Origin of the sequence: Glutamicibacter sp. BW78 (assembly GCF_002332245.1) — a bacterium.
GTDB lineage: Bacteria > Actinomycetota > Actinomycetes > Actinomycetales > Micrococcaceae > Arthrobacter_H > Arthrobacter_H rhombi_A.
Genome location: NZ_NRGU01000029.1, coordinates 1 through 115,343, shown reverse-complemented (window position 1 = coordinate 115,343; position 115,343 = coordinate 1). Strand labels below are relative to the sequence as shown.

The 115,343-nt window shown below is 64.3% G+C and carries 100 protein-coding genes, 4 tRNA genes and 1 riboswitch (1 of these 105 running past the window's edge); of the genes, 63 read left to right on the top strand and 41 right to left on the bottom strand.

Annotation, left to right across the window (positions count from 1 at the left end):
- From glnA (CIK75_RS04280) to CIK75_RS04265, 4 genes are all read left to right on the top strand, one after another.
- Positions 1-11, top strand: the end of a protein-coding gene (glnA, locus tag CIK75_RS04280) for a type I glutamate--ammonia ligase (RefSeq protein WP_086999822.1). It extends 1,330 nt beyond the left edge of the window; the window shows 11 of its 1,341 coding nt (coding positions 1,331-1,341); its start codon lies beyond the left edge, outside the window; its stop codon occupies positions 9-11.
- A gap of 9 nt (positions 12-20) precedes the next feature.
- Positions 21-3,173 carry a bifunctional [glutamine synthetase] adenylyltransferase/[glutamine synthetase]-adenylyl-L-tyrosine phosphorylase gene (locus CIK75_RS04275; protein ID WP_241895285.1) on the top strand — a complete coding sequence of 1,051 codons (3,153 nt, stop codon included), beginning with the start codon at positions 21-23 and terminating at the stop codon, positions 3,171-3,173.
- Positions 3,174-3,272: 99 nt separating this feature from the next.
- On the top strand, positions 3,273-3,602 hold the full coding sequence (locus CIK75_RS04270) for a hypothetical protein (RefSeq protein ID WP_086999824.1): 330 nt from the start codon (positions 3,273-3,275) through the stop codon (positions 3,600-3,602).
- 232 nt (positions 3,603-3,834) lie between these two features.
- Entirely contained in the window at positions 3,835-5,910 is a 2,076-nt protein-coding gene (locus CIK75_RS04265; RefSeq protein WP_158225890.1) for an HNH endonuclease signature motif containing protein, read from the top strand.
- Between the two features lie 45 nt (positions 5,911-5,955).
- On the opposite strand, the gene CIK75_RS04260 is transcribed toward CIK75_RS04265, so the two are convergent.
- Both CIK75_RS04260 and glnA (CIK75_RS04255) read right to left on the bottom strand, forming a co-directional pair.
- Positions 5,956-6,183, bottom strand: a complete 228-nt coding sequence (locus CIK75_RS04260) for a hypothetical protein (protein WP_086999829.1) — start codon at positions 6,181-6,183, stop codon at positions 5,956-5,958.
- 265 nt (positions 6,184-6,448) lie between these two features.
- Positions 6,449-7,873 (bottom strand): type I glutamate--ammonia ligase, encoded by a 1,425-nt coding sequence (gene glnA / locus CIK75_RS04255; RefSeq protein WP_086999831.1) that lies wholly within the window; start codon positions 7,871-7,873, stop codon positions 6,449-6,451.
- Between the two features lie 379 nt (positions 7,874-8,252).
- Between glnA (CIK75_RS04255) and CIK75_RS04250 the strand changes: the two genes are divergently transcribed.
- Positions 8,253-8,573 carry an RDD family protein gene (locus CIK75_RS04250; protein WP_342744390.1) on the top strand — a complete coding sequence of 107 codons (321 nt, stop codon included), beginning with the start codon at positions 8,253-8,255 and terminating at the stop codon, positions 8,571-8,573.
- A gap of 102 nt (positions 8,574-8,675) precedes the next feature.
- Here CIK75_RS04250 and CIK75_RS04245 read toward each other — a convergent pair whose 3' ends face one another.
- The 3 genes from CIK75_RS04245 to lipB are packed head-to-tail and all read right to left on the bottom strand — an operon-like array spanning position 8,676 to position 11,153.
- Positions 8,676-9,437, bottom strand: coding sequence for a DUF4191 domain-containing protein (locus CIK75_RS04245; protein ID WP_086999836.1), 762 nt, complete (start codon positions 9,435-9,437; stop codon positions 8,676-8,678).
- A 28-nt stretch (positions 9,438-9,465) separates the two neighbouring features.
- A complete protein-coding gene (gene lipA, locus CIK75_RS04240; protein ID WP_086999837.1) occupies positions 9,466-10,473 on the bottom strand; it encodes a lipoyl synthase in 1,008 nt (335 codons plus the stop codon).
- Positions 10,470-11,153, bottom strand: coding sequence for a lipoyl(octanoyl) transferase LipB (lipB, locus tag CIK75_RS04235; RefSeq protein WP_086999839.1), 684 nt, complete (start codon positions 11,151-11,153; stop codon positions 10,470-10,472). The genes lipA and lipB overlap by 4 nt, the downstream gene beginning before the upstream one ends.
- Before the next feature lie 104 nt (positions 11,154-11,257).
- Between lipB and CIK75_RS04230 the strand changes: the two genes are divergently transcribed.
- Together CIK75_RS04230 and CIK75_RS04225 are read left to right on the top strand one after the other, a co-directional pair.
- A complete protein-coding gene (locus tag CIK75_RS04230; RefSeq protein WP_096223264.1) occupies positions 11,258-12,967 on the top strand; it encodes a serine/threonine-protein kinase in 1,710 nt (569 codons plus the stop codon).
- A gap of 45 nt (positions 12,968-13,012) precedes the next feature.
- Positions 13,013-16,585 carry a S41 family peptidase gene (locus CIK75_RS04225; protein ID WP_086999843.1) on the top strand — a complete coding sequence of 1,191 codons (3,573 nt, stop codon included), beginning with the start codon at positions 13,013-13,015 and terminating at the stop codon, positions 16,583-16,585.
- Between the two features lie 81 nt (positions 16,586-16,666).
- On the opposite strand, the gene CIK75_RS04220 is transcribed toward CIK75_RS04225, so the two are convergent.
- The 5 genes from CIK75_RS04220 to CIK75_RS04200 all read right to left on the bottom strand — a co-directional run bounded on the left by CIK75_RS04220 (position 16,667) and on the right by CIK75_RS04200 (position 22,736).
- Entirely contained in the window at positions 16,667-17,104 is a 438-nt protein-coding gene (locus CIK75_RS04220) for an OsmC family peroxiredoxin (RefSeq protein WP_086999845.1), read from the bottom strand.
- A gap of 137 nt (positions 17,105-17,241) precedes the next feature.
- Positions 17,242-17,592 (bottom strand): hypothetical protein, encoded by a 351-nt coding sequence (locus CIK75_RS04215; RefSeq protein ID WP_086999847.1) that lies wholly within the window; start codon positions 17,590-17,592, stop codon positions 17,242-17,244.
- Positions 17,593-17,736: 144 nt separating this feature from the next.
- Positions 17,737-19,491, bottom strand: coding sequence for a 2-oxoglutarate dehydrogenase, E2 component, dihydrolipoamide succinyltransferase (sucB, locus tag CIK75_RS04210; RefSeq protein ID WP_086999849.1), 1,755 nt, complete (start codon positions 19,489-19,491; stop codon positions 17,737-17,739).
- Positions 19,492-19,637: 146 nt separating this feature from the next.
- Positions 19,638-21,017 carry a dihydrolipoyl dehydrogenase gene (lpdA, locus tag CIK75_RS04205; RefSeq protein WP_086999851.1) on the bottom strand — a complete coding sequence of 460 codons (1,380 nt, stop codon included), beginning with the start codon at positions 21,015-21,017 and terminating at the stop codon, positions 19,638-19,640.
- A 207-nt stretch (positions 21,018-21,224) separates the two neighbouring features.
- A complete protein-coding gene (locus CIK75_RS04200) occupies positions 21,225-22,736 on the bottom strand; it encodes a leucyl aminopeptidase (protein ID WP_086999853.1) in 1,512 nt (503 codons plus the stop codon).
- 231 nt (positions 22,737-22,967) lie between these two features.
- Here CIK75_RS04200 and CIK75_RS04195 point away from each other — a divergent pair, with 231 nt between their 5' ends.
- The 4 genes from CIK75_RS04195 (at position 22,968) to CIK75_RS04180 (ending at position 28,031) form a co-directional block, all read left to right on the top strand.
- Positions 22,968-23,903 (top strand): PAC2 family protein, encoded by a 936-nt coding sequence (locus CIK75_RS04195; protein WP_241895284.1) that lies wholly within the window; start codon positions 22,968-22,970, stop codon positions 23,901-23,903.
- Between the two features lie 68 nt (positions 23,904-23,971).
- On the top strand, positions 23,972-25,246 hold the full coding sequence (locus CIK75_RS04190) for an MFS transporter (RefSeq protein WP_087000060.1): 1,275 nt from the start codon (positions 23,972-23,974) through the stop codon (positions 25,244-25,246).
- 127 nt (positions 25,247-25,373) lie between these two features.
- Positions 25,374-26,516: a DUF4192 domain-containing protein gene (locus tag CIK75_RS04185; protein ID WP_086999856.1), complete on the top strand. Its 1,143-nt coding sequence runs from the start codon at positions 25,374-25,376 to the stop codon at positions 26,514-26,516.
- A 249-nt stretch (positions 26,517-26,765) separates the two neighbouring features.
- Positions 26,766-28,031 (top strand): RNA polymerase sigma factor, encoded by a 1,266-nt coding sequence (locus tag CIK75_RS04180; RefSeq protein ID WP_086999858.1) that lies wholly within the window; start codon positions 26,766-26,768, stop codon positions 28,029-28,031.
- A 198-nt stretch (positions 28,032-28,229) separates the two neighbouring features.
- On the opposite strand, the gene CIK75_RS04175 is transcribed toward CIK75_RS04180, so the two are convergent.
- Positions 28,230-28,457, bottom strand: a complete 228-nt coding sequence (locus tag CIK75_RS04175; RefSeq protein WP_086999860.1) for a hypothetical protein — start codon at positions 28,455-28,457, stop codon at positions 28,230-28,232.
- Positions 28,458-28,698: 241 nt separating this feature from the next.
- Between CIK75_RS04175 and CIK75_RS04170 the strand changes: the two genes are divergently transcribed.
- Positions 28,699-30,804, top strand: coding sequence for a DNA topoisomerase IV subunit B (locus CIK75_RS04170; protein WP_086999862.1), 2,106 nt, complete (start codon positions 28,699-28,701; stop codon positions 30,802-30,804).
- A 10-nt stretch (positions 30,805-30,814) separates the two neighbouring features.
- On the opposite strand, the gene CIK75_RS04165 is transcribed toward CIK75_RS04170, so the two are convergent.
- Both CIK75_RS04165 and CIK75_RS04160 read right to left on the bottom strand, forming a co-directional pair.
- A complete protein-coding gene (locus CIK75_RS04165) occupies positions 30,815-31,828 on the bottom strand; it encodes a M56 family metallopeptidase (RefSeq protein ID WP_086999864.1) in 1,014 nt (337 codons plus the stop codon).
- Between the two features lie 27 nt (positions 31,829-31,855).
- Positions 31,856-32,230, bottom strand: a complete 375-nt coding sequence (locus CIK75_RS04160) for a BlaI/MecI/CopY family transcriptional regulator (RefSeq protein ID WP_086999866.1) — start codon at positions 32,228-32,230, stop codon at positions 31,856-31,858.
- Between the two features lie 204 nt (positions 32,231-32,434).
- Between CIK75_RS04160 and CIK75_RS04155 the strand changes: the two genes are divergently transcribed.
- Genes CIK75_RS04155 through cydC form a run of 3 tightly spaced genes read left to right on the top strand, consistent with a single transcriptional unit; the run spans position 32,435 to position 38,587 of the window.
- On the top strand, positions 32,435-34,030 hold the full coding sequence (locus CIK75_RS04155; RefSeq protein WP_086999868.1) for a cytochrome ubiquinol oxidase subunit I: 1,596 nt from the start codon (positions 32,435-32,437) through the stop codon (positions 34,028-34,030).
- Positions 34,031-34,062: 32 nt separating this feature from the next.
- Positions 34,063-35,085, top strand: a complete 1,023-nt coding sequence (gene cydB / locus CIK75_RS04150) for a cytochrome d ubiquinol oxidase subunit II (RefSeq protein ID WP_086999870.1) — start codon at positions 34,063-34,065, stop codon at positions 35,083-35,085.
- Between the two features lie 7 nt (positions 35,086-35,092).
- Positions 35,093-38,587, top strand: coding sequence for a thiol reductant ABC exporter subunit CydC (gene cydC / locus CIK75_RS04145; protein ID WP_086999872.1), 3,495 nt, complete (start codon positions 35,093-35,095; stop codon positions 38,585-38,587).
- A gap of 50 nt (positions 38,588-38,637) precedes the next feature.
- On the opposite strand, the gene CIK75_RS04140 is transcribed toward cydC, so the two are convergent.
- Positions 38,638-41,421, bottom strand: a complete 2,784-nt coding sequence (locus CIK75_RS04140) for a DNA topoisomerase IV subunit A (protein ID WP_086999874.1) — start codon at positions 41,419-41,421, stop codon at positions 38,638-38,640.
- Between the two features lie 128 nt (positions 41,422-41,549).
- Between CIK75_RS04140 and CIK75_RS04135 the strand changes: the two genes are divergently transcribed.
- The 3 genes from CIK75_RS04135 (at position 41,550) to CIK75_RS04125 (ending at position 46,230) form a co-directional block, all read left to right on the top strand.
- Positions 41,550-44,300, top strand: coding sequence for a GNAT family N-acetyltransferase (locus CIK75_RS04135; RefSeq protein ID WP_086999876.1), 2,751 nt, complete (start codon positions 41,550-41,552; stop codon positions 44,298-44,300).
- Between the two features lie 77 nt (positions 44,301-44,377).
- A complete protein-coding gene (locus tag CIK75_RS04130) occupies positions 44,378-45,046 on the top strand; it encodes a DUF5998 family protein (RefSeq protein ID WP_086999878.1) in 669 nt (222 codons plus the stop codon).
- A gap of 5 nt (positions 45,047-45,051) precedes the next feature.
- Positions 45,052-46,230 carry a nucleotide pyrophosphatase/phosphodiesterase family protein gene (locus CIK75_RS04125; protein WP_241895282.1) on the top strand — a complete coding sequence of 393 codons (1,179 nt, stop codon included), beginning with the start codon at positions 45,052-45,054 and terminating at the stop codon, positions 46,228-46,230.
- Between the two features lie 17 nt (positions 46,231-46,247).
- On the opposite strand, the gene sepH is transcribed toward CIK75_RS04125, so the two are convergent.
- Together sepH and CIK75_RS16195 are read right to left on the bottom strand one after the other, a co-directional pair.
- A complete protein-coding gene (sepH, locus tag CIK75_RS04120; RefSeq protein ID WP_086999880.1) occupies positions 46,248-47,411 on the bottom strand; it encodes a septation protein SepH in 1,164 nt (387 codons plus the stop codon).
- A 97-nt stretch (positions 47,412-47,508) separates the two neighbouring features.
- Positions 47,509-47,652, bottom strand: coding sequence for a hypothetical protein (locus CIK75_RS16195; RefSeq protein ID WP_158225889.1), 144 nt, complete (start codon positions 47,650-47,652; stop codon positions 47,509-47,511).
- A gap of 163 nt (positions 47,653-47,815) precedes the next feature.
- On the opposite strand from CIK75_RS16195, the gene CIK75_RS04115 reads away from it, so the two are divergent.
- Positions 47,816-48,115 carry a DUF4193 domain-containing protein gene (locus tag CIK75_RS04115; protein ID WP_086999882.1) on the top strand — a complete coding sequence of 100 codons (300 nt, stop codon included), beginning with the start codon at positions 47,816-47,818 and terminating at the stop codon, positions 48,113-48,115.
- Positions 48,116-48,144: 29 nt separating this feature from the next.
- Here CIK75_RS04115 and CIK75_RS04110 read toward each other — a convergent pair whose 3' ends face one another.
- Complete coding sequence (locus CIK75_RS04110; protein ID WP_086999884.1) at positions 48,145-48,618, bottom strand: DUF3093 domain-containing protein; 474 nt, start codon at positions 48,616-48,618, stop codon at positions 48,145-48,147.
- Between the two features lie 78 nt (positions 48,619-48,696).
- Between CIK75_RS04110 and dut the strand changes: the two genes are divergently transcribed.
- The 4 genes from dut to CIK75_RS04090 are packed head-to-tail and all read left to right on the top strand — an operon-like array spanning position 48,697 to position 51,128.
- Positions 48,697-49,206 (top strand): dUTP diphosphatase, encoded by a 510-nt coding sequence (dut, locus tag CIK75_RS04105; protein WP_086999886.1) that lies wholly within the window; start codon positions 48,697-48,699, stop codon positions 49,204-49,206.
- A gap of 53 nt (positions 49,207-49,259) precedes the next feature.
- Complete coding sequence (locus CIK75_RS04100; RefSeq protein WP_086999888.1) at positions 49,260-50,000, top strand: DUF3710 domain-containing protein; 741 nt, start codon at positions 49,260-49,262, stop codon at positions 49,998-50,000.
- Entirely contained in the window at positions 49,993-50,400 is a 408-nt protein-coding gene (locus CIK75_RS04095; protein WP_342744391.1) for a hypothetical protein, read from the top strand. Before CIK75_RS04100 ends, CIK75_RS04095 begins: the two co-directional genes overlap by 8 nt.
- Positions 50,397-51,128, top strand: a complete 732-nt coding sequence (locus CIK75_RS04090; RefSeq protein ID WP_086999890.1) for a DUF3159 domain-containing protein — start codon at positions 50,397-50,399, stop codon at positions 51,126-51,128. Before CIK75_RS04095 ends, CIK75_RS04090 begins: the two co-directional genes overlap by 4 nt.
- A 66-nt stretch (positions 51,129-51,194) precedes the next feature.
- Here the strand turns inward: CIK75_RS04090 and CIK75_RS04085 are convergent, their stop codons facing one another.
- Together CIK75_RS04085 and CIK75_RS04080 are read right to left on the bottom strand one after the other, a co-directional pair.
- On the bottom strand, positions 51,195-51,908 hold the full coding sequence (locus tag CIK75_RS04085; RefSeq protein ID WP_086999892.1) for a TrkA family potassium uptake protein: 714 nt from the start codon (positions 51,906-51,908) through the stop codon (positions 51,195-51,197).
- The gene (locus tag CIK75_RS04080; protein ID WP_086999894.1) at positions 51,905-52,597 is read right to left on the bottom strand and encodes a TrkA family potassium uptake protein; all 693 of its coding nucleotides are present in this window, start codon (positions 52,595-52,597) and stop codon (positions 51,905-51,907) included. Before CIK75_RS04080 ends, CIK75_RS04085 begins: the two co-directional genes overlap by 4 nt.
- Positions 52,598-52,743: 146 nt before the next feature.
- On the opposite strand from CIK75_RS04080, the gene CIK75_RS04075 reads away from it, so the two are divergent.
- The 9 genes from CIK75_RS04075 (at position 52,744) to CIK75_RS04035 (ending at position 64,828) form a co-directional block, all read left to right on the top strand.
- Positions 52,744-54,777: an APC family permease gene (locus CIK75_RS04075; RefSeq protein ID WP_086999897.1), complete on the top strand. Its 2,034-nt coding sequence runs from the start codon at positions 52,744-52,746 to the stop codon at positions 54,775-54,777.
- Positions 54,774-56,150 (top strand): TRAM domain-containing protein, encoded by a 1,377-nt coding sequence (locus tag CIK75_RS04070; RefSeq protein WP_086999899.1) that lies wholly within the window; start codon positions 54,774-54,776, stop codon positions 56,148-56,150. Before CIK75_RS04075 ends, CIK75_RS04070 begins: the two co-directional genes overlap by 4 nt.
- A gap of 114 nt (positions 56,151-56,264) precedes the next feature.
- The gene (gene acnA / locus CIK75_RS04065) at positions 56,265-58,970 is read left to right on the top strand and encodes an aconitate hydratase AcnA (RefSeq protein WP_086999901.1); all 2,706 of its coding nucleotides are present in this window, start codon (positions 56,265-56,267) and stop codon (positions 58,968-58,970) included.
- A 104-nt stretch (positions 58,971-59,074) separates the two neighbouring features.
- On the top strand, positions 59,075-59,779 hold the full coding sequence (locus CIK75_RS04060) for a GNAT family protein (protein WP_086999903.1): 705 nt from the start codon (positions 59,075-59,077) through the stop codon (positions 59,777-59,779).
- A gap of 29 nt (positions 59,780-59,808) precedes the next feature.
- Positions 59,809-61,776, top strand: coding sequence for a 1-deoxy-D-xylulose-5-phosphate synthase (gene dxs / locus CIK75_RS04055; RefSeq protein WP_087000066.1), 1,968 nt, complete (start codon positions 59,809-59,811; stop codon positions 61,774-61,776).
- Positions 61,773-62,360: a DUF402 domain-containing protein gene (locus CIK75_RS04050; RefSeq protein WP_086999905.1), complete on the top strand. Its 588-nt coding sequence runs from the start codon at positions 61,773-61,775 to the stop codon at positions 62,358-62,360. Before dxs ends, CIK75_RS04050 begins: the two co-directional genes overlap by 4 nt.
- Before the next feature lie 76 nt (positions 62,361-62,436).
- Positions 62,437-63,009: a hypothetical protein gene (locus CIK75_RS04045; protein ID WP_086999907.1), complete on the top strand. Its 573-nt coding sequence runs from the start codon at positions 62,437-62,439 to the stop codon at positions 63,007-63,009.
- 95 nt (positions 63,010-63,104) lie between these two features.
- Complete coding sequence (locus tag CIK75_RS04040; protein ID WP_087000068.1) at positions 63,105-64,079, top strand: aldo/keto reductase; 975 nt, start codon at positions 63,105-63,107, stop codon at positions 64,077-64,079.
- An 11-nt stretch (positions 64,080-64,090) separates the two neighbouring features.
- Positions 64,091-64,828, top strand: coding sequence for a hypothetical protein (locus tag CIK75_RS04035; protein ID WP_086999909.1), 738 nt, complete (start codon positions 64,091-64,093; stop codon positions 64,826-64,828).
- Positions 64,829-64,846: 18 nt separating this feature from the next.
- Here CIK75_RS04035 and CIK75_RS04030 read toward each other — a convergent pair whose 3' ends face one another.
- From CIK75_RS04030 to CIK75_RS04005, 6 genes are all read right to left on the bottom strand, one after another.
- The gene (locus CIK75_RS04030; protein ID WP_086999911.1) at positions 64,847-65,275 is read right to left on the bottom strand and encodes a Rieske (2Fe-2S) protein; all 429 of its coding nucleotides are present in this window, start codon (positions 65,273-65,275) and stop codon (positions 64,847-64,849) included.
- 48 nt (positions 65,276-65,323) lie between these two features.
- Positions 65,324-65,770, bottom strand: a complete 447-nt coding sequence (locus CIK75_RS04025; RefSeq protein ID WP_086999913.1) for a Rieske (2Fe-2S) protein — start codon at positions 65,768-65,770, stop codon at positions 65,324-65,326.
- An 89-nt stretch (positions 65,771-65,859) separates the two neighbouring features.
- Positions 65,860-67,989 (bottom strand): 3-hydroxyacyl-CoA dehydrogenase NAD-binding domain-containing protein, encoded by a 2,130-nt coding sequence (locus CIK75_RS04020; protein ID WP_086999915.1) that lies wholly within the window; start codon positions 67,987-67,989, stop codon positions 65,860-65,862.
- A gap of 3 nt (positions 67,990-67,992) precedes the next feature.
- Entirely contained in the window at positions 67,993-69,234 is a 1,242-nt protein-coding gene (locus tag CIK75_RS04015) for a thiolase family protein (protein WP_086999917.1), read from the bottom strand.
- A gap of 134 nt (positions 69,235-69,368) precedes the next feature.
- Positions 69,369-70,661 carry an HRDC domain-containing protein gene (locus CIK75_RS04010; protein ID WP_086999919.1) on the bottom strand — a complete coding sequence of 431 codons (1,293 nt, stop codon included), beginning with the start codon at positions 70,659-70,661 and terminating at the stop codon, positions 69,369-69,371.
- Positions 70,662-70,683: 22 nt separating this feature from the next.
- The gene (locus tag CIK75_RS04005) at positions 70,684-71,292 is read right to left on the bottom strand and encodes a DUF3000 domain-containing protein (RefSeq protein WP_241895288.1); all 609 of its coding nucleotides are present in this window, start codon (positions 71,290-71,292) and stop codon (positions 70,684-70,686) included.
- A gap of 240 nt (positions 71,293-71,532) precedes the next feature.
- Here CIK75_RS04005 and CIK75_RS04000 point away from each other — a divergent pair, with 240 nt between their 5' ends.
- Positions 71,533-73,023 carry an L-lactate permease gene (locus CIK75_RS04000; RefSeq protein ID WP_158225888.1) on the top strand — a complete coding sequence of 497 codons (1,491 nt, stop codon included), beginning with the start codon at positions 71,533-71,535 and terminating at the stop codon, positions 73,021-73,023.
- Here the strand turns inward: CIK75_RS04000 and CIK75_RS03995 are convergent.
- The 5 genes from CIK75_RS03995 to msrB all read right to left on the bottom strand — a co-directional run bounded on the left by CIK75_RS03995 (position 72,931) and on the right by msrB (position 77,762).
- Entirely contained in the window at positions 72,931-73,869 is a 939-nt protein-coding gene (locus CIK75_RS03995) for a DUF817 domain-containing protein (RefSeq protein WP_241895280.1), read from the bottom strand. The two genes, CIK75_RS04000 and CIK75_RS03995, sit on opposite strands and share 93 nt — an antisense overlap.
- 43 nt (positions 73,870-73,912) lie before the next feature.
- The gene (locus CIK75_RS03990) at positions 73,913-74,944 is read right to left on the bottom strand and encodes a low specificity L-threonine aldolase (protein WP_087000070.1); all 1,032 of its coding nucleotides are present in this window, start codon (positions 74,942-74,944) and stop codon (positions 73,913-73,915) included.
- A 64-nt stretch (positions 74,945-75,008) separates the two neighbouring features.
- Positions 75,009-75,740, bottom strand: coding sequence for an SDR family NAD(P)-dependent oxidoreductase (locus CIK75_RS03985; protein ID WP_086999927.1), 732 nt, complete (start codon positions 75,738-75,740; stop codon positions 75,009-75,011).
- A gap of 9 nt (positions 75,741-75,749) precedes the next feature.
- Positions 75,750-77,126, bottom strand: coding sequence for a DUF6421 family protein (locus tag CIK75_RS03980; RefSeq protein WP_087000072.1), 1,377 nt, complete (start codon positions 77,124-77,126; stop codon positions 75,750-75,752).
- A gap of 201 nt (positions 77,127-77,327) precedes the next feature.
- On the bottom strand, positions 77,328-77,762 hold the full coding sequence (gene msrB, locus CIK75_RS03975; protein ID WP_086999929.1) for a peptide-methionine (R)-S-oxide reductase MsrB: 435 nt from the start codon (positions 77,760-77,762) through the stop codon (positions 77,328-77,330).
- 119 nt (positions 77,763-77,881) lie between these two features.
- On the opposite strand from msrB, the gene CIK75_RS03970 reads away from it, so the two are divergent.
- Entirely contained in the window at positions 77,882-79,126 is a 1,245-nt protein-coding gene (locus CIK75_RS03970) for an alpha/beta fold hydrolase (protein ID WP_086999931.1), read from the top strand.
- A 17-nt stretch (positions 79,127-79,143) separates the two neighbouring features.
- Here CIK75_RS03970 and ybaK read toward each other — a convergent pair whose 3' ends face one another.
- Genes ybaK through CIK75_RS03955 form a run of 3 tightly spaced genes read right to left on the bottom strand, consistent with a single transcriptional unit; the run spans position 79,144 to position 81,057 of the window.
- Entirely contained in the window at positions 79,144-79,656 is a 513-nt protein-coding gene (gene ybaK, locus CIK75_RS03965; RefSeq protein WP_086999933.1) for a Cys-tRNA(Pro) deacylase, read from the bottom strand.
- A gap of 12 nt (positions 79,657-79,668) precedes the next feature.
- The gene (locus CIK75_RS03960; protein WP_086999935.1) at positions 79,669-80,115 is read right to left on the bottom strand and encodes a SufE family protein; all 447 of its coding nucleotides are present in this window, start codon (positions 80,113-80,115) and stop codon (positions 79,669-79,671) included.
- A 30-nt stretch (positions 80,116-80,145) separates the two neighbouring features.
- Positions 80,146-81,057 (bottom strand): sulfurtransferase, encoded by a 912-nt coding sequence (locus tag CIK75_RS03955; protein WP_086999937.1) that lies wholly within the window; start codon positions 81,055-81,057, stop codon positions 80,146-80,148.
- A gap of 173 nt (positions 81,058-81,230) precedes the next feature.
- On the opposite strand from CIK75_RS03955, the gene zapE reads away from it, so the two are divergent.
- The gene (zapE, locus tag CIK75_RS03950) at positions 81,231-82,271 is read left to right on the top strand and encodes a cell division protein ZapE (protein WP_086999939.1); all 1,041 of its coding nucleotides are present in this window, start codon (positions 81,231-81,233) and stop codon (positions 82,269-82,271) included.
- On the opposite strand, the gene CIK75_RS03945 is transcribed toward zapE, so the two are convergent.
- Together CIK75_RS03945 and CIK75_RS03940 are read right to left on the bottom strand one after the other, a co-directional pair.
- The gene (locus CIK75_RS03945; protein ID WP_086999941.1) at positions 82,268-83,026 is read right to left on the bottom strand and encodes a class I SAM-dependent methyltransferase; all 759 of its coding nucleotides are present in this window, start codon (positions 83,024-83,026) and stop codon (positions 82,268-82,270) included. The two genes, zapE and CIK75_RS03945, sit on opposite strands and share 4 nt — an antisense overlap.
- A gap of 9 nt (positions 83,027-83,035) precedes the next feature.
- Positions 83,036-84,226, bottom strand: a complete 1,191-nt coding sequence (locus CIK75_RS03940; protein ID WP_086999943.1) for a benzoate/H(+) symporter BenE family transporter — start codon at positions 84,224-84,226, stop codon at positions 83,036-83,038.
- Between the two features lie 56 nt (positions 84,227-84,282).
- Here CIK75_RS03940 and CIK75_RS03935 point away from each other — a divergent pair, with 56 nt between their 5' ends.
- On the top strand, positions 84,283-84,891 hold the full coding sequence (locus CIK75_RS03935; protein WP_179204316.1) for a helix-turn-helix transcriptional regulator: 609 nt from the start codon (positions 84,283-84,285) through the stop codon (positions 84,889-84,891).
- 92 nt (positions 84,892-84,983) lie between these two features.
- On the opposite strand, the gene CIK75_RS03930 is transcribed toward CIK75_RS03935, so the two are convergent.
- The 5 genes from CIK75_RS03930 to CIK75_RS03910 form a co-directional block, all read right to left on the bottom strand.
- Entirely contained in the window at positions 84,984-85,211 is a 228-nt protein-coding gene (locus CIK75_RS03930; protein ID WP_086999944.1) for an antitoxin, read from the bottom strand.
- 198 nt (positions 85,212-85,409) lie between these two features.
- Positions 85,410-85,486: transfer RNA gene (locus CIK75_RS03925), tRNA-Gly, on the bottom strand.
- Positions 85,487-85,520: 34 nt separating this feature from the next.
- A tRNA-Val gene (locus CIK75_RS03920) sits at positions 85,521-85,592 on the bottom strand.
- Between the two features lie 28 nt (positions 85,593-85,620).
- Positions 85,621-85,691, bottom strand: a tRNA-Cys gene (locus tag CIK75_RS03915).
- A 63-nt stretch (positions 85,692-85,754) separates the two neighbouring features.
- Positions 85,755-85,828 (bottom strand) — tRNA-Gly (locus CIK75_RS03910).
- Between the two features lie 206 nt (positions 85,829-86,034).
- On the opposite strand from CIK75_RS03910, the gene CIK75_RS03905 reads away from it, so the two are divergent.
- The 17 genes from CIK75_RS03905 to CIK75_RS03825 all read left to right on the top strand — a co-directional run bounded on the left by CIK75_RS03905 (position 86,035) and on the right by CIK75_RS03825 (position 100,437).
- Positions 86,035-86,880 (top strand): cytochrome, encoded by an 846-nt coding sequence (locus CIK75_RS03905; RefSeq protein ID WP_086999946.1) that lies wholly within the window; start codon positions 86,035-86,037, stop codon positions 86,878-86,880.
- Between the two features lie 95 nt (positions 86,881-86,975).
- The gene (gene def, locus CIK75_RS03900; RefSeq protein WP_086999948.1) at positions 86,976-87,548 is read left to right on the top strand and encodes a peptide deformylase; all 573 of its coding nucleotides are present in this window, start codon (positions 86,976-86,978) and stop codon (positions 87,546-87,548) included.
- Positions 87,545-88,492, top strand: a complete 948-nt coding sequence (fmt, locus tag CIK75_RS03895) for a methionyl-tRNA formyltransferase (protein WP_086999950.1) — start codon at positions 87,545-87,547, stop codon at positions 88,490-88,492. The genes def and fmt overlap by 4 nt, the downstream gene beginning before the upstream one ends.
- Positions 88,489-90,027: a transcription antitermination factor NusB gene (locus tag CIK75_RS03890; RefSeq protein WP_086999952.1), complete on the top strand. Its 1,539-nt coding sequence runs from the start codon at positions 88,489-88,491 to the stop codon at positions 90,025-90,027. The genes fmt and CIK75_RS03890 overlap by 4 nt, the downstream gene beginning before the upstream one ends.
- A 3-nt stretch (positions 90,028-90,030) precedes the next feature.
- Positions 90,031-90,702, top strand: coding sequence for a ribulose-phosphate 3-epimerase (rpe, locus tag CIK75_RS03885; protein WP_086999953.1), 672 nt, complete (start codon positions 90,031-90,033; stop codon positions 90,700-90,702).
- Between the two features lie 19 nt (positions 90,703-90,721).
- A riboswitch (FMN riboswitch) is annotated at positions 90,722-90,854 on the top strand.
- A 97-nt stretch (positions 90,855-90,951) separates the two neighbouring features.
- Complete coding sequence (pnuC, locus tag CIK75_RS03880) at positions 90,952-91,656, top strand: nicotinamide riboside transporter PnuC (protein ID WP_087000076.1); 705 nt, start codon at positions 90,952-90,954, stop codon at positions 91,654-91,656.
- A complete protein-coding gene (gene ribD / locus CIK75_RS03875) occupies positions 91,653-92,750 on the top strand; it encodes a bifunctional diaminohydroxyphosphoribosylaminopyrimidine deaminase/5-amino-6-(5-phosphoribosylamino)uracil reductase RibD (protein WP_241895278.1) in 1,098 nt (365 codons plus the stop codon). The genes pnuC and ribD overlap by 4 nt, the downstream gene beginning before the upstream one ends.
- On the top strand, positions 92,750-93,376 hold the full coding sequence (locus tag CIK75_RS03870) for a riboflavin synthase (RefSeq protein ID WP_086999955.1): 627 nt from the start codon (positions 92,750-92,752) through the stop codon (positions 93,374-93,376). The genes ribD and CIK75_RS03870 overlap by 1 nt, the downstream gene beginning before the upstream one ends.
- The gene (gene ribB, locus CIK75_RS03865; RefSeq protein ID WP_256382347.1) at positions 93,373-94,689 is read left to right on the top strand and encodes a 3,4-dihydroxy-2-butanone-4-phosphate synthase; all 1,317 of its coding nucleotides are present in this window, start codon (positions 93,373-93,375) and stop codon (positions 94,687-94,689) included. Before CIK75_RS03870 ends, ribB begins: the two co-directional genes overlap by 4 nt.
- A complete protein-coding gene (gene ribH, locus CIK75_RS03860; RefSeq protein WP_086999957.1) occupies positions 94,689-95,171 on the top strand; it encodes a 6,7-dimethyl-8-ribityllumazine synthase in 483 nt (160 codons plus the stop codon). Before ribB ends, ribH begins: the two co-directional genes overlap by 1 nt.
- 89 nt (positions 95,172-95,260) lie before the next feature.
- Positions 95,261-95,524: a phosphoribosyl-ATP diphosphatase gene (locus CIK75_RS03855; RefSeq protein ID WP_086999960.1), complete on the top strand. Its 264-nt coding sequence runs from the start codon at positions 95,261-95,263 to the stop codon at positions 95,522-95,524.
- 80 nt (positions 95,525-95,604) lie between these two features.
- Positions 95,605-96,453 carry an ATP phosphoribosyltransferase gene (gene hisG / locus CIK75_RS03850; RefSeq protein WP_086999962.1) on the top strand — a complete coding sequence of 283 codons (849 nt, stop codon included), beginning with the start codon at positions 95,605-95,607 and terminating at the stop codon, positions 96,451-96,453.
- Between the two features lie 12 nt (positions 96,454-96,465).
- Positions 96,466-97,236, top strand: a complete 771-nt coding sequence (gene hisF, locus CIK75_RS03845; protein ID WP_086999964.1) for an imidazole glycerol phosphate synthase subunit HisF — start codon at positions 96,466-96,468, stop codon at positions 97,234-97,236.
- A gap of 22 nt (positions 97,237-97,258) precedes the next feature.
- Positions 97,259-97,978, top strand: a complete 720-nt coding sequence (locus tag CIK75_RS03840; protein ID WP_086999967.1) for a GNAT family N-acetyltransferase — start codon at positions 97,259-97,261, stop codon at positions 97,976-97,978.
- Between the two features lie 169 nt (positions 97,979-98,147).
- The gene (locus tag CIK75_RS03835) at positions 98,148-98,945 is read left to right on the top strand and encodes a DUF2785 domain-containing protein (protein WP_086999969.1); all 798 of its coding nucleotides are present in this window, start codon (positions 98,148-98,150) and stop codon (positions 98,943-98,945) included.
- Between the two features lie 89 nt (positions 98,946-99,034).
- Positions 99,035-100,015 carry a squalene cyclase gene (locus CIK75_RS03830; protein ID WP_086999971.1) on the top strand — a complete coding sequence of 327 codons (981 nt, stop codon included), beginning with the start codon at positions 99,035-99,037 and terminating at the stop codon, positions 100,013-100,015.
- Between the two features lie 62 nt (positions 100,016-100,077).
- Positions 100,078-100,437 carry a DUF488 family protein gene (locus CIK75_RS03825; protein ID WP_086999973.1) on the top strand — a complete coding sequence of 120 codons (360 nt, stop codon included), beginning with the start codon at positions 100,078-100,080 and terminating at the stop codon, positions 100,435-100,437.
- Between the two features lie 3 nt (positions 100,438-100,440).
- On the opposite strand, the gene CIK75_RS03820 is transcribed toward CIK75_RS03825, so the two are convergent.
- Positions 100,441-101,076 carry a TIGR03085 family metal-binding protein gene (locus CIK75_RS03820; protein WP_086999975.1) on the bottom strand — a complete coding sequence of 212 codons (636 nt, stop codon included), beginning with the start codon at positions 101,074-101,076 and terminating at the stop codon, positions 100,441-100,443.
- A gap of 91 nt (positions 101,077-101,167) precedes the next feature.
- Between CIK75_RS03820 and hisI the strand changes: the two genes are divergently transcribed.
- From hisI to pyk, 10 genes are all read left to right on the top strand, one after another.
- Positions 101,168-101,566, top strand: a complete 399-nt coding sequence (gene hisI, locus CIK75_RS03815; protein ID WP_086999977.1) for a phosphoribosyl-AMP cyclohydrolase — start codon at positions 101,168-101,170, stop codon at positions 101,564-101,566.
- Positions 101,567-101,599: 33 nt separating this feature from the next.
- Positions 101,600-103,156: an anthranilate synthase component I gene (locus tag CIK75_RS03810; RefSeq protein WP_086999979.1), complete on the top strand. Its 1,557-nt coding sequence runs from the start codon at positions 101,600-101,602 to the stop codon at positions 103,154-103,156.
- The gene (locus CIK75_RS03805) at positions 103,153-103,875 is read left to right on the top strand and encodes a Trp biosynthesis-associated membrane protein (RefSeq protein ID WP_086999981.1); all 723 of its coding nucleotides are present in this window, start codon (positions 103,153-103,155) and stop codon (positions 103,873-103,875) included. Before CIK75_RS03810 ends, CIK75_RS03805 begins: the two co-directional genes overlap by 4 nt.
- 122 nt (positions 103,876-103,997) lie before the next feature.
- Positions 103,998-104,267, top strand: coding sequence for an HGxxPAAW family protein (locus CIK75_RS03800; protein WP_241895276.1), 270 nt, complete (start codon positions 103,998-104,000; stop codon positions 104,265-104,267).
- A gap of 2 nt (positions 104,268-104,269) precedes the next feature.
- Positions 104,270-105,100 (top strand): indole-3-glycerol phosphate synthase TrpC, encoded by an 831-nt coding sequence (gene trpC / locus CIK75_RS03795; RefSeq protein WP_086999983.1) that lies wholly within the window; start codon positions 104,270-104,272, stop codon positions 105,098-105,100.
- 57 nt (positions 105,101-105,157) lie between these two features.
- A complete protein-coding gene (trpB, locus tag CIK75_RS03790) occupies positions 105,158-106,450 on the top strand; it encodes a tryptophan synthase subunit beta (RefSeq protein ID WP_087000084.1) in 1,293 nt (430 codons plus the stop codon).
- Positions 106,447-107,244 carry a tryptophan synthase subunit alpha gene (gene trpA, locus CIK75_RS03785; protein WP_086999985.1) on the top strand — a complete coding sequence of 266 codons (798 nt, stop codon included), beginning with the start codon at positions 106,447-106,449 and terminating at the stop codon, positions 107,242-107,244. The genes trpB and trpA overlap by 4 nt, the downstream gene beginning before the upstream one ends.
- A 391-nt stretch (positions 107,245-107,635) precedes the next feature.
- Positions 107,636-112,249, top strand: a complete 4,614-nt coding sequence (gene gltB, locus CIK75_RS03780; RefSeq protein WP_086999987.1) for a glutamate synthase large subunit — start codon at positions 107,636-107,638, stop codon at positions 112,247-112,249.
- Positions 112,242-113,699 (top strand): glutamate synthase subunit beta, encoded by a 1,458-nt coding sequence (locus CIK75_RS03775; RefSeq protein WP_086999989.1) that lies wholly within the window; start codon positions 112,242-112,244, stop codon positions 113,697-113,699. The genes gltB and CIK75_RS03775 overlap by 8 nt, the downstream gene beginning before the upstream one ends.
- A gap of 61 nt (positions 113,700-113,760) precedes the next feature.
- The gene (gene pyk / locus CIK75_RS03770; RefSeq protein ID WP_086999991.1) at positions 113,761-115,302 is read left to right on the top strand and encodes a pyruvate kinase; all 1,542 of its coding nucleotides are present in this window, start codon (positions 113,761-113,763) and stop codon (positions 115,300-115,302) included.
- The last annotated feature ends 41 nt before the right edge of the window (positions 115,303-115,343 follow it).

Below are 115,343 nucleotides of genomic sequence, written 5' to 3'. Positions count from 1 at the left end.
GCATTCTCTAGGCGGTTTCCGTGAGCCTGACGCGACAGCTGATTTCCGCCGGGTTCGACGACGTCGAGCGGGCCAAACGGTTCCTCGGCGACGAGGTCCTCGCCGGAGCCGACGAGGCTGCACTGCTGGCTGGTCTGCGCGCGGCAGCCGATCCGGATCAGGCCCTGTTGCTGGTCCTGCGCCTGGCCGAGCGGGCCCCCGGGATCCTGGACCGACTGCACGACGTCGAGGCGGCGATCCCGGTATTGCGCCTGCTGGGTGCCTCGGAAGCTCTGGGAGATTTCCTGGTCAGGCATCCGGAACAACTGCGCATCTTCGCCCCGGAGGACCAGCCCGCCAGTGAAGACCCCCAGGAGAAGGATTCCGTCGGGGACGCCGCCCCGGGGGCAGATCCCTCCACGACCGAATCCGGTGCTTTCGAGGACGGTGCCGATACCGCACTCGTGTCCGAAGTGCCCGAGGGGTGGCGTCAGATACCCTACCGGACGTTGCGCCAGCGCATGCTGCAGGCGGTAGGCGCAGACCCGGACCACCACGTGCCGGTAGCCATCCACGAGGGAAAGAACGGCTACGCCCTGTTGCGTGTCGCCTACCGGGCAGGACTCGCCCAGCTGGCGCTCCGTGATGTTGGTGCGGAGGATCCCTCGGCCGTCATGCCTGCCGTGGCAGCGGAACTGGCTGATCTGGCAGGGGCAGCCATTGATGGCGCCCTGGCCATCGCCCGGCTCGAAGCCGCCGAAAGGTTCGCCTCCGAAGACGTCGCCGCAGTGCATTTGGCAGTCATCGGGATGGGGAAGTGCGGGGCCTGGGAACTGAACTATATTTCGGACGTCGACGTCATCTACGTCCACGGGGCCGAAGACCTGGACGATGATCGTGCCGCCGAGATCGCGGCGACCCTGGCCATCGGCATCTCCCGAGTCATCAATTCCCCCGGCCCGGAGCCGGCCCTGTGGGAAGTCGACGCGAACCTGCGGCCAGAAGGCAAGGATGGGGCGCTTTCAAGGACGTTGTCCTCACATGTGGCCTACTACGAGCGGTGGGCCAAAAGCTGGGAGTTCCAGGCCTTGTTGAAGGCACGGTGTATTGCCGGGGACATTGAACTGGGGCGCCGCTATGAGGAAGCCGTCGCTCCGATGATCTGGAATTCCTCGGAGCGGGACGGTTTCGTGGAATCGGTCCAGGGGATGCGTAAACGGGTGCTGGAGAATATCTCACCCGATGAACTCTCCCGTCAGATCAAGCTGGGCCCGGGCGGATTGCGCGATGTCGAATTCACCGTCCAGCTCCTGCAACTGGTTCACGGCCGCGTCGACGAGACCCTTAGGGTGCGGGATACGACGTCGGCCATCACCGCTTTGAGCGTGGGCGGCTACATCGGGCGTGCCGATGCCGCAGATTTCGATCAGGCCTATCGGTACTTGCGGGTTCTGGAGCATCGCCTCCAATTGGTGAACATGCGTCGTACCCACCTCATGCCGGTGAAGGAGGCCGCCCTGCGCGTCTTGTTCAGGGCCTCGGGCGGGAAGGCCATCAGCGGGCGCAAACCTGCCGACGAACTCACCCGCCAATGGCAGAACACCAAGCGTTCGGTCCGGCGTTTGCACGAATCGATTTTTTACCGGCCACTCTTGGCTTCGGCCTCAAACCTTTCCACCGATGAGGTCAGGCTCTCACCCGCCGCAGCACAGGCACGATTGGCCGCGTTGGGCTACCTTGACCCCAAGGGGGCCATGCGCCATATAGAGGCACTCACCACTGGTGTGCGGCGTCGTGCCGCTTTACAGCGTCAGCTCCTGCCGGTGCTGCTCGAATGGCTGGCCGAGGGGGTGGATCCAGATGCTGGTCTGTTGGGTTTCCGCCGGCTGAGCGAGGCGCTGGGGGAATCGCATTGGTATCTGGGCATGCTGCGTGACTCCAAGGCAGCCGCCGAACGGCTCTGCCATGTGTTGTCGGGTTCGCGTTTCATCACCGACCTCCTGGAAGTTTCCCCCGAGTCGGCGTCCTGGCTCGGAGATGACCGAGAATTGCGGCCCCTGCCCTTCGAGCAGCTCTGGCAGGAGAATGCATCCAAGCTCAAACGGCATGGCAACCCGGAGTCGGCCATGCGCCTGGTGCGTCTGAACCGGCGACGTGAGTTGCTCCGGATTGCCTTAGCCGATTCGGCCGATCTGCTGAGCATCGATGAGATGGGGTGGGCCCTGTCTGATGTGGATCGGGCGGCAGTCTTGGCTGCTTTACGGGTGGCCGAGAGCCACGAGTTCGAGACGACCCAGCGGTTAACCGACTTGCTCGTGGTGGCGATGGGGCGCCAGGGCGGCCGGGAGATCGGCTACGGCTCGGATGCGGATGTGATCTATGTTCACCGACCGCTGGAAGGGGCTGATCCGCAAAGCGCACAGCAGCAGGCACTGCGGATCTTTGCCCATGTGGGAAAGCTGCTCACTCAGCCGCTGAAACCGGCAGTGCTCGCCGAACCCAAGCTGGTGGTCGACGCTGCCTTGCGGCCCGAAGGGAAGAACGGTCCGCTGGCCCGTTCCCTGGAGTCCTATCGTGGTTACTACGACCGCTGGGCCCTGGTATGGGAGCGTCAGGCGCTCCTGCGCGCCCGCCCGATGGCTGGTTCCGATAGCTTGGCCGCCGAATTTATGACCCTGGTCGACGGCGTACGATACGGCCGTGGAGCCAGCCCCGACGAACTGCGTGAGATTCGCAGGGTCAAGGCCCGGGTGGAAGCAGAACGGCTGCCGCGTGGCGCGGACTCCACTCGACATGTGAAGTTGGGGCGCGGCGGTTTGAGCGACGTCGAATGGCTCGTTCAACTCCTGCAGCTCGAACATGCCAAGGACCATCCTGAATTACGGACCACTTCCACGCGCGAGGCACTGGCCACGTTGGCTGACCTCGAGCTGCTGCCCCGCGGCGACGTCGAACTATTGGACCGGGCGTGGCTGCTGGCGACCCAAATCCGTGGTGCCTCGGTGGCCTGTACCGGGCGTGCCTCGGATGTCCTGCCCCGGTCGTGGCGTGACATGGAAGCCGTCGCGCGGTGGTGCGGGTATCCGGCAGGAAACGCTTCCGAGCTGGAAAATGACTACCGGCGTGTGACACGCAGGGCCCGCAGCGTCTTCGAGAGACACTTCTACGGATTCGAGGAAAATGGCCATGACTAACTGGGCTGCCTCACTCGCAGGGCACAATGGAACGCAGGAGACCACGACGCTGCCATCGGTACCGTCTGGTCCAGTCCCTGAACAACGAAAGTGGGAAACATGCATGTGAGTAAAGCCGATCTCGACGAACTGGTCGCCCAGCACCTGGAGAAGGCCAAGACCGCCCCGCATGGGCGCAGCGCCACTGCCGTACTGAAGGACGGTAAGTTGCGTCAGACGCTGCTGGCACTGGACGCCGGATCCGAGATGGCAGATCACAGCAAGCCGGAGTCGGCCACCCTGCTGGTCCTGCAGGGGACGGTCACCGTTCGTTGGGCTGATGGCGAGCAGGTGATCAGCCACGGTGGGCTCTACGTGATCCCCGATGTCATTCACAACGTCTTGGCCTCCGAACCGTCAGCTTTCCTGCTGACCACGATCGCCGGCTAGAACTACTGTAGATCTTCGTCTCTCCGGCAACCTGCCCCCGAGCTTTTGAAGCCCGTCGTGTGGAATGTGCGTCCTTTTGCCGAGGTGTTTCATCGGATACAGGACGGCTACTGACCAACTTCTCGGCTCGTTTGAATGGCCTCTTTCCCATCACAAACCCCGCCTAGGCCCTGTTCTCCACACCCCGGGACCACACGCCCTATCTGTCGGTGGCAACTGGCACAGTGGGGTTATGGACCAGGACAACGAAGCGCAGACGGTCACCGGGTGGACGCTCACCCGCCTCGGCCCAACGCCCGTTGATGGTTCGAGCCGTTTCAAAGCAGCCGAAGCACTTTCCCGCTTCGCTGAAGCCGAAAAATTCCGTGCCGCTGCCATGCTCCACGACGAAGCCCAACAAGCCATCGACCCCCGCCTGGAAGCACTGACCAGCCGACCCGGGATGCGAATCTCGCTACGGACCGGTCGGATCATTTCCTACGCAGCCACCGATAGCGCTGCCCTGGAAATCGCCCTGATCGCCGGACTCTCCCCGGGCCAGGGACACCGGGTCCTGGATCAGGCCGAGACCCTGGTGATGGATACCCCCGAAGTCCTCGAGTCCCTGGCACTGGGCCGTATCGGTGCCAGCCATGTCCAACGGATCCTGGAACATACCCAACACATCACCGCTGAACCAGTAGTTCTGCCGGCCCGGGACGCGGATGAGGCCAGCAAGGAAGAGTTTGAACGGCAGGCCGCGGCCAGTGCTGCCCGGGCCAGAGCCGATCGGCGCGACTTCGGGGCCGATATGCTCGCGATCGCCCCGGGCAAGTCGCCTTCCCAACTTCGAGCTCGGGGCCGGCAGGTCATGGAGAGGTATTACGGGTTCTCTTTCACCAAACGCTCCCGGGCCGCGCTGCGGGACCGCAGGATCAGTTTGGAAGAGGGCCGCGACGGGATGACCTGGTTCTCCGGTTACCTCCCCTCGGCCAGTTGCCAGGCGATCTTCTCCAAGATCGATGCCATGGCCCGGTTGCTGAAAACAGCCCCCGAAACCGCCGTAGCGGTCAGCGACGCCGCAACACAAGCAGCCCAAGGCCCCGGCACCGAGGAGCGCACGGGCAGCGGGACGGACCTGCTCGAATCCGCTGGTGACGACCCGGATGCCTCCTTGCCGACTGATGACCCCGGTGAGTTCCGGACCTTGGATCAGTTACGTGCCGATGTCTTCACCGATTTCATGCTCAACGGTCCCCGTGGCCAGGGGCTGGAGACCGTGGACGCCCAGGTCTTCGTGACGATTCCAGCGACCATGCTGCCCGGAACCGCCGGAGGACCCACCAATATTGATGACACCCCCATCAACGGCCCCGAGCCTGACACGGGGACGGCGGGCGGGGCAAACGTTCGAGAAGGCATCCCCGCGGCCACTCCTGTCTCGGACCATGATCAGGCCGGCTTGGATGTTCCCGGTGGATTGGCGGTCGCAGAACTCACCCCCGGAGCGCCGCTGCCCACGATCCTGGGTGGTGGGCCCATTGATCAACAATCAGCGGCCCGGTTGATGGTCGCAGCGAAGTCCTGGTGGCGGGTGATCACCGATCCACTGACCGGGGCGGTGGTGAAGTTCGGGCAACGCAGGTATCGGCCCACAGCGGCCCAGAGAGCGATCCTGCAATTTCGGGACGGTTCCTGTACCACCCCGGGATGCACCGGGTCAGGCAGGACGTGCGAAATCGACCACACCCAGGAATGGCAACATGGTGGTGGTACCGATATCGCGAATCTGCGCCTGGGGTGCAAACGGTGTCATCGGTTGAAGTCCTTAGGCTTACTCGAAGTCGAGCAACGAGCCGGAGGCACGATCCTGGTCACGAGTCTGTTCGGGACGCGTCGGGTTGGCTACCCGGCAGCGCCTTGGGCCGTGGCAGACCCCTGGCAAACCTCTCAAGCCACCGGCTCGGGTGGTGAGGGGCCGCCAGTCGATCCCGATGCGGTGATACCACCGGTGGTACCGCTACCGGTAGTCCGGCCGAAAGCGTTCACGATCGAGTCGAGCACGATCGAACGTGAGTATGAGAAGTATCTGGATTTGCAGATCCGTTTATGGGGTCGGATCCAAGAGGTACCGGATTCTTCTTGCGAGGCTCCCCAGCGTGGACGTTACGCGCTGACGACTCATGCCAAAGCGGCTCGGAAGCGGCGTTTGAAACGCAATGCTGGTGAGTATGGGCCACCGGCGATCCATCGCCCTGATGACCGAGGCAATCCGCTACATCCAGAACCCGGGACACCCGATAAACCCCCAGGAAAACCACCCTTCTAAGGCAGTGTCCGGGAGATATTGTGCAGCCACAGAATGGTCCAGCCTTTAGGGCACGAGCTTGTGCCAGCCCTCTGCCTCGGTATAGATGGCAACGATTCGACCTTCACCAGGTCCACTGTCCGCAGAATCGTCTTCCATGAGGCGTGCGAATTCGACCCCGTCTGCAGTCAGGGGGTCGATGGTCGTCTGGAGAGCTTCATCAAGACTGCTCCCGAATGCATCCGTGCGCGAGTCAACACTGCCGCGTGAGAGTCTTTCGAGGTGGTAGGCCATACAGCGATTCTAAGGAAGACCCCATTCTCTGACCAGCGCTTGTGAAGATGTGCGGGGTGAATGAAACGTGGGATTCTTCGAAAGGGAGAATCACGAGTCAAAGACGGGGCCAGAAGTGCCGAGCTGTGGGTGCACGGCAGCCGCCGAGAAGTTCGTCAAGGGCCGGTACACAGGCAAAAAAGTCCGCACCAGCAACCGGCACCGAAGTGCTGGCCGCTCGTGCGGACTTTTTTCAGACTCAACGCCGCCTAGCGCAGGAAACTAACTAGCAGCCGTAGTAGAGCTCGAACTCGTAGGGGTTCGGGCGCAGCGACAGTGGCTTGATCTCGGTTTCGCGCTTGAGGTCGATCCATGTCCGGATCAGGTCTTCGGTGAACACGTCACCGGCGAGCAGGAACTCGAAGTCATCCTCCAAGGCCGACAGGGCCTCCTCGAGTGAACCTGGTGCGATCTGGATGTCCTTGGCCTCTTCGGCAGGAAGCTCATAGAGGTCCTTGTCGATGGGGTCTGCTGGTTCAATGCGGTTGCGGATCCCATCGAGGCCTGCCATGAGCTGAGCAGCGAAGGCAAGGTACGGGTTGCCCGAAGCATCGGGCGCACGGAACTCGATGCGCTTGGCCTTCGGATTAGAGCCCGTGATCGGGATGCGGATGCCGGCCGAGCGGTTGCCCTGCGAATACACCATGTTCACCGGGGCTTCGAAGCCCTTGACCAACCGCTTATAGGAGTTCACGGTCGGGTTGGTGAAGGCCAGGACAGCTGAGGCGTGCTTGAGCAGTCCACCGATGTACCAGCGGGCGGTGTCCGAAAGGCCTGCGTAGCCCTTCTCGTCGTAGAACAGGGGCACCCCGTCAGTCCACAAGGACTGGTGGCAGTGCATCCCCGAACCGTTATCACCGAAGACCGGCTTCGGCATGAACGTGGCGGACTTGCCCCAGGCATCGGCCAAGTTCTTGACGATGTACTTGAACTTCAAGATGTCATCGGCCGAGTGGGTCAGCGTATTGAACTTGTAGTTGATCTCGGCCTGGCCGGCAGCACCTACCTCGTGGTGTGAACGTTCGACCTCAAGGCCGGCAGCTTCAAGCTCGAGGCAGATGGCGTCACGCAAATCGGCCTGTTTATCGGTGGGAGCCACCGGGAAGTAGCCGCCCTTGAACGGAGTCTTATACGCCTGGTTGCCGCCTTCTTCCTTCTTGCCCGTGTTCCACGGAGCTTCGACGGAATCGATTTTGTAGAAGGAACCCTGTGGCTTCGACTCCCACTGCATGTTGTCGAAGATAAAGAACTCCGCCTCGGGAGCGAAGAAGGCCGTGTCGGCAATGCCCGTGGACTCCAGGTAGGCCTCTGCGCGCTCGGCTACACCACGCGGGTCACGGTGGTACGGCTCGCCGGTCCGGGGACTGACGATCGAGAAGTTGAAGGCCAAGGTTTTTTCAATCCGGAATGGATCGAGGAAGCCGGAGGTCACATCCGGAATCAACTGCATATCCGAATCGGCGATGCCTTGGAAGCCCTTGATCGAGGAAGCGTCGAAAAGCTGCCCATCAACAAAGAAGTCCGCGTCAACCGTTTTGGCTGGGACGTTGAAGTGCTGCTGCACCCCCGGGAGGTCCGTGAATCGGATGTCGACGAATTTAACGTCCTCGTCGGCAATGTACTTGAGGACTTCGTCAGGGTTTTTGAACATCTGCTACTGCTCCTATGAGGTTTGCTCAGGCCAGGGAAGCACGCGGCCTTTGCGCGTGTCGGCCCCTCGCTGTCTCTCTACTCTAACGAATTTTGGATTCTTGATCGTGACACATTTGCTTCAACTACGTTACAGAGTGCTGTGGAGGCGAAAATAAACGATTTCTGGGAACCTCATTCATCATTTTTCGTCTCATGCTCTGGGCGTATTCGTGCGGAGGTAAGGATGTCACTGCACTCGGGAGAGCCCACGATAGACTGGAGGGGTGGAACGTAAAGATGTCAGTTCATGGCTTGAGGGCCCGCCGCAACTCAACTCTGAAGCGTGGCCGGGGCAGCGGCTCGGAAGGCCCGCGAGTGGACCAGGGTCGGTGGCGCGCATGGGCCGGCGAGTTGGTGCCTTATTCATCGACTGGGCCTTGGCGATGATTCCATCGTTCATCTTCTTCCACGGCAGTTCTTACGCCAATTTAGCGTTCTTCGCGGCCATGCAGATCATCTTCGTCGGACTGACGGGCCATTCCATTGGCCACCGGACCCTCGGTATGCAGGTCCAAGGCATGGACGGCTCGCCCGTGCGACCGATTCAAGGTCTCATCCGTGGCATCCTGGTGTGTTTGGTCGTGCCACCACTGGTGACTGATTCGGATCAGCGTGGCCTCCACGACCGGGCGATCAAAACCATCCTGGTCCGTACCTGATGCGTTAGAGAAAGCCGCATACCGTCTCCACCGGTTGTGTCACCTGAGATGAAAAGTGCCGGCTCCCTCGTGGGGAAGCCGGCACTTTTGCGTTCTTTGTTTCTAACGTCCACGCATGGAACGGCGGTCAGGCCGGGCCTTATTCGGGTCGATGCCCTTAGGAATGGGAAGTTTCGCGCTACCCAACGTGGAAAGCCGCATGTCCACGGCGTGGACCTCCTGCTTATTGAGCGTTTTGGGGAACTTCTTCATCTTCTTGGAAACATTTCCCAGACCGGTCTGTCCATCATGGGAACCAGCGTTGATCACGTGGATCGGCACGTTCGGCAGAACACGGTTCATCCGCTTCCGCTCGGCATCAACCAGTGGGCGGACCCGGTGGGTCGGTCCTTCGGTTACCAATACGACGCCACAGCGACCAATACCGCGGAAGACAAGGTCCTGGGTCTTGGGGCTGACTGCTACGGGCTGCTCCGTGAGAATCCAGCCACGCTTCAAGACGGACATGGAAGCACCAGCGGCACCGGGGCGGCCTTCAAGTTGCTTGAAAGCAGCCCTCTCGGCGCGACGCGACAAGATGAGCAGTGCTGCCAGCAAGCCCAAAGGAATGGAGACGAGCAGCGTGGTGATCCAGTTGTTGATCACCAAGCCGATGATCAGGCCGACGGCAACGATGCCGAGGAAGGCCAAGACCATCCACCAGACGGCATTGGGGTCGTTACGCCGGGTCATCTGGAAGACCTGGCCGAGCTGCTTTAGGCGGCCCGGTTCTTTGGCGGCCTTCTCGGCTTTGGGCTTGCGGGAAAACAACGAACGCTTCGGCTTGGCGCCGTCGTCTGCGGGGGAGTTAGAAGTTCTGGCCATAGTGGTCCAATTCTACGTGATCGGAGAGCTACTGTTGGGCAGCGAGGAGGGTGGCCGCCTCTTGCTTGGTTGTTCCGGAGCTCTCGATATGAGCCATGTCCTCGGGAATGGGCAGGCCCTTCTTACGCATGGCCCCGGCCCAGAGCCTTCCAGCGCGGTAGGAGGAGCGTACGAGCGGCCCCGCCATCACACCGAGGTACCCGATTTCTTCGGCTAGTTTTTGCAGCTCGACGAACTCCTGGGGCTTCACCCAGCGGTCCACGGGAGCGTGCCGCTCGGAGGGACGCAGGTACTGGTTGATGGTCAACAAGTCGCAGCCGGCTTCGTGCAGATCCTTCATGGCATCCACGACTTCCTCGGGGTTTTCGCCCATGCCGAGAATGAAGTTCGATTTCGTGATCATCCCGTTCTCGTGACCATGGCGGATCACGTCGAGTGAGCGTTCGTAGCGGAAGGCCGGACGAATGGACTTGAACAGCCGAGGCACGGTTTCAACGTTATGGGCATAGACCTCGGGGGCCGATGCACAGATCGCATCCAAGTATTCCTTTTTACCGGAGAAATCGGGGATCAAGAGTTCGACGCCGGTGCCGGGGTTGAACTGATGGATTCGCCGGACGGTTTCGGCGTAGAGCCAGGATCCTTCGTCATCGAGGTCGTCGCGGGCCACACCGGTCACCGTGGCATAGCGAAGACCCATCTGCTTCACGGACTGGGCGACCTTGAAAGGTTCAGAACGGTCCAGAGCAGCCGGCTTGCCGGTGTCGATCTGGCAGAAGTCACAGCGACGGGTGCATTCAGAACCTCCAATGAGGAAGGTTGCTTCGCGGTCTTCCCAGCATTCGAAAATATTCGGGCAACCGGCCTCTTCACACACCGTGTTCAGGCCCTTGTCCTTGACGAGCTTCTTCATCTCGACGTATTCGGGGCCGATTTCAACCTTGGCTTTGATCCACTCGGGCTTGCGTTCCACGGGGGTGGCCGAGTTGCGCTGTTCAATGCGCAACATGCGGCGTCCTTCGGGGGCGAGGCTCACAGTAGGGCTCCTTCATCGGCGATCGGTGTGTTCGTTTTGATGGCTGGTTCGAGCAGGCGCGTCAGCTCGTCCTGCACCCGGTCGAGTACGTCGACGGGGCGGACTCGTCTGCCGCTTTCTTCGGTGATGCTTGTGGTGGAGGCGTCGGCGATTCCGCACGGGATGATCCGGGAGAATGCGGAGTCGTCATTATCGCAGTTCAGTGCGAAACCATGCATGGTGACTCCGTGGTCCACGCGGATGCCGATAGCGGCGATTTTACGGTCCTGAGCGTCGTCGGTGCCGACGACCCAGACTCCTGGACGGCCCTCGACACGCTGTGCCGTGATGCCGTAGTCGGAGACGACGTTGATCAGCATCTCCTCGAGGCGATGCACATAGTCGCGGATGCCGGCATGGTTGGACAGCTCGACGATCGGGTAGCCCATAAGCTGCCCGGGGCCATGCCAAGTGATCTTGCCGCCGCGGTCCACGGAGACAACGGGAGTTCCATCGATGGGCAGGTCTTGAGGTTCGGTGCGTTTGCCAGCCGTGTAGACGGCGGCATGTTCAAGCAGGAGGACTTCTGGTCCGTGCGTTCGGGCAGCCACTTCATCGTGGATCCGGCGTTGCAGGTCCCAAGCCTCCTGGTAATCAACGTAGTCCGGGGCAAGGCCCAGCCGCTGGAAGGAGATGGTCATGCGCCATACGCTACTCGCCGCAGGTGGCAGGTTCGAATTGGGGACGACAGGGTGGTCTGTGGATAACTTCTGCAGACTGGCGACCAAATCGGTAGAACTGGAGGATGGATGCACCGAATGAGTGGAAACGTCGACCAGAGCTGAAGGACTGGGCGCTTGAACACGAGCTCGGCAGGGGAACAAGTGGCACGGTTTATGTCGTCAGGCAACGTCATACTGGAGATCGTGCTGCCCTGAAGCTTGGTGTTTCTGAAACCTCCGCGAACGGTGCCTACTCCCAAGAAGTCCAGGCACTGGCTGCCATGAAGCATCAGCACATCGTCGAGTTGATCGGGGCCGTCTCCACCGATCAAGGCGAAGGCATCTTGATGGAATACCTTCCGGGAGGTTCCGTGGCGGATCTGATCTCGGCCCGTGGACCATTGACCCTGGGGGAGACCGTCACGGTTATTGCCCCCTTGGCCGGAGCGTTGGCGTTCCTGCATGAGCACGGCGCCGTCCACGGTGATATTTCGCCAGGTAATGTCCTGTTCACCGCGGAAGGGAAACCGAAACTGGCGGACCTCGGATTGGCGGTGCTGGTGGGTGGCCGCCAAGAGGAATCGGGAACCCCGGGGTTCAAGGCTCCCAGCACGGATGTGGATGAACTCGGAGGCAGACGGCTACAACCGGCCCGGGATGTCTATTCTTTGGCGGCGTTGGCCTGGTATATGGTGACCGGTCGTGTTGCCGGGCCCACTCAACACCGGCCCCCCTTATCCTGCCTGCTGGGAGGGGTTCCCTCGGAACTCGTGGAACTGCTGGAATCCGCATTATCCGAAGACGAGGACGACCGGCCTGGCGCTCAGGAATTTGGGCGCCGAATCTTCCACATAGCCAAGCCGCAACCAGTGAACCTTCGGCAAGCTGTGAGGACCGAGGCGCTCGGGCAGATGGTGACCGATGTCGTGGCGGATCCCGCCAGGCAACGGGCCGGTCGTCGTCCGGCAGCATGGATCCGCAGGGCCCTCCCGCTCAGGCGAAACCGGAATCGGCGACAGGGTAGGAGCATGTCTGTGCCAGGGCTCTCCCGACGTATCGAGGGTCGTGGACGAGGCGATGGCCGTCGGCGAGGATCCAGAGCTGAGCGCGGCACACGACGGGGCGTGAGGATGGCGGCCTTCTCGGCAGCTACGGTGCTGCTCTGTCTGCTCGTCGCTGGATTGGTGCTTGCTAGCGTGGATGGCCGAGACCCGGACTCCGCCCCCGCGGCCCAGTCGGCGGTGACCACCCTTCAGCCCACCGCTGCTCCCGTATCGGAGCAGGGGGTGGCTGGCGAGCCGCCGGCGGCAGCTGCCACGTCGGAGTCGTCGTCGGGTCCACGCCTCACGAAGGTGCTGGAAACGCCAGTTTTCTCAGCCCCCGTGCCGGATGACCCGGTGAAGGCGGCACGGGTGCTCACAGCCCGCAGAGATCTCGCCTTGGCGGAAGCCGATCCTGCTGCCTTACGGCAGGTCCACGCGACCGGAGGTAACTCCTTGGGTCCGGATCTCGCGATTTCCAGTCAGCTACGGGCTCGGGGATTGCACTATCGCGGGTTGGAAACACTGTTAACGCATGCCACGGTCAACAAGGGTTCGGAGGACGCCCGGGTCGAAGTGGCCGCCACCAGCATCATGAGCGCCTATCAAATTGTCGGAGCAGATGGTGCAATGATCCAGAGCGTCTCGGAGCCCGAGGAACAGGACATTATTTTGATCTTGGAGCGTGTCGATGGTGGGTGGTTGATCGACTCTGTTGTGGATGCTTCGGGGTCTCCGGGGATCCATGGATGAATCTTCGGCGGTGACGCCACCGATATCGGTCGGTAGGATCGCATCATGAGTTTGAGTTCCTACCTTCGCTACCCGCACGTCTCCGCCGAATTCGTGACCTTCGTCGCCGAGGACGATGTCTGGCTTGTCCCACTGGCTGGGGGCCGTGCCTGGCGCCTTTCAGCGCAGGGCTTGCCGGCACGTAACCCCCGGTTCTCCGCCGACGGGCAGACGATCACCTGGACCATTCGTAGCGGGGGCAGCCAGGAGATCGTGGCGGCATCCGTCGACGGTGGCGACTACCGACAACTCACCTTTTGGGGTCACCCGTCGACGAAAAACCGCGGATATACCCCCGATGGCCACGTTCTAGCTATTACTTCCAAGGATCAGGCGGATTCGCGTTTGACCTGGGCCCGAACTGTTGCACTCGACGGCTCTTCAGGCCGGGGGCTGGATTTTGGGCCCGTTGATTCCCTGGCATGGGGGCCGTCGGTGGGAGACGAACGCCCGTTGGTGATCGGTAGTGCTCTGAGTCGTGAACCAGCCTGGTGGAAGCGTTATCGCGGTGGAACCGCCGGCAAACTCTGGATCGATCGGGATGGTGGCGGGGAATTCGAGCGCCTGATTCCCGAGCTGGACGGAAACTTATGTGACCCGGTGTGGGTCGACCAACGTGTTGCCTTCCTCTCGGATCACGAGGGATACGGCAACATCTACTCCGTCAGCCCCGATGGCGGTGACCTACGGCGGCATACTGACCATGAGAGCTACTACGTCAGGCATTTGGCCTCCGACGGACAGCGCCTCGTCTTTGAGTCTGCCGGCGAACTGTGGGTCCTGGACGGGCTGGACGCAGAACCTAGGAAACTGGAGATCACACTCGGATCTGCCGGACACGGCAGACAGCCAACCAGGCTGGACGTCGCCGGTCATTTGGTCCGGGCCACCCCCGACCAGAGCGGGAACGCCAGCATCATCGAAAGCCACGGAACACTACATCTCCTGCCCCACCGTCGTGGGCCGGCCCGGGCGATCGAATCGGCCCCCGGTGTCAGGGCACGGTTGGGCAGCCTGTTCGGTTCTGACCGAGTGCTCTACGTTTCCGACGTGCAGGGTGAGGAAACGATCCACCTTCAAGAACTGGATGCCTTCGAACGGCGCTATCCCGCGGGAGCAGGCAGCGCCGGAGCCGGTAGCGAGCGGACCCCGGCCGAGGGGCGTTTTGGCGCCGGTTCGGGCCCGGGAGATGGCCCGACGAATGGGGAAACCGGTGACACGGATGAAGAAGCCGGGGATCTTCCACAGCCGGTCAGCGCAGCCGGAAGTGCCGGACTGCCGACACCTATCGCGGCGACCGGGAAGGGACGCGATGCCGTCGCTGCTTCGGCCACAGGCGATGATTCATCAGCCGATACTCCTCCGGAGCAAGATGCGGGGGACAATGCGGGGGCTGAACAAGGGACGCGTGACTTCGAACTGCCGGGCGGTCACCGAGTCCGCAGTCTCATCCCCAGCCCCGATGCCCGCTGGATAGCCGTCTCCACAGAAGCCGGCCACACCTATTTACTGGAACCGGAAGCCTCGACGTGGCATGAGATCAGCGCCGGAGGCCAAGGAGCCGCCGAAGGGCTCGCGTTCTCTCCTGACGGACGATGGCTGGCCTTCACCGAGCCGGTCGCCACTTTCGGGTCGCGCACCCGCATGCTCCTGGTGTCCACCGACGAGCCGACCGAGGCGCCGATCGAAGCAACTGACGGTCGATTCCGTGACCATGCACCGTCGTTTACCCCCGACGGGAAATATCTGGCCTTCCTTTCCGACCGAAGTTTCGATCCGCTCTACGACACCCACGGCTTCGACCTGGCTTTCCCCGCATCGACGAAGCCGTTCCTTTTGGCCTTGGACGATCGGACTCCTTCGCTCTACGGTCCCCGGGTTTATGGGGCCGAAACAAGCGTCGAAGAGGTCAGAAAGGACGCCGGAACCGACAGCAACGGGACGCCAGCGCCCCTTCCGGAGACGAACGTGGTGCGTGAGGGGCTTCCCTCACGCCTGTTCGCCGTTCCCGTTGCACAGGGTCGCTACGAATCGTTGGTCGCCGTCGACGGAGGGCTGCTGTGGCTAACCGATGTCTCCACCGGAGTCACCGGCGATGGCCGTGCCCCCGACGCCGAGGCTGAATCCCAACGGCTGGAACGGTTCGACCATGAAACGCAGCGGCTCACCACCCTTTTGGAGGCCGCGGAGGCGTTCCTCGTCAGTGATGACCGCAAGCGGCTGGTAGCCGTCCAGAACGGCACCGTACGGGCCGTACCAACGGATAAGCCAGCCGAGTCGGACTCGGCCGACAGTCAGGACATCGACCTGAACCGTATTCGAGTGAGCCTGGACCCCGCGAAGGTCTGGGCCCATGCCTTCGACGAAGCCTGGCGGCTCCAGCGTGATTTCTTCTGGGTCGAGGATATGGCCGGCCGTGACTGGGCAGCGGTGGCTGAGACCTACCGTCCGCTCCTTGAGCGCTTGGGCAGCCACGACGACCTCGTGGACCTGCTGTGGGAACTACACGGGGAACTGGGCACCTCCCATGCCTACGTCACCCCGAAACCTATTCAAGGTGCCGACAATCAAGGCTTGCTCGGTGCGGATCTGGCACGGGTCGATGGCCAATGGCGCGTTGAAAACGTGCTGGTGGGGGAGTCATCCGACCCCCAGGCCTATGCGCCACTGGCTGCGCCCGGTGTGGGCGTCCGGGCCGGGGACGAGCTACTGGCGATCAACGGGGTAGACATCCCCGCATCCGGTCCAGCGGCCCTGCTGCAGGGCACCGGCGGTCAACCCATTGAACTCACCGTCCGTGGCGGTGCATCATCACGGAACCCGGGCGAGATCCGACGCGTCGGGATCGTTCCGGTTAGCAATGAAGAGCGGCTGCGTTACCACCAGTGGGTGTCGCGTAACCGTCGGGACGTCAGAGAAGCTTCCCAAGGCGCATTCGGATATTTGCATATCCCCGACATGATGCCGCTGGGGTGGGCCCAACTGTTCAGGGATCTGGATCAGGAAGCGTCGCGAGACGCGTTGCTCATCGACGTACGTCGGAACCGTGGCGGCCATACGTCCCAACTTGTGGCAGAGGTGATTGCCCGGAAGGTCACTGCCTGGTCGGTGGCCCGCGAACAGGAGCCGTCGACATACCCCGTTAGTGCACCACGTGGGCCGGTGGTCATCCTGACCGATGAATGGGCAGGATCCGACGGGGACATCATCACGCAGGTCAGCAAACTGCGAGCCATTGGGCCCGTGGTCGGGGTGAGGACCTGGGGCGGGGTCATCGGCATCGACGGCGAATTCGATCTGGCCGACGGTACCGGCGTGACCCAGCCACGTTATGCCACCTGGTTCACCGGAGGCGTGGGCTGGGGCGTGGAGAACCGGGGTGTCGACCCGGATATTGACGTGCCCTTCCCGCCGCACGCCCATCTGGCAGGAACGGACCCGCAGCTGGAGCACGGGATCATGGTGCTTAAGGAAATGCTCCATGAGATCCCGACGCAGAGGCCTCCGGAACGAGAAGGTTACCCCTCCCGCGAACCCGGGCCGCTTCCTGCCCGTCCGCAGGACTCCTCGGCGGACTGATCCTCTGGAGACAGAACAACGAGGGAGGGCGTCGGAACCATGCATGGTTCCGACGCCCTCCCTCGTTGGGTGAGCTGAAAGCTAGGAGACCAAGGTTGCGTCGAGCTTGATGCTCGGCACCGAGGCCAGGGCCTTCGAGACCGGGCAGCCTTCCTTGGCGCCCTGGGCTGCCGCCTTGAAGGTGGCTTCGTCAATGCCGGGGACCGTTGCCTTCAGGGTCAAGCGGATCTCGCTGATCAGCGGACCGTTGGTCGTGTCGAAATCAACTTCGGCACTGGTCTCGATCGAGTCAGCGGTGAAGCCTGCGTCCTTCAACGCGCCGCCGAGGGCCATCGAGTAGCAGGAAGCGTGCGCTGCGGCGATCAGTTCCTCGGGGCTGGTCTTGCCCTCGGACTGGTCCGAACGGGCCTTCCAGGTGATGTCGTAGGTGCCGATACCTGACGTTTCGAAAGACGTCTGACCGCTTCCGGAGAAAAGATCGCCGTTCCAAACGGTGCGGGCGGTACGAGTTGTAGCCATGGTGACTCCTCCACATCTGAGCTGGGCGACCGGTTCCGGGCGCCATCTCCATCCTATGGCTCCCGGCGATCGGGGCAAGAAGATGACTCCGAACAGCAAAAGACCCCCGGTAAAAACCGGGGGTCCATGGTCGATGCCTACACCCAGAGCACCGCAATGGCGATATTGATCAAAGCCAGGCCGCCAACACCGTGGGCGATGCCGGTGGGCACCACCTCATGATTCTTGACCTTCTTACGGCCGATCCATGCCGCGACGAGGATGCCCAGGGCAATGATGAGCTTAACGCCCAGCTTGATCCTGTTCGGTTCCCCGTCTCCCATCTCCAGCAGGCCGAACATCAAGATGCCGGTCACCACCTGGGTGATGGCGCCGATCCACTGCCAAAGGCCGACCGTAGGGGTTTTGAAGGAGGCGAGCCAACCGCCGAAGATCGCGGCAGCACCCAGAATGTGCACAAAAATGAGCAAGGTGAGAATGAAGTTCATAGGGCCATTCTAGGGGTGGTTTCGACAGCGTGTCGAAACCGTGTCCAGTCGAAGAAACGACGACGGCCGGTGACCCTCTACAGAAGGGTTCACCAGCCGTCGTCGTTCACCATCGGACCAGGTCAGATGGTCCGGCGGGGCTTGCTACAGGCCGAGGTCGGCCTCGAAAGCGCCTTCTTCCAGACGTGCACGCAAGGTCTGTAGGAAACGTCCGGCATCCGCGCCGTCGACCAGCCGGTGGTCGTAGGTCAGTGACAGGTACATCATGTGGCGGATGGCGATCGTGTCATCGCCATCGGTGCCCGCCACGACCATGGGACGCTTGACGATCGCTCCGGTGCCGAGGATGGCCACCTGCGGCTGGTTGATGATCGGTGTATCGAACAGTGCGCCGACCGACCCGATGTTGGTGATCGAGAACGTGCCACCGGAGAGCTCATCCGGGCCGATCTTGTTGTCGCGGGTGCGCTTGGCAACATCATCGATGCGGCTGGCGACGCCTGCGAGGTTCAAATCACCGGCGTTGTTGATGACCGGAACGAGCAGACCCTTATCGGTATCCACCGCGATCGCCAGGTGTTCGGCGTCGTGGTAGGTGATCTCCTGCTTTTCCTCGTCGTACTCGGCGTTGAGCTTCGGGTGCTGCTTCAGCGCTTCGGCAACGGCCTTGGCGATGAACGGCAGGTAGGTCAGCTTGGTGCCGTTGACGGCCTGGAACTGTGCCTTGGCCGAGGTGCGCAGCTTGGCCACGCGGGTCATGTCGACCTCGTGGACCTGGGTGAGCTGCGTTGAGGTCTCCAGCGACTCGCGCATCCGCTTGGCGATGACCTGGCGGATCCGGGGTGCCTTCTCCGTCTTCCCACGCAGGGAGGACGGGACGACGGCGGCGGGAGCCTTCGGGGCCGACCCCGAGCCGTTAGCCGGTGCTGCCGGGGCAGCTGACTTCTTGGCCTCGACGGCGTCCAGGACATCCTGCTTGCGGATGCGGCCGCCGACACCGGTGCCGGTGACCGTCGACAGGTCGATTTCGTTCTGCGAAGCCAGACGACGAACCAGCGGCGTCACATAGCCGTCGTTGCCTCCTGCCGGGGCAGGAGTCGAAACGGGCTTGGGGGCCTCAGCCTTGGGAGCCTCCTGCTTCGGAGCTTCCTGCTGGGGTGCTTCGGCCTTGGCAGCTTCCTGCTTGGGAGCTTCTTCCTGAGGCGCTTCGGCCTCGGGAGCTTCCTGCTTGGGAGCTTCTTCCTGGGGCGCTTCGGCCTTCGGGGCTTCCGCCGCCGGGGCTGCACCGGAACCGATAACGGCCAGGACGGATCCGACCTCAGCGGTGTCGTCCTCGTTCACCTTGATCTCCAGCAGTGTGCCGGCGACGGGCGAAGGGATCTCAGTGTCGACCTTATCGGTGGAAACCTCGAGCAGCGGCTCGTCGACCTCGACGTCATCGCCGACCTGCTTGAGCCAGCGCGTCACAGTGCCTTCGGTGACGCTTTCGCCCAAGGCCGGAAGCGTGACATCGGCACGTTCGCCGGAATCGCCGGAATCGCTGGAAGCCGCGGGGGCCTCGTCGGAGGAGGAATCCTCGGCTGCGGGAGCTGACTCCTCGGCGGGAGCTTCTTCTGCCGGTGCTTCTTCGGCCGGTGCCTCCTCGGAGGAACCGGATCCCGAGCCGTCGCCGATACGCACCAGCGGTGCGCCGACATCTGCCGTCTCATCCTCGGGAACGAGGATTTCTTCGATCACACCAGCGACCGGCGAGGGGACCTCGGTGTCGACCTTATCGGTGGAAACCTCCAGTAGCGGCTCGTCGACCTCGACGCTATCGCCGACCTGCTTGAGCCAGCGCGTCACAGTGCCTTCGGTGACACTCTCACCGAGTGCGGGCAAGTTCACGGTTTCAGACATGGTGTCCCCGTTCTCCTAAAGCTATATCTCTTGACTTGGACGGCCGGCAACGAGGGCGAAGCGGCCGGTGTTCGGCTTGCGTCGAGCTTAGTGCACCGTGGGCCGACCTGCGTAAGATCGGCCCACGGTGCACGTCATACCCGTGCTTAACCGTGAAGCGGCTTCCCGGCCATGGCCAGGGCGGTTTCGCCCATGGCCTCGTTCTGCGTCGGGTGGGCATGGACCAGCTGGGCCACATCCTCGGGGTAGGCCTCCCAGTTAACGATGAGCTGTGCTTCGCCGACCTGCTCGCCGATCCTGCTGCCGATACCGTGTACGCCGACGATCGGGCCGTCCTTGACGCGCACCATCTTGATGATGCCGGCGGTCCCCAAAATGGAGGACTTGCCGTTGCCGGCGAGGTTGTATTCCTGGATTTCGACCTGGTCCTCGCCGAACTTTTCCTTGGCCTTCGGTTCCGTGTAGCCCACGGAGGCGATTTCCGGTTCGCAGTAGGTGACCTTGGGGATGTTGATGTCCTCGACGATGACCGGGTTTTTACCGGCGATCTCCTCGGCGACAAAGATTCCGTGCTGGTAACCGCGGTGGGCCAACTGCAGACCCGGCACGATATCGCCGATGGCGTAGATGTTGCCGACGCCGGTGTGCTGGCGTTCGTCGGTGATGACGAAGCCGCGGTCCATGTTCAGGCCCTGCTCCTCGAAGCCGAGTCCCTCGGTGACCGGTCCACGGCCTACGGCCACCAGAACGATATCCGCCTCCAGGACACTGCCGTCGGCGAGCGAGACCTTCACCCCGTCGTCGTCCTGCTCGACCTTCTCGAAGAAAATGCCGGTCTTGGACTTGATGCCGCGCTTCTTGAAGGCACGCTCTAGGCCCTTGACGATGGACGGGTCCTCGTTCGGGACCAGCGACGGCAGGCCCTCCACGATGGTGACGTCGACGCCGAAGGACTTCCAGACGGAAGCGAACTCCACGCCGATGACGCCGCCACCGAGCACGATGGCGCTCTGCGGCAAAGTCTCCATGGCCAGTGCCTCGGTGCTGGTCAGCACGCGGCCGCCAATTTCCAGACCCATGGTCTTGGTCGTGGAGCCGGTGGCGAGGATGATGTTCTTGCCCTTATAGGCCACCCCGTCCACGTCGATGGTGTCCTGGGACACCAGACGGCCGTTGCCCTCGATGACGTTGACCTTCTTCATCTTCAGCAGGCCGGCCAGTCCCTTGTACTTGCCGGCGACGATGCCGTCCTTGTACTGGCGGACGGCGCCCATGTCGATGGAGTCCAACGTGGTGTTGATCCCGTACTTGGCACCCTCGCGGGCGTTGTCGGCCAGTTCGGCCGAGTGCAGGTATGCCTTTGTCGGGATGCAGCCGGTGTGCAGGCAGGTGCCACCCAGTTTTGCTTTTTCCACCAGTCCAACGGTGAAACCGAGCTGGACGGCGCGCAACGCTGCCGAGTAGCCGGCGCTGCCGCCACCAAGGATGAGTACATCGAATTCTTGCGTTGTTGCCGATTCGGCCACGTTAACGCTCCCTCGCGAGTGAGATGAGGCCCCCGCGTAGTTGGGGGCTCGTTCCATGTGTTCTGCCTGTTCGACCTCGTGGCCGGGCAGGCACTGCCTACTATTCTTTCAGCATTCACCTTAGCGCGGACCATGGCCGATCATCCACATCCCGTGACCGGCGGATCGTGGGTCGGTGATCAGTCTCATGGGCCGCTGCCAGGAAAATTACTGTGCTGCCAGCTCTTCTGCGTAGGTCAGGAGCGTGCGCAGACCCGATCCGGTGCCGTTCTTGGGCACGTAACCATAGGGTGCGACGTCGTTATACGAGGGGCCGGCAATGTCGATATGTGCCCAGGGGATCTTCTGGCCATCGACTTCACCAACGAACTCCTGCAAGAACGCTGCGGCGGTCATCATCCCGCCGTTGCGTTCGCCGGCGTTGGCCAGATCGGCGACGGTCGAGTCCAGGGAAGCCCTGAGTTCCTCGGGCATCGGCATGCCCCAGGCGGATTCACCGGAGGTTCCTGCGGCACCGACGAGCGCATCGCGAACCCCGGTGTCGCCCATGATGCCGCTGGTACGGCGGCCCAATGAGATCAGCTGGGCGCCGGTCAACGTGGCGATGTCGATGATGACGTCGGGCTTTTCGGCGCTGGCAGCGACGAGACCGTCTGCCATGACCAATCGGCCTTCAGCGTCGGTGTTCAGGTTTTCAACGGTCTTGCCACCGAACATGGTGAAGACGTCGCCGGGACGGGCAGCGTGGCCGCCGGGCATGTTCTCGGCCAGGCAAAGCCATGCGGTCGCGCGCAGCGGCAGCCCGAGTTCCGCGATGGCGAGCATGGTTCCCAGTACGGTGGCCGCACCAGCCATATCCGACTTCATGAAGTGCATGTTTGCCGCCGGCTTCAACGAGATACCGCCGGTGTCGAAAGTGATGCCCTTGCCGACGAGGGCGAGGTGGCGGCGGGCCTTGGCCGGGGAGTATTCCAGTTTGACCAGGCGCGGCTGACGGGAAGAACCCTTGCCGACGCCCATGATTCCGCCGTAGCCGTCCTTTTCCAGGCGCTTCTCGTCGTAAACGGTGACCTTGATCGGCAGCGATTTCACGGCGGTGCGTGATTCCGCGGCGAAGGACTCGGGGAAGAGGTCGGCAGGGGAGGTATTGACCAGGTCGCGCACCCCGCGCACGGAGCGGCCAAGGATGGCGGCACGACGCAAGGCGGCGGGCAGGGCCTTGTGGGCCGACGCAGCGGTGGCGATGATGCCCTCGATCAAGGGCGTCTTCTCCGGGGCCTTCGAGAGGTGGTTGGAGAAAGCATAGGCGCCCAAGGCCACGCCTTCGGCAACGGCTGTGGCCGATTCGACGGTGGGAGCCGGCAGGGCGAAGACGACCTTGGGGAGTCCCTTGAGTTGGCGGGCTGCAGCACCGGCGGCACGACGCAGTGCCTCGGTTTCAGGGGCCTCGCCGGCGACGGCGCCGAGACCGGTGAGGACCAGGACGTCGGCCTTGAGCGAAGCCGGGGCGGGCAGTCGGAGGATTTCATCCGCCGCACCGGTGGCGCCCAGGGCGGGCAGTGAGTCCTGCAGGGCCGAGGATTCTGCCTTCGGAAGGGGGGAATCGAGCAGTCGAGGGCCGTCTTTGCCCTTGGCGACGGCGATGACGACGGCGTTGGCCGTCACCCGCCGTACGTCGGGGGAGACGGCGGTCAGCTTCAGTTCGCTGGCGTTGATCACGGGTCCGGATCCTTAATGCAGCCGCCCACCCGGGGCCGCGGTTGATGTGTGAAGTAGATGTTGCGTTACCTCCGATCGTATCGCTGACCGGCAGTGGTTGGTGTCCATTGACGTCTTACTGGGCCGAGCCTGCGGGTCCAACCGATAGAATGGTCAGTGGGTCGGGAAGGAATCCGACCCCACGCGTGTTGAACCCGAAGGTGCATGCCCGAGTCCCTGGAAGGAGACACCATGCTTGATCCCTTGTCCCTCGTCAGGCTCGACGACGAGGTCGTCGATGAAGTGCGCCTCCAAGGACTGGGAATGCTGGTCTCTCTCGCCGGCCATGCTGATGCCGGGCAGCTCAGCCAACAGATCCGCAGGGAACTGCTGGGCCACCTTGACTCGGAACTCATCGCCTCCTTCGACGCCGACCAACTGGTCAATTACCGTGAACGACGCCCGCAGATTTCGCTGGCCGCCGACCACTTCACCGACTACGCGGCCCCCGTGATCGAATTGCACCGGCTCACCGATGGGCTGGGAACCGACTTCCTCTTTCTGACCGGCTCGGAACCGGATTTCCAATGGGAACGATTCGCTGCTGCAGTCGTCTTGCTGGCCCGGGGCCTGAACGTCTCGTTGACCGCTGGGATCGGTGCTGCCCCCTTGCCGGTTCCGCACACCCGACGTATCGGGGTCACGGTACACGGCAACCGGCCGGACCTGAGGGAAGGCATTTCGACGTGGAACCCCTCAGCGCAGATCCCCGCAGCGGCAGCCCATCTGGTGGAAATGCGACTGGACGCGGACGGTCGCGACGTCGTGGGCTACGACCTTCACGTTCCTCACTATCTAGCTGATTCGGAGTACCCGCAGGTCGCCGTGGCTGCGATGGAGTTCTTGGGTGCCGCCCTGGGCTTGGGGCTGCCTTCTGACCATCTGCGTGAAGCGGCCCGGAAGGTCGAAGGGCAAATCGCCGAACAGGTTGCCGATGCCCCGGATGTCCAGCGAATGGTCGCTAATTTCGAAAAGCGTTTCGACGCCCACGAGCCCGAAGCCGAACGGCGTTCACTCCTCCTCACGGCCGACGAGGTGGTTCCCGATGGAGAGGATTTGGGGATGGCTGCTGAAGCCTTCCTGTCCTCGCAAGCAGCCAAGGCCGACCCTGAAGAAAACGGTCAGTGACCTCTCTGAGGGGTCGGTTCGCCTCCGGATCTGCTTGGTGGGTCTGGGGAATCGGCGTCTTCGCCTACATGGTTGCTGTCACCCAGCGGACCAGCTTCGGTGTTGCCGGGTTGGAGGCCACGTCCCGATTCGACGCTAGCGCCTCCATTTTGGGAATGTTCAGCGTGGTCCAGCTCGTGGTCTACGCCGGTTTGCAGATCCCCGTCGGCATGCTGATCGATAAGTTTGGTTCTCGACGGCTGATCATCTTCGGTGCCCTGCTGATGGGGCTCGGGCAGATGTTGCTGGCCCTGGCCACGTCGGTTCCGGCCGGACTCGTGGGACGGTTCTTCGTCGGTGCCGGCGATGCCATGACCTTCGTATCGGTGATCCGCCTGATTTCTGCGTGGTTTCCGGGGTACCGCGTCCCGATGCTCACCCAGTTCACCGGCATGGTCGGCCAGCTGGGACAGTTACTCAGCCTGGTGCCGTTCGTGGCCCTTTTGCATTGGGCCGGATGGACGACGTCGTTCCTGTCCTTGGCTGCGTTATGTGTGCTGGCATTCGTGCTTTCCCTGGCCGTGGTGCGCGACCAGCCGCCCGGAAGTGCGCCGTTGCCCTCCGGCCCACCACCTAAATCGTTGGCCGTCCTGCGCGAAGCATGGCGCCAGCCAGGAACTCGGCTGGGTTTTTGGACCCATTTCGGTCTGCAATTCACGTCCAACGTCTTCCTGTTGGCCTGGGGTTACCCCTTCCTCGTTTCCGGCCAGGGACTGGACCCGACTGCGGCTTCTGGTTTGATGACGATCTTCGTTCTCGTCTCGCTGGTCTTTGGACCACTCTTCGGAGCGATCGTCGCGCGGCACCCCCTGCGACGGTCGACCTTGGCACTGGGAATCATCGCGCTGATCTCGGCGTCCTGGGCTGCCGTTTTGTTGTGGCCGGGGCCCGCACCGCTGGCCCTGCTGGTCGTGTTGCTGATCCTGTTGGCCATCGGTGGCCCGGGGTCCATGATCGGCTTTGATTTCGCAAGGACCTTCAACACCCCTCAGAGCATGGGAACCGCGACGGGGATCGTCAACGTCGGCGGGTTCACCGCCGCGTTGATCAGCGTATATTTCATCGGACTGATTCTTGACCTGCAGTTTGCGGCTGCGGGCGGTCAGGGAGATCTATATAACCTCGATGCCTTCCGTTGGGCCATGGCCTTCCAGTTCCTCCCCCTGGCGGCGGGTGCCGTCGGCATCATCACCACCCGGCACAAGACGCGAAGCGACCTGGCCCACGACGGTGTGGTGATTGTTCCTCTCCGGCAGGCTCTGGCGGAACGTCGGTGGCGCCGAGGCCGTCGGCCCCGCAACTGACCTTTGAATACCAAATAAAGAGTCACTGGCCCCTCACCGTGGCCCCTCGGGTGCCAGTGGGGCCCCACGTTCCACAGGGAGCTAGCCGGGACCTGAAAACGGCGAGCCACCGGAACACGGTGGAGGGATGAATAGTTCACCGGGACAACTCTCCGTCAGCGATGCCGAAGGCGTCATCTCCCTCGTGCCCCACCTGCTCGGATTTCATCCGCGCGAAAGCCTGGTGGTCCTGATCATGCGGGAAAAAGCCCTGGAAGCCACGCTGAGGGTGGATCTTCCGGCCCCGGGAACAGGCCTGATGGGGGCCCGAAGGTTCACCCGGCAGCTGGTCGACTATTTGCGGGCGGCCCCCGAAGCAGATGGAGCCTGCTTGGTCCTGTATTCAGAACTGGCCCATGCTGAAGGACATCTCCTCCCGTATCGGGATTTCACCGATGCCGTAACCAGCCAGCTTCAACGGTGCGGCTACCAGGTGCCCGATGCCTGGCTCGTTGGTTGCGGACGTTGGTGGTCTTACTTTTGTGGCGGTCCAACCTGCTGCCCGACCTCCGGCCGGCCGATCGAGTCGGTGCTGCTTTCGGAAGCACATTTGAACATGGTCTTGCGGGGGAGTAGCCCGATGGCAGAACCCTGGGACGGGACGGGCGCAGAAACCTGGCCTGGGGTTGAAGCCGTTCGTGAGGTGGTGGATGAACACCAACGCGCCGGCGGAGGGTGGAGGGAATCGATTCGCGGGCTGGAGCGATGGTGTGCCGCCCTGGACCAAGAGCCGCAGGAGCTCGTGACGAAACTACGCTCAAACCCCTCGGACACTGGTGCTTTGCTGGCTTCTCTGCGCACTGACTTAGTTCGGGACGCCTTGCCCTTCGCCGCGGGAAGCTCGGGGGCCGGGGCCCGAAGCGCTTTGGTCGGCAGACTGCGCAATGCCGATGCCAACGCAGAGTTGCGCGAATTGGGCGAGTTCATGTTGGGCAACTCGGACCAGGCTCCTCATTGGGGGACCCTCGAAAAACTCTGGGAAGTGGGTCGGGGGATCCTGCCGGCGGCACGCGGAAGGGACCGCTGTGCGTTGCTGTGTATCTTGGGCTGGGTTGAGTGGGCCAAAGGTCACAGCAGCGGCGCCCACGCCCTGATCGCCACCTGCCGTTCCGAGGCGCCCGAATACCGCTTGGCCGCGCTGCTGGGGGCCTTTCTTGCCCGGGGGCGGCTGCCCCGGTGGGCCACCAACCGGGAAACCGCATGGGCCGGCAGTCTTGAGCCTGGCCAATGACAAGCGTGGGCTCGAAACGTGAGAGACTATTAACCGCAGACCCGGTTGGGTCCGTGTCCTTGGGGACGGTAGCCACTGTCCCGCCCCGTGATCCACTTTCGGATTCGGGAACAAAAGGCCGAATGTAGGCGTTGCAACCACTGGACCCTTCATTCGGATTCGCCTCTATGGCGGAACTCGGACTTGACAGGGTCATAGTGGTGTTACCCGTCAGGTGGCGCCGCGGTCGATCCGTGAGAAAGGTTATTCGTGCCAGCTTCCAAATCAAGCTCTCAGGCCACCACCAGCCGGGGCAAGAAGCCCGCAGCCGCAGCGGGCGCAGTGGATACAGCCGATGAGACGGATGAGTTGACGCCTCAGCAGAAGGCCGCTCAGACGCGCGCCAAGAACAAAGCCAAGAAGGCGGCCGAAGTAGCAGCCGAACCTACCGAGCCGGCAGCAGGAGCCGAGCCCGAGGCAGATGAAGAGGGCGAAGCAGCAGCCAAGCCCGAGAGCGAAAAGTCGGGTGCACCGGCCGATCCGGCGGCTCGCGAAGACGAGGCGCGCGGGTTCATCATTACCAGTGATGATGACGACGCCCCACAGCAGCAGGTGTTGGTCGCCGGTGCGACCGCCGACCCGGTGAAGGATTACCTGAAGCAAATCGGCAAGGTTGCCCTGCTCAATGCCGAACAGGAAGTTGATCTCGCCCTGCGGATCGAGGCCGGGCTCTTCGCCACCGAGAAGCTCAAGGCGGGCGACGACGTTCCCAAGCGGCTGCGTTGGGACCTGGAGCAGGTGGTCCATGACGGCAAGATCGCCAAGAATCACTTGCTCGAAGCCAACCTCCGGTTGGTCGTCTCCCTAGCCAAGCGGTACACCGGCCGCGGGATGCTCTTCTTGGACCTGATCCAGGAAGGGAACCTGGGCCTGATCCGTGCGGTCGAGAAGTTCGACTACACCAAGGGCTTCAAGTTCTCCACGTACGCGACCTGGTGGATCCGTCAGGCCATCACCCGGGCCATGGCCGACCAGGCCCGGACCATCCGTATCCCGGTCCACATGGTCGAGGTCATCAACAAGTTGGCCCGTGTCCAGCGACAGATGCTGCAGGACCTGGGTCGCGAACCGACCCCTGATGAGCTGGCCAAGGAACTCGACATGACACCCGAAAAGGTGGTCGAGGTACAGAAGTACGGTCGTGAACCGATTTCTCTGCACACACCATTGGGCGAAGACGGCGACTCCGAGTTCGGCGACCTCATCGAGGACTCCGAAGCCGTGGTACCAGCCGATGCCGTGAGCTTCACGCTGCTGCAGGAACAGTTGCACTCCGTTCTGGACACACTCTCCGAACGCGAAGCAGGTGTTGTGGCGATGCGCTTCGGCCTGACCGATGGTCAGCCGAAGACGTTGGACGAAATCGGCAAGGTCTATGGGGTCACCCGTGAGCGGATCCGTCAGATCGAGTCCAAGACGATGTCCAAGCTGCGCCACCCGTCACGGTCGCAGGTATTGCGCGACTACTTGGACTAAATCAGCGCGTCGGAGAACCGATCCGAAAGCACAGGCCGGCACCCCNNGGGGTGCCGGCCTGTGCTTTTCCACCATGGTGGGTGCGCCTCGGTGGCGGACCCGGTCCGGTGGTCAACGAGTGCGGACAAAAAAGCGGGAACCGTGTGTTCACGGTTCCCGCTTCAGCAGTCTTGAGCCCGGGGGCTCTTCGACGGAGGATCAGTCCTCGTCGTCGTAGACCGGCTTCTCATGAAGTTTGTCGGTTTCGTCCTGCCATTCGGCGGTCATGGGCCGCAGCTTGGCCTCGACGTCGCGTGCGTGGTGGCCGCAGAAGAGCAGCTCTCCACCAGAGGTCTGAAGAACCGCCCGCACATAGGCCTGTGCTCCGCAGCGGTCGCAGCGATCAAGTGCGGACAGTCCGCGTGTTGCCACTGATGTTGGCGTCATGATGACCTCCTTGGATCTCGTGTACTCAATACAACCAGCTACGGCGATAAATCATCCCGTCATGACTCGACTTTCGCTCACCGCGTAGCGTTCCGCAGGCATTATCGGCATGGGCGTGTCGTGCGCCACGCCTGATTTTCCGTTGAAAAGCTGTAACGGCGCGGGAACCGTGAGATGTCGGATGCGGGGACTATCGTGGAAGTGGTCCGAAATTCCATCGTCAACAAGGAGCACGTCCCCCGTGGCACCGAGTTCTGAGTACAACGCACGCCACCTCTCCGTGCTGGAAGGCCTGGAAGCGGTCCGCAAACGCCCGGGCATGTATGTCGGTTCCACCGATTCGCGCGGACTCATGCACTGCCTCTGGGAGATTATCGACAACTCGGTGGACGAGGCCCTCGGCGGCTTCGGGCAAAGCATCACCATCGTGCTGCACTCGGACGGGTCGGTAGAAATTCACGACGATGGCCGCGGCATTCCCGTGGACGTCGAACCTAAAACCGGGCTGACCGGCGTTGAAGTCGTTTTCACCAAACTTCACGCCGGCGGGAAATTTGGTGGCGGTTCATATACGGCCTCCGGCGGCCTCCACGGCGTGGGTGCCAGTGTGGTCAACGCCCTGTCGGGGCGCCTCGATGTCCAGGTGGACCGGGGCGGCAAGACCTACCAGATGCAATTCCGGCGGGGAGAGCCGGGGCGCTTCAAGGACACCGGTAAGCCCAAACCCGAGGCACCTTTCGAGCCGTTCGTGGAAAACTCTGAACTCGACATCGTTGGCAAGGCCAAGCGTGGGGTCACCGGAACCCGCATCCGCTACTGGGCCGACGAACAGATCTTTATCGCCGATGCCAAATTCTCCTACGAGGAACTCGAAGCACGCGCCCGGCAGACCGCATTCCTCGTGCCGGGCCTCCGGCTGACCTTGCGTGATGAACGCAAGCTGCCGGGAACCGCTGGCGCGGACGGGCCGATCGAAGAGATCTTCCACCATGATGGCGGGATCTCGGAATTCGTCGACTACCTGGCCCATGATCCGGCCGTCACCGACATCTGGCGCATCCAGGGGACAGGAGCCTTCAAGGAATCCGTACCCGTCCTCGACGACTCCGGGCACAGCAAGGTGATGGAGGTCGAACGTTCCTGCGAGGTCGATGTTGCCTTGCGGTGGGGTGTCGGCTATGACACCACCGTGCGTTCCTTCGTGAACATCATCGCCACGCCCAAGGGCGGTACGCACCAGACAGGTTTCGAGCAAGCACTTCTGAAGACCTTCCGTAAGGTGATCGAGTCCAACGCCCGCAAGTTGAAGGCCGGCAACGACAAGATCGAGAAGGATGACGTCACCGCCGGCATGACGGCGGTCCTGACCGTCCGCCTGGCCGAACCCCAATTCGAGGGCCAGACCAAGGAGATCCTCGGGACGTCGGCAGTGCGCCAGATCGTTTCCCGGGTGGTGGAGAAGCAACTTGCTGCCCGCCTGACCTCCTCCGCGCGAGCGGATAAACAGCAGGCCGGGGCCGTGCTGGAAAAGGTCGTCAACGAGATGAAGTCCCGGATCTCGGCTCGGGTTCATAAGGAGACGCAGCGGCGCAAAAGTGCGCTGGAAACCTCATCGTTGCCGACGAAATTAGCTGACTGCCGAAGCGATAACGTCGAACGTTCAGAACTGTTCATCGTGGAGGGCGATTCGGCGCTCGGAACCGCGAAGCTGGCCCGTTCCTCCGATTTCCAGGCGCTGCTGCCGATCCGTGGCAAGATCTTGAACGTCCAGAAAGCCTCGGTGGGGGACATGCTCTCCAACGCCGAATGTGCTGCCCTCATCCAAGTCGTTGGCGCCGGCTCCGGGAGAAGCTTTGATATTTCTGCCGCCCGCTACGGCAAGGTCGTCCTGATGACCGATGCCGATGTCGACGGGGCCCATATCCGCACGCTTCTGCTGACCCTCTTCTTCCGCTACATGCGACCGATGGTCGAGCACGGCCGGGTCTATGCTGCGGTGCCGCCCCTGCATCGAGTGGAGGTTATCCATTCGGGGGCCAAGCCCAATGAAATGGTCTATACCTACTCGGAGAACGAATTACATACCGTGCTTGCCGAACTTGGGGCGAAGGGCAAAAAATACAAGGAGCCCATCCAACGCTATAAAGGTCTGGGCGAAATGGACGCCGAGCAGTTGGCCGAAACAACGATGGATCCGCGCCACCGCATGTTGCGCCGGGTGAACATTGCCGATGCTGAGCGGGCCGAGCAGGTCTTCGATTTGTTGATGGGCAGCGATGTCGCTCCGCGTAAGGAATTCATTATCGCTGGTGCTGAACGTTTGGATATGGAGAACATCGACGCCTGATCGAGGCGCGTCAGTTCAAGAGGCCCGGTGCCACCAAGGCCAAGGTCGGGACGAGCACCAAGAGAACGGCAGTAGCCATGACGGCCGACCGTCCGGCCAGGGGGAGTTCTTCGACCGGGCTGAGTAGACGGCGGAGCCTGAGTGACGACAGCTGGCTGGCCGGTACTGCTGCGGCTCGCCCCGGCCCGGCCGCAGGAGCCACGGCCTCCGCTCCCCGGGCTCTCGCAGCGTCCTCGCCCAGCAGAGTCTGGACGTCCCCGCCGGTGGCCGGTGCCATACCCGAAGCCACGGCCACCAGAGAACGCAGCAGATCCTCACGGGAGACCTGTTCGAGGGCGGCGTCGTCGGCGAGCATCTCGATCAACTCCTGGACCGCAAGACGCGCCAGCCGTGAGGTCGGCAGCCAGGGAAGGGCCTGGTTCCATGATTCGAAGGCCAGAATCAACAAGTCATGGCGTTGGTCCAGATGCGCACGTTCGTGGGCGACGACGCCACGGAGGCCCTCCTCATCCAGAGAGTCCAAGAGACCGCGGGAGAGCACCGTGAGGGAACCGTTGAATCCGGGCAAACAGTAGGCCACCGGAGCCTGGTGCTCGACCACGACGGCTCCGGGGATCGACGAAGAAGGCCCGCTGAGCAGGGCCAGTAGTCGGCGATGACGTGTCCGCTGCCGGGTGACCTTATACGCGGTGAGCAGCAAGGTGAAGATGAGGTGGGCGCCGAGCAGCAAGGCGGTACTGAGGGCAAAGACATGGACGACCGTGAGGAGCGAGGCGCCAGGTTCCCCCAGCACAATGCGCCTGAATCCTGACAGCGCCGAAAGGAGGTTGTCGCCCAACGGAGACAGACCCCATACCAGGAAGGCCCCGATCATCGACAGGCCACCGGCGAGGGCGATCGCCTGCCAGAGCAACAGGGCAGTGAAGGGGGATCGCGAGGTCCAATGGGCCCGTGAGAGCACTATCGGAGCAGGCCACGCCAAGATGATGGCGAGGCCGAGCAGCAGGTAGGAGGCTGTCAGCATCGTGGCCGGAAAGCGGCGGCGGCGCCGCTAGGCGTTGGCCCCGTCATCCAGAATGCGTCGCAGGGAGGCCAATTCCACGGGGGAGATGCCGCCAATGAACCGGGCGAGGACGGCCTCGCGGTCCATCACGTTGCCCATGGCCTCGTTCATGAGGCCCACCGTGTGTTCTTCACGGCTGGTGACTGCGCGGTAGCGGTGCGGACGTGTATCGCGTTCGCGGGTGACCAGCTGCTTTTTCTCCAGCCGTGCCAACACGGTCAAGACCGTGGTCACCGCCAGTTCCTTACCGTCGTTGCCGTGAGCCTGCGCCAGCTTGTCACGAAGGTCGTTGGCCGTCTGTGCTTCGGCGCCGTCCCACAACAGATCCATCACCGAGCGTTCGAGGTCGCCGAGAGTTGCCAATGATCTTCCTTGTCTAGCTTCAGTAGGTCAACGCAGGGATCTCAACCGGTGGAGTCTCTTCATCCTCCGGGTCACTGCGTTGGTACCAATCTACCCTGATTTCGGCTCAGGTTCTACACGGCGTAGAAAATCGGGTATTCTACAGAGCGTAGAAAAGGTGTCGGGGGTCGTCCCGATACTTCCGCAGGGTTTGGAAGGTTGTTCATGGACCCCCTTGAAATTGCCCGCTGGCAATTCGGCATCACCACGGTCTACCACTTCCTGATGGTGCCACTGACCATCGGGTTGGGCATCCTGGTGGCGGTCCTTCAGACCATGTGGGTGCGGACAGGCCGTGAGGAATACCTCCGGATGACGAAGTTCTGGGGCAAGCTCTTCCTGATCAACTTCATCATGGGTGTGGCCACCGGCCTGGTCCAAGAGTTCCAATTTGGCATGGCCTGGAGTGAATACTCCCGTTTCGTCGGTGATGTCTTCGGTGCCCCGTTGGCCATGGAATCCCTGCTGGCCTTCTTCGTCGAATCCACCTTCCTGGGGCTATGGATCTTCGGTTGGCAACGATTACCGAAACTTCTGCACCTAGGCTGTATCTGGATGGCCACCCTGGCCTCGGTCCTGTCGGCCTACTTCATTCTGGTGGCCAACTCGTGGATGCAACATCCGGTCGGCGTCGAGATGATTGATGGACGCCCGGTCATGACCGACGCCTGGGCCGTCTTCACGAACAACACCGCTCTGGTCACCTTCCCGCACACCATCTTCGGTGCCTTCGCCGTGGCCGGTGGATTCCTCATCGGCATTGCCTGGTTCCACCTCTACCGCCGCCGCAAGGCGGGAATCGACACCGTCGATGCCCAGGGTCACGTGATGGTCGGCGAAGACACCTCCCAGGGGGCGGGCCGCGACAAACTCGACCACACCGTGTGGCTGAAATCCTTGCGCATCGGTGCCGTGGTCGCCATGGTGGCCTTTGCCGGGGTCGCCTTCTCCGGCCATGCCCAGGCTCAGTTGATGTTCAAGCAGCAGCCCATGAAGATGGCCGCAGCCGAAGCCGCCTGCCACGATGGAACGGGCTTCTCCGTGTTGACCATCGGTAACCTCGGTGGCGGCGGGGCCACCACCTGTGACGACGTGGTGGCGGTCTTCGAACTGCCGGGCCTGCTCTCCTTCCTGGCCAACGACAACTTCACCACCGAGATCCCCGGCGTGAACACGCTGCTGCCGCAATACCAAGAAAAATACGGGACCCACCTGCCCGACGACCCGATGTACGGGGAGCGGGCCGGACAGGAAATCAACTATCTGCCGCTGATGGAAGTCACCTACTGGGGCTTCCGGCTCATGATCACCTTTGGTGGGATCGCGGCCTTCGCAGCGCTGGTGGCCCTCTGGGTGGTGCGTAAGGGGACGGTACCGGAGAACAAATGGATCTCCCGGCTGGCAGTGTTCGGCATCCTGGCACCCTTCGGCGCCAACTCGGCAGGCTGGATCTTCACCGAAATGGGCCGCCAGCCCTTCGTCGTCGCCCCCAACCCGACGATGGACGGTTCGGTAGACCAGGTCTTCATGTACACCGCAGCCGCCGTCTCACCGGGGGTCTCCGCCGCCGAAATGCTTTTCTCGCTCATCGCCCTCACGGCAGTTTATGGGGTCCTGGCCGTCGTCGAAGTCAAGATGATCGTGCGGTATGTGCGCGGCGGCGTTCCCTCCGCCATGCCCGAACTGACGGCCTCGCCACCGGGTGAAGACGACGATGACACCCCAGCCGGCGACGGCGACGTCCTCGCCTTCGCCTACTGATCCTGCCCGCGGAAACGATCTAAGGATTGATGATGGAATTCCTCCCGACACTCTGGTTCGTGATCATCGCCGTGTTCTGGGCCGGTTACCTCTTCCTCGAGGGTTTCGACCTCGGGGTGGGGATGCTGATGAAGCTCCTGGCCCGCGATGAACGCCAACGACGCGTTCTGCTGAACACCGTCGGACCCGTATGGGACGGCAACGAGGTATGGCTGATCACCGCCGGGGCTGCCACTTTTGCTGCTTTCCCGATGTGGTATGCCTCGCTGTTCTCCGCACTCTACGTGCCGTTGGTGCTGGTGCTGGTCGCCCTGATCTTCCGTGCGGTGGCCTTTGAATATCGCGGTAAAGCCCACCGGCAGTCCAGCCGCAACGCTTGGGACTGGGCGATCAGCCTCGGCTCCTTCACCGCTGCCTTCGGCGTCGGGGCGATGCTGGCCCTGACGACGACGGGGCTTCCCTTGGATGCCAATGGTGACCGGGTGGGAGGGGCTTTCGCCTGGCTCACCGGCTACGCGGTCCTCGGCGGGCTGGCCGTCGTCGCCTTCTCGCTGATTCATGCCCTGGCCTTCGTCGGACTCAAAACCGAGGGGGAGTTACGCGAACGGGCCCGCAGCCTCATCGGCCGGTGGCTGCCGGTGGCGCTGGCGCCGATGGCGCTTTGGGCGATCCTCGTCGTGGTGCCGACCGGAAAGGTGATCCCCCTGGTTCTTGTGGTCCTCGCCGTCGTCGGTGGCCTCGCCGGATGGCTGGCCAACCGGCGGGGAGCCGAAGGCTGGTCCTTTGCCTACTCGGGAGCCTTCCTCATGGCAGGAGTGTCCGCCATCTTCGTGGCGGTCTTCCCCGTGGTCCTGCCCTCGACGATCGATGCGGCCTTCAACCTGACCGTCGCCAATGCCTCCTCCAGTGAGTACACCCTGGGGCTGATGAGTGTTATCGCTGCCTTCGGCATCCCGCTGGTGTTGCTCTACCAAGGGTGGTCCTACTGGGTGTTCCGTCAACGGGTTTCCGAAAGCCATATTCCGGCAGCCCATACCGTGACCCCGGTGGTCTAGGACCGAGATGACCCCGATGAAGACGACTGCCGCCGGCCCCCATCAAGGGCTGCGTGAGGTTCCACGCTCACAGCTGGCACTGTTGGCTGCCTTGGCCGCGGTGAAAGCCGTGGGGTTGATCCTGTTGGGGCAGGCGTTGGCCACGGGGATCACCGTGGTGGCCGACGGAACCGTCGGTTCCCCGTCGGGGACCGGAGGGGAGCTCACCGGCGCGTTGGCGCCCCTGTGCCTGATCGGTGCCGTCGGAGTCCTGCTGCGAGCCGCAGCGGCGTGGGGTATGACCCAAGCCTCGCAACGGACCGCTTGGGGCACGAAGGAACGTCTGCGCCACCGACTGGTCGCCGCCGAGCTGAGCGGAAAGACTCGACAGGGAAGCGCGGATTCACCGAACGGGCGCGGCGCCGTGGCGGCCCTGGCCTCGCGCGGGCTCGACGGCCTGGACGAGTACTACTCGACCTTCCTGCCCGCCTTGGTCAGCGCCGCCGTCGTACCGCTGTTCATTGGAGCCCGTATCCTCGCGGCGGACTGGGTTAGCGCGCTCATCCTGGTGCTGACCGTGCCCCTGGTCCCGGTCTTTATGTCACTGATCGGACTGCATACTAGGGACCGGGTAGCCCAGGCGGCTGCGGGACTGGATGCCTTGTCGAACCAGCTCGCCGAGCTGGCGCAGGGACTACCGGCCCTGATCGGACTACGGCGTTCGGCCGAACGCCGGCAGGGGCTCACCGCTGTCTCACGGCGCTACCGCGAAACCACGATGTCCACGTTGCGTACCGCCTTCCTGTCCGGGTTCGCGCTGGAACTGATCGCGATGATCTCCGTGGCCGTCGTCGCCGTGTTCATCGGAGTCCGGCTCGTCTATGGGCAGATGGGTCTCGAGGTGGGCCTGTTGGCCCTCATCCTGGCCCCGGAAGTCTTCCTGCCGCTCCGCAGCGTTGGGGCGGCGTTCCACGCCTCCGAAGATGGTTTGGAGGCCCTACGGCGGGCCGAGGACCTTCTGGGGGATGGCCACGAAGGCCCCCTGGCCGGGGCAGCTGAGCTGGGCGAGCGTGACGCGCGGCCAGACGCCGCAGGGATCGGCGTGCAGCGCCTGCGCGTCCAGTACGCGGGATCGGCAGCGCCCGCCGTGTCCATCGCCGAGCTCACGGTCTCACGGGGCGAACGAGTCGTCCTGGACGGGCCTTCAGGGAGCGGAAAAACCACCCTGCTCCATGCCCTCGCGGGGCTGCTTCCCCCCGAGACGACCATCGACGGCGTCATCGACGTCCCCGATTCGTCAGATACCGCCTGGATCGGGCAACACCCCCAATTCACCGAGCCCACGGCCACCGAGGAACTACTGCTCTACGCCCCGAACGCCGAGCTCACGGATCTCACCCACGTGCTGGAAGACGTTCGGGCGGGACATCTGGCTGCTCTGCCGCTGGACGGACTCAGCCCCGGGGAGCTCCGCCGGATCGCGGTGGCCCGGGCGCTGCTCCGGATCCGGTGCGCGGGCGCCTCCCTCCTGTTAGCCGACGAGCCGACAGCCCATCTGGATGCCGTGAGCGCTGGAGCCGTCAGGTCCGCCCTCGCTTGCCTCGCCCAGGACGTGACCCTGATCGTGGCCACGCACGACCGCCAACTGTCCGACCTGCTCCGGCAGGGTGGAACCGTCGGGCAACCCGTGCCGATGATTGAACCCCGTCACGACCGGCAAACGGGCACCGAACCGCTTCCCTCCCAGCCGGCCGGGCCCACCGCGGCGGACGAGACCTCCGTGCGCACTTCCAGCCGGTCAGCCCGCTGGTCCCTGCTGCGATCAATGAGGTGGTGGCGTTCAGGGATGGGAGGTGGCGTCCTCCTCGCGACGGCCTCCGTGCTGTCCGGGGCGGCGCTGACCGCCGTCTCGGGCTGGCTGATCGTCAATGCCAGTACCCGTCCACCCATGATGGTGCTCATGGTCGCGATCGTGGGCGTGCGATTCTTCGGACTGGGTCGGGCCGTCCTACGGTACGCCCAACAACTAGCGGTGCACCGGGCGGTCCTTGACTGGGCGACCGCGCTGCGCACCCGGTTATGGGATGCCCTGTCCAACCGCCCCGCCGGATGGGGGAAACTGACTCGTTCGGGGGATGCGCTCACCCATCTGGTGGCCGACGTCGACGAATTGCGCGACGCAGCACCACGGGTCCTGGTTCCCCTTCCGGCAGCGATCCTTGCCTGGGCAGGTTCCCTCATCACCGCAGCATTGCTCTTCCCGGCGACCCAGGGCATCTTCTGGATCGCCGGGGCACTGGGCTTCCTGCTGGGGCCCTGGCTGGCTGTTCGTGTCGAACGAGGTTCCGCAGCCCAGGCGGCACGACACCGCAGTTGGGCCACCGGCCGGATTTCCACGCTCTTCGCCGCCGCCGGGGATCTGCGGGCCAACGGGGTCGCGCCACGGGCTGCCGCAGACTTCAACCAGCACGACCAACTGGCCTCCCGGACAACACTGCGAGCCGCTTCGGGCGCCGGACTCGGTGAGGCCATCGCCGTCATCGCTTCCGGGCTGGCAGCGATCGGTTGCCTGCTGGTCGCCGGCGCTACCGGAGCATCGGGAGCCGAAACGGCGGCACTTCTGGCAGTGGTCGCCTTGCTGGCTTTGAGCCTGAACGAACCCTTGGCCAATGCCTCAGATGCCGCAGCGAAACTCCCGCTCTTCGGCGACCGGCTCGACGCCATCGCCCGGGTGCTGAGCAGCAACGACGCCCCGGCGCCGCTTCCCGCTGATGCTGCGGAAAACGGAGCCCACGCTGCCGGGCAGGACGGCCGGCCGACACGGTTGACGTCATTGGAACTTGAGCAGGTGTCGGTGACGTGGACGGGGAACACGCCGGTGGTGGAGCATATTTCTGCGCGGGTGGAACGTGGCGGCTGGTTGGCGATCATTGGCCCATCGGGGTCTGGAAAATCCAGCCTGCTCGCCGTACTGCTGGGACTGGTCCGCCCCTCGGAGGGCGCCTTCCGCCTGGGCGACGATGTCGGTATGCTGATCGAACCCTGGGCCGAGCCGCAGAAGGCGGCACCCCTGCTGGGGCGGATCACATGGTGCCCGCAGGAAGCCCATCTCTTCGATTCCAGCCTGCGCAACAACCTATCGCTCGGCCGCTCCGCCCACGACCCGGCAGACGACCCCGAATTGCATGCCGCCCTTGACGCGGTAGGACTAGGCCACTGGTTCGACCAGCAAAGCGGGGGACTCGACACCCGCATCGGCAGTGGGGGGCACCGGCTCTCGGGGGGGCAACGTCAACGCCTGGCGGTGGCCAGGGCACTCGTGGCCAGGGCGGACGCCGTCCTGCTGGACGAGCCGACGGCTCACCTCGGCCAGGACGAGGCCGCGGAATTGATCGCCGACCTGCGAGAAGCCCTGGCGGGGATGGCCGTGGTGATGGTCACCCATGACGCGCAAATGGCCGGCGACGCCGATACGGTTTTGGATCTGAGCACGGGGGCCCTGTCGCCTCCGGTTCGAGCCTGAAGGGCGACGCGGCCCTCATGCCAGCCGGAGCAGAGCCCTTCAAGTCGGACCTAGGGCCCTACCGGCGTCGTACCGCGTCCTTCGACTTCCACCACCGCTGAATCGGCGAAGGGGACGCTGTCCTCCTCCGGCGCAGCGAGGGGGGCGCGTCGGGGCTCCTCAGCGTCGAAGCCGGGCAAAAAATCGCCCACCGGCTCGTCGGGGACCTTTTTTCCGCCGCGTCCTGCAGCAGGGCGTGAGGCCGCGGCCGTGCGTCGGCGCGGTGCCCCGGTGTCTGCCTGCTCTGCCTCGCTGCCACCGGAGACGGGTTCGGGGGAGCGGTCGATGGGCGGTGCGGGTTCGCCCACGGCATCGGGGGCGACAGGAGCCCCGCCGAGCGCGTCGACCTTACTCGACAACGGAACGCCCGAACCATCCCGCCGTCCATGTTCCAGGGGCAGCGCACGGGAGACTCCGGCAGCCGAAGCAGCCCGGGCAGGGCCATGACCGGCCCAGGCCAGGGCCAGGACCTCTTCGCCCTTGAGGAAGCGGTGGGCCCGCACCCCACCGGTACCGCGGCCCTTGGCCGGATATTCGGAGAGCGGGGTGACCTTCACGGTGCCGGCCTCGGTGCCGGGCAACGTCGCACCCGCGGCGGCAATAGTGACCACCACCGCTGATTCGTCCTCGGGATGTGCCGAACCAAAGAAGATGGCCTGGTCACCGTCGACGAGCTTGATTCCTGCCATTCCGCCGGCCGTGCGGCCCTGGGGGCGAACAGTGGATGCCGGATAGCGCAGCAGACGGGCTTGGCCCGAAACGAAGATCAGATCATCGTTTTCACCCGGAACACAGACCCCGATGACCCGATCGCCGGGTTTGAGCGACAGCGCCTCGAACTCGTCACGGTTCAACGGGTAGTCGGGGGTGACTCGTTTGACCACCCCGCGGGCGGTCCCCACGGCCAGCACCTCATTCAGCGGCACCAGACCGATCACGGTTTCACCCTTGGCCAGCGAAATGAACTCGGCGACCGGAACCCCGTCGGTCAGAGGAGGGAACGAGGAGGTGGCCGGCAGGACCGGGATGTCCAAGACCTGCAGGCGCAACATGCGTCCGGTTGAGGTCACGGCGCCGATCTCCCCCCGGGCCGTCGCCGGCAGGAGGGAGGCCAGCACGTCATGCTTCACCCGGTTGCCGTCGGTGGGCAGCGGCTCACGGGTGGTGGTGCGAGCCAGCCGGCCCGAGGCGGAGAGGATGGCCCAGCAGGGATCATCGGCGATTTCGAGCGTCAACGGTGCTTTGGCGCTGGTGGAAGCCGGGGCAGGCATGGTGGTGCCCTTCAAGGGGGCCGCCGTTGCCGACTTCAACAGGCGGGTACGGCGCGGTGTGGCATAACGTTCGGAGACCTCGGCCAGCTCACTGGAGACCAGACCGCGCAGCAGCTCGTCCGAGGCCAGGATGGCGCTGAGACGTTCGATTTCCCGTTGAAGTTCGTCGCGCTCTTTCTCGAGCTCAATCTGCGAATATTTGGTCAGCTGACGCAGCCGCAGCTCCAGGATGTGGTTGGCCTGGATCTCCGAGAGGTCATACACGGTCATCAGCCGTTGGCGGGCCACCGCAGTTTCGTCCGAGTTGCGGATGATCTGGATGACCTCGTCGATGTCGACGATGGCAATGAGGAGACCTTCGACCAGATGCAGTCGATCCTTCTTCTTGGCCAGCCGGTAGGCCGTCCGACGCGTGACCACCGAGAGGCGGTGCCCGATGTAGACCTGAAGCAGTTCCCGCAACCCCAACGTCCTGGGTTGTCCGTCGACCAGGGCCACGTTGTTGATGCCGAAGGAGTCCTCCATCGGTGTGTACTTATACAGCTGTTGGAGGACGGCATTGGGGTTGAAGCCATTCTTCAGCTCGATGACCAGCCGCATACCGTTCTTGCGGTCGGTCAGGTCGATGACATCGGAGACCCCGACGAGCTTTTTGGCGGTGACGGCATCCTTGATCTTCTGGATGACCTTCTCCGGACCGACCATGTAGGGAAGCTCGGTGACGATCAGACCACTGCGTCGCGCGCTGATCTGTTCGAGCACGACCTTGGCCCGGGTTTTGAACGAGCCACGCCCGTTCGTGTAGGCGTCGTGGATGCCCTCCAGTCCGATGATCTCTCCGCCGCTGGGTAGATCCGGGCCGGGGACGAATTTCATCAGCTCGGCCAGGGGCGCTTCGGGATTTTCCACCAGGTGACGGGCCGCGGCAATGACCTCGCCGAGGTTATGCGGGGCCATGTTCGTGGCCATCCCGACGGCGATGCCGGTGGTTCCGTTGACCAGCAGGTTCGGGAAGGCTGCCGGGAGGACCTCCGGTTGAAGCAACTGGTTGTCGTAGTTGGGGATGAAGTCCACGACGTCTTCGTCAAGGTGGTCGGTCATGGCCACCGCCGGGGAATCCAGCCTGGCCTCCGTGTACCGCGGTGCGGCAGGACCGTCGTCCAGCGAACCGAAGTTCCCGTGACCGTCGATCAGTGGCAGCCGCAACGCGAAGTGTTGGGCCATGCGCACCATGGCATCGTAGATGGCGGTATCACCGTGGGGGTGCAGTTTGCCCATGACCTCACCGACGACTCGGGCGCTCTTGACGTGGCCCTTCTCGGGGCGCAGACCCATCTGCGTCATCATGAACAGGATGCGGCGTTGGACCGGCTTGAGGCCGTCACGGGCGTCGGGCAGGGCACGCGAGTAGATCACCGAGTAGGCGTACTCCAGGAACGACCCCTCCATCTCCGAGGTCACGTCGATGTCGACGATGTTCTCGATGAAGTCCTGCGGTGGTTCCGGTGTCTGCCTGCGGGCCATAAAAGTGATTCCTCGAATCGGTGCTGATGTTGGTCCTGCGCGATAGGACGGTGCCGCACTGAGGGGCAGTCTCGTCCTTGTATTTCGGATCACGACGGATCCGTGTGCGAAGGCCTTAGGCTAAGCCTATGGTGCACGAGGTGGAAAATGCTGAATATCCGGCTCATTGGGAAGCCGATGTCGTTCTACGCGACGGGACGACGGCCCATTTGCGGCCCATTGGTCCCTCGGATGCCGCTGCTTTGCAACGCTTCCATGCCGGACAATCCGAAACGTCGATCTACTTGCGGTTTTTCACGTTCAAGTCCAAGCTCACCGACCGCGAGCTGACCCGCTTTACCCAGGTTGACCACGTGAACCGGGTGGCGATGATCGTCCTCCGTGGCTCTCAGATCATCGGGGTGGGACGCTACGACCGACTCGATGATCCGCTGGAGGCCGAGGTGGCGTTCAACATCGCCGACAACACCCAGGGCAAGGGGGCCGGTTCGATCCTGCTCGAGCACTTGGCTGCCGCGGCCCGGGAGAACGGCATCGAACGTTTCAGCGCCGAAGTGCTGCCGGAAAACCGCAAAATGCTCACGGTTTTCGCCGACGCAGGCTACGAGGTCAAACGCCGGTTCGACGACGGGGTGGTGATGCTGGAATTTCCGATCGACCCGACCGAGAAGTCTCGGGCCGTGATGGAATCACGCGAACACCGGGCCGAAGCCCAGTCGTTGGCCGGTCTGCTGGCCCCCCGATCGGTGGCCGTGATCGGGGCCAGCCGGCAGTGGGGAACCGTCGGGTACACGCTGCTGGAAAACATTATCGAAGGCGGTTTCACCGGGCCGGTCTATGCGGTGAATCCTGACGCTTTGGAAATCGCCGGGATGATCTCCTACGGCGCTCTCGCAGAGATCCCCGGCACCGTGGACCTGGCGGTGGTTGCCGTTCCGGTAGCTGAACTGGAGTCCGTCGTTGCCGAATGCGGGGCCCACGGTGTGCGGGGGCTACTCGTGGTCACCGAGACCTTCCCGGGCGACCAGGCAGAGGCCCTGCAACGTCAGGGGGACCTGGTGCGGTTGGCGCGGAGCAACGGGATGCGGCTGATCGGTCCGGCATCGTTGGGTCTGGTCAATACGGCACCGGCGGTCAGCTTCAACGCCTCCATGGCCCCGGGCATGCCCCGGCGGGGAGGACTCGGCCTGTTCAGTCATTCCGCAGCGATCGGCGTGCTCATCTACTCGGCGGCCAGCCGCCGCGGGATCGGTGTCTCCAGCATCGTCTCGGCAGGGAACCGGGCCGACGTCTCCGGCAACGACGCCATGCAATTTTGGGAAGACGACCCCGCAACGACAGCCGTCGCCTTATTCTTGGAAAGCTTCGGGAACCCCCGGAAATTTTCGCGTATCGCCCGCCGACTGGCCCGAAAGAAGCCGGTCATCGTGGCCAAATCAGATGTCATGGGCTTGAGGCTGCCGCCCGGGCACGCCGTACGGACCACCCAGGCGCCGCTGGGTGCCGTGGATGCGATGCTCCACCAGTCGGGGGCCATTCGCGTGGCATCCAACGAATTGTTGATGGACCTGGCGCAGCTCTTCGCCACCCAGCCACTACCCGCCGGCAACGGGCTGGCCATTGTCGCCAATTCTCGGGCGCTGTCCCGCGTGGTGGAGGATAACGCCGAACAGCACGACCTTGACGTTGTCGCCAGTGAACGCGATCTGGTGCTGACCGACGGCGCCTCCCGCGCGTTGCCGCGGCTCCGGAAGACGTTGCAGGCACTGCTGGCCCAACCCGCGGTGCACTGCCTGATCCTCGCGGTGTTGCCGGCCCCGGGCATCGACCACCACCAGCTGGCTCAGATCCTGTTCGAAACGGGGCGGGAAGCCGGCAAACCAGTGTTGGCATCCTTCACCGGGATCATGGATCCGAAGGAACCCGCCGTCGGCCTGATCCAGACCAGCCCGGCCCCCGGCACAGCCGCCCCCGCCTCAGGTGAAGACGAAGGCGGCACCCAGACGGTGACCGTCCGGCAGGACGCCGTCCCCACCTATGCTTCTCCCGGAACCGCCATCGGGGCCCTGGCGGAAATGGTCGGGTACGTGGACTGGCGTGGCCGTGAATTTGGTGAATACGTCGAATCCTCGGGAATCGATAGGGAACGCGCCGATGAGCTGCTCGCCGGGTACATGCAACGCGTGGAAGGAACCGATTTGCTGGCTCTTTCGGCGCAGGACGCCGTCGAGCTGTTGGGCTGTTACGGGGTGAACGTGCTGGAATCGGTGCGGTTCAGCGATGAGCAGGAAGCCGTGGAGGCAGCACATCGCATCGGGTGGCCGGTGGCCTTGAAGGCCACCGACCAGTACCTGCGCCACCGACTCGATTTGGGTGGGGTGCGGTTGAATATCACCGACGAAACCGCGCTGCGGCAGAACATCAGACATATGCAGCAGACGTTGCGCCAATACGGGGCCGATGACCTCGAAGTCCAGACCATGGCTGCTTCAGGTCAGGGTTGCGTGGTGCGTGCACTCGAGGACCCGTTGCTGGGACCACTGATCTCCTACGGGCTGGCCGGGGATGCAGTGAACCTGCTCGACGATTGGGCGCACGCCATCCCGCCACTGACCAATACCGACCTCGCCGATTTTGTCCGCACGCCCAGGGCCTCCCAGAAGCTCTTCGGCTATCAGGGCTTCCCCTCCGTGGACGTGCCGGGGCTGGAGGACTTCCTCAACCGGGTGGCCACCCTGAAGGATGACCACCCGGAGGTGGCGCTGATGGAGTTCAACCCGGTACTGGTCTCCGAAGGATCGGTGACCGTGCTCGCCGCCGACCTACGGATCGGCAACCCCGCGCAGCGCACCGACAGCGCCCGGCGGGCGATGCGCTAGGCAGGGGAGGGGGCGCCAGTCCCCAGCCGCCGTCATGATCGGCCCGACGGCGGCACATACACCGGTAGACTGGGTGGATGTTCTCCCGTACTTCGGCCCCCGGCCGTGATTTGCACAGTGCCTTGGAACGCGCAGGGTTCTACCCCAAGCTCGTTGCTGACGTCGTCGAAGACGCCCTGGATGGGATGGAGCCGCTGGCACATCTGGTCCAGCTGGAAACCCATATCGAGCACACCGAGGTCCACCGGCATGTCACCGTGCTGGTCCTGACGTCCGACGTGATGGTCATCGTCCACGTGGACGACCAACAGCTGGACATGGCTGGGGACCAGGTCATGGCCCAGGTCTCCACGGAGACCGTGCCGATCGGCAGGATCTCTTCGGTGGTGCTCAGCTTCGTCTACCACCAGCCGCAGAACTACCGCAGCAGCGATAAGAGCCGCGAACTGACCCTGGCGATCTCCTGGTCCGGCGGACAACGCGTTGACTTGGCTCCGGCAGGCTGTGCCGACCCGCAATGCGAAGCCGACCACGGCTACACCGGAACGCTGCAGAGGGAGGATGTGTTGCTCCGCGTCAGTGCCGAAGCCGACGGCCTCCAGGCCGTCGAAGATGCCAGGTCCTTCGCCCGGGCCCTGCGGCAAGCCACCACGACCACCGCCTTGGATACCCGACCGGTTCCTGCTGCCGAATCGCGGGCCCCACGCCCCGCAGGCCGGTTCGTTCGCGGCCACCACCAGGGCTGAATCTTGTGAGCACCACCCGCACACCCCGACTCGAGCCCGCCGAACCGCTGCCGGCCCCGCCACGTTACGGCACCGCGGACCTCTCGGTGGTGATGACAAGCGCCGCTGCCGTCTTGGGGGTTCCCGGGTTCAGCAATGTCCTGTCACTACCCCAGGCCCGCAAGGTGTGCGTGGTGATGGCCGACGGGCTGGGCAAGTCACTGCTCAAGGCACGTTCCGGGCATGCCCCGTTCCTGCGCTCGAAAATGGAGAATTCACGCACGCTGGACGCTGCGTTCCCCACGACGACGGCTGCCTCGTTGTCGAGCCTGGGCACCGGTGTGTCGCCCGGCCAGCATGGCATCGTCGGGTACGACGTCGTCGATCCTGCGGTCCCGCGGGTGGTGAACATGCTCGGTAACTGGCCCGAGGACCTGGACCCGAAGGTGTGGCAGCCGTATCCGACGGTGATGGCCCAGGCGGCGGAGCATATCCACGTGGCCACGGCGAGCCTGCCACGCTTCAGCGATTCGGCATTGACCCGTGCCTCGTTGCAGGGCGGCGAATTCCTCGCAGCGGGCACCCCCCAGGCCCGTGTCCGGGCCGCTACCGAGGCGTTGGCCGCATCTGATCGGTCGTTGGTGTACTGCTACTGGAACGAACTCGATAAGGCAGGACATAAATTTGGTAGCGATTCGTCTCAATGGCTCAGTGAGCTGGAGGAACTCGACGCAAATATGCGCACCCTGGCCGGACGCGTCCCGGCAGGGACCTTGCTGTTGCTCGTCGCGGACCACGGCATGGTCGATGTGCGTCCCGAAGCACGGATCGATTACTCGCAGTACCCCGAACTCCTGGACGGAATCGCCCTGACGGCGGGGGAGCCGCGGGCGGTGCAGCTGCACTTCAGCAGCGAGGCCACCGCAGCGACCCGCGCCGCGCTCATCCGGAACTGGAAGGAGGCCTTCGGAGCGAAGGCTTGGGTGATCACGCGGGAGGAAGCCATCGAGCACGGCTACTTCGGCGATGTAGACGAACGGGTCAAGAACAGAATCGGTGACGTACTGATCCTGGCCAGCGGCGAACTCGCCCTCTTTGACGGACGCCGCGTCTCACCCGGGGCCCTGAACATGATCGGCCAGCACGGTTCGATGACCCGAGCCGAGAAGGAAGTCCCGCTCCTGACCCTGGCCACCCCGAAGTAATTCGAGGCAGCGCTGCGCTAGTCGCGCTTCTTCCCCTTGCCGAAGACGATCTCATCCCAGCTGGGCACCGAGGACCGCTTGGCCTTCTTGCGTCCATGACCGCCGTCGTCTTCTGCCTCTTCATGACGGGTCACCGTCTCGTCGGCCTGCCGAAAGTCTGCGGCCGAGAGGCCCGGTACGACGGTGTATTCGCTGGTGTTCGTGCTGACACCGTCTGGCAGGTGCGGCAGCTCATCGTCATCGTCGTCGTCATGCGGCGGAACGATTCCCAGTCGGCGGGCTTCACCTTCATCGGCGAAATCCTCGTCCCGTGGGTGCGCTGCGGGGATGGAACCCTTGGAGAGCATCACGGCGAGGGCATCGTCGCCCTCCTCGTCCACTCCAAGGCGTTGTCCACGGCGGGCACGCAGCACGTCGAGCAGTTCTTCGGCGTCGGGGTCTCCGGGAGAAGCCGGACCAGTGTCGGAACCGTGCGTTTCATGGCCGGCGTCGGATTCGAAATCAAAGGGGCGGTCGGCTACTGCCGTGAGTCGACGGTTGGTGAAGGCATTCTCCACCGGTTCCAGTTCACTCAGGACCTGAGCCCACCGGTTGGCGTTCTGCAACGATTTTCGGGCCGGATGGAACACCCACATGGCCGGCGGCTCCTCGCCGATACTGGCATCTGTTTCGGAACCCGAGGCGTCGAATTCGGCCGAGATGTTCCAGGCCCCGTCACTACGACGCCAAGCATCCCACTGCAACGACGAGGCGCTGACGCCGAGGGCGTTGAGCCGGACGTCGACCATCTCACCGAGGGAGGCCGGTTCATCGCCGAAGGCCGAACGGTAGGTGTCGTGGGCCTGGGGTGCGGAGACCTCCACGCCACGAGCTTGCTGGGCAACGTAGTCGCGTTCGGCGCGAACGGGGCCCTCGTAGCGCAGCACACGGTCCAACGGGAAGCCCGATTCCTCGGCAACCTCTTCGGCGGTGGCACCATTGCGGATCCGGGTTTGGATCTCCCGCGGGGAGAATGTTGCCGGTGCCTGCTCGGCGCCGGACGCGGCGGGGCGACCGATGGGGCGGGCAGTGGCGGCGCGTAGCGCCTCGTCGATGCGCAGCACAAAGCTGGACCCATCGTCGCTGCTCAACAGCAGGTGCTCGCCATCCTCTTGGACACCTACGAGCCGAAGTTGCTGCATACTTTCCCTCCACGGACGCTCACGTACGGATACGACTCTGCCACCGGGGGAGGGGAAAAGTCAGTATTTGCCGTGGTGTGGCGCGGTTAGTTTGGTCTCAGGTGGGCCCGGGAACCCCGGTCGAGCCGCCCACGGGAAGAGGCGGGGAACCCTGCTGGGTCGATGCCGTCCTGCGGTCGCCGTCCACGGGGCCACGGACATTGGCTTTTTGCTCCCCGATGGTGAACAATCTGTGCGTCACGGGCACAAAATGTGTCCTCGTGGCGTTGTATCTTGAGGGTCGGGAACGCCGGACCAACCCAGAACATACCAGCACGACATCTCGGCGCGACGCCGCTAGAGCAACGGTGCCGGGGGCCTATCCGGCCCCAACCCAGCAATGACCGGAGCGTGATGGAGAAACTATGGCGACAGACTACGACGCGCCACGGAAGAATGACGACGAAGCCAACCAGGAGTCCCTCGAAGAACTGAAGGGACGCGGCAAGGACCATCAGTCACCGGTGGTCGACGAGGATGAGACCGAGCTGGCCGACGGCTATGAGCTGCCCGGCGCCGATCTCTCCGGAGAAGAACTCCTCGTCCGAGTGCTCCCGGCACAAACGGACGAATTTACCTGTGCTTCCTGTTTCCTGGTCCGGCACCGTTCCCAGGTCGCCAAGGAAAAGGGCGGACTGCTGTACTGCAAGGACTGCGAAGGCTGAAGGCCGCGGCGGGTCCCACTGCCGCTCCTCTAGGCGCGCGCGGTCTGCTGGAGGGCTCGGAGCAGCTCCTCCGGGCGGCGGGTCGATGCCAGCCAGTATGGGGTGGCATCGAGTGGATCAACGATTTCGAGTTTGACGACCGGGTCGATCCAGCCGCGCAGGCAAAGGTAGGCGGTCCCGTTCAGGGCAGGACCACGTTCAAAGGTGGCGTCGTCGCCTCGATGGGCGGAAACCTCGCCGATATAGCGGCATTCGATGCTGGCCCGGCCAACTTTAAACCAGTCCTGGGTCAAACTGATGGTCGGCGTCAGGGTCAATAAGGCGATGCCGACGGCAAAGAACACGACGATGCCCACGACGATGGAAACGTTCAAATTGATGGGAAGGACCATGGCTGTACCGGCGAAACCGGTTCCCACCACGAGGATCCACATCCACCAGGCCGGCCACAATTTTTCACGGAAGATCTCAGAGGACGCTGCAGAGGGGGTCGAATCAGGCATACCACCAGCTTAGTTCGCCCAGAGCCTCTCGTGGACGCATTGGGGCTGGACGGCAATCGGGCTAGAGTGAACACGGTCATGACCCTCAACGCCCTGGAGAATCCGGCTACGATGCCCGAGCAGCCCACCACCACCCTTGACGTCCAGCTAAAGATGCTCGACCCCGGCTTGGAGCCGCCGTCGTACGCCCACCCCGGAGACGCGGGGGCCGATCTGCGTACCCGCGAAGATGTGGTCCTGGAACCGGGGGAGCGGAAGCTGGTTCCCACAGGAGTGGCCATCGCCTTGCCGATCGGCTTCGTCGCGTTGGTCCATCCGCGTTCCGGACTGGCCACGAAAAAGGGACTCACCATCGTCAACGCCCCGGGAACCGTCGACGCCGGCTATCGCGGGGAGTTATGCGTGACCCTGCTGAACACCGACACGCGGACGCCGATCGAACTGAACCGTGGTGACCGGATCGCCCAACTGGTCATCCAACGCGTGGAGCATGCGGCGTTCATTCCCGTCGCCGAACTGCCCGATTCGGTGCGCGGAGCCGGGGGCTTCGGCTCGACCGGAGGATTCGCCGACACGGCAGCCCGCTGAGCCCACCCCACCTACTTCACCACCTGCGGCCCCACGGGCCGGGAGGAGCAACGATGATTTTCAAACGCCGCACCAATTCAACGAACGACGACGCAGCCACCACGCCCGAGGACGAGCAGCTCCCGGATGCCGACGTGGTCGCGGCCGGCAACGAACAGGGTCCCTTCGATATCGACGAGGCACCGGACCACGGGCACTACATCGACCTCGGAGCCCTGAAGATCGAACCGATCGAGGGCATGCAGCTGCGCCTCGAGGTCGAGGAGGGATCCCAGCGGGTCATCGCCGCGGCCCTTGAACTCGACGGTTCACGCCTGCAGCTCCAGGTCTTTGCCGCACCGAAATCCAGCGGCCTGTGGGATGGCATCTCAGCCCAGATCGAAGAAAGCATCGGCGAACAGAACGGCAAAATCGATCGGGTCGAAGGACGCTTTGGCACCGAATTGGTGGCCCGTGTCCCCGCCGACGGCCCCGATGGCGAGCAAGGATTCATGGTAGCCCGTTTCATCGGCATCGACGGCGGACGCTGGTTCCTGCGCGCAGTGGTGGGTGGACCGGCGACCCTGGACCGCGCCCAGGCCGAACGCCTCGAGGACCGACTGGCCCGGGTCGTCGTCGAACGCGGCAACCAGCCCATGCCTCCCCAGGAATTGCTCCCATTGACGATGCCGGCCGGCGCCGTCACCCGCTCGGCGAACGACGCCGAGGAAACCGAGGACACCACGGACAGCAGCAACGAACGTGGTCTGCAGGGCAGGCCGGAACGCGGACCGGAGATCACCGAAATTGGCTGAGCGTGGCGTCGCAGCCCGACGCCGCGGCCTGGCCTCCCGTTCGGGCGGATACACCGGGCCCGACCGGGCCGAGCGCTGTTACACCCTGGACCAGCTTCCCGAACGGGGCAGGGTGCTCGCCCGCGGCTTCGTGGAGAACATCAGGATCCTGCCCAGCGCCCAGGCACCGGTGTTTACCGCAGGCGTCGTTGACGCCCCGGCTCCGCCCGGTGGGCGACGGACCCCGGTGGCACGCATCGTGCTGGTCTGGAACGGCCAACGCCGCGTGCCCGGCATCGAAGCGGGCACCCGACTGCGTTTCGAGGGGATGATCGCCCGCGTCGACGGCGTGCCAACGATCTACAACCCCCGATACGAGATCTTGCCCGAGGACGAACATGACGTAGAGGACGAGGTATGAGCCAAAGCCCCGAGGGGGAGCCGACCCCGGATGAAGGTCACGACCAGGCAGAGGACCTCGGCCGTCGAATAGCCGAAGGATCGGGGATCCACCGGACCGCTGCCGGGCAGGTCGACGTCCTGAAAACCGTCGGGGGTGTCCGTGGCCTGATCGAGGCGCTGCTGCCGGGGATCGTCTTCCTGGTGGTCTTCATGATCCTGCGGGAGCTGAACCCGGCGCTGATTTCTTCCCTCGCCATTGCGGCCATCTTCACCGTCGCCCGATTGGTCCGCAAAACTGGGCTGACCCAGGCACTGACCGGCCTCTTCGGTGTCCTCATCTGTGCGGTCTTTGCCCGCACCACCGGCAATGCGCGTGACTTCTACGTCCCTGGCTTCTACACCAACGGTGCCTACCTGCTGGGCTTCGTGATCTCCATCGTGGTCCGTTGGCCGCTGATGGGCCTGGTCTTCGGCTTCATCCGCGGTGAGGGCGTTGATTGGCGGACCGATCGGGCCCGTCGCTTCTCCTATGCGGTGGCCACCTGGATCATCGCCGGGGTGATGGGGGCCCGACTCCTGGTTCAGCTGCCCCTCTATGCTGCGGACAACATCGAAGCACTCGGCGCGGCCCGCATCGTGATGGGCATCCCGCTCTACGCGATGGGACTCTGGCTGGCGTGGCTGGTTTCCCGGCCGGCCACCGGCGGCCAAACCCAACCAGAAGCCCCATCAGCCGCGCAGGACTGATTCCTGCGGGCCCACCCGGCAGGACTGGCCCGGCAGGGCCGCTGCCCCGCGGGTGGGGCACGCGTTTCAATCGCGGAAAGCGTCCGAAGCATCCTCTGATTCGGCGTCGTTCCGCGACCTGGTGTCCAAACGCAGAACCGCACGCAGATCGTTTTCGGCCGCAATCGCGGTAATGAAGAACAGCTCGTCGCCGCCTTCGATCACGTCATCGGGGCTCGGGGTGATCGCCAAATCATCACGCAGGATCGCCACTACTGCAGTGTCCTGCGGCCAGGGGACCTCGCCCAGTGTGGAGCCGATCAGCGCCGCATCGGTGGGGACCGTGAATTCAACCATGGACGTCACCCCGGTCTGCAGGGTGAGCAACCGCACCACATCCCCGACCTCGACGGCCTCCTCCACGAGGGCGGTCATCATGCGCGGGGTGCTGACGGCCACGTCGACGCCCCAAGCGTCGTCGAAGAGCCAATCGTTCTTCGGGTTATTCACCCGCCCCACGGTCCGGCCGACCCCGAATTCGCTTTTGGCCAGCAGGGAGACCACCAGGTTGACCTTGTCGTCACCGGTGGCCGAAACCACCACGTCGACGTCGGCAAGTTGGGCATCCTTGAGCGTGGTCAGCTCGCAGGCGTCCCCGAACAGCCACGTAGCACCCTGGACGCCACTGCGACCGACAACCTCAGGCTTCTCATCGATCAACAGGACATCGTGTCCGTGGGAGAGGAGCTCTTTGGCGATGGAGGAGCCGACGCTGCCGGCCCCAGCGATAACGATCTTCACAGGTTCTCCTCCTCGTCGGGTTCCTGGGTGGTGGGTGCCTTGGAGAGGATCCTGTCGATTTCCCCCATGGAAGCCACGGCCATCATGGCGTGCAGGATATCGCCCTGCTGCAGCCGGGCGTCGGGGCGGGGGATCTGACCTTCACCAAACCGGGTCAGGTAGGCGACCCGGATCCCTGACACCTCTTCGATTTCGGCCAGACTGCGCCCGTACCACCCATCATGGAGGGCGACCTCTCCGAGGATCAGCCGGCCCGAGGCCTCACGGAAGTCCCCGTTGATGCCTTGTTCGGGCAGAACCCGGCGGAGGACCTGATCGGCACTCCAGCGCACCGCTGCCACGGTGGGGATCCCCAGCCGCTGGTAGATCTCGGCCCGACCCGGGTCATAGATCCGGGCCACCACATGCGGGACATGGTAGTTTTCGCGGGCCACCCGGGTGGCCAGGATATTCGAATTGTCACCGCTGGAGACCGCCGCGAAGGCATAGGCATTGGCGATATCCGCCCGTTCCAGGGTTTCCCTGTCGAAGCCGACACCGCTGACCTTCTGGCCGGTGAAACCGCGGCGAAGGCGTCGGAACGCCCGGTCATCCTGGTCGATGATCGCCACGGTGTGTCCGGCGTCGTCCAAGGTATGGGCCAGCGTGACGCCGACGCGCCCGCACCCCATGATGACGAAATGGGCCATGCCTTGCTCCCCGTGGTTGTCGTACTGACGGCAGGGCCTGCGAAACCCCGTTGATGGCTTCCAGTCTCCCACGTCGGATCGCCCGCGCGCCCGGTGGCGGTGCGGCGTGTATGACAGATATGCCGTCCACGGGCTAACTTTGACTGGTGCTGACGTTTCTTGACGCGCTAAAACGGATCCTGGTTGGCAGACCATTCCGCACCGAACGGCTGAAACAGGCGCCACTGCGCCGCCGGCTCGCGCTTCCGCTGCTGTCCTCCAACGCGCTATCTTCCGTGGCCTACGCTCCCGATGAAGTGCTCATGACGCTGGCCATCGCCGGGCTCTCGGCGATCTACTTCTCGCCGCTGATCGGCATCGCCATCATGGCGGTGATGATGGTGATCATCGCTTCCTACCGGCAATCGGTGAAGGCCTACCCCTCGGGGCGTGGTGACTACGAGATCGCCAGCGTCAACCTCGGGGCCCGCGCCGGCACCACGGTGGCCTCGGCCCTCCTGGTTGATTTCGTGTTGACCGTTGCCGTCTCCATGTCAGCGGCGGCCCACTATGTGGTCGCGGCCTTCCCGTCCTTGAACGGGCACCAGGCGTTACTGGCCGGCGCCGGCGTCGTGCTCCTCGCCGTGCTGAACCTGCGGGGCCTGGGCCGTTCGCGACTGGGCAATGCGCTGCCCACCTATCTGTTCATCGGAGCCATGCTGGTGATGATCCTCGTCGGATCGATCAGCGCTGCCCTGGGCCGGCTGGGTTCGGCGCCCAGTGCGGGGTTCGATATCGTGCCGCAGGAGGGCTACGACCCGGCCCTGACCGGGATGCTGGGCGCCGTACTGGTTCTGCGCGCCTTCTCCACCGGCTCGGCAGCGCTGACGGGCATCGAAGCGCCCATCAGCAACGTCCAGAACCTCGCCCGGCCCCGGGCCCGGAATGCGGCATCGATTCTGTTGCTCCTGGGCCTGATTGCCACCGTCCTGACCCTGGGAACCATGTTCCTGGCCCGGGCGGCCCGAGTGCATATGGTTGAAAGTCCGCAACAGAATCTGAGCGCCGACGGCGGACCCATCCCGGGGGGCTACATCCAGAACCCGGTGCTCAGCCAACTGGCCCACGCGGTCTTTGGTGGGGGGAGCATCGGTTTCTACGTCATCCTGGCGGTCACCGTCGCCGTCTTGGGTATGGCAGGACATTCGGCATTCAGCTCCTTCCCCAACCTCGCCTCGCATCTGGCCACCGACGGCTTCCTGCCGCGGCAACTCCGGACCCGGGGAGACCGGCTGGGCTTCAGCAACGGCATTATCGCCTTGGGTGTCGGGGCCCTGGTGCTCGTTCTGGTCTTCGGTGCCCATGTAGCCACCCTGATCCAGCTCTACGTCGTCGGCGTTTTTGTCTCCTTCACGCTCAGTCAGCTCGGCATGGTCAAGCACTGGACCCGGCAGCTGGCGAGCACCGCCAACCAACGCGTGCGTCACCGAATCATGCGTTCTCGCCTGCTGAACCTCGTCGGATTCGTGCTGACCGCCGCCGTGCTGGTCATCGTGCTGGTCACCAAATTCATTTTCGGTGCCTGGCTGGCCGTGGTGGCCATCATGGCGATGTTCATGATCATGTCCTCGATCCATGCGCACTACGCCGCGGTCGACCGTGAACTGGCGGTCGATGAGCAGGGAACCACCAAGGCCCTCCCGGCCCGGGTCCATGCCCTGATCCTCGTCTCGACGCTGCGCAAACCGGTGTTGCGGGCCGTGGCCTTCGCCCGGGCCGGCCGCCCCTCCAAACTTGATGCCATCATCGTGGACATCGACCAGGAAGCCACGGCACGGACCGTCGCCGAATGGGAACGGCTGCAGATCCCGGTGCCCATCACCGTCCTGGCCTCGCCCTACCGGGAGACGGCGGCACCGATCATCGACTACATCAAGGGCATCAAATCCAATTCACCCCGTGACCTGGTGGTCGTCTACATCCCCGAATACGTCGTGGGGCGCTGGTGGGAACAACTGGTGCACAACCAGACGGCGCTTCGCATCAAGACCCGGCTGCATTTCGTCCCCGGGGTCGTGGTGGCCAGTGTCCCCTGGCAGTTATCCGAAGAAACCCATGGCAGAGCCCTCTTCGAACACGAACGCGGGATCACCGGGACCGACGAGGACACACGAGCGCACGACGGCGGGAGCACCAGTTGAGCCAGCGGGAAGAACCAGCGACGGGCGATCTGATCGACGTCGAGATCGGCGCCCCGGCCCATGGCGGCCATTTTGTCGCCAGACACCAGGGCAGGGTCGTCTTCGTCCGCCATGCCCTGCCCGGCGAACGGGTGCAGGCTCGGCTGACCGATGCCGGCGAGGGAGCCCGTTTCTGGCGGGCCGACGCCGTGGAGATCCTGCAGGGCTCCGAACACCGGGTGCCGCATTTCTGGCCCGAAGCCGATGCCCTGGCTCGGCATGCGGCGGGGGAGCTGCCGGTCGGCGGCGCCGAATTCGGGCATGCGGAGCTCGGCTACCAGCGGGAACTGAAATCCGCGATTGTCCGCGAACAACTTGAACGCCTGGCCGGCCTGGACGCGGCAGCCGTGGGTTTCACCGGCGTCGAGGAGGCGCCGGGGGAACGCGCCGACGGGCTGGGATGGAGGACCCGGGCGGCATTTAGCGTCGATACGGCGGGACGCTTGGCGATGAACGCCCACCATTCCGATCGGCTCGTTCCCATCCGCCGGCTGCCGCTGGCCGTCGAGGCGATCAATGACCTTTCACTGGCGGATTTGCCGTTGCACGGACTCGAACGGATCGAAGTCGCGGCACCTTCCGGTGGGGGAAGCCCGCTGGTGCTGCTCGTCGAACGCCCCGGCGCCAAACCGGGAGCCGCGACCCGCCTGGCCAAGGCCTTGCCGGAAGGCACCAACGCCGCGTTGATCACCCAGCACGGCGGTTCGGCAGCCGACGGGGCGGGAACCCTGCACCGGCTGCGTGGCAGGACCTGGGTGGCCGAACAGGCTGCGGGGGAGACCTACCGGGTCACCGGGGAGGGATTCTGGCAGATCCACCGCAGCGCACCCGAGGCTCTGAACGACGCCGTCCAAGCGATCCTGGACCCGCAACCGGGTCAGGTCTTCGCCGACCTCTATGCTGGCGCCGGACTCTTCACCGTGCCGTTGGCCTGGGCCGTCGGGGCCGAGGGGATCGTCCTGTCCATCGAGGGGGCCCCGGGAACCAGCAAAGATGCCCGCCGCAACATCCAGGGGCTAGATCAGGTCCTGATCCGCCAGGGCCGGGTCGAAAAGATCCTGCGCAGCGAGGCGGCCCGGTTGCCCCGGGGCCTGGACGGTGTGGTGCTGGATCCGCCACGCACCGGCGTCGGACGGGCCGGTGTGGCCGCGGTGAGCACCGCCAGACCGGGGAGGATCGCCTACGTTTCCTGCGATCCGGCGTCGTTCTCTCGGGATCTTCGCGACTTTGCCGCGAAGGGCTACGTCACCGAATCGGTACGGGCCCTGGATCTCTACCCGCAGACCCACCACGTGGAGTGCGTGGCGGCGCTGGTCCCGGCCGCCACCAGATAGACTGGGCCCGAGCTCTGCCGCAATCCCAACGTGCCTCCCGGCCGGTTAGGTTCGCCTTACTGGCGGGATGCCCGTGCGTGCAACAAAGATGAAAGTCTGGCGAGAGGAGTCCCAGTGAGTAATGTGGACAGCTTTGGTGCCAAGGGCGTATTGGACGTCCAAGGCAACGAATATGAAATTTTCCGGCTGAACGCGGTCGAGGGCAGCGACAGCCTTCCGTACAGCCTTAAGATCCTTCTGGAGAACCTGCTTCGGACCGAGGACGGCAAGAACATCACTGCCGACCACGTTCGTGCGCTGGCCCAATGGGATCAGAACGCCCAGCCGAGCACGGAGATCCAGTTCACTCCGGCCCGCGTGCTGATGCAGGACTTCACCGGCGTGCCGTGTGTTGTCGACCTGGCCACCATGCGTGAAGCCGTCGAGGACCTGGGCGGTGACCCGACCCGGGTGAACCCGCTGGCTCCCGCGGAAATGGTGATCGACCACTCCGTCCAGATCGACGTGTTCGGTAATAAGGACGCCATCGAACGCAATATGGAGATCGAGTACCAGCGCAATGGCGAGCGGTACCAGTTCCTGCGTTGGGGCCAGACGGCGTTCGATGACTTCAAGGTCGTCCCCCCGGGCACCGGCATCGTGCACCAGGTCAATATCGAGTACCTGGCCCGCACGGTCATGACCCGCGAAGTCGATGGCAAGCTGCGCGCCTACCCCGACTCCTGTGTCGGCACCGACTCGCACACCACCATGGTCAATGGCCTGGGTGTGCTGGGCTGGGGCGTCGGCGGCATCGAGGCCGAGGCGGCCATGCTCGGCCAGCCCGTCTCCATGCTGATCCCGCGGGTGGTGGGCTTCAAGCTCGCCGGCTCCATCCCCGCAGGTGCCACCGCGACCGACGTCGTTCTCACGATCACCGAACAGCTGCGCCAGCACGGCGTGGTCGGCAAATTCGTCGAGTTCTACGGCGAAGGCGTCGCCCAGGTGCCGCTGGCCAACCGCGCCACGATCGGCAACATGTCCCCGGAGTTCGGCTCCACCGCAGCCATGTTCCCCATCGACGATGTGACCCTGGACTACCTGCGCCTGACCGGCCGCTCCGAAGAGAACGTCGCCCTCGTGGAGGCGTACACCAAGGAACAGGGCCTCTGGCACGACCCGTCGAAGGAACTGCGTTTCTCCGAGTACCTCGAGCTGGACCTGTCCACCGTGGTTCCCTCCATCGCCGGCCCGAAGCGTCCTCAGGATCGCATCGAGCTGACCAGCGCGAAGGAGCAGTTCCGCAAGGACATCCACAACTACGCCGCCGGTGACGCCGACGATCGCAACGTGGGCCGTCCCTCGAAGTCCGTGGACGTGAAGACCGCCGATGGCCGCGAATTCTCGCTGGACCACGGCATCGTCTCCATCGCCTCCATCACCTCGTGCACCAACACGTCCAACCCCTCGGTGATGCTCGCAGCAGCCCTGCTGGCCCGCAACGCCGTGGACAAGGGCCTGGCCTCGAAGCCGTGGGTCAAGACCTCCGTCGCCCCCGGCTCCAAGGTCGTCACCGACTACTACGAGAAGTCCGGCCTGAGCCCGTACCTGGAGAAGCTCGGCTTCTACATCGTCGGCTACGGCTGCACGACCTGCATCGGCAACTCAGGCCCATTGGAAGCGGAGATCTCCGAGGCCATCCAGGCCAACGACCTCTCCGTCACCTCGGTCCTGTCGGGTAACCGCAACTTCGAGGGCCGGATCAACCCGGACGTGAAGATGAACTACCTGGCCTCCCCGCCGCTGGTCATCGCCTACGCCCTGGCCGGGACCATGGACTTCGACTTCGAGGCCGAACCCCTGGGCCAGGACGATGCCGGAACCGACGTCTTCCTCAAGGACATCTGGCCGAACCCCGTCGAGGTCCAGCAGGTCATGGACGCCTCCATCGACAAGGACATGTTCGCCAAGGGCTACGAGGGTGTCTTCGACGGAGACGACCGCTGGAAGGCGCTGGATACCCCGGCTGGCAACACCTTCGAGTGGGCCGAGGATTCCACCTACGTGCGCAAGCCCCCATACTTCGATGGCATGAAGGCACAGCCGGAGCCGGTCTCCGACATCGACGGTGCCCGCGTGCTGCTGAAGCTGGGCGATTCGGTCACCACCGACCACATCTCCCCGGCCGGCTCGTTCAAGTCCGATTCCCCGGCGGGACAGTACCTGCTGGCCAATGGCGTGGATCGTAAGGACTTCAACTCCTACGGCTCCCGTCGTGGCAACCACGAGGTCATGATCCGCGGTACGTTCGCGAACATCCGCATCCGCAACCAGCTCCTGGACAACATCGAGGGTGGCTTCACCCGCGACTTCACCCAGGACGGCGGACCACAGAACACGGTCTTCGACGCGGCGACGAACTACGAAGCCGAAGGGACCCCGCTGGTCGTGCTGGCCGGCAAGGAATACGGTTCAGGCTCCTCACGTGACTGGGCCGCCAAGGGCACCGCACTGTTGGGCGTCAAGGCCGTCCTGGCCGAGAGCTACGAGCGGATCCACCGCTCGAACCTCATCGGGATGGGCGTGCTGCCGCTTCAGTTCCCCGAGGGCGAGTCCACCTCGACCCTGGGGCTGGACGGCACCGAGTCCTTCTCGATCGCCGGGGTGACCGAACTCAACGAGGGGACCACCCCCTCCACGCTGAAGGTCACCGCCACCGCGCAAGACGGCTCCACCCAGTCCTTCGATGCCGTGCTGCGCATCGATACCCCCGGTGAGGCCGACTACTACCGCAACGGCGGCATCCTGCAGTACGTGCTGCGTCAGATCTCCGGCAGCTAACGGCAGATCCACCGCAGACGGGGCGGGCCATCCGGGATACCGGGTGGCCCGCCCTTTTGCGTGCCCGGGCCCGGCTGGCGCGGCGGGGGTTATAGGATTTGGAGATGGACGCACTGACCGACTCGTGGCCGCTCTTCGGCCTGCACCTGTCCACTCCGCGCCTGGAGCTGCGGGCGGTCACCGACGAGGACCTGCCGGCCTTCCAAGCTGCCGGGCTCAGCGGCATCCACGAGCCCGGGCGCAGCCCCTTCTCCCATCCCTGGACCGACGTCCCCGATGCCGAGCTGCCGGCGAACATGGCCCGCCATGTGTGGCGGACCCGCGCCCAGACGCAGCCCGGGGACTGGACGCTGTCCTTCGGGGTCTGGCATGAAGGCGAACTGGTGGGGATGCAGGATCTGCTGGGGCAGGATTTCGCCCGGATGCGACTGGTCACCACCGGCTCCTGGTTGACTCGTTCGGCCCAAGGACGGGGCATCGGTACGGAGATGCGCACCGCCGTCGTGCTCTATGCCTTCGACCACCTCGGTGCCCAGGTGGCCGAATCCGACGCCGCCAGCTGGAACCTCTCCTCGTTGGGGGTCTCCCGCGCGGTGGGCTATGAGGACAACGGGGTGACCCGGCGGATGTGGGGCGACTCCGCCCAGGAGGTACAACGAGTGCGGCTGACCTCCGAGCTGCTGCGGCGGCCCGACTGGTCGCTGCAGGTCACCGGGCATGACGCCGCCGCCACTTTCCTCGGTTTGCCTGAGTCCGCGCAAGCGGTGCCGGGTCGAGAACCCGTCGCCGTGCGCAGTACGATGGAATGATGTTTCCGGCTGCGAAAGGACGAACCGGCATGGGATTGCTCGAGACCATCCATGAGCCGCGCGATTTGCGTGGTCTGGGTGCGCAACAGCTTCAGCAATTGGCGGAGGAGATCCGGGCCTTCCTGATTGCCAACGTCTCCCGTACCGGAGGACATCTGGGCCCGAATCTGGGGGTCGTGGAGCTCACGTTGGGGATCCACCGGGTCTTCGATTCCCCGCGTGATTCCATCGTTTTCGATACAGGACACCAGTCCTACGTTCATAAGCTGCTGACCGGGCGGCAGGACTTCTCCACGCTGCGCCAACAGGACGGGCTCGCCGGCTACCCCGAACGCTCCGAATCGGTCCACGACATCGTCGAGTCCTCGCATGCCTCCAGTTCGCTATCCTGGGCCGAGGGCATCTCCCGGGCCCGGAAGCTTTCCGGGGAAGGGGACCGCTACGTCGTCGCCGTCGTCGGGGACGGAGCCCTGACCGGCGGCATGGCCTGGGAGGCCGTGAACAACATCGCCGCCGATAAGGATCGCCGGGTCGTGATCGTGGTCAACGATAATGGCCGGTCCTACGCCCCCACCGTCGGCGGTCTGGCCGACCAGTTGGGCGCCCTGCGCCAACGCACCCTGGATAAGGTCAGGACCCACCCCGTCTACGAAGACACCCTGAACTGGTGGAAGGACCGACTCCAGCAAGGCGGCGCCGTGAGCCGTTTTGCCTATAAGTCGCTGCACGCCACCAAGAAGGGCATGAAGGACTGGTGGGCCCCGCAGGGGCTGTTCGAGGATCTGGGCATGAAGTACATCGGCCCGATCGACGGACACAACCAGGAGGCCGTGGAAGAGGCCCTGCAGCAGGCTCGGCAGTACGAGGGCCCGGTGATCGTGCATACGCTCACCGAGAAGGGGCGTGGCTACGGTCCCGCCCTGGCCGACCCGAACGACCAGATGCATTCGGTGGGGGTCATCGACCCCGAAACCGGCGAACCCGTCTCCCGGCCCGGAGCCCAGTCCTGGACCTCGGTCTTCGGCGAAGAGATTGCCGAGATCGCCGACGAACGCCGAGACATCGTCGCCGTCACCGGAGCCATGCTCATCCCGGTCGGGCTGTCCACGATGGCCGCCCGCCACCCCGAACGGGTCATCGACGTCGGTATCGCCGAACAGCATGCGTTGACCAGCGCCGCCGGCATGGCCTTCGGTGGACTGCACCCCGTCGTGGCGCTATACGCGACGTTCCTGAACCGGGCCTTCGACCAGCTGCTCATGGACGTTGCCCTGCACCGCGCCGGAGTGACCGTCGTGCTGGACCGGGCAGGAGTCACCGGCCCCGACGGGCCCAGCCACCATGGCATGTGGGATATGGCACTGCTGCAATCGGTTCCCGGACTCTCCTTGGCGGCGCCCCGGGACGCCACCCGGCTGCGCGAGGAATTGCGCGAAGCCGTAGCCATCAACGATGCCCCGACCGTCCTGCGCTTCTCCAAGGGCAGTGTCGGTCAGGAACTGGAAGCCATTGAACGTCTCGACGACGGCGTGGACGTGCTGGCGCGGCACGGCGAAGGAGAGCGGGATGTCCTCGTCGTCGCCGTCGGTTCCATGGCCGGATTGAGCCTGGAAGTCGCAGAACGGCTCGAGGCCCAGGGGGTGAGTTCCACGGTGGTGGATCCGCGTTGGGTCCTTCCGGTCGCCCGATCCATCATCTCCTTGGCGGCGCGCCACCGGATCGTGGTCTGCATCGAGGACGGCGTGAAGGCCGGCGCCGTCGGCTCGCGGATCCGCCAGGAAATGCGTGCCGCAGGGGTCGATACGGCACTGAACGAAGTGGGCCTGCCGACGCAGTTCCTCAAACACGGTTCTCGGAACCAGATCCTGGAGCGGGTTGGCCTGACCGCCAACCAGATCACCCAGGACACCCTGGCCCAGGTGCTGGGAACCAAGGTCCCCTTCGCCCGGCCGCTACCCGGCCAGGATGCCCCCACCGGCCAGATACCCCGCCTATGAGGCGGCTAGAATCGTTGGCTGCAGCCCCCGGTGACATTTCCGTAGGTGACGTGGTGATCGCCCGGGCGTGGAAACATGATGGCTGGCCGCATTGGGTCGTCCCCGGCAGGTACCTGGGGGCCGACGAACACGGGCACTGGGTCATCCAACCGGCAGGTTCGCTGGTGGCCCGACCCGGCGCTGCCTTCGCCGCGGAGTCGGATGCCATTTGCCTGTTTCCCCACGCAGCCGATTGGGTCGCCACGTTTTACGACGACTCCCATCCCGGTCACTTCCGGCTCTATATCGATGTCTCCCGGAATCTGGGCTGGCAAGCGCTGAAGCCCGTCGGGTGGGAATTCAACTCCATTGATATGGACTTGGACGTGGTCCGTTCCACGCGCCGGGGCATCTACCTCGACGACGAGGACGAATTCGAGGAGCATGCCCTGTCCATGGGCTACCCCGAAGAACTGGCAGAGCGGATGCGTGCCGCCGCCCAGGAGTTGCTGGTGGGCGTGAAGACCCTGAAGGAACCGTTCGGGGTGTGCGCCGACGCCTGGTTCGAGCGCGGACGCCGGCTGCTGGCACAGGCAGTAGGCTAGATGCGTCGACGCGCCGCCACCGAAGCGGGGGCGCCGAACCACAGCATGAGCACAGGCCCGAACCGAGGAGAATCGCATGCCGATCCAGCGCACCTACCGCCGCGACGACGACGGGGTCCTGCAATTCCGTGAGGCCTGGTTCGAGCAGGGCGAGGGCGAGGAAGCCGGCCAGTTCGTGGTCAACCACGGCACCGTCGGAAATTTGTCCACCACCAAGGAAGCCGTCGACGTCGATGCCGAACGGGGGGCGGGTCTGATGGAGGCCTTCGCCGACCAGTGCGCCACGGACGGGTTTGCTCAACTGACCGGGGCCGACCAGTCGTGGGTGATTGCCCAATATGCGTTGAAGACCACCGAAGGAACCCAGCGCGACGAATACTTGCGCGATAAGGCGATGGAAGCGCTGCGCGGCCATCTGGCCTGGCGCGGTCTGGGCACGGTGGAGTCGAGCGACTTTGCCCCTCGTAAACTCAATATCCGCATCCTCTCCCCGGAGCCAGGCAAGGCGGTCACCGCGATCACCACGTGCATTCGGCAGGCCAAACTCGACTTCACCAAACTTTCCATCGGTGTGGCACCCCACGACGCCCCGGAGGCGGCCAAACAGAAGTATCCGATGCCGCCCAAGATTCCGTTCTCCGTGGCCTGATCCGGCCCAGTCCCGACCCGTCTTTTGAAAGGACGTACCCCGTGAGCTCCTCCGGCAATTCGACCCGTACCGCGACCGCCGAAACACCTCCAGATATGGAATACCGCCGTCTGGGCCGCTCGGGGCTGAGCGTCTCCGTCGTGGGCTTGGGGTGTAATAATCTGGGCCGCAGCGGTACCGCCACGGAATCACAGGAGGGGACCAACGCGATCGTTCACGCGGCGTTGGACGCCGGGATCACCCTGTTCGACACCGCCGACACGTACGGGCGTGAACCCGGACTCTCGGAGACCCGCCTGGGCAAGGCCCTGGGCAGACGGCGGGAAGACGTGGTGGTGGCCACGAAGTTCGGCATGGACGCCGGGGGAGCCAACGGACGGGATTTCGGTGCCCGCGGTTCCCGCAAGTACATCATGCAGTCGGTGGAGGCCTCGCTGGGCCGGCTGGGGACCGATTACATCGACCTCTACCAGTTCCACACCCCCGACGACCTGACCCCGATCGATGAGACGTTGGCCGCCCTCGATGACCTCGTGGCCTCCGGAAAAGTCCGCTACATCGGTCACTCCAACCGGGCCGGTTGGCAGATCGCCGAAGCCGAATTCACCGCCCGCGCCGGCGGCTACACCCGATTCATTTCCAGCCAGAACCACTACAACTTATTGGACCGTCGGGCCGAACTCGAGGTCCTCCCGGCCTCAAACGCCTACGGGTTGGGTGTGTTGCCCTACTTCCCGTTGGCCAACGGTCTACTGACCGGCAAGTACACGACCGGACAGGCGCCCACGGGCAGCCGGCTGAGCCACTCGCGGCAAAACCTGTTGGAGAGGGCCGATTTCGACCAGCTGGCCGAACTCGCCGATTTTGCTGCGGCCCGGCACCTGACACCGGTGCAGGTGGCCTTCTCCTGGCTGGCAGCCCAGGCACCGGTTTCCAGCGTCATTGCCGGAGCCACCCGGGTGGAACAAGTCCGCCAGAATGCCGCAGCAGCAGCCTGGAAGCCCACCGCCGACGACCTGATCGAACTGGACCGTATTTTCCCTCGTGAGCCGAAAGTCGCTCTCTTCTAGGAGGGGACCTCATGAGCGAATCAGCAGAGGAACTGAACACACTGCCGGACTTCGAGCGCTGGGAAACGTTCTGGGTGGGCGGCCAACGCGTCGGTGCCCTGCATCGCGTCTGGCAAGATTCGGTGCTGTTGACCCGCATCGCCATCGAGGACGAATCGGGGGACTATCTGGCCGAGTCACGGATCCGCTTCGTGCCCGGCCCCGACTGGGATCTGAGCTGGTTCCATTCCAGTGGGATGGATGAACCGGTCCTGTTGCATAATCCGGCCAACTGGACCCACACCGGCAGCCTGCCGGTGGTCACAGCAGAATCTCTGACCGCCCTCGACGGGCGTGAACTGCCCACGGGAGTGAGCCGGCAAGCCCCGGCGGGCACGGTCCCGGGGTACGGGGAGTTCCTCGTCTTGCAGAACCTCATCGGACGCGGCCTGTTGGAGGCGTCATGGCGGAGCATCCACGACGATGACGGGCAGGTGCAGCAAACGAAGATGGTGGCCGTCGCGGACCAGCAGCCACCTGAATACGTATCGGCACCTCTTACCGGCGGACCGACGCTGCGGTATGACCGTTTCGACGATGACCAACGCGCGGCCAGCCATTGGTTGGTCGACGGGGCGATTCTGGCCAGCGAATGGGGAGGAGCGTATTCGCTTCGGGTCGCGGATGAGGCCGGATCCGCGGCCTGGGAGTCCATCGCCGGGCTACAAGAATCCACCGCCCGCTTCCTGCTCCACGGTACCCGCCCCTGACCACGGGACCGGGGTGGACTAGAGGTAGATCAGGACGTCCTTGCCCTTGATCTCCGCGGCAAAACGGGCCAGCGGTTTAGAGGCGGGGCCGACCACTGCCGATCCGTCATCATGGGAGAATTCCGAGCCATGGCAGGGGCACTTGAAGTCCTTTTTCGTCACGCCCACCGTGCACCCCTGATGGGTACAAACCGCCGTATAGGCCAGAACCGTGGTCTCGTCCTTGCGCCAGAGCAAGTACGTGTCACCGCTGACGGCCACCGAGGCGCTCTCGCCGACGGCCAACTCGTCGGTGGTCGTCGCTTTCGTGGCTTCGCCGCTGGGTTCGGGGACTTCCTCAACGGAGGAGCCGCCGCCGCAGGCCGCCAAGGCGGCGCCGGTCCCCAGAACCAATGAACCTCCCAGAACGGTCCGACGTCCGGTGGTCTGCGCTGTGAACTGTTCCATGAATCCATTGTGGCACCTGGGCGAATCGGCAGGAAACCCCCGGGCGGACTAGGGGTAGAGCACGATCTTTCCATCGGTGATTTCTGCCGCATAACGGGTCAGTGCCTCGCGGGCGGGGCCACCGGTGGCCGTACCGTCATCTGGGTTGAAATGCGATTCGTGGCAGGGACAGATGAAATCGGCCTCGCCCGGACCCACCCGGCACCCGGCATGTGTGCAGACGGCGGTATAGGCCAGAACCGTCTCATCGTCCTTGCGGTAGAGCAGATACGTTTCGCCGGTGGCTTCGGCATCGACGTTCACCATGGCACCCACGGGAAGGTCCGCGACAGGAGCGACCGTCAGTGGGGTACCGGTAGGTTCCGGCACAGGCTGTGAGGTGTTCTGGGGCGCCGCTGAGGACCCGTCCCCGCAGGCGGCGAGCGTCGTGCCCGCCCCGAGGGCAAGCGTGGATCCCAGGACCAGACGGCGACACGGTTGTGCTGAGGTGCTCATACCGTGATTCTTTCATGACCACGCAGGACGGCGATGCCCCGGGAAGGGGGCATCGCCGTCATGTCGGGCAACTCACATGAAGTGGTGGATCACTCCGCGTGGAAGCGGGCGCCCCGCATCCGTTCGGAGGCTCCGACACGGTCCAGATACGGGGTGATGCCGCCCAGATGCATCGGCCATCCGGCACCCAGGATCATGCACAGGTCGATATCCTCGGGGCCGGCAACGACGCCCTCGTCGAGCATCAGACCGATCTCTTCGGCCAGCGCGTCCTGGGTGCGCACCAACAACTCCTGCGAGGTGCTCGGCGTCGACCCGAAGCTGAGCAGCTCGAGAGTCGACTCCGGGATGGACCGGCTTCCGTCCTCGTTCTGGACCCAGACCGACTTCAGCCCGTTGTCGATCAGCGCCTGCTGGTTTGCCGAGACGCGGAATCGGTCGCCGAAGGCCTCATGCAGGGACTCCATGACGTGCTGGGCGACGGGGATCCCGACCATGGCCAGGAGCGTGAAGGGGCTCATGGGCAGGCCCAGGGGGCGCAACGCGTTGTCTGCGACCTCGGCGGGGGTGCCGTCGTCGAAAGCATTGGAGACCTCGCCCATGAGACGCAGCAGGACGCGGTTGACCACGAAGGCCGCCGCATCCTTGACCAGGACCGCCGTCTTGCGCAGATCCTTGGCCACGGCGAAGGCGGTGGCCAGAACGACGTCGTCGGTTTTGGGGGCCCTGACGATCTCGATCAGCGGCATCGCTGCCACCGGGTTGAAGAAGTGGAAGCCAACCACCCGTTCGGGGTGCAACAGGTCCGCCGCCATCTCCGTCACCGATAAGGAGGAGGTGTTGGTGGCCAGGATGCATTCGGAGGAGACGACGGCCTCCACCTCGGCGAAGACCTGCTTCTTGACCTGAAGCTCCTCGAAGACGGCCTCGATGACCAGATCGGCGTCGGCGAAGGCCTCCTTGGAAACCGAACCGGTGACCAGACCCTTCGTGCGATTGGCCGCATCTGCGGAGATCCGCTTCTTGGCCAGCAGCTTATCGACCTCGCCGTGGATATAGGACAGGCCCTTGTCCACCCGACCCTGATCGATATCGGTGATCACGACCGGGACCTTCAGCATTCTGGCGAAGAGCAGCGCGAACTGTCCAGCCATGAGCCCGGCACCAACGACACCGATCTTGGTGACCGGGCGGGCGAGCTTGCGGTCGGGGGCGCCTGCCGGGCGTTTGGCCCGTTTCTGCACCAGATCCAAGAAGGAGTAGACGGTGTCGTGGAACTGCGGGGTCTGCATCAGTTCGACGAGGGCAGCGCATTCGAGTCGTGCCGATTCGGCCTGGCTGATCGTCTTGCCGGCCTCGAAGACATCCAGGACCTTGCCCGGCGCCGGGGCGGCACCGGCGGTCTTGGCTTCGACGAAGGCTCGGCCCTTGGCGACCGCAGCATCCCAACGTTCTGCCACGGCCGGGTCGGTGGCCGGATCCACGGCGTTCGGCCGAGAAACCTCGGCACCTGTCAGGACGGTATCCGCCCAGGCCAGGGACTGCTCGACGAAATCGGCCGGCTCGAACAGGGCATCGGCGATGCCCAGCTTGAAGGCGGCGGGGCCGGCCAACGAACGGTTGTTGTTCAACGGGTTCTCGATCATCACCGTCGTGGCGGCTTCCGGGCCGATCAGACGCGGCAGGCGGTAGACGCCGCCCCAGCCGGGGACCAGACCGATGAAGGCCTCCGGCAGACCCAGGCCGTTGGCACCGGAGGAGACGGTGCGGTAGTTCGCGGCCAGCGCGACTTCCAAGCCTCCGCCGAGGGCGACGCCGTTGATGAAGGCGAAGGTCGGCACCCCGAGATCGGCCAGCAGATCGTAGGCGGCATGACCGAGCTCGGCCATCAGCGCCCCGCTGGAGGACTTCTTCAGGGTTTTCACCGTCGTCAGATCCGCGCCGGCGACGAGGAAATGGGGTTTGCCGGTGACGGCGAGGGCCTGGATCTGCCCGGCAGCGGCTCGTTCGTGTTGGCGGTTGAGTTCGCGCCCGAATTCGATGAGGGTACTCGGGCCCAACGTGGTCGGTTTGCTGTGGTCCAGCCCGTTGTCCAGGGTCAGCAGCGCGAGTTTTGCTCCCGACGCTAGCGTGACGTCTGAGACCAGGGTGTGGGTGATGATTTCGTCGGGGACCTGCGCGGCAAGTTCCTCGAAGCGGTCAAAATCCTGGGTAGCCATGTCTTAGGCGTCCTTCCCGTAGTCGGCGTGGTGGGGGTTTTCCCAGATGACGGTGCCGCCCATGCCCAACCCGACGCACATGGTGGTCAGGCCGTAACGCACGGAAGGGTCGGCCTCGAATTGCCGGGCGAGCTGGTTCATCAGACGAACACCCGAGGAAGCCAGTGGGTGTCCGACAGCGATGGCCCCACCATAACGGTTGACCCGGGGATCGTCGTCGGCGATGCCGTAATGGTCCAAGAAGGACAGGACCTGAACGGCGAAGGCCTCATTGATCTCAAAGAGTCCGATGTCCTCGATGGACAGACCTGCCTGGGCCAGGGCCTTTTCCGTGGCGGGCACGGGGCCGATGCCCATCACCTGCGGCTCGACGCCGGCGAAGGCGTAACCAACCAGGCGCATCTTGGGGTCCAGCCCCAATTCCTCGGCTGCCTCGGAGGAGGTCAGCAGGGCGGCGGTGGCGCCGTCGTTCAGTCCCGCTGCGTTGCCTGCGGTGACGTGACCGTGGGCGCGGAAGGGGGTGCGCAGGGATTCGAGATCCTCGAGCGTGGTGCCGGGGCGCGGTGGTTCGTCGGTCGTGTTCAGGGCCCAGCCTTCACCCGGACGGCGTGCGGCCACGGGGACCAGATCGGGTTGGATGTTTCCGGCTTCATACGCGGCAGCCAGTTTGGTCTGGCTGGCCAGGGCGTATCGGTCGGCACGCTCCTTGGTGATGGCTGGGAAGCGGTCGTGTAGATTCTCGGCCGTGTTGCCCATGTTCAGTGCCGCAGGGTCCACGAGGCGCTCGGAAACGAAACGGGGGTTCGGGTCGGCGTCGGCGCCCATGGGGTGGTTGCCCATATGTTCGACACCACCGGCGACGACGACGTCATAGGCGCCGAAGGCGATGGAAGAAGCGGTAGTGGTCACCGCGGTCATCGCACCGGCACACATCCTGTCGATGGCGAAGCCGGGCACGGATTGCGGCAGCCCGGCCAGCAAGGCGGCGGTGCGCCCGATGGTGAGGCCCTGGTCGCCGGTCTGGGTGGTTGCGGCGATAGCGACCTCGTCGATACGCTCCGCGGGAACCTCGGGGTTGCGGCGCAGAAGGTCGCGGATGCACTTGACCACCAAGTCATCGGCGCGGGTGCCGTGGTAAATACCCTTCTCTCCGGCCTTGCCGAAGGGGGTGCGGACGCCGTCGACGAACACGACGTCGCGGACCTGCCGGTTGCGCGGCAGCGCGCGTGCGGTTGTTGGGCTCACTGGGGGTGACTCCTTGCGTGGAATGAATGTGATCCACTCCATATGTTACCGGTGAGTAACTAGAGGTGCAAGACGTCGGGGGACCGCTGTGTCGCCGGGGCGAGGTACCTATCGTCGGAGAGCTCTCGCTCAGGTCACGCTGGCTTGGATGTCCGCTTCTCAGGCAGCGGTTCAGGGTCCAGGAACGCAACCGTGATGATCGGGGCGGTTTCGCGGATCTGCCAGGGGCGGGCTCCGAGGTCGGCCAGCGCGGTCGCGACGGTTTCCGGGGTGACTTCTTCCGGTGGACGCCAGGCCACTCGACGCAGCGTATCGGGGGTGAGCAGGTTCTCGGTGGGCATCTGCAGCTGCTCGGCTCGCCGGGCGACCCGGGGCTTGGCGGTGTTCAACCGGCGGGCCGCGGCCTCGTCCTTCTCCGGCCAGGTGCGGGCCGGCGGCGGCGCCGATGTGGGGATGTGCATGGGAGGCAGTTCCTCGGCCTGGCGGGCTGACTGCAGGCAACGCAGCCAACGGGGCGCCTCCTTGCTCGCCGCCCGGCCGTGGAAGCCGGGGGTCTTGAGCATTTGCGGGACGGTGGTCGGCATGGCCTTGGCCGCGGCGATCAGGGCGGCATCGGGAATCAGCCGCCCGGGGGCGACATCTCGGTTCTCCGCGAGCGATTCCCGCTCGTACCACAGGGCCTGAACGGCGGCGAGTTGACGGCGATCGCGTAATTGATGCAGTCCCGAGGTGCGGCGCCACGGGTCGACGCGGGGCGCGGGCGTCGGAGCCGTGCGGATGGCCTCGAACTCCTCGGCGGCGAAGCCGAGTTTGCCCGATTCCTGCAGCAGTTCGGCCAACGCAATACGCAGCTCGTCGAGAACTTCGACGTCGAGGGCCGCATACCTGAGCCACGGCTCGGGCAGCGGCCGGGTCGACCAGTCGGCTGCTGAATGTTCCTTGGCCAACCTCAGTCCGAGCAGGGACTCCACGACCGGTCCGAGACCGACGCGGGGCAGGCCGGCGATGCGCCCAGCCAGTTCCGTATCGAAGAGGGCATCCGGGTGCATGCCGAGTTCGCCCAAACATGGCAGGTCCTGGGTGGCAGCATGCAGAATCCACTCCACACCGTGCAGGGCCTCATTGATGGGGAGCAGGTCGTTGAACGGGACCGGGTCGATCAACCATGTGCCAGCCCCGCGGCGGCGGAGCTGAACCAGGAAGGCGCGTTGACCGTAGCGGAAACCCGAAGCCCGTTCGGCGTCCACGGCCACCGGTCCGCTGCCGGCAGCCAGGGTGCGTGCGGCACGCAGTAAACCGGCGTCGGTGTTGACGACCGGGGGAACTCCCTCGCGGGGCTCCGTCAGCGGAGTGGGTTCAGGCGCCGGGGGCGTCGAGTCCTCGGCGTCAGTGGGTGAGGGTGTGCTGTCGGTGCGCGAAGTGGTCATGATGAAACCAATTCTAGTGGATTCAACTCCGTCGGCGGCGTGGCAGAGCTGTGACACCCTCGGGCAAGGGCGGCAAACCCGCAAAAGTACAGACCATATCGCTCCACGCCTCTAGATGGGACTGGAGGTCAGCACCTTGCGGCGTCCATGAAGCACGCAATTCGATATCAATGGTTTCGGGACGTTCTTCCAGGCTGCCAAAACTCTGGGAAAGCATCCGGGTCGCGGTGCCCCCGGCGTGGGCGTAGACCGCGTTGTTCTCGTGGAGGGCGTCGAGGAGCCAGGTCCACGCCACGGAGCCGAGCATCTGGTCGTTGCCCATCTCGGCATCGAGTTGGGCCCTGATGTAGGTGACAATGCGGAAGGTGCCGTTCCACAGGTCAGAACCCTCCGGGTCGTGTAGCAGGATGAACCGTCCGGTGGCTAATTCATTGTCATCCTCCGGGCTGCGAGCCTCCGCTAGCGCGGCCGCCGCGGGCCCATGGAGTGAACTCCGAACTCGGGGCGGGGACTCTAGAACCTCCGCGGAGAGCGCCACTGCGTACGGGGCCAGCCGTGCGGGGGCCGGGATCTCGGCCAAGTGCATTTCGGCACGGCAATCGGCCTGACGGAGTCCTGAGAGAGCCGTCATGAAGTCTGGGGGAACCTGTGCCAGGTCGCCAAGAGCGGTCACGAAACCGAGTCTAGAGTCATCGGTCCGGGGTACCCGGAAGGCTCGCCGTTGTCGTGCGCTCTGTGGCCTGCCCATGCTACCGGGGTGGCCCCTGACAGCGGGGCGACGCCTAGGACCGGGCTCGGTGCACTACGGTCGTTCGGGGTGATGTGTTCGGCACCACGGGCCGTTGACGTTCAAGGAACCAGGAGGTGGATCATGTTGGCAGTCGCAGCTGCTGTTCCGATCCTGCTCGCGGGCGTGCTGTTCTTCCTGGGCGTCAAGGCCACCCGGATTTCCCTCTGGTCCTTGGCGGCCGGCATCGTGATGGCTCTCATCTTTTTCCCGACCCCTTGGTTGGTGGTCGGGAGCTCATTGGCTGCCTTCGCCCCGACGATCATCGAAATTCTGTTGATCCTCTACGCAGGGGTCTTGCTGAGCAGGATCATGTCCAACACCGGAGCGATGGCCTCGATTTCTGGCTGGCTGCGTTCGAGTGCCCCCTCACGCCGCACCGGAACGTTGCTGGTGGTCTTCGGAATCGTCCCCTTCGCAGAATCCGTCACGGGCTTCGGTATTGGTGTCACCGTGGGCGTGCCGATCCTGCGCTTAATAGGGCATTCGGTGCCGCGATCAACGATCTTTTCGCTCCTCGGGCTGCTCGCCGTTCCCTGGGGTGCGCTCGGCCCCGGGACGCTGCTGGCCTCGGAACTCTCGGGCACCTCGTTAGTGGAGGTGGGGATCCGTTCGGCGGTTCTATCCCTTCCGGTGATGCTCGGAGTGGCCCTCCTGGTGACTTTCCTGCTGCGCCATGACGGTTCCGTGGGCAGGCTTTTCGGCGGTGCGGTGGCTAGTTCCTTGCTGCTCTGGTCGGGAATCCTGGGAGCCAACATCCTGTTGGGAACGCCCCTGGCTGGCGTCATGGGCTCATTGGTTCCGACCGCGGCTCACCTGCTGGTGTATCGCTGGCGCGGCTCCCTCATCGCCGCCGGCTGGGTGGTGGCGCGGGCCTCTTTGCCCTATGCCGTGATGGCTGCCGGCCTTCTGGCTACCCGCGCCGTCACGTCCAATGGGGAACCCCAACTCAGCTTGCGGGCGATCAGTAGCCCCGCCACGTGGCTCGTCGTCGCCTGCCTGGTGGCCCATTTCGGGCCGGGGCAGCGTTGGGCGAGCGACCAGCCCGAGGCACGGCTGGGGCACCGGGCCGTCTCGGCCTGGAGGACATGGCTCCCGGTGGGCGTGGTGACGTTCTGCTTCACCGTGCTGGGATCCGTCCTGGCGGCGACCGGAATGGGGGCCGAGCTGGGCACCGCCTTGGCGGCCATGGGCGGAAGCTATTTGGCGATCGCCCCGGCGGTGAATGCCCTCGCCGGATTCATCACCGGTTCGAATACGGCAGCCAACGCGATGCTGACTGCCACCCAGACTCAGGTGGCCACGGAGTTGGGCAGTTCTGTCCTGCAAATGGTGGCAGCCACCAACGTCACTGCTTCGATGGCGACCATGGCTGCTCCTTCACGCCTGCTGTTGGCCTACGAGCTGGCCGTGGCAACCCCGGTGGGCATCCCGGGAGGTGAGGGCCTCGGGGAATCCTCAGCAGATCCTCAGGCCTCGGAATCAGCGGTCAACCGTTGGGTACTGCCGCGGATTTTCGCGCTGCTGGCCATCGTTTCGGCCATCCTGGGACTGGTCACCTGGCTGCTCTTCTAGGCCGGCGCCGTCGGAGGAACCCGGCTGGGTGTGCACCGGCTCTGGCCCTTCAGGCGGGTAGACCCAGGTGACCAACACGACCGAGATGATCATGAGCAACAGCCAGGACCCGAGCTTATTGATGGAAACGAATTGCCAGCCGTCGAGCTGATCCGGATAGGCCCAGGCATTGGACCAGGTGGCGATGTTTTCGGCGAACCAGATGAACAGGGCAACCAGCAGGAACGAGAGGACCAAGGGCATCCGCAACCGAACCCGGAAGACCCTGAAATGCATCCAACTGCGGCCAAAGACCACGAGCACCGCCGCCAAGAGGAACCAGCGCAGGTCAAGGATGTAGTGGTGGGAGAAGAAGTTCAGGTAGATGGCAGCTGCCAGCACGGCGGTGGCCCACCTGCGGGGATAGTGGGTGAAACGCAGGTCGAAGAGCCGGAAGACGCGGACCATATAGGAACCGACCGCCGCATACATGAACCCGCTGTAGAGCGGCACGTTTCCCAGATGGAGGAGTCCCTCGCCCGAGTAGATCCAGGACCCGACACTGGTCTTGAACAGTTCCATGCCGGTTCCCACGATATGGAACAACACGATGACCCGAAGTTCGCGCAACGTCTCCAACCGGAAAACGACCATGAGTACCTGGATGAGAACCGCCGCGAGCGTCACCGCGTCGTTACGGGCCAAGGACATGTCATCGGGATACCACAGCCGTGTAGCCAACAGGACGGCCAGCATCGCCGCGCCGAAGACGCAAGCCCACGCCTGCTTGGCAGTGAAGACCGCGAATTCGACCAGGACCTTGGTTGCCCTGTTGTCGGAAAACCGGCTAATGAGGCGATGGGCCACGGCCTCGAGACGCTGCTCGAGCGTGGTGGAATTCCCGTGGGTGCTAGCCAGCGGCTACCTCAGCCCGGATGGCCGCGGCGAAGCGGTCGATGTCGTCCTCGGTCGTATCGAAGCCACACATCCAACGAACCTCGCCGGTGGCTTCGTCCCAGTCATAGAAGCGGAAGTCCTCGCGGACCCGGTCGGCGGCAGCGGCGGGCAGCTTCGCGAACACGGCGTTGGACTCGGTCGGCTGAGTGATTTCCAAACCGTCGATGTCCTCAACTGCAGTGCGCAGGCGCTGAGCCATGGCGTTGGCGTGGGAAGCCGAACGCTGCCAGAGGTCACCTTCGTACAGGGCGATCAGCTGGGCTGAAATGAAGCGCATCTTCGAACCGAGCTGCATGTTCATCTTCCGCAGGTACTTCAGCCCGGTAGCGGCCTCCGGATCCAGGACGACGATGGCTTCGCCGTACATCATTCCGTTCTTCGTGCCACCCATGCTCAGGATATCGATCCCTGCATCGCGGGTGAAGGCTCGCAGAGGCGCGTCCAAGGCAGCGGCGGCATTGGAGAGGCGGGCCCCATCCATATGAACCTTCATCCCCAGTTCGTGGGCATGGGAGGTGATCGCCTTGAGCTCCTTGATCGTGTACAAGGTGCCGAGCTCGGTGGACTGGGTCAAGGAAACCGCCAACGGCTGGGCGCGGTGCTCATCGCCCCACCCCCAGGCCTCCCGATCGATCAATTCGGGTGTCAGTTTGCCGTCCGAGGTCGGTACCGTCAGCAGTTTCATGCCGCCGGTCCGCTCGGGGGCACCATTCTCGTCGACGTGGATATGCGCCGTATCGGCACAGACCACGGCGCCCCAGCGCGGCAGCAACGACTGCAAAGCCGTCACATTGGCGCCGGTGCCGTTGAAGACCGGGAAAGCCTCGGTGGCCGGTCCGAAATGGGACAGGATGACGTGTCCGAGCCGTTCGGTGTATTCATCTTCGCCGTAGGCGATCTGGTGGCCGCCGTTGGCGGCGATCAGTGCCTCGATGATCTCTGGATGAACACCCGAATAGTTATCCGATGCGAAGCCGCGGACCATGGTGTCGTGCAGGGAAGTGCTCACGTTTATCCTCAGAAGTTGCTGGTGGGAAGTCGTCTTTAGTCTATGCCTGCGGCACCAGGGACAGGCGGGTGCCGTTCAAGCTTGCGGCATCGGCATCGAACAGGCCGGCGACCGCACTGCCGAAATCAACGACGTCGGTGAATCCCACAAATTCCTTGCCAGGTTCCTGCTCGCGCGCCGCAGCGTCGACGAAGGCCTTGATGACCAGGACGACGGCGGCGGAATGCTGGGGGACAGGGTTCTGCCGGTGCCCAGATTGGGCGGCACGGAGGCCCCCTGCCGTAGCCATCGTCCATGCCTCGGCAGCGGCCTTGACGGAGATGTAGTTCGCGCCGGAAGCGCTGGGGCGTTGGACGGCCGTGGAGGAGACCACCGCGAGCCGTCCGACGGGGGAGTCGGCAATATCCGGGTAGAAGACTCGCGAGGTATTGCGCAAGGTGGTCACCACGTTGCGGTGCAGGAAGTCGTAGTCCTCATCCGACTGTCCGGCCAGCCCCTTGCCGCCCCGCCAACCGCCGACCAGATGGATCAGTCCATCGATGGACCCGACCTCGGTGTGGATCCGTTCCGCCAAGGCCGCCGTGGCGGCGTAGTCAGACAGATCGGTGGCGTAGCGCGCCGAGGCGAACCCCAGACGTTCCTCCAGTCGTGCCGCGTTGGTGCCGACCACCAGGACCCTCGCCCCGGAATCATGCAGCGCCCGCGCGGCAGCCACCCCGGAGGAGGAGGTGGCACCGGCAATGAGGACTGTGGGTATATGCGGTGTGCTCATGTGGCCAGTCTAGGCCGATGCCGGGACATCGCCAGCGGTGATGCCGACCGTGGATTCGATGACCGGCTTCATTTTTTTGCTCAACGCCTCGTAGAACATCGACAGCGGGAATTCGTCGTCGAGGACCTGATTCGTCATTTCCTTCAGAGGCTCCATCAGCGGTAGGGCTTCCTTGCCCTTCGCCCAGACCGATGCCGGATGGGGGGTGACCGTGGAGGAAACCAAATCATAGGCGGCCAGCCAGTGGGCCAACTTCGGCCGATCGATGGAGTGCCAGTAGAGATCGTCGATGGCATCACCCAAGGCGCTGACGACCTGGGCGATGGCATCCCAGTCGATGGTCAGTTTGGTATCGGTCCAGTGCAAAACGTGGTGCTGGTGCATCCAGGCGAAGAGCAACTGTCCGCCGAGCCCGTCGTAGTTACGCACGCGGCTTCCGGTGATGGCAAAGCGGAAGATCCGGTCGAAGATCACCGTGTACTGCACCAGGCGGGCATGCCGGGCGGTCTCGGGATCCGAAGCGGTGGAGGCGGCAATCTTGACGCATTCGCGGAAGGCGGTGAGGTCGCAGCGTAGTTCCTCCAGGGAGTACAGGAAGAAGGGCATCCGCTGCTTGATCATGAAGGGGTCGAACGGCAGGTCCCCGCGCATGTGGGTGCGGTCGTGGATCATGTCCCACATGATGAACGTCTCTTCGGTCAGTTTCTGGTCGGCGAGGAGTTCGGCTGCCTCGGCCGGCAGATCGAGATTGGTGATCTCGGCCGCGGCGGCAACGACTCGACGGTAACGGGCGGCCTCCCGGTCCTGGAAAATCGCACCCCAGGTAAAGGCCGGGGTCTCGCGCATGGCGACCGATTCAGGGAAGAGCACCGCAGCATTGGTGTCATAGCCGGGGGTGAAGTCCAAAAAGCGCAGCGGAACAAACAGCCGGTTCGAATAGTCTCCGGCTTCCAGCTCGGCGATGAACTCGGGCCAGATCACCTCGACGAGCACCGCTTCAACGAAACGGTTGGTTGAACCGTTCTGTGTGTACATGGGGAACACCACGAGGTGGCGTAGCCCGTCGACGCGGTCCAGTTGCGGCTGGAACGCCTGTAGGGAGTCCAGGAAATCGGGGACGCCGAACCCTCCTGCCGCCCAGGACTTGAAGTCCGCGACCACCTGGTCCAAATAGCTTCCGTCGTGTTCAAAAAGAGGGCGCAACTCCGTCACCGCAGCGGTGATCGTGGTAGTCAGTTCGGCGGCGCGGACCCGGTCGGTCGCTTCGGGGACCGAACCGTCTTTGACCTGCAACTGTTGGAAAGCGGTCGCCGCAGCCTTCAATTCCAGCCACACGGGATCTTGAGCGAGATCCTCGCCGTGTCCGCTGGTGGTGTCATGCGTCATGGTTGCCTGGGACATCGGTCCTGCACCTCGAATCATCTCCGGGGCCGCGCTGGTTGCGCCGGCCTGCTGCCGTGGTGATCCCAGCCTAGAAAAGATCAAGCAGCACTGGCGTGAAGAAAGCCTAAGGCTAAGAAGTGCTCATGCATGTGATCAAGATGACCCTCCGCAGACCCAGCGCGGGGCATGCTGGCGACGACGGGACTAGGCGTCGGTGGGGCGCAGGCTCAACGAAACCGAGTTGATGCAGAAGCGTTGGTCGGTGGGGATATCTAGCCCCTCGCCCTCGAACACGTGCCCCAGATGCGAATCACAGGAGGCGCAACGAACCTCGATGCGCTCCATGCCCAGGGACCTGTCATGCAGATAGCGCACGGACCCCTCTGCCAACGGGGCGAAGAAGGAGGGCCAGCCACAATCCGAGCCGAATTTTTCCTTGCTGGTGAACAGTTCGGCCCCACAGGCACGGCAGGCGTAGACACCTTCGGTGGTGCTATCCCAGTACTCGCCGGTGAACGGGCGTTCCGTTCCTGCTTGTCGAAGGACCTGGAATTCCTCGGTGCTGAGTTCTTCCTTCCACTGCTCGTCGGTCTTGGTGACAGGAAAGGACTGGGCGTTCGAATCAGAAAATGTACTCACACTGCCTCCAACGTCTGGGGAGGCCCAGCCATTCCCGCGGCCTGCCGGGCACGCTCCATCGTGACCGAGGGAGCCTGCGGGGACTTGGCGCACCCGGCTTGACTTGCCATGATGGGTACATGCGCGAGTACACACGGACCGCCGACCCTGCGACCCCCCAGGCCCCCATGATGCGGTGGGCCGTCCTCGGAGCCGGAGTCGGCGTCGCCGCCGGTTCACTGCTGGCCGCCAGTGCTTCGGCGCTGGCAGGATATTTTGCCCGGCAGGTGGTGCTTCCGGTGCGCAAGACCGAAGACCTGGCGATCCTCGCCGTCGTGCGCGGAGACGAGGGACTGGAAGTCATCCTTCCCGCGACCGCCGAAACCACGGATCCCGGTACGTACTCGTTGTACTTCGATGCCGGCCGAGGTCACGCTCGGATCGGCGAGATTCTCTCTTTCACCCCTGCTGAGGGCACCATTGCCCGCCGGGTGGAGCGCGTGTATTCCGGCAACCTGGAAACGGCGGTCCGTGGCTGGTGGTCAGGAGCTGTCTATGCAACACCTGAAGACGCCGGATTCGCTGCCGAGAGCGTGGACATCCCGACAGCGGTGGGCGCTGCCCCTGCGTGGCTGGTTCCTGGTACGGATCGGGCCGACACGTGGGCGATTATGGTGCACGGCCGGGGAGCCGCACGCACCGAGGGCCTGCGGGCGCTGTCAACCACCGCCGGGCTGGGGATGAGTTCGTTGCTCCTGTCCTACCGCAATGACGGGGTGGCCCCGTTTGCCTCGGATCAACGCTACGGGCTGGGCAGCACCGAATGGGAAGACGTTGAAGCCGGCATCGACTTCGCCCTTCAGAACGGGGCGCACAACGTGATTCTGATGGGGTGGTCCATGGGTGGGGCCATCAGCCTTCAGGTGGCCGATAAATCACGATATAAGCGGCATATCCAGGCCCTCGTGCTCGATGGCCCGGTGGTGAATTGGATTGACGTGCTCCGTCACCATGCCAAGGTCAACCGCATTCCCGAAGCCGTCGGTCGGTTGGGGCAATGGATGCTGTCCAACCGTGCCGGCCGGACGATCACCGGTTTGGCGGCTCCGCTGGATTTGAAGGAACTGAACTGGATTGCCAAGGCAGACCAGCTCCGGGTACCCACCTTGATCTTGCATAGCGAGGACGACGATTTCGTGCCGGTGGGTGCCTCCGCCCAGCTGGCGGAACTGAACCCCGAAATGGTCACCTTCGAACGCTTCACGGTTGCAGCGCATACGCGCGAATGGAATGTTGATCCCGAACGGTGGGAGCAGGTGGTCACCAGCTGGCTGGCGAGGATCATCGTGGCACCGAAACCCGGTGGAGGGCGTCGCAGTCGGTAGCGCTGCAGTCTCGGGTGCTACGGTCCGGCCACGGCTGCCGGGTGCGCGTCGGTGAGTCGGATCAGGTCCTGCGGAGCCACTTCGATCTCCAGGCCACGCCGCCCACCCGAGACGTAGATCGTCGACCAGGTCGTCGCAGAGTCCTCAATCACCGTCGGTGAATGGTGGCGTTGGCCCAGTGGGGAGATCCCACCCAAGACGTAGCCGGTCCGGCGTTGCGCGTCATCGGCCTGTGCCAGCTGGACCTTCTTCACCCGCAGGGCAACGGCAGCTGCTTTGAGGTCCAGAGAACCGGTCACCGGGACGATCGCCACCGCCAGGGCCGCGCCACCCGAGCGACCGGTATCGACCATGAGGGTCTTGAAGACCCGTGCCGGGTCGACCCCCAAGGCCTCCGCCGCCTCCGTTCCGTAGGATGCCGCCTGCGGATCATGAACGTACGTATGAGTCGTATAGCTGGCGCCGTCGGCGTCCAACAGCACGGTGGCGGGTGTGCCACCAGCGTCCTGAGGGCCCTTCTTCCTGGACATCATCGCAACCGACTACGCGGCCACGCCTTCGGCGACTTTACGCTTGATGCGTCCCAGCAGCGACGACATACCGCGCATGCGTAGCGGGGTGATCGCCCGGGTGAGGCCGAGTCGCTCGGGCATATCGTTGGGTACAGCGAGGATCTCGGCGGCCGGTAGGCCATCGAGCCCCTCCGCCAAGACGCCCGCGAAACCCCGTGAGGTGGGTGCTTCCGGCGGCGCCGAAAAGAACAAGCTGACCTCCCGGGCGTCGGTAGCGGCGATCTCTACGGTCAGGAACAGCGGGGTCTGGCATTCCACGACCCGTTCCAAGAGCTCTGGGTGTTCGGCGAACCGCTCCGGCAGGGCGGGTAACTCGTCGGAAAATTCCAACAGCAATTCCAAGCGCTCACGCTCGGTGACGGCGTTGAAATCATCGATGATCTCCGCCAAGGCGGAGGGAATGGCGGTATCACTCATGGGTGCATGCTCCTTGGGGACGGTGGGTACCTAGCTGCGGGCCGAGGAAGCCGGGGCTTCGCCGCGTTCGCTGCCGACGGCGATCGGAACACGGACCGCATTGCCCCATTCGGTCCATGAACCATCGTAGTTGCGGACGGATTCGAAACCGAGCAGGTGCTTGAGCACGAACCATGTGTGGCTGGACCGCTCGCCGATGCGGCAGTAGGCAATGACGTCATCCCCGGGGGTGAGGCCCGCCTCGTCCAGGTACAGGGCTTCCAGTTCGGGCCGGCTCCGGAAGGTGCCGTCTTCATTGGCAGCCTTGCTCCACGGGACCGACGCAGCGGTGGGGATATGGCCGCCGCGCAACGTGCCTTCTTGTGGGTAGTCAGGCATATGGGTGCGCTCACCGGTGTATTCCTCGAAGGAGCGGACATCGATCAACGGTTTGCCGAAGTGGGGGATGACATCCTCGCGGAAGGCGCGAATGGGGTCGTCATTGCGCGGGACCACCGGGTAGTCGGTGGTTTCCGGGCTCGGCTTCTCCCGGGTCGTTGCGCGCCCTTCGGCCAGCCATTTATCGCGGCCGCCGTCGAGCAGGCGGACATCCTCGTGGCCGAACAGCGTGAAAACCCAGAGGGCGTAGGCGGCCCACCAGTTGCTCTTATCCCCATAGATCACCACGGTGGTGTCGCGGGTGATGCCCTTGGCGGCCATGAGCCGGGCGAATGCCTCACCGTCAACGTAGTCGCGAGTGACTTCGTCGTTGAGATCGGTATGCCAGTCGATGTTCACGGCACCGTGGATATGACCGGTGGAGTACAACAGGATGTCCTCGTTGGATTCCACGACCACCAGGTCGTCATCTTCAAGATGCTCGGCCAACCAATCGGTGGAGACCAAGCGTTCGGGATGGGCGTAGGCGGAGAACTTGGTATTGGTATCGGCGGCAAGGCCCATGGGGATTCCTCGTTTCACACGGCGGCTAGGGATCTTCCTCCAGCCTACGTCTTTGGGTGCCGGGCCGCTGGGTCGGGGGTCACGTGCGGGTGCCTTTGCGCGCGGGGCGTAAAGTTGGACGCGGTGCGCCCCGCGCGCCGGCCCGTCCCCGCACAAAGGAACTGACCCCGCCCGTGGCACATATCGAACACCTGACCGAACGCATCCCCCAGGTCTCACCTGACGAACTGCTCGCCGGATTCCATCCGTCGTACCGATTCGGCGTCGTGTCCTTCGACACCTTCCGTCCGGACCCGGCGCAGCCATCGCAGACCGAGGCGGTGGAGGCTTTGCGTGCCTTCGCCGAGGGGATCGGTCACTCGAAGAAGTCCCTCCTTGGGCGGATTTTCGGAGCGAAGAGCCCACAGGCCAAGGCCGGCATTTACCTCGACGGCGGCTTCGGTGTGGGCAAGACCCACTTGCTGGCTTCCCTCTGGCATGCGGTTCCCGGCCCCAAGGCCTTTGGCACGTTCGTCGAGTACACCAACCTGGTCGGTGCCCTGTCGTTCAGGAAAACGGTCGAGGTCCTCAGCGGCTACAACCTGGTGTGTATCGACGAGTTCGAACTTGATGATCCCGGTGACACGGTGCTGATGTCGCGGTTGATGCGCGAATTATCCGATGCCGGGGTGAAACTCGCGGCGACTTCGAACACCCTGCCTGGTTCCTTGGGGGAGGGCCGTTTTGCCGCCGTGGACTTCCAACGCGAAATCCAAGTGTTGGCCGACCAATTCGATGTCCTGCGCATCGATGGTGATGACTTCCGCCACCGTGGCCTACCCGAGGCACCGCGGCCCGTGGATGACGACGTTCTCGAGTCCACCGCCACCGAGCTCTACGCAGATAAGGTCCTGGCCAGCGATGACTTCGGCGAACTGGTCAAGCATCTGTCCAAGGTTCACCCGAGCCGCTACCGGCAGTTGGTCGAGGATATCGACATTCTGGTCCTGCACCAGGTGCGGACCATCACCGAGCAGTCGCTTGCCTTGCGTTTCGTCGTCCTCGCCGACCGGCTCTACGACAAGGACGTCCCCGTCGTGGCCAGTGGCCAGCCGTTCAACGAGCTCTTCACCGAGGAGATGATGGCAGGTGGGTACCAGAAGAAGTACTCGCGTGCGGTGTCGCGGCTGACGGCTCTGGCGCGTGAAGGGCAGCAGGCAGAAGTGTCGATCTAGCAGCGGTTCACGGGGGCAGCCGATGCCCCCGTGGCGGCCAGCACGATGAGCAAACGGTGCTCCGCAGCTACCGGATCGCCCTCCCACGTACCTTTGAGCTCGACGTTCTCGAAGCCCGCGGCGTCCAACGCTTCGATCAGCTCGGTTTCGGTACGGAAGTACAGGGTGCTGGTGAAGATCCTGTCGCTTCCGTCAGCGAAGAGGTTATGGCTGTCAAAGACGACGACGCCGCGGCTCACCGAGGTGACCTCCAACCATTCGGTGAAGGTCCCGAACGCTGCCCAGCGGTGACTCGTTGTTTTTTCCGGAGTCCAGTTTTTCCATTCGCGGTAAGCCGGGTTGCGCGTTTCGAAGGCCAGGACTCCGCCCGGTGTGAGGTTGCGGCGGAGATGGTCGAGCGTTGCGACGAGCTCCTTTGTCGCGAGGTGCATGAAGGCGTTCCCGGTACAGAGCACCAGATCTGCAGGGGCCGAGGGATCCAGGACGTGGGCGTCCCCGTCGATCCATCGCACCGCATCCGCCCCGGGCTGTCGGCGGGCGTATCCGAGCATCGTGGGGCTCGGGTCCACACCGATGACCTCGCGACCGGGGCCCGTGAGGGTTCGGGTGAGTAGCCCTGTGCCGCACCCCAGATCGATGATCTTTCCGGCACCGAGCCTGTCGGCAAGGGACCGGTAATACTCGTGATCCCGCCCGGCTGGGTTATCGGTTTCGTAGAGGGCGACGAGGTCTTCGTCGCCATAGAGATCCGTCATGGGCCCAGCCTAATGCTGGCCCGGGCGTTCGACCGCCCATCTGACCAGCAACCCTCCGGCCAGTCCCCAGAAAGCGGAGCCCACCCCCAGGAAGGCGACGCCGGAGGCGGTAATCATGAACGTGGTCAGGGCGCCGAAGCGGGAGCGGGGATCTTCCAGCGCCGAGGACGCCGCGGCCCCCAAGGTGCCGAAGAGCGCCAAGCCGGCAGCCGCGGTGAGCAGCCCCTCGGGAGCCGTGACGGCCACCGCCCCCACAGCCGTGGCTCCCAGGCCGAGGAGGAAGTAGAAGCCGCCGGCAGAAACTGCGGCGATCCAGCGCCGCGAACGGTCGGGACCCGCTTCCTCACCCGCCGCGAGGGCAGCCGAAATGGCAGCGAGGTTGATGGCGTGCCCGCCGAAGAAGGCTGCTCCGAGGCCAGCCGCCCCGGTGCCGAGCATGGAAGCGGTCCAGGGCGTCCTATAGCCGAAGCCGGACAGCACGGCCATGCCGGGGATGTTCTGCGAGGCCATGGTCACGATGTACAGCGGTATCGCGACGCCCGTCGCCCCGGCCCACGTAAAGGCGGGCATCGTGAACTCCAGCCGAGGCCATAGGTTGCTGGGTAGGGCCGTTCCGGCATGCGTCGCGTTGAGCATGACGATCAGCAAGGTGGCGGCCATGGCTGCCGGCACGGCCCAACGTGGTGCCCAGCGCATGCACACGAGCCAGACCAGGATGATCGAGCCTGCCATGAGCGGGACGTTGGCCAGGGCATGGAACGGGGCCAGGCAGAGTTCGAACAGGACCCCGGCGAGCATCGCCTGAGCCAGCGGTGCCGGAAGCCTTCCGAGCAGACGGCCGATGGCCGGTACGGCGCCGGTGAGAAAAATTAGCAGGGCACACATCACGAAACCGCCGACAGCCTCGTTCCAGCCCAGCCCCAGACCTCCAGCGGCAGCTAGCAAGGCGGCACCGGGGGTCGACCAGGCAAAGGTCACCGGACGCCGGGTGGTCACCGCGATGGCAACCGTGCACAGGGAAAAGGCGATGGTCAGCGCCAGTAGACCGGAGGCCGCCTGCCCCGGACTGGCGCCTACGGCGCTGAGGCCGGCCAAAACGACAGTGAAGGAAGAAGTGAAGCCCACCAGAGCCGTGACCAGGCCAGCGGTGACGGGGCGCACGAAATCTCGAGAGGCGGTGGGAACTGGGGTATGCGGCATGACCTCGACTGACGGTGGTTCTGTTTACGGAACGCCTCTCAGCGTAGTCTGGGTCCATGTCCGCCGCAATCGATCCCCGCATGCTTCACGTCGGCAACCGGATCCGCACCCATCGGCAAGAAGCGGGTCTTTCACTGACCGGTCTGGCCACGGCGGCGGGCATCGGCAAGGGGACGCTCTCCGAACTCGAGCACGGTCAACGCAATCCAACCCTGGAGACTCTTTACGCCGTCGCCGGAGTCCTCGGGGTCCCGTTGGCCGGCTTTGTCTCCACTGATGATGCGGACCAGCAGCCGCAGCATGCTGGCGTCGGGGGAGTCGCGGGCACCATCGTGGGCGGGGAGATCTCTGTCGGCGGAGGGCCGGTGTCAGCCAGGCTGCTAGAGGCCCGTCGAATCACCGACGGGTCCTTGATCGAAGTGTATTGGCTTTCGATCGGCCCGGGGTGTCGGGTCTCCCCGGCCCATGGCCGGGGTGTGACGGAGCAGTTGGTCCTGGTCGAGGGGGAAGCCCTGGTGGGGCCTGAAGGTCAAGCCCGAGCAATCGGTGCCGGGCAGGCCCTATCCTGGGAGTCCTCTGGTCGACATGTCTACTCATCCGAAGCAGGGGCCGAGGGTGTGTTGACCATTATCAATCCGCCGACCGGCGGGACGATGTTGCATTAACGAGCAGGTGCCGGTCCCGCCTCACGGCGGTACCGGCACCTGTTTGCCGTGCTCGCGGGCCGGCAGGCGTCCCCGGAGGGGTGCGCGGAATTCTAGGTGGGGGGATTCGAATCGTTGCCAGCTGCCTTGTCGAGAAGGTTGTTGGCAGATTCCTGAAGGTTGTCCACCTTGTCGGAATACTTGCCACCGGTTTTCTCATCAACAAAGTTGCCGACACCGTCTACGGTCCCACGGAGCTTTTCGGCTCCGCTTCCGGCCACTTCAGTGGCCTTGTCCTTGAGTCCCTCGGCCTTGCCCTTGAGCTCGTCAAAAAAAGCCAAGCGACACCTCCTCTCCTCCGGGAAGCCTTCCAAGCCTCCGTGTGATGACCATCATAGTGGGGTGGCTTGAGGGAATTCGAGAGGAAGGGCCCCTGGTTTTCTGCGCTCTGGGTGAAATAGGCGGCCCTGGTTCGTGCCGCTTCACGTGCCGGGCATGAAAAAACCGCCTGATCGGCAGGGGAGCCGTCCGGCGGTTCGTGGAGCGGACAACGAGATTCGAACTCGCGACCTCCACCTTGGCAAGGTGGCGCTCTAGCCAACTGAGCTATGTCCGCATAAAAAAGCTCCGCCGTGGCGGAGCCTTTTCAGTGGGCGATACTGGGATCGAACCAGTGACCTCTTCCGTGTCAGGGAAGCGCGCTACCGCTGCGCTAATCGCCCTCTTCAGGGTGCAACATTACCGTATGCGAGGTGGGGACGGGATTCGAACCCGCGTATACGGCTTTGCAGGCCGCTGCCTAGCCACTCGGCCACCCCACCGTGTCCTGAACTGGTTTCCCAGCCCCGGCTAGATCGACGAATCGATCCTTACAGTGACTTGCGAGCGGACAACGAGATTCGAACTCGCGACCTCCACCTTGGCAAGGTGGCGCTCTAGCCAACTGAGCTATGTCCGCATGTCAGAGAACTGCTCCGTTTCGGTCGCTTTGAGCTTTCCGAAGCGGTGCGTTCCAACGAGTAAAAACTCTATACGACGATTCACCGAAGTTCCAAATCGTCTCCGTCACCCGGGAGTCGAACTGCGGAATCGCGGTGAACCTACTGGCCTCGGAGCGTCAGCGCGACACCCAATACGTCGGGTTGGCATGCCAGAATCGTGGTCATGACTTCACCTGCCCTGGCCCACCAGACCACGTATGGCCGCATGTACTCCCGCAAGATCAACGGGCTGCCGGAGGTCCCCTCCATCACCACGGTGATCGGCCAGGCCTCCATGTCCCTGGACGGCTGGATCGGGCATATGGCCGCCACGGCGGTCACCCAAGACGATCGGTTGAGCGCAGCCGTGGGCAATAAAGCCAAGTTGCGCACCGTCGCGCGGGACGCCTCCAATGCCGCAGAGACCTACCGCAATGAGGCCGCCGCCCGCGGAGATCGCGTCCACAACTATTGCGAGCAGGTGGCTCTGCGGGCGCTGGGCCGCCCGCACGTCGCCGCCGAAGCGCGGGAGGTTCTTCTGGAAAAGGGAGAAGGGGGATTCGCTTCCCGCTTTGATGACTGGTGGGACGAATACCGTGTCGAGCCGATCGCTGCCGAGGTCACCGTCTGGAACCATACTGTGGGCTATGCGGGAACGCTGGACCTGGTGGCGCGGATCGGTGGACGACTGTGCTTGATTGACTATAAGACCAAGGGCACCGACCGGGACGGGCGCGTCAAAGCGTTGGATCCCAAGGTCGTCATGCAATTGGCCGCCGGCTATAAGGCCGAGGAGGTTGTCGTCGACGCGGCTGCCGGAACGTGGGAACCCTGGCCGTATGGGGAGGACCCGATGCTGTTCGGGGTTGCCGTGGGAGAGACCGAAGTGCGCACACTCATGGCCCCTCCCGAAGTCCTGCCGGCGTATTGGAGTCGGTTCTTCGCACTACGGAGAGTCTGGGAATCCGGTGTCAAGGTCTCCGAAGCTGGAACCGCCTTGCGGGCCGTGGGCCCGCCCCCGGCCCAGTAGACTGGTCCATGCGTACCGGCACCGCCGCCCACCGGGCCGACCGGACGACTTTCCACAGCACATTGCCGGGCACTCGGCGTCAGGAGCATGCAGTCATGACGATTCTGGAAATCCGCATCGTGGGGGATCCCGTCCTGCGAACCCCCGCGGACGAGGTATCCGAGTTCGGCCCCGAGCTGGCCCGACTGGTACAAGATATGACCGAAACCATGGACGCGGTCTCCGGTGTCGGGCTTGCAGCACCCCAAATCGGCGTCGGATTGCGGGTCTTCACCTACCGTGTCGACGACCAAGTTGGCCATGTCGTCAACCCGGTCCTGGAAATCGGTGGCGTCGAAGAAGCCGAAGCCACCGAGGGCTGCCTGTCGGTCCCCGGACTGGGATACCGACTGCCCCGGCCCAGCTGGGCCCGCGTGAGCGGAAGCGATATGACCGGGGCACCACTCGTCGTCGAGGGCGAGGGTGTCCTTGCCCGCTGCCTGCAACACGAAACCGACCACCTCAACGGCCGCCTCTACGTCGACCGGCTGCGCGGAGCCGACAAAAAGGATGCCCTCGCCCGGATCCGGGACGCCGGCTACGAAGACGTCGCTGCCGGAGTCCGCGGAAGCCGCGCCACTGAGGTGGGCTCAAGCTTCGGCGGCGGAACGTTCGGAGCAGCCCGATGAGAGTCATCTTCGCCGGCACGCCGCAGATCGCTGTGCCCTGCCTGGACCGACTGTTCTCCGATGGTTTGGACGTGGTAGCCGTGCTCACTCGAGAAGATGCCCCGCTCGGACGAAAACGCGTCCTCACGCCCTCGCCCGTCGCCGCACGTGCCGTCGAATTGGGTGTGCCGGTGATCAAGGCCAATCAGATCGACGACGACGTCGTGTCAGCTCTTTCCGCGACCGAAGCCGACATCGCGGCCATCGTCGCCTACGGGGGCCTGGTGCCACCAGAAGCTCTCGAAGTACCCCGGCACGGCTGGGTCAACCTGCACTTTTCACTGCTGCCGGCCTGGCGTGGGGCTGCACCAGTCCAGCACTCGATCATTCACGGTGACGACGTCACCGGTGCGGTGACCTTCCGGCTCGAGGAAGGCCTCGACACCGGCCCGGTGTACGGGACACTGACTGAGGACATCGCCCCGGACGATACCGCGGGAGCCCTCCTGGGCAGGCTCTCCGAAAGTGGTGCCGTCCTGCTGTCGCAAACCCTGCACGGCATCGACGCCGGCCGCTTATCGCCGATACCCCAGAGCGGACCGGTGACCCTGGCCCCCAAACTCGGGATCGAGGACGGCCATATCGACTGGACGGAACCGGCCCTGGCGATCCGGCGGCGCATCAACGGCACCACCCCCGAACCCGGGCCCTGGACCGTGTTGGACGGCAAGCGTTTCAAACTCGGTGCCGTCGCCCTGGAACCGTCGGTGACGGAGCTGGAACCAGCAGTGCTGCGCGTCCTCCCTGGCCGCGCACCCCGCGTTCTGGTGGGAACCGGCTCACATGCCCTGGAACTGCATGAAGTCCAGCCAGCCGGCAAGAAGATGATGAAGGCCTCCGACTGGGCCCGCGGGCTGGATATCGACGAACAAGGCGCAACAGGGAAGCAGGTCTCCTTTTCATGAGCAACGACTCACGCGGTGAACGCCGCAACGACGCCGGACGCCAACGCAACCGCGGCGGTTCGGGGCAACGGAACTTCAGCGCCTCTGCCCCCTCCCAACGCCGCCGTATCGCCGACCCTGCCCGGCTGGTCGCCTACGAGGTCCTGCGTGCCGTCGCCGAGCAGGACGCCTACGCCAACCTCGTCCTGCCCGGACGTCTCCGTGAACACGGGCTCAGCGGTCGTGACGCAGGATTCGCCACCGAACTGGCCTACGGCGCCCTCCGCGGACGGGGATTCTACGATGCCGTCCTCTCCCGCTGTGTGGACCGTCCACTGGGAAAACTAGATCCGGCCATTTTGGATGCCCTCCGATTGGGCGCCCACCAGCTACTGGCCATGCGTGTACCCCACCATGCGGCACTGGATGAAACCGTTGGCCTGGCCCGTGCCGTCATCGGCGCCGGCCCCTCCGGACTCGTCAATGCCGTCTTGCGGAAGGTCTCACGGAACGACGCCGAAGCCTGGACGGCGCTGGTCCTGGACGGTGTCGAAAACGAGGTCTCCCGGCTGGGCCTGGAATACAGCCACCCCGAATGGGTCGTCAGGGCTCTGCGCCAGGGACTGGTTGCCCACGGGCGGGATGCCGCCGAAATCACCGAGCTGCTCGCGGCAGATAACCTGGCGCCGGTCGTCAACCTCGTTGCCCTTCCGGGGATCGGATCCCTCGATGAAGCCCTGGAACATGGTGCGACGCCGGGAGAATTGTCCCCCGATTCGGCGTACTACAGTGGGGGAGACCTCTCCAAGCTCTCCTCCATCCACAAGGGAACCACGCGGGTCCAAGATGCTGGTTCACAATTATTGGCCCGCGCCCTGGCCACCGTGGAAATCGAAGGACGCGATACCGACTGGCTGGATCTTTGTGCCGGCCCGGGCGGGAAAGCAGCCCTCCTGGCCAGCCTGGCCGCGCAGCGCGGCGCCGAATTGACCGCTAATGAACCTGCCGAACACCGTGCCGAGTTGGTGCGCAAGGCGCTGCGTCCGGTGGATCGGGACGCCTGGAACGTCGTGGTCGGTGATGGACGGCGCTATCTGGGGATCCCCGCAGATCAGCGTTTCGACCGGATCATCGTTGATGCACCGTGCAGCGGGCTGGGAGCATTACGGCGCCGCCCCGAAGCCCGCTGGCGTAAAACCCCTGCCGACGTGGCCGAGCTGACCACCTTGCAGGATGAGCTGATCGACGCGGCACTCAAGGCCTTGCGCCCCGGCGGAGTCCTGGCCTATGCGACCTGCTCACCCCATCCCGCCGAATCGCTGGCAGTGCTCGACGACGCCCTACGCCGCACACCGCACGCACGGCTCCTCGATACCGCGGCCGCGGTCAACACCGTCTCGCTCGAGGGCGGCATCGAAGGTACCGACCACGCTTCGGGCGGAAACACCGTGCAGCTCTGGCCGCATCTACACTCCACCGACGCCATGTTCCTGGCACTGATCACCCTCGACGCCGACGCCGAGCAGGCCGAACCGATCGAGCAGACGAAAGGCTGACCCATGTCTCATTGCCGGATCCATCCCAGCATCCTCTCCGCCGACTTCGCCAACCTCGAAGCCGAACTGCACCGCATCGAAACCGCCGATGCCGTGCATGTCGATGTCATGGACAACCACTTCGTCCCGAACCTGACACTCGGCCTGCCGGTGGTCAAACGCATTGCAGAAGTCAGCAGCCTCCCGGTGGACGTGCACCTGATGATCGAAAACGCTGACCGGTGGGCTCCCGATTACGCAGATCTCGGGGTGGAGTCGGTGACCTTCCACGCCGAGGCCTCGGCGGCACCGGTCCGGCTGGCCAGGGAACTGCGGGCCCGGGGATCGAAGGCCGCGATGGCCTTGCGCCCGGCCACCGCGGTGGAACCGTATCTGGACATGTTCGAGGAACTGGATATGTTACTGCTGATGACCGTCGAACCCGGCTTCGGTGGTCAATCCTTCCTGGACATCATCCTGCCCAAGATCCGTAGGGCGCGGGCCGCCATCGAGGGGGCCGGATTACCGTTGATGCTGCAGGTCGATGGGGGGATCACCCGCGACACCATCCTGCGTGCCGCGGAAGCCGGAGCCGATGTCTTCGTGGCCGGTTCGAGCGTCTACGGCACCGAGGAACCCGCCGAGGCCATCGACGTATTGCGACATGTCGTCGAACACACCGGGTCGGGGCTATAGTTTAGGAACATAATTAAACACACGTGCTCCGGGGTCGGTGTAAGTCCGAACCGGCGGTTATAGTCCGCGACCCGAGGTGCCTCACGGCGCCGAGGTTGAACTGGTGGAATTCCAGTACCGACAGTTAAAGTCTGGATGGGAGAAGCACGTACAGGGCTGGTCTGGTGACCGGTGGCGTCCTCGACGCGCCGTCCGCCGATGCCTCAACTGTCGTTCCCCCGGAGCCGCCGCGGCTCATAAGGAGGAATGATGGAATCCCTGCGGTGGCTCATTGATATTTTCAACGCCAATATTCCTGTCGGCAACAGCTCGCTTCTGGTGAGGGAAGTCGTCGGCAACATCTTCGGTCTGGCCAGCGCCGTCGGCGGCATGCGCCGCAAAGTCTGGGCCTGGCCGGTCGGCATCGTGGGCAACCTGTTGCTGCTCACGGTCTTCGTCGGCAGCGTCTTCGACACCGGCCACGCCGCCAACCTCCTGGGCCAGGCAGGCCGTCAGATCATGTTCATCGCCGTCTCGGTCTACGGCTACCGCCGCTGGAAACAAGCCAGCGGTGATGGAACGGGCACCGCAGTCTCTCCTCGCTGGGCCACCGGTCGCGAACGCTGGACACTCGGGGTGATCATGATCGTGGGAACGATCGCGTTGACCCCACTGTTCCGCATTCTGGGTTCCTACGAACCGGTCTGGGCCGATGCCTGGACCTTCGTCGGGTCACTTCTGGCCACCTGGGGCATGGCCAAGGGATGGGTCGAGTTCTGGCTTCTCTGGGTCATCGTCGACGTGGTCGGGGTCCCCTTGCTCTTCAGCGCCGGATACTACGCCAGTGCGTTCATGTACCTCTTCTATGGTGGCTTCACCCTGGCCGGCTTCTTCATCTGGTGGCGGGCCAGGAACCGGGAACAAGCACTCGTGGAGACAGCCATGCCCGATCCCATCACCAGGACCTCGGCATGAGCGGGCAGACTCAGCCAGTCCTGAACCACCCGGTGGAACATGAGGGCATGGAACGAGCCCTCGACCTGGCCGCCCAGGGGGTCCGCGGCGCGAATCCCCTGGTCGGTGCGGTCATCCTGGACGAATCCGGGCGCCTCGTGGCCAGCGGCTGGCATCGTGGCGCAGGTACCGCCCATGCCGAAGCCGCGGCACTGAGCGACCTCGGCCCCGTTGATTCGGAGCACGCCGCGCGCCTGACGATGCTGGCGACCTTGGAACCGTGTTCCCATCGGGGTCGGACCGGATCTTGTGCCGAGGCCATTACTCGCAGCGGAATCGGTCGGGTCGTGTACGCGGCCAGCGACGGTACGGCACGAGCAGGCGGCGGGGCAGGGATCCTAGTCGCCGCCGGTGTCGATGTCGCTTCCGGATTATTGGGTCAGAAGGCCCGCAGATTGAACCATCGCTGGTTTAGCGCCCGGGCAGCGGATCGGCCCTTCACCAGTCTGCATCTGGCGCAAAGCCTCGACGGCAGGATCGCCGCCGCCGACGGAACCAGCCAGTGGATCACCGGTACCGGCGCTCGTGAGCACTCCCACCTGATCAGGGCGCGTTGCGAAGCTATTATCGCCGGGACGGGGACGATCATCGCCGATGATCCTCGGCTCACCGCCAGGAATCCAGCCGGCCAGAGGCCCGCCCACCAACCATTGCGCGTCATCATGGGCCACCGCGACCTGCCCCCCGGTGCGGCGGTCGCCGCCGATGACAACTATCTACAGATCCACACCCACGATCCGGCGGCCGTCCTGGAGACGCTGGCGGCACGGGGCATCGACCACGCCATGATCGAGGGCGGTGCCTCCATCGCCACGGCCTTCCTCGCCGCCGACCTGGTCGACGAGATCTGGTTGTACCAGGCGCCGATCATTTTGGGGGCCGGACGGCACGCCGTGGGCGAACTGGGGATCGGAACCCTGTCCGACGCCGGACACTGGCGATTTGATGAAGCCGGAGGTCCAGCACACCAATTGCTGGGCTCCGACATCGTCCTCCATCTCGAACCACAACCAGGGCCCGCCTACCGGGCCTCCGAACACGAAGGGACCCGCTGATGTTCACGGGAATCATTACCGGATTAGGTCATGTTGAAGAAATGTCCGAGGTCTCGGGACAGGACGCAGCGATCCTGCGCATCAGCGCCCCAGGACATGCCGCCGATCTGGGCATCGGCGGGTCGCTGGCCGTGAACGGCGTCTGCCTGACGGCCACGGCCATCAACGGCGACGAGGTGGACCTGGATGTGATGGGCGAATCCCTCCGGCTGACCACCACCGGTGGGCTGGCCGTCGGGCAGAAGGTCAATCTGGAACGCTGCGTTCCCGCCGGCGGTCGTCTCGATGGGCATGTGGTCCAAGGCCACGTCGATGGCACCGGAACCGTCCTGGAACGCGAGGATGAAGGCAATTGGGTGCGCCTACGATTCGGGTTGGAGCGTGAGCTGGCCCGCTATGTGGCCCGTAAAGGGTCGATTGCCGTGGACGGGGTGTCATTGACCGTGACCACCGTTTCCGATGCCGCGGAAGACGAACAATACTTCGAGGTCGGGGTCATCCCGACCACGCTGAGAGAAACCGTCCTGGGACAGCGACAACCCGGTGACGCAGTGAATCTGGAGGTCGACGTGATGGCCAAATATGCCGAGCGGCTTGCCGCGTTCTCCGACGGAGGCCGACGGTGAGCCCCCGGGAGGCAGGGGAGTCCCTGCTCGACCCGGTGGATGCCGCCGTTGCGGCCATGGCTGCCGGGCGCCCCGTCGTCGTGGTCGATGACGAGGACCGCGAAAACGAAGGCGACATCATCTTCGCCGCGGAGTTCGCCACCCCCGAACTCCTGGGCTGGACCATCAGGTACTCTTCGGGTGTGCTCTGTGTCCCGCTGACCGGGGGCCGGGCCGACCAGTTGGGGTTGCCGCCGATGGTGGAGGACAACCAGGATGCCAAAGGCACCGCCTACACGGTCTCCTGTGACGCTGCTGCGGGAATCACCACCGGTATTAGCGGTGCGGATCGTGCCTTGACCGCCCGTCTGCTGGCCGATCCTGCCAGTGACGGGTCAATGATCAACCGTCCCGGACATATGTTCCCGCTACGGGCCGTCGACGGCGGTGTCCTGAAACGACGTGGACACACCGAAGCCAGCGTTGACCTGTGCCGATTGGCAGGGGTGCAGCCGGTAGGCGTGATCGCTGAGCTGATCCACGACGACGGTTCGATGATGCGTCTACCGGCCCTCCGTGTCTTTGCCGATGAATTCTCGATCCCGCTGATTAGTATCGAGGATCTTGCCGCCCGTCTCTCAGAACAGCAGGACGCCGAACCGGAACCGTCCACCCCTTCCGCGGTGCTCGGGGGACCGGTTGTTGCCGTTCCCACCGAGCACGGAACCTTCGCCGCCCAGGCCTGGACCGAACGACAGACGGGGCTGGAACATCTGACGTTGACGGCACCGACCCCACAGCATGCCAGCACCGATATCCCGCTGGTGCGGCTACATTCGGAGTGCCTGACCGGTGATGTTTTCGGCTCCTATCGCTGTGATTGCGGTGAGCAGCTCGACGCCGCCTTGGCAGCCATCGCCGTTGACGGCGGAACCATTGTCTATCTACGCGGTCATGAGGGCCGCGGGATCGGTCTGGCCAATAAGATCCGCGCCTACTCGCTGCAGGACGGAGGGGCGGATACCGTTCAAGCCAACGAGCAGCTGGGGCTGCCCGTGGACGCCCGCCGTTACGATGCGGCCGCCGCGATCCTGCATAGTATGGGCGTGGAGCGGGTCAGGCTGATCACGAACAACCCCCTCAAAGCCCAATGGCTGCGCGATTCAGGTGTTGACGTCGCCGAGTTGATCCCCAGCACGATCGTCGCTCGCCCCGAAAACACGCGGTACCTCCAGACCAAACGCGAACGCATGTCCCACCGCATCTTGGCCGAGGCCTTCGCCTCGACGGATCCTGCGGCACCGAACACACCCACGACCAAGGAGCACCACTGATGAGCGGACACGGAGCACCCGAGACCGGAACCGAGGAACTCAAGGCAGCAGGAACAGCAGGACTACGTGCTGTCGTCATTGCCGCCAGCTGGCACCAGCAGGTGATGGACGGACTGGTTGACGGTGCCTTGCGCGCCGCGACCGAGGCCGGCATTGCCGCCCCTCGACTCGTGAGGGTTCCCGGCACCTTCGAACTGCCCGTCGCCGCGGCCCGCCTCGCTCCGGACTATGACGTCGTTGTCGCCCTGGGCGTCGTCATTCGCGGTGGAACACCGCATTTTGACTTCGTCTGTCAGGGGGCGACGGCCGGTCTGACCAATGTCTCGATCAATACCGGGGTTCCGGTGGGCTTCGGCGTGCTGACCTGTGACACCGAACAGCAGGCCCTCGACCGGGCCGGGCTGGCCGGGTCGGTGGAAGATAAAGGGCACGAAGCCATGTCGGCAGCGCTGCTGACGGCCGTGGCCCTCTCCGGAACGTAGCGGTCCACGCAGCCGCTCCGAATCGTCGGTTTCGTCACATTGAAACCTCGGAGTCGGGGCGGCGCGTGGCCAACGGCTAGGCTTGAAGGGTGAAAACCTTTGACACCCTCTTTGCCGAACTGGCCGAAAAGGCACAAACCCGTCCCGCGGGTTCCCGCACCATCGCGGAGCTAGATTCGGGTGTCCACGGCATTGGTAAGAAGATCGTGGAAGAAGCAGCCGAAGTCTGGATGGCCGCCGAATACGAGACCGACGAGGAAGCAGCCGAAGAAATCTCGCAGCTGCTGTACCACCTGCAGGTCATGATGCTGGCCAAGGGACTGTCGCTGGAAGACGTCTATAAGCATCTCTAGCCGCCCAACCCCGCCCAGGGTGGGGTCGGCGGCCAGGAGAGCGCAGACCACCGAACAGCAGCACAGAAAAGAGCACCGCCATGTTGCGAGTAGCCGTACCAAATAAGGGCGCCCTCTCGGAGGCCGCCACCGCCATGCTCAACGAATCCGGGTACCGCCAGCGGCGCGACAACCGCGAACTGGTGATGGTCGACCCGGATAACGACATCGAGTTCTTCTACCTCCGACCACGCGACATTGCCGTCTACGTCGGACGGGGCATCCTCGACGTGGGGATCACCGGACGTGATCTGTTCATCGACGCCGGAGTCAACGGCGATGCCGAAGAGCTCCTGCCACTGGGACTGGGCGCCTCGACCTTCCGCTTCGCCGGACCCGTGGGAGATTTCTCCGGCGTTGAACAGCTCGAAGGCAAGCGGGTAGCGACCAGTTACGACGTCCTGCTCAAGAGCTACCTCGAAGAGCAGGGGATCAACGCGGCGGTGGTCCGCCTGGATGGCGCCGTTGAATCCTCGGTTCGTCTGGGTGTGGCCGACGCGATCGCCGACGTTGTCGAGACGGGCAGCACCCTGCGCGCGGCCGGGATGGAAACCTTTGGCGAAGCCATCCTGGAATCCGAAGCCGTGCTCATTGGGCGTACCGGTGAACACCCGCATGGACTGGAAATCCTCACCCGTCGCCTCCAAGGCGTCCTGGTGGCCCGTCGCTACGCGATGCTGGACTACGACATCCGCAAGGATCTCGTGGCCCAGGCCTGCGCACTGACCCCGGGATTGGAATCGCCCACGGTCTCACCATTGCACGACGGCGACTGGGTGGCCGTGCGTTCGATGGTGAAGCAGGCCCAAGCCAATAAGATCATGGACGAACTCTATGAGCTGGGCGCCCGCGCCATCCTCGTGACCAACATCCACGCCATTCGTATTTAGGGGACCCAACCCGTGACTGTAGCCATCCGTGTCATTCCCTGTCTTGACGTCGATGCGGGACGCGTTGTTAAGGGAGTGAACTTTGAAGGCCTGCGCGATGCCGGCGACCCCGTGGAACTAGCCAAACGTTATAACGCGGCAGGAGCCGACGAACTAACGTTCTTGGACGTGACCGCCACCTCCGGGGACCGGGAAACGACGTTCGACGTCGTCCGCACCACGGCCGAAGAAGTCTTCATCCCCTTGACCGTTGGCGGTGGGGTGCGCTCGGTCGAGGATGTCGACCGCCTGCTGCGGGCCGGAGCCGATAAGGCCTCGATCAACACGGCTGCCGTGAAGCGCCCCGAGGTGATCCGGGAGATCACCCAACGCTTCGGTTCCCAGGTGCTGGTCTTATCGGTGGACGCCAAACGCAGCAGCGACCCCTCCCTCCCCTCGGGATTCGAAGTCACCACTCATGGTGGACGCACCGGGACCGGGATCGATGCCGTGGTCTGGGCCCGTGAGGCCGCCGACGGCGGGGTCGGGGAGATCCTGCTGAACTCGATCGACGCGGACGGGACCAAGAACGGCTTCGATCTGGAAATGATTTCTGCCGTCCGTGCTGCCGTGAACGTGCCGATCATCGCTTCCGGCGGTGCCGGCTCGCCCGGGGACTTCCCGGCGGCAGTCGCTGCTGGAGCCGACGCGGTTCTGGCGGCTTCGATCTTTCACTTCGGTCCGGTCGACATGATTGCCCGGGTCAAACACGCCATTAAGGAGGCAGGTTATCCTGTTCGCTGAACCAGAAGAGCTAGACCGGCTGATGGATGCCGCGTGGCCTGCTCTTGAAAAGAGTGCCGTCGGAGGGTGGACCTTACGTTTCTCGGCCGGAATCAGCCAGCGCGCCAACTCCGTGCTCCCGGTTGGCGCACCCAATGATCTCGACGCCGCGCTCGAGGAAGTCGAAACGCGCAGTGCCGCGCGTTGGCTGAACTCGACCTTCCAGATTTCCCCGGCGGCACAACCCGCTGACCTCGACGCCTATTTGGCGGCCCGCGGTTACACCGTCGGAACACCCACCCTGGTTCAGGTGATGGACGGCTGGGAACTGGACCGCTTCGCCGAGATCGTCCCCGACACCCGCATCGAATTTACCGATGAGCCCCCGCAGGACTGGCTCGAACTGTTTTGGTATCAGGATGGACCTGCTGCAGAGGATGATCGGGACGTTTCGCGGCGCATCCTGACGGGCACACCGGCCAGCTATGTCTCGTTGCGGGTGGATGGGCGGATCGAGTCGATCGCGCGTCTGGCCACGGTGGAGGAGTACGCGGGCATCTACTGCGTGACCACCCGTCCTGAGGCCCGCCGTCAGGGCTACTCACGTCTGGTGATGGAAGCGGTCTTGCACGAGGCCCACCGCCGCGAATTGGCGGGCGTCTGGTTACAGGTTCGGGAGTCCAATGTGGGGGCGATCGTGCTCTACAACGCCTTGGGCTTCAGCACCGCATCCACCTACCACTACCGGACGCGCGCGCTCTAAGCCACCCGACTGCTGTATCGGGGCAACGATTCGTTGTACCTTTCGGTCCATCCGCACGCACGATGGCCAACCACCGTTCCCGCAGCTCGGGACCTGTGAACGCCAGACAGGCGTTGGGGTCCGGGGCGATGTAAGTGGCCGCCCCTCGGCTCCGTGCTAGTTTCAGGGAATGCCACCGTCGAGAGAGAATGTTTCAGATGTGGAGATCATCGAGCTGCTCGAAGATCTGAGCTCACCCGATCCAACCGTGAGGGACGGCGAATCGCTGGGCAGGCTCTGCGAGCTGGTGGATAGAGGTCACGTTTCCGAAGCACAGTTGGCTTTCCTGGGGGCGACGTTGGTGGAAAGGCTGTCCCACGACCGCGTGGAAGCCAGAAGTTTCGCGGCGCTGGCACTCGTCCCGCTGATTCTCCGCGATGTCTGTTCACCAGGTTGGTTCCCGCACTTCGCGAGCTGGTATGCCAGCGAAGCAGACATCACCGGCTACGATATGACCCGTGGATGGCTCCACGCCGTGGCACACGGAGCCGACGTTCTCGGCGCCATCGGTTGGAAGGCCACGGAATCGCCACGACCCGTCCTTGACCTTGCGGTCCGCAGGATGCTGCATCAGGGGCCGGGGATCTGGCGTGATCAGGAAGATGACCGGCTGGGATTTTCCATCGCCATCACGCTGGCTAATCGGCACCTGAACCCAGCCGACGCCCTCGAATGGGTGGAACCCGTCGAAAAGGCATTCCTGCGGGGAGAACCGGGCCCCGTACCCGCCTTCGTCTCAAACTCGATCCGGACCCTGCGCGTGGTTGCCCTGCTGGTGGGCGAACAGATGACCTACGAAGGCCACACGCTTCGTGTCCAATACCACACGGCGCTCAGGCAGAGGCTCCGAGAAGTCCTCCACCACGCTTCCCCCTGGATGTGGAATCTCCAAGGACCGGCCGGCCGCGCTGGACCTCCTGCCGTGTGAGCCGCCGCAGTGGCGTCACGGCAGCACGGAGCACAGGCTGCCCTCCGAATGATCTTCCCCCTCGGTGGCCTCGACGGTAGCCTGCAGGAATGGCAACTAGACCGGAGACGCTCGATTGGCTTCTGGACTCGGATCCTGCCTTGCGTTGGCAAGTCGAGAGGGATCTTGCCGAGGCGAAGCCTGCGGTGTGGAAGACAACGAGAGCGCAGGTTGCGACGACTGGCTACGGCGCCGATCTGCTCTCCCGGCAGGGAGTCGACGGGCAGTGGGCCGGTGGGGCTTTCTTTCCTGCAGGATTCTTTGGTAGCGCTGAAGCCGATCAACCGGGCCAGCCGTGGACGGCAACCACCTGGGTCCTGAAGGACCTGCGTGAATGGGGTCTTAATGCTGAGGCGCTGGCAGGAACAGCCGAAAAACTCGCCAGCAACAGTACGTGGGAGTACGAAGACCTGCCGTATTGGGGTGGAGAAGTCGATGTCTGCATCAACTCTTTCACGCTGGCGACCGGGGCGTGGCTCGGCGCGGATGTCTCACGACTCATCGACTGGTTTCCAGCCCATCGACTGGCCGACGGAGGATGGAATTGTGAAGCCGAAGAAGGGGACTCGAAGCGTTCGTCATTCCACTCGACCCTCAACGCGGTTCGCGGCATGCTCTCCTATGAGCAGATCACCGGCGATACCTCACTACGTGTTGCCCGCCACGGCGGTGAAGAATACCTATTGAAACGACGACTGCTCTACCGGCAGACGACCGGAGAACTCGTCGGAGAGTTCGCCTGGCAACTCGTCTACCCGAATCGCCACCGATACAGTGCCCTCGCCGCACTGGAACATTTTCGGGATGCTGCGCTCCTGGAGGGCACTCCGCCAGATGCCCGACTGTCAGCGGCGATTGGGATGATCCGTGCAGCCCGGGCCCCAGACGGCACGTGGCAGCAGCAGGCGCGGCTGCCGGGGCAGACGTGGTTTGACGTCGATGTTCCGCCCGGTGAACCGTCGAAATGGCTCACCTTGTGGGGCCTCCGGGTACTTCAGTGGTGGGACTCCGAAGCATCAGCGTTACGGTGACGGGCATTCGCCCCGGGCTTCACCCGGGGTATGCTCCGAGAAAAGCCATCCGAGGAGGGGCAATGTCGTTGAATGTGTGGGTCCGGCGAGTCCAAGAAGAGCCCAGCCACAATGACGGAACACGGGTCCTCGTGGACAGGATCTGGCCGCGGGGAATCAAGAAGACCGATGCTGCGCTCGACGACTGGAATAAAGACGTGGCTCCGTCGACCGAATTACGTCAATGGTATGGCCACGATCCGGAAAAGTTCGAGGAATTCGCCAAAAAATACCGTTCGGAACTCGACACCGAAACCGGTCGGGCTGCGCTGCAGAAACTCAAGGATTGCGTGCGCGGCAAACGGCTGACGTTGTTATCCGCAACCAAGGATATCGATCACAGCCAGGCCGCTGTTCTGGCGAAGATTCTCGAAGAATCCTAGAAGCTACCCTTCGGAGCTCGAGAACAAGGCCAGGGCGTCGGGGGAGCCTTCAAACGTCACCAGTGCATGATTGCGCCGTCCGAGCGCGTGCATCAGCAGTTCTCCGGGATCCCCGGTGATGGCCACCGAAGTGGAGGCCTTGCGGACCACATGGCGTTGGCCCTCTGGACGGCGCAGGATGATGCCCACGTCGGTACCCCGGTAGAAAACTGCAGCTTGACGGATCAAGGCAGCCCACAGAACATCCGCATAGTCCGTGTCCAGGACGCGCGGTGCCCACCGATCCACCGCCCTGCGGACGTCTTCGGTATGAACAAAAAATTCGACGAGATTCGCGGCATGGCCCACGGCAGGAAGAGAAAACGGTGACAGGGCAGAAGGCCCTCGAAGAAAGCGGTCCACCAGCTCGGCATAGTGTCCGGGGTCCTCGGCCCGACGCGCCGCCTGCTGCAACCGCCGTTCCATGGGGGAGCGAAGCGCCCCAACGGCGATCCCCGCGGCCCAAAGACTGTGCTCGCGGAGGACCAGATGTGCCGCCAAGTGCTGGGTCTTCCAACCGGCGCACAAGGTCGGCTCGCCGGGCCCGGCTGCCAGCAGGACCTCGGCGAGGACTTCACGTGACGGGTGTACGTATCGCATTCCCCTGAAGCTAGCACGTTCTGGGGCCTACGGCCCGGTACCCGAGTCACCGACTGCGTGGCGCGTGTCCGAGGCCAGTAGACTAGAGACGATGCCGCACAACCCAGCCCCCCAGCGTCCGGACACCGCACTCGACCCAGAGATCGCTGCGGGACTTAAACGCGATGCCGATGGACTGGTGGCCGCCATCATCCAACAGCATGACACCGGTGAGGTGCTGATGCTCGGGTGGATGGACGATGAGGCCCTGCGACGGACTCTCACCAGCGGCAGGGTCACCTTCTGGTCCAGGTCACGTCAGACCTACTGGCGCAAGGGGGACACCTCGGGCCACCAGCAACTGGTGCGTTCGGCCGCACGGGATTGTGACGGGGATGCGCTACTGATCCAGGTCCACCAGGTGGGGGCCGCCTGCCATACCGGCACACGGACCTGCTTCGACGGTCGGGCTCTTCCCGTCGTCGAAGGACCGGCTCCGGCCGACGCATAGAGCTTCCAACAACGCAAGGAAAACCAGTACAACATGCATGAATTCGGGGTCGTTTCCCCCACTCTCGAGGAATTCCGTGAACTGGCGCGGAGCCGCAGTGTCATCCCCGTGAACCTGCGCGTTCTGGCCGACACCGTGACACCCATTGCCGTCTACGAACGACTCGCGGGAGGCCGCCCGGGAACCTTCCTGATGGAAAGTGCCGCGGCGGGTGGCGTCTGGAGCCGCTATTCCTTCATCGGCTGCGGATCCTCGGCGACGCTGACCACACGGGACGGCAAGGCCCACTGGATCGGGACACCACCGGCAGGAGTACCGACCCAGGGCACACCGGTGGAGGTCCTGCGCGATACGGTGGCCCGGTTGCGCACCGAACCCCTTGACGGTCTGCCCCCATTTACCTCAGGCATGGTCGGCTTCATCGGTTGGGACAGTGTGCGTCACTGGGAGAAACTGCCCAACCCCCCACGAGACGACCTCGGTCTGCCCGAGTTGGCCATGAACCTCGTGGGGGACATGGCGGTACTGGATAACCGTGATTCCACGGTCACGCTGATTGCCAATGCGCTCAACCAGGATGGCGCCGACACGGGGGTTGATGAGGCCTATGCCGACGCCGTGTCCCGCCTGCACGTCATGCTGAAGTCACTGACCGAAACCACCCCGGGGACGGCCTCCGTCTTCTCCGGGACGCAGATCCCCACCAGCGAGCTCATGGCGGCAGTCACGGAAAGCTGGGATGAAGCTGGCTATCGCCAGGCGATCCTGCGTGGCAAGGAAGCCATCGTCGATGGAGAAGTCTTCCAAGTCGTGGTCTCCCGACGGTTCGAACTCGAATGCACCGCCGACCCGTTGGATGTCTATCGGATTCTGCGCACGACCAACCCGAGCCCGTATATGTACCTGTACAACCTCGAAGACGCTGACGGCGCCACCTACGCCGTCGTCGGTTCCTCACCCGAAGCGCTGGTCACCGTCAACGAACGCCACGTCGTCACCCACCCCATCGCCGGCTCACGGCCCCGCGGGGAAACCTACGAAGACGATGCCCTGCATGAGAAGGACTTGCTCTCCGATGAGAAGGAGCGGGCCGAACACCTCATGTTGGTCGATCTGAGCCGCAATGATCTCTCGAAGGTCTGCGAACCAGGAAGCGTCGAGGTCACCCAGTTCATGGAGGTCGAACGCTTCAGCCACATCATGCACTTGGTTTCCAACGTCGTCGGACGTTTGGAATCACAGGCCACCGCCTACGACGTGCTGGCAGCAACTTTCCCGGCAGGAACCCTTTCGGGGGCCCCGAAGCCTCGTGCCCTTCGGCTGCTCGATGAGTTTGAGCCGCACCGTCGCGGCGTCTACGGCGGCGTGGTGGGGTACCTGGATTTTGCCGGAGACATGGACCTGGCCATCGCGATCCGCTCGGCCCTGTTGAAAGACGGCAGGGCCTACGTGCAAGCCGGTGGCGGGATCGTCGCAGATTCCGACCCCGACGCCGAATCATTGGAAAGCATCAACAAGGCCGCAGCACCGCTGCGGGCCGTCTGGGCGGCACGGACCCTGCGTCCGGCCGCACCCAAGGAGGACGTATGAGTCCGACCACCGACCCCGCCAACGACAAGACCCCTGAACGACAGGCCGGGGGGCGCTGGATGTCCAAACGCATGGTTGTCTCCGCCGGAGTGATCGGCGCCATCGCCGCCCTGACGATGAGCACCAGGACCTGGATCCATGTCATTCCTTCCAGCGGGGCCATCAACGTGCAACCCTTCACCGTATCCGGTGACGATGCAGCCACCGCTGTGGCGGCCCTAGCCGTCGTCGTACTGGCCGGATCGGTCGCCGCCGCGATCGCCGGGCGGCTGGCGCGGTGGGTCATTGCCGTGCTGATCCTCCTGTCGGGGTTGGGTATCACCGCCTCGGCGATCAGCGCGCTGTCCGACCCGGTCTCAGCAGCAGTTTCGACGGTGGGAGAGGCCGCGGGAACCCTGAAGGTCCAGGGAGACTATGACGTGACGTTCTGGCCGTGGCTGACAGTGGTCATCGGCATCTGGATCATGGCCACTGCCGTGTGGTTGGCCGTGGCCGGCCACCGCTGGAAGGCCAGCCGGAAGTACACCCCGGCACCTGCCGTCCAGAGCGCCCCGGCCCCGGGGGCGGACCCCTCGAGCACTGACGACGCAGCGGCGACGGAACCGGGGCCAGCGTCGGCGGGCCTGGCCGTCACGCCGGCGGCCCCCGAGGGCGAGGATTCGATGGACGAAATTGACGGTTGGGACAGCTTGTCCCGCGGTGAAGACCCCACGGGTTAGCCACGCCCGGCTGTCTCGGGCGCAACATGGCCTCACGGCCACCAAAAGAATGGCAGAATAGAACACAGTTTGGCCCCGAATAAGACCGGGGATACTTGAGGCACTGAGGAGTAGATCAGATCATGGCAAGCAACGCGACCGTCCAGACCGAGCACGGCCCGGACCCGGTACTCACCGAGCCCGTCGGACACGGAAACAGCATCGCTGCCTGGACGGGCGTCGGCATCATCTTCCTGGGCTTCCTCGTCGGCTGCATCTCCTTCGCCCTGCACGCCGAAGTCGGCGTCTACATCGGCATCGTCATCATCATCCTCGGGCTCATCGCCGGCTTCGTCATGCGCATGATTGGCTTCGGCGTCGGAGGACACCGGTCGAATAACGACGGACACTAATCGTGAGCGTTCTCGAGGACATCATTTCCGGAGTTCGCGAGGACCTGCACGAACGTCGGCTGCGGGTCGGCGATGCAGCCATCCGGGCTCGGGCGCAGGCGGCCCCACCAGCCCGTGACGCCTTCGCCGCCCTGGGCGGCCACAACGATCAGGCCCAACGCGATCAGGTGCTCCATGTGATCTCCGAGGTCAAACGGCGCAGCCCCTCGAAGGGGGCTCTGGCCGATATTCCCGAACCCGCGGTCCTGGCTCGCCAATACCGCGATGGGGGAGCATCGGTGATCTCCGTGCTCACCGAGCAGCGCCGCTTCGGCGGGTCTCTGGCAGATTTCGACGCCGTGCGTGCAGCAGTGGAAACCCCGCTGCTGCGCAAGGATTTTACCGTTGATCCTTACCAGATCTACGAAGCCCGTGCTCACGGAGCCGATCTTGTCCTGCTCATTGTCGCCGCTTTGGACGATGAGCAGTTGGGTTCGTTCTTGGACCTCACCCACGATCTGGGGATGAACGCCCTCGTGGAGACCCATACCCCCGGGGAAGTCGAGCGTGCCCTGCGCGTCGGCGCCCGGATCATCGGGGTTAACGTCCGCAACCTCAAAACCCTTGATGTGGACCGGGAGACTTTCGCCCGGCTGTCCGGGAACATTCCGGACTCCGTGGTCATGGTCGCCGAGTCGGGCATCCGCAGCAGCGAAGACGTCGGACTCTACGGCTCTCAGGGTGCAGACGCGGTGCTGGTCGGCGAAGCACTCGTCAAGGACAACGATCCACTCACCGCCCTGCGCTCGTTCATCGAGGCCGGCAGTGCGGCCAAGCCCCCGCGTGGACGCTGACCCCTTACTGACAGCCCTCCACCACGCCCGAACGAAGGAAGGCCCCGCATGAGCCAGATACCAGAAGATCCCGCGGTTTCCGCAGAACACCCCGCCGACGCGTTCCTGGCCGAAGGCAGGAGCCTGCGCCACGCCCCGGGCCCGTATTTCGGTGAATTCGGTGGCCGATGGATGCCTGAGTCGCTGATTGCCGCCTTGGACGAACTCAATGACACGTTCGAAAAAGCCAAAGCCGACCCGGACTTCATCGACGAAGTCAAAGAACTCAACCGCAACTATTCCGGGCGTCCCTCGCTGCTGACCGAGGCTAAACGTTTTTCCGAGCATGCCGGGGGTGTCCGGGTTTTCCTCAAACGCGAAGATCTCAACCACACCGGAAGCCATAAGATCAACAACGTCATCGGCCAGGCGCTGTTGGCCAAACGTATGGGAAAGTCCCGCATCATCGCCGAAACGGGAGCCGGACAGCACGGAGTCGCCAGTGCGACCGCTGCAGCACTCATGGGCATGGAATGCGTGGTGTACATGGGAGCCGAAGACACGCGTCGGCAATCACTGAACGTGGCCCGAATGCGTCTGCTGGGTGCCGAGGTCATCCCGGTCACCGCCGGATCGCAAACCTTGAAGGACGCGATCAACGAGGCCTTGCGAGATTGGGTCGCCAATGTCGACAACACCCACTACCTGCTGGGGACCGCTGCCGGTGCCCACCCGTTCCCGGCCATGGTCCGCTACTTCCACGAGGTCATTGGCGAGGAGGCCCGCGAACAGATCCTGGCCCAGACCGGCCGATTGCCCGACGCCGTCTGCGCCTGCATCGGCGGAGGCTCCAATGCCATCGGGATCTTCCACGGTTTCCTCGACGACCCCTCCGTGGCCATCTACGGTTTCGAAGCAGGAGGCGACGGCGTCGACACCGACCGCCATGCCGCCACCATCACCTTGGGACGGCCCGGGGTGCTGCACGGGGCACGGAGCTATCTCATGCAGGACGAGGATGGGCAAACCATCGAATCGCACTCCATCTCAGCGGGGCTCGACTACCCGGGCGTCGGCCCTGAACACTCCTACCTGCACGACATCGGACGGGTCACCTACGAACCGGTGACCGATACCGAGGCCATGGATGCTTTCAGCTTGCTCTCACGGACCGAAGGCATCATCCCGGCCATCGAGTCGGCGCATGCTCTGGCCGGGGCTCTGCGCGTCGGCCGAAAACTGGCTGAGGCCGGGGGAGACCCACAGGAAAAGACGATCATCGTGAACCTTTCGGGCCGCGGTGATAAGGATGTGGGGACCGCTGCCGAATGGTTCCACCTCATCGACACGGACGAAGGGGCAGCAGAATGACCCGTATGACTTCAGAAGCAGCCATTGAGCGGGCCCGCAGCCAGGGCCGTCCGGCACTGATTGCCTACCTGCCCGCCGGCTTCCCCGATATCCAGACCACCATCGACGCAGCGGTAGCCGTCGCCGAAAACGGCGCCGACATCATCGAGGTGGGCATCCCCTACTCTGATCCGGTCATGGACGGGGCGGTCATCCAGGCAGCCACCGTGCAATCGCTGGCCCAGGGATTCCGCGTCGCCCAGGTCTTCGACATCGTCCGCGGTATTACCGAGCGTTGCGATGCCGCTGTGATGGTCATGACCTATTGGAACCCGGTACTACGCCTCGGTGTTGACGAGTTCTCTCGACGTCTGGCAGAAGCAGGTGGTGCGGGACTGATCACCCCTGACCTCGTGCCCGACGAAGCCTCCGAATGGTTCGAGGCCTCCGATCAATACGGTCTCGACCGGGTCTTCCTCGTTGCCCCGAGTTCCACGCCCGAACGCATGCGCGCCACGGTGGAAGCCAGTCGCGGCTTCGTCTACTGCGTATCGATCATGGGGGTCACCGGAGCCCGGACTTCGGTCTCCTCCGCCGCCCAGGCCGTCGTTGATGCCGCGCACGAGGCGGGAGCGCCACGGGCTTGCGTCGGACTCGGGGTCTCCAAAGCCGAGCATGTCCGTGAAATAGGTGCCTACGCAGACGGCGTCATCGTCGGCACCGCTCTGGTAGCCGCCCTGCGCGACGGTGGGGTCAAAGCCGTGGCCGCGCTGGCCGCCGAATTGAGTGGACGCACCGCTCCTGCGGATTCCTGACGAGCGGGACGACGGCGGAGCCCAGCTGTCGTCCCGCGCCCCGGCCTTCCCGAGACCGGACGCGCCCTACGAAAAAAAATCAGTCGGCCCCTGCTCCGTCAGCCGAACTACTGCTACTCTAAAAAAACGGTTTTCCTCCGACGGGCCAGCACCCGTTCGCGGAGAAGATGCGGATGCAGCCTCACCGTCACCACGAGTCGACGCGGCCACACTTCACGACGATGTGAGCCACCGATACGACGCCGAACCGGATCCCCAGGTTTTCTGCGACGCTCGGTCGAAGGCCCTGATGCCCCTCACCCCCGGTACACCGTCCTTCGAACACCTGTACCTGCGGTAAGGCCTGTCGTGTTGACGGCGGGTCCCGCCGAGTCGGCACGAGAGGAACACCATGAACCTGACCGGAGACCAGCAAAATGCCCCCCGGGGCCAGGGCGAGGACACGTCCTCGCCCTTCACCCGCTTCTCAGTTCTACCCCGGGCCCAGGGGCTCTACCAGCCCGACCAGGAAAAAGACGCCTGCGGCCTGGCGATGGTCGCCAATCTGCACGGAAAACCCACTCATCAGATCGTGGACAACGCACTTCGAGCCCTGCGTAACCTCGAACACCGCGGCGCCGTCGGCGCCGACGAGGGGTCTGGAGACGGAGCCGGAATTCTCACCCAGCTGCCCGATGAATTCTTCCGGGAAGTCGTCGACTTCGAGCTGCCCGCCCCCGGCCGCTACGCCGCCGGAATGGCCTTCCTCCCCGATGACGACGCCGGCGAAGCCGCGGCCCGGGCCGGGATCGAGGAACTGGCGGTCGGCGAGGACCTGCAGGTCCTGGGCTGGCGCAGGGTTCCGACAGCGATGTCCTTGATCGGGGCCCTGGCCCGCTCGTGCATGCCCCGAATGGTCCAGCTCTTCATCGTCGAAGCCGACCCGGGCGAGGCCTGCGATCCGCTGCGGCTGGATGGCCGCGCCTTCCGTCTGCGCAAACGTGCGCAAAACAAATATGGAGTCTACTTCCCCTCGCTCTCCTCGCGCACCCTGGTCTACAAGGGGATGCTGACCACCGCACAACTCGAACCGTTCTACCCGGATCTATCGGATCCGCGCTATACCAGCGTGCTGGCCATCGTCCATTCGCGGTTCTCCACCAACACGTTCCCGTCCTGGCCTCTAGCCCAGCCGTTCCGCGCCATCGCCCATAATGGCGAGATCAACACGGTGCGCGGGAACCGCAACTGGATGCGGGCCCGCCAGTCCCAGCTCGCCTCACCCCTGTTGGGGGAGGACCCGGATGACCTGTTCCCGATCTGCACGCCGGGGGCCTCCGATTCGGCCTCCTTCGACGAGGTGGCCGAACTCCTGATGCTCTCGGGTCGGCCCATCACCCACGCCATCATGATGATGATCCCTGAAGCGTGGGAAAACCACACCGAGATGGGCGAGGACCTGCGGGCTTTCTACCAGTATCATTCCATGCTCATGGAACCGTGGGACGGACCGGCGGCGGTCGCCTTCACCGATGGAAGCCTGGTCGGCGCCGTGCTGGACCGCAATGGCCTGCGCCCGGCCCGCTACTGGGTCAGCGACGAGGGCTTGGTCGTGTTGGCCTCCGAGGTCGGTGTGCTGGACATCCCGGAGGATCGTATCGTGCGCAAGGGGCGCGTCGCCCCGGGCCGGATGTTCCTGATTGACACCGAGGCCGGGCGGATCATCGAAGACGAGGAAATCAAGGCCGACGTCGCCGCCGCCCAGCCGTGGCGTGAATGGGTGGGGGAGAACCTGATGTCCCTGGACGATCTGCCCGACCGCGAACACGTTTCGCATAACCCGGCCTCGGTCCAATTGCGGCAGCGCACCTTCGGCTACACCGAAGAGGAAAAACGCATCCTCTTGGCTCCGATGGCCCGCAACGGCGCCGAACCGCTGGGCGCGATGGGCAGCGATACCCCGATCGCCGTCCTCTCCGAGCGCCCGAGGCTGCTGTTCGACTATTTTGTGCAGTCCTTCGCCCAGGTCACCAACCCGCCGTTGGATTCGATCCGGGAAGAAGTGGTGACCAGCATGACCACCTCGATCGGCCCCGACGGCAACTTGCTGGATCCGGCGCAGGTGGGAACCCGCCATGTGTCCTTGGATTTCCCGGTCATCACCAACGACGAGCTGGCCAAGATCGCCAATATCCGCGATGAAACCGGGGGGAAGTCCTCGTTGAAGGTGCGCGGCCTGTACCGGGTCGGCGGGGGAGCGGGCGAACTGAAAAACCGGTTGCAGGAGATTTGCGAGCAAGTGTCCGCAGGACTCAACCGCGGGGTGAAGTACGTGGTGCTCTCGGACCGCGACTCCAACGCCCAGTGGGCTCCGATCCCCTCCCTGCTGCTGACCTCGGCGGTGCACCACCACCTGCTGCGCAGCGCGAACCGCACCAAGACCTCACTGGTGATCGAGGCCGGCGACGTCCGCGAGGTCCATCATGTGGCCGTGCTGATCGGTTTCGGGGCCTCGGCGATCAACCCGTATCTGGCCTTGGAGACCGTGGAGGAGATGTCCGACGCCGGACATTTGGGCGACGTGGCGGTTGCGACCGCCCACCACCACCTGATCAAGGCGCTGGGCAAGGGGGTGCTGAAGATCATGTCCAAGATGGGGATCTCGACGGTGGCCTCCTACTGCGGCGCCCAGACCTTCGATGCGCTCGGGCTCTCCGCGCAGTTCATTGACCAGTACTTCACTGGCACGCATTCCCCGTTGGGCGGTGTCGGCCTGGACGTCATCGCCGCCGAAACGGCGTCCCGGCATGCCTTCGCCTACCTGCCCGACGGCGTCGAGGAACCCCATAAGCGATTGCAGACCGGCGGCGAATACCAATACCGTCGCGGCGGTCCGCCCCACCTGTTCAACCCCGAAACGGTGTTCCGGCTGCAACATTCCACCCGGGAGCGCCGCTACGACATCTTCAAGGCCTATACCCGGGGCATTGACGACCAGTCGCGGGAGCTGATGACCCTACGCGGCCTGCTGCGGTTCAAAACCGGGGACCGGCAACCGGTCCCGATCGACGATGTGGAACCCGTGTCGGAGATCGTCAAGCGTTTCGCTACCGGGGCGATGAGCTACGGCTCCATCTCACAGGAAGCCCATGAGACGTTGGCGATCGCGATGAACCGGCTCGGCGGCAAATCCAACACCGGTGAGGGGGGCGAAGATATCGACCGGCTGCTGGATCCCGAACGGCGTTCGGCGGTGAAGCAGATCGCCTCGGGTCGTTTCGGGGTAACCAGCCTGTACCTGACGCAGGCAGAGGATATCCAGATCAAGATGGCCCAGGGCGCGAAACCCGGTGAGGGCGGGCAGCTGATGAGCCAGAAGGTCTACCCGTGGATCGCCCGGACCCGGCACTCCACCCCGGGGGTGGGCCTGATATCCCCTCCACCACACCACGACATCTACTCCATCGAAGATCTCGCGCAACTGATTCACGACGCCAAACGGGCCAATCCTCGGGCCAGGATCCACGTCAAACTGGTCTCGGGCATTGGTATTGGCACCGTGGCCGCCGGGGTGACCAAGGCACGCGCCGACGTCGTACTCATTTCAGGGCACGACGGCGGAACGGGGGCCTCGCCGTTGAACTCCCTCAAACATGCTGGCGCCCCGTGGGAGCTCGGCCTGGCCGAGGCGCAACAGACGTTGCGACTGAACGGGCTGCGTGAGCGCGTGGTGGTGCAGGTGGACGGTCAGCTCAAAACAGGTCGGGACGTCGTCATCGCCGCCCTGCTGGGCGCCGAGGAGTTCGGCTTCGCGACGGCCCCTCTCGTGGTCTCGGGTTGTGTGATGATGCGGGTCTGCCATCTGGATACCTGCCCCGTGGGGGTGGCGACCCAGAACCCGCTGCTGCGGTCGCGTTTCACCGGAAAACCCGAATTCGTGGTGAACTTCTTCGAATTTTTGGCCCAGGAGGTCCGCGAACTGCTGGCCGAACTCGGATTGCGCAGCCTGGAGGAGGCCATCGGGCAGGCCGGGTTGCTGGACACCAGCGAGGCGGTTCGGCATTGGAAGACCGAGGGCCTGGACCTGCGTCCCGTGCTGGATGATGCGGTCGGCGGGGACTCGCCGGTGCGCAACCTCATCGGCCAGGACCACCAGCTCGAGCGACATTTCGACAACCAGCTCATCGAACTGAGCGCGGAGGCGTTCGAGACCCGGGAGCCGGTGCGCATTGCGCTGGACGTGGCGAACACCGATCGTTCGGTGGGCACCCTGCTTGGCCACGAGGTGACCCGGCGGTTCGGCATCGAAGAACTGGCCATCGACACCATCGACGTGACCCTGACGGGGCCTGCCGGACAGTCGCTGGGGGCCTTCCTCCCGGCGGGCATCACCCTGCGGCTGTTGGGTGACGCCAACGACTATGTCGGCAAGGGTCTTTCCGGCGGACGGATCATTCTCCGTCCCGGTCGCGGCAGCACCCTGGTGGCCGAACGGAACGTCATTGCCGGAAATGTCGTTGGCTACGGGGCCACCAGTGGTGAGATGTTCCTGCGCGGGCTGGCCGGCGAACGCTTCCTGGTCCGCAACTCCGGCGCCACGGCGGTGGCCGAAGGCATCGGGGACCACGGCTGCGAATACATGACCGGTGGCACCGCCCTGGTCCTGGGCCGGACGGGAAGGAATTTCGGGGCTGGCATGTCGGGCGGCATCGCCTATCTCCTCGATGCCGACCGGGGAGTCTTCAACCGGCAGGCGATCGAGACGGGGGAATTGGTGTTGCGTCCGCTGGAAACCGCGGAACGCGACCTCGTGAAGGCGTTATTGACCCGTCATGCCGAGGAAACCGGCTCCACGCTCGCCGCAGGGCTGCTCTTCGATTTCCCGGCAACCGCGGCACGTATCACCGCCGTCGTTCCCCGGAACTACGCGGCAGTCACGGCCACCCTGCGCCAGGCCGAACGTGAAGGACTCGACCCCGACGGCGTCACTGTCTGGACCCGAATTTTGGAGGCTAATCATGGCTGATCCCCGCGGATTCCTGACCGTCACCGAACGGGTTCCCGCGCCGAGCCGCCCCGTGCGGGTGCGCATCATGGATTATCGGGAGGTCCACGAACGCCAGGAGGAGGGTGTGCTGCGTGAACAAGCCTCGCGCTGCATGGATTGCGGTATTCCGTTTTGCCATCAGGGTTGCCCGCTGGGCAACCTGATCCCGGAATGGAATGACTTGACCTGGCAGGGACGTCGTGCCGAAGCAAGCGAGCGGCTTCATGAGACGAACAACTTCCCGGAGTTCACCGGGCGGCTCTGCCCGGCACCGTGCGAGAGTTCCTGCGTTTTGGGTATCAACCAACCGGCGGTGACCATCAAAGAGATCGAGGTATCGATCGCCGAGCAGGCCTTCGAGGATGGGTCCATCGTCCCGGTCATGGCCGAACGCCATACCGACCAGACGATTGCCGTGGTCGGCTCCGGGCCCACCGGTCTGGCTGTGGCGCAACAGTTGACCCGTGCCGGTCATACGGTGGCGGTCTATGAACGTGACGACGACATCGGTGGTTTGTTGCGGTACGGGATCCCGGACTTCAAGATGGAAAAACGGGTGCTGGAACGACGCGTTGAACAGATGCGGGCCGAGGGCACCCGCTTTCGGTGCAATATCGAGGTGGGACATGACATTACTTGGGACGAATTACGTCGACGATACGACGCCGTCGTGGTCGCCACTGGGGCCACCGTACCGCGAGATCTGCCCCTGCCTGGTCGGGAATTGGACGGGGTCGAATTCGCGATGGACTACTTGGTTCCCTCCAACCGTTGGGTGGCCGGGCACCCGGAGCCACGGCCGATGAGCGCCGAAGGGCTGCGCGTGGTGGTCCTCGGGGGTGGCGATACTGGATCCGACTGTATCGGCACCACGCATCGCCAGGGGGCCGTCTCGGTCACCTCGTTGGCCATCGGCCGTCAGCCTCCGCGGGAACGCTCGCCCCACCAGCCCTGGCCGATGAGCCCGACTCTTTTCGAAGTGGCTTCGTCACATGAGGAAGGCGGTGACCGGACCTATCTGGCATCTACGGTAGAGTTCGTAGGAGAGGACGGTCGTGTGACCGGCGTCATGGTTTCGGAAACGGAATACATCGACGGCGCCCGACGGCCAAAGGCCGGAACACAACATGTGATTCCCGCCGACCTCGTGATTCTGGCCTTGGGCTTCACCGGGCCGGAACCCGCCGGTCTGAATGAGCAGGCCGGGATCGATTTTGATGACCGGGGCAATGTCGCCCGAGACGGTTACTACATGACCAACACGCCAGGCGTGTTTGCTGCCGGTGACGCCGGACGCGGACAGTCGCTGATCGTGTGGGCCATTGCGGAAGGGCGCTCTTGTGCCGCCGCAGTGGACAAGTACCTGATGGGTGAGACGCGGTTGCCCGCCCCCGTGGCACCGAGCGATCGACCCATCGACATGATGTGAGGGTCGCGGATTCGTCCGCTTCCCCGTTTTCGGACGACTTTAAGGCGGATAGGCTTTCGGTATGAGACGCGCAAAGATTGTGGCCACTTTCGGGCCGGCCATAGGAACCTTCGAGAAGACGCTCCAGGCGATCCAGGCCGGAGTGGATGTGGCCCGGCTGAACATGAGCCACGGCGAGTATTCAACTCACGCCGAGAACCTGGCCAATGTCCGTCAGGCTTCGGAGAAACTCGGTCGCCCGGTCGGCGTGTTCGCTGACCTCCAGGGCCCGAAGATTCGGCTCGGCCGGTTCTCCAATGGCCCGCATATGTTGGAAGTTGGTGACCGTTTCACCGTCACCATTGATGACATCGAGGGCACGAAGGACATCTGCTCCACGACGTTCAAGGGCCTGCCCCAGGATGTTGAAGTCGGGGACCGCCTGTTGGTCAATGACGGGAAGGTCGCGCTGCGTGCGGTCGAGGTCGATGACCGCAAGGTCGTCACCGAGGTCATCACCGGGGGAGAGGTGTCCAATAACAAGGGCATCAACCTCCCCGGCGTCGCGGTCAACGTCCCTGCTTTGAGCGAGAAGGACGAAGACGACCTGCGCTGGGCCCTGCGGGCCGGCGTGGACATGATCGCCTTGTCGTTCGTCCGCAACGCCTCGGATATCGAACGCGTCCACGAAATCATGGACGAGGAAGGCCGCCGTCTGCCGGTGATCGCCAAGATCGAAAAGCCGCAGGCCGTGGATGCCCTCGAAGAGATCATTGACGCCTTCGACTCGATCATGGTGGCCCGTGGCGACCTGGGGGTGGAACTGCCGCTGGAACAGGTTCCGCTGGTACAGAAGCGTGCCGTGGAATTGGCCCGCCGCTGGGCCAAGCCGGTGATCGTTGCTACCCAGGTGCTCGAATCGATGATCGAGTCACCCACACCGACTCGCGCCGAGGCTTCGGACTGTGCCAACGCTGTTCTGGACGGGGCGGATGCCGTCATGCTCTCGGGGGAAACCTCGGTAGGGCAGTACCCGATCGAGACCATCGAGACGATGGCCCGGATCATCTCTGCCACCGAGGACCACGGCCTGGAACGCATCCCGGCGCTCGGCACCCTGCCACGCACCCGGGGTGGGGCCATCACCCGCGCCGCCGTGGAAATCGCCGACCAGCTCGATGCCAAGTTCATCGTCGCCTTCACCCAATCAGGTGATTCGGCACGCCGCCTATCGCGTCTGCGCCCCTCGAAGCCAGTGCTTGGGTTTACCCCGTTGAAGCATACGTACAACATCCTGACGCTGGTCTGGGGCGTGCAGCCACGCCTCGTCGACTACGCCGACCACACGGACAAGATGACGGCCCAGGTCGACCAGTCGCTGCAGGCCGAGGGGCTGGCCGAGGTCAACGACATGGTCGTGATCGCAGCCGGCTCACCTCCCGGGCAGGCAGGTTCCACGAATTCGCTGCGGATCCACCGGGTTGGGGACATCGCCGACGCCGGCCAGCTGCTGGAAGGCAGCAGGAACCAGGCACCCTTCCGAGAGAAGGTCGGCCCGTGGCGGACCAAGGCCCAGGCGGCCGAAGGCCAGCCGGCCAACCCGCCGAGGCCCGACGGCGACTAGGTCCCGGGGCCACAGACAACTGACGTCCGACGGCGGTCGGC

What these genes read in the sequence shown, in the direction of transcription:
- sepH (WP_086999880.1), bottom strand. Translation starts at nt 47,411, where the DNA reads ATGCAGCAACTTCGGCTCGTAGGTGTCCAAGAGGATGGCGAGCACCTG.
- CIK75_RS04010 (WP_086999919.1), bottom strand. Translation starts at nt 70,661, where the DNA reads ATGACCACTTCGCGCACCGACAGCACACCCTCACCCACTGACGCCGAG.
- cydB (WP_086999870.1), top strand. Translation starts at nt 34,063, where the DNA reads ATGGAATTCCTCCCGACACTCTGGTTCGTGATCATCGCCGTGTTCTGG.
- CIK75_RS04045 (WP_086999907.1), top strand. Translation starts at nt 62,437, where the DNA reads ATGCCGATCCAGCGCACCTACCGCCGCGACGACGACGGGGTCCTGCAA.
- trpA (WP_086999985.1), top strand. Translation starts at nt 106,447, where the DNA reads ATGACCCGTATGACTTCAGAAGCAGCCATTGAGCGGGCCCGCAGCCAG.
- glnA (WP_086999831.1), bottom strand. Translation starts at nt 7,873, where the DNA reads ATGTTCAAAAACCCTGACGAAGTCCTCAAGTACATTGCCGACGAGGAC.
- CIK75_RS04260 (WP_086999829.1), bottom strand. Translation starts at nt 6,183, where the DNA reads ATGGCCTACCACCTCGAAAGACTCTCACGCGGCAGTGTTGACTCGCGC.
- CIK75_RS03980 (WP_087000072.1), bottom strand. Translation starts at nt 77,126, where the DNA reads ATGACGCATGACACCACCAGCGGACACGGCGAGGATCTCGCTCAAGAT.
- CIK75_RS04250 (WP_342744390.1), top strand. Translation starts at nt 8,253, where the DNA reads ATGGGCCGGCGAGTTGGTGCCTTATTCATCGACTGGGCCTTGGCGATG.
- gltB (WP_086999987.1), top strand. Translation starts at nt 107,636, where the DNA reads ATGAACCTGACCGGAGACCAGCAAAATGCCCCCCGGGGCCAGGGCGAG.
- CIK75_RS04115 (WP_086999882.1), top strand. Translation starts at nt 47,816, where the DNA reads ATGGCGACAGACTACGACGCGCCACGGAAGAATGACGACGAAGCCAAC.
- CIK75_RS03800 (WP_241895276.1), top strand. Translation starts at nt 103,998, where the DNA reads ATGGCAAGCAACGCGACCGTCCAGACCGAGCACGGCCCGGACCCGGTA.
- CIK75_RS03955 (WP_086999937.1), bottom strand. Translation starts at nt 81,057, where the DNA reads ATGGGCCTTGCCGCCGATACCAATACCAAGTTCTCCGCCTACGCCCAT.
- CIK75_RS03840 (WP_086999967.1), top strand. Translation starts at nt 97,259, where the DNA reads ATGGATGCCGCGTGGCCTGCTCTTGAAAAGAGTGCCGTCGGAGGGTGG.
- hisI (WP_086999977.1), top strand. Translation starts at nt 101,168, where the DNA reads ATGCCGCACAACCCAGCCCCCCAGCGTCCGGACACCGCACTCGACCCA.
- CIK75_RS03775 (WP_086999989.1), top strand. Translation starts at nt 112,242, where the DNA reads ATGGCTGATCCCCGCGGATTCCTGACCGTCACCGAACGGGTTCCCGCG.
- CIK75_RS03825 (WP_086999973.1), top strand. Translation starts at nt 100,078, where the DNA reads ATGTCGTTGAATGTGTGGGTCCGGCGAGTCCAAGAAGAGCCCAGCCAC.
- CIK75_RS04040 (WP_087000068.1), top strand. Translation starts at nt 63,105, where the DNA reads ATGGAATACCGCCGTCTGGGCCGCTCGGGGCTGAGCGTCTCCGTCGTG.
- CIK75_RS04230 (WP_096223264.1), top strand. Translation starts at nt 11,258, where the DNA reads ATGGATGCACCGAATGAGTGGAAACGTCGACCAGAGCTGAAGGACTGG.
- CIK75_RS04165 (WP_086999864.1), bottom strand. Translation starts at nt 31,828, where the DNA reads ATGCTGACAGCCTCCTACCTGCTGCTCGGCCTCGCCATCATCTTGGCG.
- CIK75_RS04135 (WP_086999876.1), top strand. Translation starts at nt 41,550, where the DNA reads ATGGTGCACGAGGTGGAAAATGCTGAATATCCGGCTCATTGGGAAGCC.
- ribH (WP_086999957.1), top strand. Translation starts at nt 94,689, where the DNA reads ATGAGCGGACACGGAGCACCCGAGACCGGAACCGAGGAACTCAAGGCA.
- CIK75_RS04035 (WP_086999909.1), top strand. Translation starts at nt 64,091, where the DNA reads ATGAGCGAATCAGCAGAGGAACTGAACACACTGCCGGACTTCGAGCGC.
- ybaK (WP_086999933.1), bottom strand. Translation starts at nt 79,656, where the DNA reads ATGTCCAGGAAGAAGGGCCCTCAGGACGCTGGTGGCACACCCGCCACC.
- CIK75_RS04110 (WP_086999884.1), bottom strand. Translation starts at nt 48,618, where the DNA reads ATGCCTGATTCGACCCCCTCTGCAGCGTCCTCTGAGATCTTCCGTGAA.
- CIK75_RS04080 (WP_086999894.1), bottom strand. Translation starts at nt 52,597, where the DNA reads ATGGCCCATTTCGTCATCATGGGGTGCGGGCGCGTCGGCGTCACGCTG.
- CIK75_RS03960 (WP_086999935.1), bottom strand. Translation starts at nt 80,115, where the DNA reads ATGAGTGATACCGCCATTCCCTCCGCCTTGGCGGAGATCATCGATGAT.
- CIK75_RS04155 (WP_086999868.1), top strand. Translation starts at nt 32,435, where the DNA reads ATGGACCCCCTTGAAATTGCCCGCTGGCAATTCGGCATCACCACGGTC.
- sucB (WP_086999849.1), bottom strand. Translation starts at nt 19,491, where the DNA reads ATGTCTGAAACCGTGAACTTGCCCGCACTCGGTGAGAGTGTCACCGAA.
- pyk (WP_086999991.1), top strand. Translation starts at nt 113,761, where the DNA reads ATGAGACGCGCAAAGATTGTGGCCACTTTCGGGCCGGCCATAGGAACC.
- dut (WP_086999886.1), top strand. Translation starts at nt 48,697, where the DNA reads ATGACCCTCAACGCCCTGGAGAATCCGGCTACGATGCCCGAGCAGCCC.
- ribD (WP_241895278.1), top strand. Translation starts at nt 91,653, where the DNA reads ATGAGCGGGCAGACTCAGCCAGTCCTGAACCACCCGGTGGAACATGAG.
- fmt (WP_086999950.1), top strand. Translation starts at nt 87,545, where the DNA reads ATGAGAGTCATCTTCGCCGGCACGCCGCAGATCGCTGTGCCCTGCCTG.
- CIK75_RS03890 (WP_086999952.1), top strand. Translation starts at nt 88,489, where the DNA reads ATGAGCAACGACTCACGCGGTGAACGCCGCAACGACGCCGGACGCCAA.
- CIK75_RS04000 (WP_158225888.1), top strand. Translation starts at nt 71,533, where the DNA reads ATGTTGGCAGTCGCAGCTGCTGTTCCGATCCTGCTCGCGGGCGTGCTG.
- CIK75_RS04265 (WP_158225890.1), top strand. Translation starts at nt 3,835, where the DNA reads ATGGACCAGGACAACGAAGCGCAGACGGTCACCGGGTGGACGCTCACC.
- CIK75_RS04175 (WP_086999860.1), bottom strand. Translation starts at nt 28,457, where the DNA reads ATGACGCCAACATCAGTGGCAACACGCGGACTGTCCGCACTTGATCGC.
- CIK75_RS04025 (WP_086999913.1), bottom strand. Translation starts at nt 65,770, where the DNA reads ATGAGCACCTCAGCACAACCGTGTCGCCGTCTGGTCCTGGGATCCACG.
- CIK75_RS04245 (WP_086999836.1), bottom strand. Translation starts at nt 9,437, where the DNA reads ATGGCCAGAACTTCTAACTCCCCCGCAGACGACGGCGCCAAGCCGAAG.
- CIK75_RS03990 (WP_087000070.1), bottom strand. Translation starts at nt 74,944, where the DNA reads ATGGTCCGCGGCTTCGCATCGGATAACTATTCGGGTGTTCATCCAGAG.
- CIK75_RS04185 (WP_086999856.1), top strand. Translation starts at nt 25,374, where the DNA reads ATGAATAGTTCACCGGGACAACTCTCCGTCAGCGATGCCGAAGGCGTC.
- CIK75_RS03810 (WP_086999979.1), top strand. Translation starts at nt 101,600, where the DNA reads ATGCATGAATTCGGGGTCGTTTCCCCCACTCTCGAGGAATTCCGTGAA.
- CIK75_RS03905 (WP_086999946.1), top strand. Translation starts at nt 86,035, where the DNA reads ATGACTTCACCTGCCCTGGCCCACCAGACCACGTATGGCCGCATGTAC.
- CIK75_RS03970 (WP_086999931.1), top strand. Translation starts at nt 77,882, where the DNA reads ATGCGCGAGTACACACGGACCGCCGACCCTGCGACCCCCCAGGCCCCC.
- CIK75_RS03820 (WP_086999975.1), bottom strand. Translation starts at nt 101,076, where the DNA reads ATGCGATACGTACACCCGTCACGTGAAGTCCTCGCCGAGGTCCTGCTG.
- CIK75_RS03935 (WP_179204316.1), top strand. Translation starts at nt 84,283, where the DNA reads ATGTCCGCCGCAATCGATCCCCGCATGCTTCACGTCGGCAACCGGATC.
- rpe (WP_086999953.1), top strand. Translation starts at nt 90,031, where the DNA reads ATGTCTCATTGCCGGATCCATCCCAGCATCCTCTCCGCCGACTTCGCC.
- CIK75_RS03830 (WP_086999971.1), top strand. Translation starts at nt 99,035, where the DNA reads ATGGCAACTAGACCGGAGACGCTCGATTGGCTTCTGGACTCGGATCCT.
- CIK75_RS03835 (WP_086999969.1), top strand. Translation starts at nt 98,148, where the DNA reads ATGCCACCGTCGAGAGAGAATGTTTCAGATGTGGAGATCATCGAGCTG.
- dxs (WP_087000066.1), top strand. Translation starts at nt 59,809, where the DNA reads ATGGGATTGCTCGAGACCATCCATGAGCCGCGCGATTTGCGTGGTCTG.
- CIK75_RS04090 (WP_086999890.1), top strand. Translation starts at nt 50,397, where the DNA reads ATGAGCCAAAGCCCCGAGGGGGAGCCGACCCCGGATGAAGGTCACGAC.
- def (WP_086999948.1), top strand. Translation starts at nt 86,976, where the DNA reads ATGACGATTCTGGAAATCCGCATCGTGGGGGATCCCGTCCTGCGAACC.
- CIK75_RS04270 (WP_086999824.1), top strand. Translation starts at nt 3,273, where the DNA reads ATGCATGTGAGTAAAGCCGATCTCGACGAACTGGTCGCCCAGCACCTG.
- CIK75_RS04215 (WP_086999847.1), bottom strand. Translation starts at nt 17,592, where the DNA reads ATGAACTTCATTCTCACCTTGCTCATTTTTGTGCACATTCTGGGTGCT.
- CIK75_RS04140 (WP_086999874.1), bottom strand. Translation starts at nt 41,421, where the DNA reads ATGGCCCGCAGGCAGACACCGGAACCACCGCAGGACTTCATCGAGAAC.
- CIK75_RS03870 (WP_086999955.1), top strand. Translation starts at nt 92,750, where the DNA reads ATGTTCACGGGAATCATTACCGGATTAGGTCATGTTGAAGAAATGTCC.
- CIK75_RS04020 (WP_086999915.1), bottom strand. Translation starts at nt 67,989, where the DNA reads ATGGCTACCCAGGATTTTGACCGCTTCGAGGAACTTGCCGCGCAGGTC.
- CIK75_RS04060 (WP_086999903.1), top strand. Translation starts at nt 59,075, where the DNA reads ATGGACGCACTGACCGACTCGTGGCCGCTCTTCGGCCTGCACCTGTCC.
- cydC (WP_086999872.1), top strand. Translation starts at nt 35,093, where the DNA reads ATGACCCCGATGAAGACGACTGCCGCCGGCCCCCATCAAGGGCTGCGT.
- CIK75_RS04220 (WP_086999845.1), bottom strand. Translation starts at nt 17,104, where the DNA reads ATGGCTACAACTCGTACCGCCCGCACCGTTTGGAACGGCGATCTTTTC.
- CIK75_RS03945 (WP_086999941.1), bottom strand. Translation starts at nt 83,026, where the DNA reads ATGACGGATCTCTATGGCGACGAAGACCTCGTCGCCCTCTACGAAACC.
- pnuC (WP_087000076.1), top strand. Translation starts at nt 90,952, where the DNA reads ATGGAATCCCTGCGGTGGCTCATTGATATTTTCAACGCCAATATTCCT.
- CIK75_RS04190 (WP_087000060.1), top strand. Translation starts at nt 23,972, where the DNA reads ATGGTTGCTGTCACCCAGCGGACCAGCTTCGGTGTTGCCGGGTTGGAG.
- CIK75_RS03985 (WP_086999927.1), bottom strand. Translation starts at nt 75,740, where the DNA reads ATGAGCACACCGCATATACCCACAGTCCTCATTGCCGGTGCCACCTCC.
- CIK75_RS03805 (WP_086999981.1), top strand. Translation starts at nt 103,153, where the DNA reads ATGAGTCCGACCACCGACCCCGCCAACGACAAGACCCCTGAACGACAG.
- hisG (WP_086999962.1), top strand. Translation starts at nt 95,605, where the DNA reads ATGTTGCGAGTAGCCGTACCAAATAAGGGCGCCCTCTCGGAGGCCGCC.
- CIK75_RS04030 (WP_086999911.1), bottom strand. Translation starts at nt 65,275, where the DNA reads ATGGAACAGTTCACAGCGCAGACCACCGGACGTCGGACCGTTCTGGGA.
- CIK75_RS04130 (WP_086999878.1), top strand. Translation starts at nt 44,378, where the DNA reads ATGTTCTCCCGTACTTCGGCCCCCGGCCGTGATTTGCACAGTGCCTTG.
- CIK75_RS04005 (WP_241895288.1), bottom strand. Translation starts at nt 71,292, where the DNA reads ATGACGGCTCTCTCAGGACTCCGTCAGGCCGATTGCCGTGCCGAAATG.
- CIK75_RS04195 (WP_241895284.1), top strand. Translation starts at nt 22,968, where the DNA reads ATGCTTGATCCCTTGTCCCTCGTCAGGCTCGACGACGAGGTCGTCGAT.
- CIK75_RS04225 (WP_086999843.1), top strand. Translation starts at nt 13,013, where the DNA reads ATGAGTTTGAGTTCCTACCTTCGCTACCCGCACGTCTCCGCCGAATTC.
- lipB (WP_086999839.1), bottom strand. Translation starts at nt 11,153, where the DNA reads ATGACCATCTCCTTCCAGCGGCTGGGCCTTGCCCCGGACTACGTTGAT.
- CIK75_RS03940 (WP_086999943.1), bottom strand. Translation starts at nt 84,226, where the DNA reads ATGCCGCATACCCCAGTTCCCACCGCCTCTCGAGATTTCGTGCGCCCC.
- CIK75_RS04100 (WP_086999888.1), top strand. Translation starts at nt 49,260, where the DNA reads ATGATTTTCAAACGCCGCACCAATTCAACGAACGACGACGCAGCCACC.
- CIK75_RS04050 (WP_086999905.1), top strand. Translation starts at nt 61,773, where the DNA reads ATGAGGCGGCTAGAATCGTTGGCTGCAGCCCCCGGTGACATTTCCGTA.